At 59.1% G+C, this 115,343-nt stretch carries 91 protein-coding genes and 1 tRNA gene (1 of these 92 running past the window's edge); 19 read left to right on the top strand and 73 right to left on the bottom strand.

Annotated elements, in window-relative coordinates:
* The 6 genes from AACU78_RS19635 to AACU78_RS19610 all read right to left on the bottom strand — a co-directional run.
* A protein-coding gene (locus tag AACU78_RS19635; protein WP_106577377.1) for a sigma 54-interacting transcriptional regulator crosses the window boundary here: on the bottom strand, positions 1-21 show its start. 921 nt of this gene lie to the left of the window's left edge; only the first 21 of its 942 coding nucleotides appear in the window; it begins with the start codon at positions 19-21; its stop codon lies beyond the left edge, outside the window.
* A gap of 49 nt (positions 22-70) precedes the next feature.
* Positions 71-652 carry an alpha/beta hydrolase gene (locus AACU78_RS19630; protein WP_106577376.1) on the bottom strand — a complete coding sequence of 194 codons (582 nt, stop codon included), beginning with the start codon at positions 650-652 and terminating at the stop codon, positions 71-73.
* Positions 653-960: 308 nt separating this feature from the next.
* Positions 961-1,362 carry an ExbD/TolR family protein gene (locus AACU78_RS19625; RefSeq protein WP_106577375.1) on the bottom strand — a complete coding sequence of 134 codons (402 nt, stop codon included), beginning with the start codon at positions 1,360-1,362 and terminating at the stop codon, positions 961-963.
* A gap of 1 nt (position 1,363) precedes the next feature.
* Positions 1,364-2,086, bottom strand: a complete 723-nt coding sequence (locus AACU78_RS19620; protein WP_106577759.1) for a MotA/TolQ/ExbB proton channel family protein — start codon at positions 2,084-2,086, stop codon at positions 1,364-1,366.
* 51 nt (positions 2,087-2,137) lie between these two features.
* Positions 2,138-2,953, bottom strand: a complete 816-nt coding sequence (locus AACU78_RS19615; protein ID WP_106577374.1) for an energy transducer TonB — start codon at positions 2,951-2,953, stop codon at positions 2,138-2,140.
* 397 nt (positions 2,954-3,350) lie between these two features.
* Positions 3,351-4,202, bottom strand: a complete 852-nt coding sequence (locus AACU78_RS19610) for a LysR family transcriptional regulator (protein WP_106577373.1) — start codon at positions 4,200-4,202, stop codon at positions 3,351-3,353.
* A 110-nt stretch (positions 4,203-4,312) separates the two neighbouring features.
* On the opposite strand from AACU78_RS19610, the gene AACU78_RS19605 reads away from it, so the two are divergent.
* On the top strand, positions 4,313-5,512 hold the full coding sequence (locus AACU78_RS19605) for a CynX/NimT family MFS transporter (RefSeq protein ID WP_106577372.1): 1,200 nt from the start codon (positions 4,313-4,315) through the stop codon (positions 5,510-5,512).
* Here AACU78_RS19605 and AACU78_RS19600 read toward each other — a convergent pair.
* On the bottom strand, positions 5,483-7,774 hold the full coding sequence (locus AACU78_RS19600; RefSeq protein WP_371924129.1) for a TonB-dependent receptor: 2,292 nt from the start codon (positions 7,772-7,774) through the stop codon (positions 5,483-5,485). The genes AACU78_RS19605 and AACU78_RS19600 overlap by 30 nt on opposite strands.
* A 179-nt stretch (positions 7,775-7,953) precedes the next feature.
* Here AACU78_RS19600 and AACU78_RS19595 point away from each other — a divergent pair, with 179 nt between their 5' ends.
* Both AACU78_RS19595 and AACU78_RS19590 read left to right on the top strand, forming a co-directional pair.
* Positions 7,954-8,898 carry a LysR family transcriptional regulator gene (locus tag AACU78_RS19595; RefSeq protein WP_106577370.1) on the top strand — a complete coding sequence of 315 codons (945 nt, stop codon included), beginning with the start codon at positions 7,954-7,956 and terminating at the stop codon, positions 8,896-8,898.
* Positions 8,899-9,086: 188 nt separating this feature from the next.
* Positions 9,087-10,694 (top strand): alkaline phosphatase family protein, encoded by a 1,608-nt coding sequence (locus tag AACU78_RS19590; protein WP_106577369.1) that lies wholly within the window; start codon positions 9,087-9,089, stop codon positions 10,692-10,694.
* A gap of 125 nt (positions 10,695-10,819) precedes the next feature.
* Here the strand turns inward: AACU78_RS19590 and AACU78_RS19585 are convergent, their stop codons facing one another.
* Positions 10,820-11,725 carry a TauD/TfdA dioxygenase family protein gene (locus AACU78_RS19585; RefSeq protein ID WP_106577368.1) on the bottom strand — a complete coding sequence of 302 codons (906 nt, stop codon included), beginning with the start codon at positions 11,723-11,725 and terminating at the stop codon, positions 10,820-10,822.
* A 182-nt stretch (positions 11,726-11,907) separates the two neighbouring features.
* Here AACU78_RS19585 and AACU78_RS19580 point away from each other — a divergent pair, with 182 nt between their 5' ends.
* Positions 11,908-12,828 carry a LysR family transcriptional regulator gene (locus tag AACU78_RS19580; protein ID WP_106577367.1) on the top strand — a complete coding sequence of 307 codons (921 nt, stop codon included), beginning with the start codon at positions 11,908-11,910 and terminating at the stop codon, positions 12,826-12,828.
* Positions 12,829-12,925: 97 nt separating this feature from the next.
* Here AACU78_RS19580 and AACU78_RS19575 read toward each other — a convergent pair whose 3' ends face one another.
* On the bottom strand, positions 12,926-13,927 hold the full coding sequence (locus tag AACU78_RS19575; RefSeq protein ID WP_106577366.1) for an ABC transporter substrate-binding protein: 1,002 nt from the start codon (positions 13,925-13,927) through the stop codon (positions 12,926-12,928).
* A gap of 288 nt (positions 13,928-14,215) precedes the next feature.
* On the opposite strand from AACU78_RS19575, the gene AACU78_RS19570 reads away from it, so the two are divergent.
* Genes AACU78_RS19570 through AACU78_RS19560 form a run of 3 tightly spaced genes read left to right on the top strand, consistent with a single transcriptional unit; the run spans position 14,216 to position 18,251 of the window.
* Positions 14,216-15,814, top strand: coding sequence for an ABC transporter permease (locus AACU78_RS19570; RefSeq protein WP_106577365.1), 1,599 nt, complete (start codon positions 14,216-14,218; stop codon positions 15,812-15,814).
* Positions 15,811-16,626: an ABC transporter ATP-binding protein gene (locus AACU78_RS19565; protein WP_106577364.1), complete on the top strand. Its 816-nt coding sequence runs from the start codon at positions 15,811-15,813 to the stop codon at positions 16,624-16,626. Before AACU78_RS19570 ends, AACU78_RS19565 begins: the two co-directional genes overlap by 4 nt.
* A gap of 14 nt (positions 16,627-16,640) precedes the next feature.
* Complete coding sequence (locus AACU78_RS19560; protein ID WP_106577363.1) at positions 16,641-18,251, top strand: arylsulfatase; 1,611 nt, start codon at positions 16,641-16,643, stop codon at positions 18,249-18,251.
* On the opposite strand, the gene AACU78_RS19555 is transcribed toward AACU78_RS19560, so the two are convergent.
* Positions 18,223-19,302 (bottom strand): fatty acid desaturase, encoded by a 1,080-nt coding sequence (locus tag AACU78_RS19555; protein ID WP_106577362.1) that lies wholly within the window; start codon positions 19,300-19,302, stop codon positions 18,223-18,225. The two genes, AACU78_RS19560 and AACU78_RS19555, sit on opposite strands and share 29 nt — an antisense overlap.
* A gap of 101 nt (positions 19,303-19,403) precedes the next feature.
* Between AACU78_RS19555 and AACU78_RS19550 the strand changes: the two genes are divergently transcribed.
* Complete coding sequence (locus tag AACU78_RS19550) at positions 19,404-20,408, top strand: AraC family transcriptional regulator (RefSeq protein WP_106577361.1); 1,005 nt, start codon at positions 19,404-19,406, stop codon at positions 20,406-20,408.
* 1,024 nt (positions 20,409-21,432) lie between these two features.
* Here the strand turns inward: AACU78_RS19550 and AACU78_RS19545 are convergent.
* Both AACU78_RS19545 and AACU78_RS19540 read right to left on the bottom strand, forming a co-directional pair.
* Entirely contained in the window at positions 21,433-21,798 is a 366-nt protein-coding gene (locus AACU78_RS19545; protein ID WP_106577360.1) for a response regulator, read from the bottom strand.
* Between the two features lie 38 nt (positions 21,799-21,836).
* On the bottom strand, positions 21,837-22,523 hold the full coding sequence (locus AACU78_RS19540) for a Crp/Fnr family transcriptional regulator (RefSeq protein ID WP_106577359.1): 687 nt from the start codon (positions 22,521-22,523) through the stop codon (positions 21,837-21,839).
* An 83-nt stretch (positions 22,524-22,606) separates the two neighbouring features.
* On the opposite strand from AACU78_RS19540, the gene AACU78_RS19535 reads away from it, so the two are divergent.
* Positions 22,607-23,134, top strand: a complete 528-nt coding sequence (locus AACU78_RS19535) for an Mpo1 family 2-hydroxy fatty acid dioxygenase (RefSeq protein ID WP_106577358.1) — start codon at positions 22,607-22,609, stop codon at positions 23,132-23,134.
* A gap of 121 nt (positions 23,135-23,255) precedes the next feature.
* On the opposite strand, the gene AACU78_RS19530 is transcribed toward AACU78_RS19535, so the two are convergent.
* From AACU78_RS19530 to dibA, 6 genes are all read right to left on the bottom strand, one after another.
* Positions 23,256-24,236, bottom strand: a complete 981-nt coding sequence (locus AACU78_RS19530; RefSeq protein WP_106577357.1) for a sulfate/molybdate ABC transporter ATP-binding protein — start codon at positions 24,234-24,236, stop codon at positions 23,256-23,258.
* 3 nt (positions 24,237-24,239) lie between these two features.
* Positions 24,240-25,112, bottom strand: coding sequence for a sulfate ABC transporter permease subunit CysW (gene cysW / locus AACU78_RS19525; protein WP_003218139.1), 873 nt, complete (start codon positions 25,110-25,112; stop codon positions 24,240-24,242).
* A 13-nt stretch (positions 25,113-25,125) separates the two neighbouring features.
* Entirely contained in the window at positions 25,126-25,944 is an 819-nt protein-coding gene (gene cysT, locus AACU78_RS19520; RefSeq protein WP_003218141.1) for a sulfate ABC transporter permease subunit CysT, read from the bottom strand.
* A 200-nt stretch (positions 25,945-26,144) separates the two neighbouring features.
* Positions 26,145-27,155 (bottom strand): sulfate ABC transporter substrate-binding protein, encoded by a 1,011-nt coding sequence (locus tag AACU78_RS19515; RefSeq protein WP_106577355.1) that lies wholly within the window; start codon positions 27,153-27,155, stop codon positions 26,145-26,147.
* Positions 27,156-27,230: 75 nt separating this feature from the next.
* A complete protein-coding gene (gene oscA, locus AACU78_RS19510; protein WP_003170956.1) occupies positions 27,231-27,413 on the bottom strand; it encodes a sulfur starvation response protein OscA in 183 nt (60 codons plus the stop codon).
* Between the two features lie 303 nt (positions 27,414-27,716).
* Positions 27,717-29,627: a phosphodiesterase DibA gene (dibA, locus tag AACU78_RS19505; protein ID WP_106577354.1), complete on the bottom strand. Its 1,911-nt coding sequence runs from the start codon at positions 29,625-29,627 to the stop codon at positions 27,717-27,719.
* Positions 29,628-29,792: 165 nt separating this feature from the next.
* On the opposite strand from dibA, the gene desA reads away from it, so the two are divergent.
* Together desA and AACU78_RS19495 are read left to right on the top strand one after the other, a co-directional pair.
* Positions 29,793-30,977, top strand: coding sequence for a delta-9 fatty acid desaturase DesA (gene desA, locus AACU78_RS19500; RefSeq protein WP_106577353.1), 1,185 nt, complete (start codon positions 29,793-29,795; stop codon positions 30,975-30,977).
* Between the two features lie 326 nt (positions 30,978-31,303).
* Positions 31,304-32,305, top strand: a complete 1,002-nt coding sequence (locus AACU78_RS19495) for a sensor domain-containing diguanylate cyclase (RefSeq protein WP_106577352.1) — start codon at positions 31,304-31,306, stop codon at positions 32,303-32,305.
* A gap of 53 nt (positions 32,306-32,358) precedes the next feature.
* Here the strand turns inward: AACU78_RS19495 and AACU78_RS19490 are convergent, their stop codons facing one another.
* The 3 genes from AACU78_RS19490 to gabD form a co-directional block, all read right to left on the bottom strand.
* Positions 32,359-33,561, bottom strand: a complete 1,203-nt coding sequence (locus AACU78_RS19490; RefSeq protein WP_106577351.1) for an HDOD domain-containing protein — start codon at positions 33,559-33,561, stop codon at positions 32,359-32,361.
* 139 nt (positions 33,562-33,700) lie between these two features.
* On the bottom strand, positions 33,701-34,978 hold the full coding sequence (gene gabT, locus AACU78_RS19485) for a 4-aminobutyrate--2-oxoglutarate transaminase (RefSeq protein WP_106577350.1): 1,278 nt from the start codon (positions 34,976-34,978) through the stop codon (positions 33,701-33,703).
* Between the two features lie 180 nt (positions 34,979-35,158).
* Positions 35,159-36,601: an NADP-dependent succinate-semialdehyde dehydrogenase gene (gene gabD / locus AACU78_RS19480; protein WP_095186318.1), complete on the bottom strand. Its 1,443-nt coding sequence runs from the start codon at positions 36,599-36,601 to the stop codon at positions 35,159-35,161.
* Positions 36,602-36,972: 371 nt separating this feature from the next.
* On the opposite strand from gabD, the gene AACU78_RS19475 reads away from it, so the two are divergent.
* A tRNA-Arg gene (locus tag AACU78_RS19475) sits at positions 36,973-37,049 on the top strand.
* A 357-nt stretch (positions 37,050-37,406) separates the two neighbouring features.
* On the opposite strand, the gene AACU78_RS19470 is transcribed toward AACU78_RS19475, so the two are convergent.
* The 12 genes from AACU78_RS19470 to AACU78_RS19415 form a co-directional block, all read right to left on the bottom strand.
* A complete protein-coding gene (locus AACU78_RS19470) occupies positions 37,407-37,907 on the bottom strand; it encodes a hypothetical protein (protein WP_106577349.1) in 501 nt (166 codons plus the stop codon).
* Positions 37,900-39,144 carry a 5'-methylthioadenosine/S-adenosylhomocysteine nucleosidase family protein gene (locus AACU78_RS19465; protein WP_106577348.1) on the bottom strand — a complete coding sequence of 415 codons (1,245 nt, stop codon included), beginning with the start codon at positions 39,142-39,144 and terminating at the stop codon, positions 37,900-37,902. Before AACU78_RS19465 ends, AACU78_RS19470 begins: the two co-directional genes overlap by 8 nt.
* A gap of 2 nt (positions 39,145-39,146) precedes the next feature.
* Positions 39,147-39,635 (bottom strand): response regulator, encoded by a 489-nt coding sequence (locus tag AACU78_RS19460; protein ID WP_106577347.1) that lies wholly within the window; start codon positions 39,633-39,635, stop codon positions 39,147-39,149.
* Positions 39,632-43,093, bottom strand: a complete 3,462-nt coding sequence (locus AACU78_RS19455; RefSeq protein ID WP_146151429.1) for a hypothetical protein — start codon at positions 43,091-43,093, stop codon at positions 39,632-39,634. The genes AACU78_RS19460 and AACU78_RS19455 overlap by 4 nt, the downstream gene beginning before the upstream one ends.
* Positions 43,094-44,049: 956 nt before the next feature.
* The gene (locus AACU78_RS19450) at positions 44,050-44,493 is read right to left on the bottom strand and encodes a hypothetical protein (protein WP_106577346.1); all 444 of its coding nucleotides are present in this window, start codon (positions 44,491-44,493) and stop codon (positions 44,050-44,052) included.
* 295 nt (positions 44,494-44,788) lie between these two features.
* Positions 44,789-45,385 carry a hypothetical protein gene (locus tag AACU78_RS19445; protein WP_106577345.1) on the bottom strand — a complete coding sequence of 199 codons (597 nt, stop codon included), beginning with the start codon at positions 45,383-45,385 and terminating at the stop codon, positions 44,789-44,791.
* On the bottom strand, positions 45,382-45,954 hold the full coding sequence (locus tag AACU78_RS19440) for an RNA polymerase sigma factor (RefSeq protein WP_106577344.1): 573 nt from the start codon (positions 45,952-45,954) through the stop codon (positions 45,382-45,384). The genes AACU78_RS19445 and AACU78_RS19440 overlap by 4 nt, the downstream gene beginning before the upstream one ends.
* A 142-nt stretch (positions 45,955-46,096) precedes the next feature.
* Entirely contained in the window at positions 46,097-47,737 is a 1,641-nt protein-coding gene (locus AACU78_RS19435) for a vWA domain-containing protein (RefSeq protein ID WP_106577343.1), read from the bottom strand.
* 220 nt (positions 47,738-47,957) lie between these two features.
* Complete coding sequence (locus AACU78_RS19430) at positions 47,958-48,608, bottom strand: DUF799 domain-containing protein (RefSeq protein ID WP_106577342.1); 651 nt, start codon at positions 48,606-48,608, stop codon at positions 47,958-47,960.
* Positions 48,605-48,967: a DUF4810 domain-containing protein gene (locus AACU78_RS19425; protein WP_106577341.1), complete on the bottom strand. Its 363-nt coding sequence runs from the start codon at positions 48,965-48,967 to the stop codon at positions 48,605-48,607. Before AACU78_RS19425 ends, AACU78_RS19430 begins: the two co-directional genes overlap by 4 nt.
* Positions 48,968-48,996: 29 nt before the next feature.
* Positions 48,997-49,677 (bottom strand): CsgG/HfaB family protein, encoded by a 681-nt coding sequence (locus AACU78_RS19420; RefSeq protein ID WP_010214228.1) that lies wholly within the window; start codon positions 49,675-49,677, stop codon positions 48,997-48,999.
* 89 nt (positions 49,678-49,766) lie between these two features.
* Positions 49,767-49,931, bottom strand: a complete 165-nt coding sequence (locus tag AACU78_RS19415) for a hypothetical protein (protein WP_158266157.1) — start codon at positions 49,929-49,931, stop codon at positions 49,767-49,769.
* A 198-nt stretch (positions 49,932-50,129) separates the two neighbouring features.
* Here AACU78_RS19415 and AACU78_RS19410 point away from each other — a divergent pair, with 198 nt between their 5' ends.
* A complete protein-coding gene (locus tag AACU78_RS19410; RefSeq protein WP_106577340.1) occupies positions 50,130-50,741 on the top strand; it encodes a hypothetical protein in 612 nt (203 codons plus the stop codon).
* Positions 50,742-50,757: 16 nt separating this feature from the next.
* Positions 50,758-51,345 carry a hypothetical protein gene (locus AACU78_RS19405; RefSeq protein WP_106577339.1) on the top strand — a complete coding sequence of 196 codons (588 nt, stop codon included), beginning with the start codon at positions 50,758-50,760 and terminating at the stop codon, positions 51,343-51,345.
* A gap of 138 nt (positions 51,346-51,483) precedes the next feature.
* Here the strand turns inward: AACU78_RS19405 and AACU78_RS19400 are convergent, their stop codons facing one another.
* Positions 51,484-54,054, bottom strand: coding sequence for an autotransporter family protein (locus AACU78_RS19400; protein ID WP_106577338.1), 2,571 nt, complete (start codon positions 54,052-54,054; stop codon positions 51,484-51,486).
* A gap of 679 nt (positions 54,055-54,733) precedes the next feature.
* On the opposite strand from AACU78_RS19400, the gene AACU78_RS19395 reads away from it, so the two are divergent.
* Positions 54,734-54,988 carry a hypothetical protein gene (locus tag AACU78_RS19395; RefSeq protein WP_106577337.1) on the top strand — a complete coding sequence of 85 codons (255 nt, stop codon included), beginning with the start codon at positions 54,734-54,736 and terminating at the stop codon, positions 54,986-54,988.
* Between the two features lie 682 nt (positions 54,989-55,670).
* On the opposite strand, the gene AACU78_RS19390 is transcribed toward AACU78_RS19395, so the two are convergent.
* A complete protein-coding gene (locus AACU78_RS19390; RefSeq protein ID WP_146151428.1) occupies positions 55,671-56,057 on the bottom strand; it encodes a hypothetical protein in 387 nt (128 codons plus the stop codon).
* 99 nt (positions 56,058-56,156) lie between these two features.
* The gene (locus AACU78_RS19385; RefSeq protein WP_146151427.1) at positions 56,157-56,636 is read right to left on the bottom strand and encodes a hypothetical protein; all 480 of its coding nucleotides are present in this window, start codon (positions 56,634-56,636) and stop codon (positions 56,157-56,159) included.
* Positions 56,637-56,978: 342 nt separating this feature from the next.
* On the opposite strand from AACU78_RS19385, the gene AACU78_RS19380 reads away from it, so the two are divergent.
* Positions 56,979-57,335, top strand: coding sequence for a helix-turn-helix domain-containing protein (locus AACU78_RS19380; RefSeq protein ID WP_256586949.1), 357 nt, complete (start codon positions 56,979-56,981; stop codon positions 57,333-57,335).
* Positions 57,336-57,443: 108 nt separating this feature from the next.
* Here AACU78_RS19380 and AACU78_RS19375 read toward each other — a convergent pair whose 3' ends face one another.
* The 26 genes from AACU78_RS19375 to AACU78_RS19250 form a co-directional block, all read right to left on the bottom strand.
* Complete coding sequence (locus AACU78_RS19375) at positions 57,444-57,728, bottom strand: hypothetical protein (RefSeq protein ID WP_106577336.1); 285 nt, start codon at positions 57,726-57,728, stop codon at positions 57,444-57,446.
* Positions 57,729-57,851: 123 nt separating this feature from the next.
* Positions 57,852-58,589, bottom strand: coding sequence for a transposase (locus tag AACU78_RS19370; protein WP_256586948.1), 738 nt, complete (start codon positions 58,587-58,589; stop codon positions 57,852-57,854).
* A gap of 53 nt (positions 58,590-58,642) precedes the next feature.
* Entirely contained in the window at positions 58,643-59,062 is a 420-nt protein-coding gene (locus AACU78_RS19365; protein WP_106577335.1) for a hypothetical protein, read from the bottom strand.
* 215 nt (positions 59,063-59,277) lie between these two features.
* On the bottom strand, positions 59,278-59,862 hold the full coding sequence (locus AACU78_RS19360) for a hypothetical protein (protein WP_106577334.1): 585 nt from the start codon (positions 59,860-59,862) through the stop codon (positions 59,278-59,280).
* 647 nt (positions 59,863-60,509) lie between these two features.
* The gene (locus tag AACU78_RS19355) at positions 60,510-60,908 is read right to left on the bottom strand and encodes an SMI1/KNR4 family protein (protein WP_106577332.1); all 399 of its coding nucleotides are present in this window, start codon (positions 60,906-60,908) and stop codon (positions 60,510-60,512) included.
* A gap of 245 nt (positions 60,909-61,153) precedes the next feature.
* Positions 61,154-61,732, bottom strand: coding sequence for a hypothetical protein (locus AACU78_RS19350; protein WP_106577331.1), 579 nt, complete (start codon positions 61,730-61,732; stop codon positions 61,154-61,156).
* 494 nt (positions 61,733-62,226) lie between these two features.
* Positions 62,227-62,628, bottom strand: a complete 402-nt coding sequence (locus AACU78_RS19345) for a DUF6911 family protein (RefSeq protein WP_146151426.1) — start codon at positions 62,626-62,628, stop codon at positions 62,227-62,229.
* Entirely contained in the window at positions 62,603-62,980 is a 378-nt protein-coding gene (locus AACU78_RS19340) for a cytidine deaminase-like fold-containing protein (RefSeq protein WP_445261902.1), read from the bottom strand. The genes AACU78_RS19345 and AACU78_RS19340 overlap by 26 nt, the downstream gene beginning before the upstream one ends.
* Positions 62,981-63,600: 620 nt before the next feature.
* A complete protein-coding gene (locus AACU78_RS19335) occupies positions 63,601-63,987 on the bottom strand; it encodes a hypothetical protein (protein WP_146151425.1) in 387 nt (128 codons plus the stop codon).
* Positions 63,988-64,361: 374 nt separating this feature from the next.
* Positions 64,362-64,652 (bottom strand): hypothetical protein, encoded by a 291-nt coding sequence (locus AACU78_RS19330; protein ID WP_106577329.1) that lies wholly within the window; start codon positions 64,650-64,652, stop codon positions 64,362-64,364.
* A gap of 338 nt (positions 64,653-64,990) precedes the next feature.
* Positions 64,991-65,341 carry a hypothetical protein gene (locus AACU78_RS19325; RefSeq protein ID WP_214248366.1) on the bottom strand — a complete coding sequence of 117 codons (351 nt, stop codon included), beginning with the start codon at positions 65,339-65,341 and terminating at the stop codon, positions 64,991-64,993.
* 1 nt (position 65,342) lies between these two features.
* Positions 65,343-76,379, bottom strand: a complete 11,037-nt coding sequence (locus tag AACU78_RS19320; RefSeq protein ID WP_106577328.1) for a two-partner secretion domain-containing protein — start codon at positions 76,377-76,379, stop codon at positions 65,343-65,345.
* A gap of 31 nt (positions 76,380-76,410) precedes the next feature.
* Entirely contained in the window at positions 76,411-78,135 is a 1,725-nt protein-coding gene (locus AACU78_RS19315; RefSeq protein ID WP_106577327.1) for a ShlB/FhaC/HecB family hemolysin secretion/activation protein, read from the bottom strand.
* Between the two features lie 496 nt (positions 78,136-78,631).
* On the bottom strand, positions 78,632-79,114 hold the full coding sequence (pgaD, locus tag AACU78_RS19310; protein ID WP_106577326.1) for a poly-beta-1,6-N-acetyl-D-glucosamine biosynthesis protein PgaD: 483 nt from the start codon (positions 79,112-79,114) through the stop codon (positions 78,632-78,634).
* Between the two features lie 2 nt (positions 79,115-79,116).
* On the bottom strand, positions 79,117-80,457 hold the full coding sequence (gene pgaC / locus AACU78_RS19305; protein WP_106577325.1) for a poly-beta-1,6-N-acetyl-D-glucosamine synthase: 1,341 nt from the start codon (positions 80,455-80,457) through the stop codon (positions 79,117-79,119).
* A gap of 2 nt (positions 80,458-80,459) precedes the next feature.
* Positions 80,460-82,457: a poly-beta-1,6-N-acetyl-D-glucosamine N-deacetylase PgaB gene (gene pgaB, locus AACU78_RS19300; protein ID WP_106577324.1), complete on the bottom strand. Its 1,998-nt coding sequence runs from the start codon at positions 82,455-82,457 to the stop codon at positions 80,460-80,462.
* A 12-nt stretch (positions 82,458-82,469) separates the two neighbouring features.
* A complete protein-coding gene (pgaA, locus tag AACU78_RS19295; RefSeq protein WP_106577323.1) occupies positions 82,470-84,950 on the bottom strand; it encodes a poly-beta-1,6 N-acetyl-D-glucosamine export porin PgaA in 2,481 nt (826 codons plus the stop codon).
* Between the two features lie 298 nt (positions 84,951-85,248).
* A complete protein-coding gene (locus tag AACU78_RS19290; protein WP_106577322.1) occupies positions 85,249-86,745 on the bottom strand; it encodes a YdgA family protein in 1,497 nt (498 codons plus the stop codon).
* 149 nt (positions 86,746-86,894) lie between these two features.
* Entirely contained in the window at positions 86,895-87,527 is a 633-nt protein-coding gene (locus AACU78_RS19285) for an NADH:ubiquinone oxidoreductase subunit N (RefSeq protein WP_106577321.1), read from the bottom strand.
* 80 nt (positions 87,528-87,607) lie between these two features.
* Positions 87,608-89,056: an efflux transporter outer membrane subunit gene (locus AACU78_RS19280; protein WP_106577320.1), complete on the bottom strand. Its 1,449-nt coding sequence runs from the start codon at positions 89,054-89,056 to the stop codon at positions 87,608-87,610.
* Complete coding sequence (locus tag AACU78_RS19275; protein WP_106577319.1) at positions 89,053-89,961, bottom strand: efflux RND transporter periplasmic adaptor subunit; 909 nt, start codon at positions 89,959-89,961, stop codon at positions 89,053-89,055. Before AACU78_RS19275 ends, AACU78_RS19280 begins: the two co-directional genes overlap by 4 nt.
* A complete protein-coding gene (locus AACU78_RS19270; protein ID WP_016969155.1) occupies positions 89,958-90,167 on the bottom strand; it encodes a DUF1656 domain-containing protein in 210 nt (69 codons plus the stop codon). Before AACU78_RS19270 ends, AACU78_RS19275 begins: the two co-directional genes overlap by 4 nt.
* Entirely contained in the window at positions 90,164-92,242 is a 2,079-nt protein-coding gene (locus AACU78_RS19265) for an FUSC family protein (RefSeq protein ID WP_106577318.1), read from the bottom strand. The genes AACU78_RS19270 and AACU78_RS19265 overlap by 4 nt, the downstream gene beginning before the upstream one ends.
* Entirely contained in the window at positions 92,239-92,658 is a 420-nt protein-coding gene (locus AACU78_RS19260; protein ID WP_106577317.1) for a MarR family winged helix-turn-helix transcriptional regulator, read from the bottom strand. The genes AACU78_RS19265 and AACU78_RS19260 overlap by 4 nt, the downstream gene beginning before the upstream one ends.
* A 268-nt stretch (positions 92,659-92,926) precedes the next feature.
* Positions 92,927-93,172, bottom strand: coding sequence for a DUF2789 domain-containing protein (locus tag AACU78_RS19255; protein WP_106577316.1), 246 nt, complete (start codon positions 93,170-93,172; stop codon positions 92,927-92,929).
* Between the two features lie 170 nt (positions 93,173-93,342).
* On the bottom strand, positions 93,343-94,956 hold the full coding sequence (locus AACU78_RS19250) for a glycosyltransferase family 39 protein (RefSeq protein WP_106577315.1): 1,614 nt from the start codon (positions 94,954-94,956) through the stop codon (positions 93,343-93,345).
* A 287-nt stretch (positions 94,957-95,243) separates the two neighbouring features.
* Here AACU78_RS19250 and AACU78_RS19245 point away from each other — a divergent pair, with 287 nt between their 5' ends.
* On the top strand, positions 95,244-97,409 hold the full coding sequence (locus AACU78_RS19245) for an outer membrane assembly lipoprotein YfiO (protein ID WP_106577314.1): 2,166 nt from the start codon (positions 95,244-95,246) through the stop codon (positions 97,407-97,409).
* Positions 97,406-98,110 (top strand): DUF3142 domain-containing protein, encoded by a 705-nt coding sequence (locus AACU78_RS19240; RefSeq protein ID WP_106577313.1) that lies wholly within the window; start codon positions 97,406-97,408, stop codon positions 98,108-98,110. The genes AACU78_RS19245 and AACU78_RS19240 overlap by 4 nt, the downstream gene beginning before the upstream one ends.
* 134 nt (positions 98,111-98,244) lie before the next feature.
* Here AACU78_RS19240 and AACU78_RS19235 read toward each other — a convergent pair whose 3' ends face one another.
* From AACU78_RS19235 to AACU78_RS19185, 11 genes are all read right to left on the bottom strand, one after another.
* Entirely contained in the window at positions 98,245-99,690 is a 1,446-nt protein-coding gene (locus AACU78_RS19235) for an efflux transporter outer membrane subunit (protein ID WP_106577312.1), read from the bottom strand.
* Positions 99,687-100,745 (bottom strand): HlyD family secretion protein, encoded by a 1,059-nt coding sequence (locus AACU78_RS19230; RefSeq protein WP_106577311.1) that lies wholly within the window; start codon positions 100,743-100,745, stop codon positions 99,687-99,689. Before AACU78_RS19230 ends, AACU78_RS19235 begins: the two co-directional genes overlap by 4 nt.
* A 15-nt stretch (positions 100,746-100,760) precedes the next feature.
* Positions 100,761-102,296, bottom strand: coding sequence for an MFS transporter (locus AACU78_RS19225; protein WP_106577310.1), 1,536 nt, complete (start codon positions 102,294-102,296; stop codon positions 100,761-100,763).
* Between the two features lie 290 nt (positions 102,297-102,586).
* Positions 102,587-103,507 carry a LysR family transcriptional regulator gene (locus AACU78_RS19220; protein WP_106577309.1) on the bottom strand — a complete coding sequence of 307 codons (921 nt, stop codon included), beginning with the start codon at positions 103,505-103,507 and terminating at the stop codon, positions 102,587-102,589.
* A 52-nt stretch (positions 103,508-103,559) separates the two neighbouring features.
* Entirely contained in the window at positions 103,560-104,189 is a 630-nt protein-coding gene (locus AACU78_RS19215; protein ID WP_106577308.1) for a TonB family protein, read from the bottom strand.
* Positions 104,190-104,320: 131 nt separating this feature from the next.
* Positions 104,321-105,169: an ABC transporter permease gene (locus tag AACU78_RS19210; protein ID WP_106577307.1), complete on the bottom strand. Its 849-nt coding sequence runs from the start codon at positions 105,167-105,169 to the stop codon at positions 104,321-104,323.
* 11 nt (positions 105,170-105,180) lie between these two features.
* On the bottom strand, positions 105,181-106,032 hold the full coding sequence (locus AACU78_RS19205) for an ABC transporter ATP-binding protein (RefSeq protein WP_106577306.1): 852 nt from the start codon (positions 106,030-106,032) through the stop codon (positions 105,181-105,183).
* 26 nt (positions 106,033-106,058) lie between these two features.
* A complete protein-coding gene (locus AACU78_RS19200; protein ID WP_106577305.1) occupies positions 106,059-106,952 on the bottom strand; it encodes a TauD/TfdA dioxygenase family protein in 894 nt (297 codons plus the stop codon).
* A 214-nt stretch (positions 106,953-107,166) separates the two neighbouring features.
* The gene (locus tag AACU78_RS19195) at positions 107,167-108,531 is read right to left on the bottom strand and encodes an HlyD family type I secretion periplasmic adaptor subunit (protein ID WP_106577304.1); all 1,365 of its coding nucleotides are present in this window, start codon (positions 108,529-108,531) and stop codon (positions 107,167-107,169) included.
* Positions 108,521-110,677, bottom strand: coding sequence for a type I secretion system permease/ATPase (locus tag AACU78_RS19190; protein WP_106577756.1), 2,157 nt, complete (start codon positions 110,675-110,677; stop codon positions 108,521-108,523). The genes AACU78_RS19195 and AACU78_RS19190 overlap by 11 nt, the downstream gene beginning before the upstream one ends.
* A 41-nt stretch (positions 110,678-110,718) precedes the next feature.
* Entirely contained in the window at positions 110,719-112,077 is a 1,359-nt protein-coding gene (locus AACU78_RS19185) for a TolC family outer membrane protein (protein ID WP_106577303.1), read from the bottom strand.
* A gap of 343 nt (positions 112,078-112,420) precedes the next feature.
* Here AACU78_RS19185 and AACU78_RS19180 point away from each other — a divergent pair.
* Positions 112,421-115,343: retention module-containing protein (locus AACU78_RS19180; RefSeq protein ID WP_146151424.1), on the top strand; the 2,923-nt coding region annotated here is incomplete at its 3' end.

The raw sequence follows: 115,343 nt of genomic DNA, 5'->3' as shown, positions 1-115,343 counted from the left end.
GTAGGTTTCATGCAGACTCATGGCAGGCTCCCGCCCCAAATCCACTCAGGGACGGGGCGTTGAAAAATGTTCAGGCAGTACGCCGGGCGTGGTGCTCAAGGCGATTTTGCAGGCGATAGAGGTAGGCGAAGCCCTGCTCCCAGCGCTGGTGGCCGGACTTCACATTGATATGGCCGGCGCCGGACAGAATCCCGGCCTCCGCGCCCCAATTGCGCGCCAGTTCCAGGGCCCGCGGGGCGCTGACGGCGCTGTCGTTGTCGGAGCTGACCATTTGGCTGGGAAACGGCAGCAGGTCGCTCGGGATCGGTGCGAAGTTGCGCAAGGCCGGTGAGCAGGCCGGGCGTTCGACATCCGCCGGAGCCACCAGCAAAGCACCGCGGACTTGACGCAGAAAGTGCACCGGCGCAGTGGCGGCCCAATGCGCGACGGTGATGCAACCCAGGCTATGGGCGATCAGGATCACCGGCGTGCTGTCGGCGGCGATGGCCTCGGCGAGTGCGGCCACCCAGTCTTCGCGACGCGGCGTCAGCCAATCGGCCTGCTCCACCCGCGCGCTGTTGGGCAGGCTGTTCTGCCAATGGGTTTGCCAATGATCTTCTGGCGATCCTTGCCAGCCCGGCACGATCAGATAACGAATCGACTCGCTGTGCATGGGTGTGCCCTCCTGCAGCGTTTAACGTTGCTGACCAGTATAGGGACGGGGGTTATATTCGTTAAGGAATAAGAAGCTATTTATTAATAACCAAAAACTCAAAGACGCAGAAGATCAAAAGGTGGGAGCGGGCTGGCTCGCGAAGGCGGTTTATCAGTCAGCGCATCTGCTACTGACCCACCGTATTCGCGAGCAAGCCCGCTCCCACATAGACCTCATTTCGCATCGAGCTTCAATGAAATCTCAGGCAAAAAAAAAGGCCGCACCCTGCCAAGGAGACGGCCAAAAAATTGTCGCGGCATTTGAAACTAACGTGCAGTAATCACCGACAACTTGGTAATCCCCGCGCGTTCGATAGACGCCATGGCTCGCGCCACTTCGCCGTAGTTCACGCCATTGTCAGCCTGCAGTTGCACCCGCACATCGGGGTCCTTGGCCTTGGCCGCCTGCAGATTGAACTCCAGCAGGTCCGGCTGGATTTCGTCCTTGTTGATAAACAGTTTGCCGGCGCCGTCGATACTCACCACCAGCGGGTCTTTCTGCTCAACCGGCGCCACGGCTTCGGTCTTGGGCAGGTTGATCGGGATCGCGTTGGTCAACAGCGGCGCAGTGACGATAAACACCACCAGCAGTACCAGCATCACGTCCACCAGCGGCGTCACGTTGATCTCGCTCAGCACCTCGTCACTGTCTTGCGTGGAAAAGGCCATCTCAGGACGCCTCCTTCACTTTCTGCGGGTTGCCGGCTGCGTTCTTGGTCAGCGCAGGGTGCAACAGCACGCGGAAAGAGTTTTTCTGCGCCAGGCTGTAGAAATCGTGGGCAAAGTCGTCAAGGTCAGCAGCCGTCAGCTTCAAACGACGCAGGAAATAGTTGTAGACCAGCACCGCCGGCACCGCGACGGCAATACCGACACCGGTGGCCACCAGCGCCGCACCAATCGGGCCGGCCACGGTTTCCAGGCTGGCGGAGCCGGCGGCGCTGATGCCTTTCAACGCTTCCATGATCCCCCACACGGTGCCGAACAGGCCGATAAACGGCGAGGTGCTGCCGATACTGGCGACCACGGCCAGGCCGGTTTCCAGCGAGCGACGCTCACGCACGATCTGCTGACGCAGGGCGCGTTCGAGGCGGTCCTGGTGGTTGATGGCCTGGCTCAGGTCCGCAGCGTGCGGCGCGTCACCCACCTGGATCGCGGCATAACCGGCCTGGGCCACACGCGCTGCGGCGCCGGGCTGGGTGTCGGCCAGTTCGGCGGCCGAGTCGAGACTCGACGCCGCCCAGAACTGTTTGTGGAATTTGCGATCCTGGGCCTTGAGGCGACCGAACTGCACGCCCTTGAGCAAGGCGAAGCCCCAGGTGGCGACTGAAAAGGCCACCAGCAGCCAGATCACCGCGCTTTCGATGGATTCAAGTGGAGATGCTAATGCCATGATGTTTTCCCTCTGTGCAGGTCGCGACGTGTCCAACACACCGCTGCCGAATAGTTAGTGAATCTTGAAATCGATCGGTACGCTGACCCAGCCGTCCTGGGCCACATCGCCCTGCTTGGCCGGCACGAAGCTCCAACGCTTCACGGCGGTCAGTGCGGCGTCATCGAGTTGCTGACGACCGCTGCTTTTCTGAATCTGGATCTCGCCCGGCTTGCCGCTGGCCAACACATGCACCCTGAGCAACACCGTGCCTTCCCATCCGCGACGCTGGGCCAGTGACGGGTACTCCGGCGCCGGGTTCTTCAGGTACGCGGCGTTTGCCGAAGCGGGTGTAACCGGTGCCGGCGAGGGTGGCGCGGCTGGCGCGGGCGGTGCAGGTGGCGCCGGCGTCGGTGGCGCGGGCGGCTGCTCGACCGGTTTCGGTGCAGGCTTGGGCTCGGGCTTGGGCACCGGCTTGGGTTTAGGCTTGGGAATCGGTTTTGGCGGCGCCGGCTTGGCGGCCAATTCATCCACAACCGGCGGCGGTGGCTCGACCACAGGTGGCGGTGGCGGCACGGGCGGTGGTGGTTCAACCACCGGCGGCGCCGGCTGGGAAAATTCGATCGTCATCGGCGGGATTTCCGGCGGCACAATCGGCAACACCGGCGTCGGCTTCTGGCTCACCCAATAGATCACCGCGCCGTGCAGCGCCAACACCAGTAAGCCGAGCAGAAGCCCTTCGCGACGGCTCGAGAAGCGCTTCGGGGTTTTCTGCAAACGCAATTGCCCCAACGGCGCGCGATGCGGCCGGCCAAGGTCGACCAACTCACCACCCGGTGCCTGGCGCCATTGCGCCTCGGGTGCACTGGCGGCGGTCTGGACATTGCCCATTGATTCACTCCCTACGGTTTTCACACAAAAAAACCGACAGGCCTGCCTTGGCGGCCGTCGAGGGCTGAATCATCGGGGCCAGACGCTTATCTCTTAAAGTAATCTTTAAAGTTATACATAGATCTAAATTGAATATGAGAAACATCCTGAAACGCCAAAGCCACGGCCGGCGCGGCCTGTGGCGAAGGCGCGGTTTTTCGATGCATTTCAGGCATAAAAAATATTCAGTAAAGGCATCGAATGCGGCGGGTGGGCTTGCCCCGCGCGGGGTTGCACAGCAGACCCACCGGGAAAAAAACGCGGTGTCAGGTAGATCGGTTGGGCAGGTTTTGAGGCGGCTACACAGCCCAACGCGGGGCAAGGCCGCTCGCCAGGAACATGGCGCTCGGCGACTGCTTTACGCTGGGCTGTTGGCGCATAACGCGAGCAATTGACGTTGCAACGTCTGCCCGGCTGCGCCCAACCCGCTGCGGCCATATAACGCCAGGCGCACGCCTTGCACCGCGGGCAAACCACTGTCCTCGCCGAGCACCACGTGCCCCGGTTGCACTACCCGGCGTGGTAACAGGCTGATACCGAGCCCCGCCGCCACTGCCGAACACACACTGGCCAGGCCGGCGCTGGAATAGCCGATGCGCCAGCGCCAGCCGCCCACTTCCAGGTGATGCAGCATTTCATTGCGGTACAACCCACCCACCGGAAACGCCACCAAGGGCAACGGGTCGCGGCCCAGGGACGGCATGCTGCGGCTGTCGACCCAGCACAGGGGCTCCGGCCACGACGCCAGGCAGTCGTCGCTGGCACCCATTTGCTTGACCAGCAACACGTCGAACTCACCTGCACGGTATTGACGCTGCAGCTCCGGGCCGAGGCCGCTGGTGACTTCCAGGCGCACGCGCGGATAGGCCACCACAAACGACGACAGCAACGGCATCAGCCGTTCAGCGGCAAAGTCCTCTGGCACCCCCAGGCGCAGCACGCCGTCGCTTTGCTGAGTGATCAGCACGTCGGCAGCCTCTTCATGCAGCGCGAGGATGCGCCGCGCGTACGCCAGCAAGCGCTCACCCTCGGCGGTGGCCACCACGCGGCGCTGATCGCGGTCGAGCAACTGGCACGCCACGGCCTCTTCCAGGCGGCGGATCTGCTGGCTCACGGTGGACTGGGTCACGTGCAGGCGCTCGGCGGCGCGGGTGAAATTGCCGCAATCCACCACGGCGACAAAACTGCGTAACAACACGGGGTCGAACATGGCGCTTCACCATTGCGTTTGCCACTGATTGGCATGGTTATATTTAATTTCAGAATACCTCGCGAGCTGCCCATACTGCCTGCCTCTTTTGCACACCGGAAAGGTCCTGCATGCCGCTCAACCCTTCATTTATGAGCAGACTCGCCGGTTGGGGCCTGCTGGTAGTGCTTGGCCTGAACCTACGGCCGATCCTCAGTTCCATCAGCCCATTGCTCGGCGAGATTCGCCAGGCCACGGGCCTGAGTTTCCAGAGCAGCGCCCTGCTCACCAGCCTGCCGGTGGTGTGCATGGGCCTGGTGGCGCTGGTCGGCGTGCGCGTAGAGGCACGACTGGGCGAGCGGCGCGGTATTGCCCTGGGCTTGATGATGATTCTGCTGGCGTGCCTGGCGCGCTGGTTGATGGGCCAGGCGTCGGCGTTACTGGTCACAGCCTTGCTCGGCGGCGCCGGTGTGGCGCTGATCCAGGCGTTGGTACCGGCGATGATCAAGCGTGAATTCCATCACCGTGTGCCGGTGGCGATGGGCGTGTATTCGGCGTCGTTGATGGCCGGTGGCGGGCTGGCCGCGCTGCTCAGCCCGGTGGTGGCCACGCACTTCCAGCAATGGCAGGCGGGGTTGGGCGTGTGGCTGCTGCCGGCGCTGGGGGCGTTGCTGCTGTGGGCGTGTTTGCCGTTGGGTGCGCCGCGCAATCCTCACATGGCCCCCACGTTCAAAGGCCTGCGCAATCGTCGCGCGTGGCTGCTGGCGCTGTATTTCGGTTTGGTGAACTGCGGCTACATGAGCATGGTGGCGTGGCTGCCTGCGTACTATCAGCAACTGGGCTGGGGCGTGTTGCCGAGCGGTTCGCTGCTGGCCTTCATGACCATCTTCCAGGTGATCGCCGCGCTGTTGATGCCGGTGCTGGCGCAACGCGGAGTCGACCGTCGTCCGCTGCTGGGCATCAGCCTGTTGGCGCAAACCATCGGCTACCTCGGCCTGATCATCGCGCCGCTGGACTATCCGCACCTGTGGGTGGCGCTGTGCGGCTTCGGCCTGGGCGCGTGTTTCGCCCTGAGCCTGCTGCTGACCCTCGACCATCACCGCGACCCACGCCAAGCCGGGCAACTGGCCGCCTTCGTGCAAGGCGTGGGCTTTCTGATCAACGCGATTTCACCGTGGCTGACCGGCTGGCTGCGCCAACTCACCGGCGGCTTTGTCAGCGCCTGGGTGGTGCTGACGGTGACCGCGGTGGCGATGCTGCTGGTGACACGGGTGTTCAGCCCGGCCACCTATCGCAGCGCATCAGAAGTCGTAGCGCCCAGTCACGCCTAAAGTGCGCGGTGTGCCCAGCAGGCCTTCGTAGCCGCCGTTGCCGCCGGTCCACAGGGTGGTGTAGTAGGTTTTGTCGAAGGCGTTTTTCAGCCACAACGACACGTCCCACTGCCCTTGCTGATAGTTGCCGCGCAGGCCGGTGGAGAGGTTCACCACGGCGTAGGCGGGGATCTGCCCGTAGTCGGAATCCTCGACGGTGCCCACTGCTTTGGAGCGGAACGCGTAGCTGGCAGTCACGTAGGGTTCGAAGCCGTTATCCAGGTTCCACTTGTACTCACCGTTGGCGTTGGCGATCCACTTGGACGCGCCGACCACCTGGTGGCCGGTCAGGTCGCAGGACGCCGGCGCACCGGGGCGCAGGCTGACTTCCGGTGGGCACGGCGCATCCTTGTAAGACAGGTAACTCACATCGTTGAACGAGCCGTTGAGGTTCAGCGTCAGGCCCTTGAGCGGCACCAGCGTGCTTTCCACTTCAACACCGCGCGAGCGCACGGAGCCAGCGTTGGTGAGGTACTGCACGCGGTTGTCCTGGTCGTAGGCGTTGGTCTGGTAGCCGTTGACCTGGGTCCAGAACAGGTTGGCATTGAGCTGCAGGCGGCGGTCCCACAGCGTGCTCTTGAAGCCCAGCTCGGCGTTGTTGGCGCGCTCGGTGCCGATCAACAGTGAGTCGGCCCCGGCGGTCGGCGCGGAGCCCACGGCCAGGTTGACCCCACCGGACTTCTCGCCATGAGACAAGGTCGCGTAGCCCAGCAGGTTCTCATTGAAGTGATAGCTGAGGTTCAGCAGCCCGGACGGCGTTGCGCTGTACTGGCTGAGGTCGCCCGAGTCGTACACCCCGGCACGCCCGCGCCGCGCCGTGGCTGCCGCGCCGGTCACCGCCGCGCCCCCCACTGGCGCATTGCGCGTGACCCAGGCACTTTTCTCTTCATAGGTGCCGCGCAGGCCGGCCGTGAAATCCAGGCGCTCGGTGAGGTGCCAGGTGCCTTGGGCGAACAGGGCAAAACTGTCGGTGCGGATATGCCCGTTGCCGACGCTGCTCACATTGTTCAACGCGCCGGTTGGCGTGCCGTTCCAGATATCCGCCTTGGGCCCGTAGTAGGCAAAGGATTTGTTATCCAGCGAATTGCCGAAGTAATAAGCGCCCAGCACGTAGTCGAAGAAGCCACCGGTAGGCGAGGCCAGGCGGAACTCCTGGGACCACTGTTTATCTTCCACCGACACCCCGGCGTTATACGCCGCCGGGACATTGAGGCCGTCATCGTTGCGCGGGGTGAAATTCCACCAGCGATACGAGCTGACCGAGGTCAGGGTGAAGTCGCTGGGCAGGGTCCAGTTGGCCTCCACAGACGTGCCGCCCTGGAACACGGTAACGTGCTGGTCGTTGTCCAGATTGACCTTGCGGTGAGTGCCATCCACCAGTGTCGCTCCCGCCGCCGTTGCCCGCGATTGATACAGATTGGTGCCATTGATGGTCGGCCCGGTGCTGTACAGCACGCGGGTGCCGGCGCTGGAATCTTCCTCGTTGTAGTCGCCGATCCAGCGCAGGTTGAATGTCTCGCTGGGCTTGTACAGCAGCTGCCCGCGAAAGCCCTGGCGTGAGCCGCCGTTGAGGTCGTGGCCGTTGTATTCGTTCTTGATGTCGCCGTCGCTGCGCGTGCGATAAGCCGAAAAACGCCCGGCGAGGTCATCGGTGAGCGGGCCGGAAATAGTGCCCTTGGTCTGGAAATAACCGTCCTCGCCCAACGAGGTTTCAATGCTGCGTTCCGGGGTAAAACTTGGCGCGCGGGTGCTGATATTGATCACGCCTGCGGTGGTGTTTTTGCCGAACAGCGTGCCTTGCGGGCCACGCAACACTTCAAGCTGTTCGATGTCCATCAAATCGAACACCGCCATGCCCGGTCGGCCGAGGTACACGTTGTCGATGTACAGCCCCACGCTGCCTTCCAGGCCGTCGCTGGCCGGGTTGTTGCCCAAGCCGCGAATCGACACGCTGGACTGGCGCGCATGCATGTAGGCAACGTTGACGCTGGGCACCAGTTGCTGCAAATCCTGAATCCGATAGACCCGCTGACTCTCCAGCGCCTGGCCGCCAATCACGCTCATGGGCGTGGGCACCTCCTGGGCGCTTTCGGTGCGCCGACGCGCGGTCACCGTGACCGTCTCAAGCTGGCCGCTGGCGTTTTCGCCCTTGCTTTCCGGCGCGGGCGTTTCGGCGGCCTGGGTCGGCGACCAACTGGTGCTGCCGGCCAGTAACATGGCCATCGGCAAGGACTTCAACAGACTCATAAGCGGCTCCGGACCCCGGAAATATCCCTTATCGAATATTCCATTAGGTTATTTATTTATGTTTTTACGAACATTTACTGCATAAGAGATAGCCTTTATAAGGAGTCGACCTAATGCATAGCCAATGCATTTCCCGGATATTTTTGATGTGAAAAATGCATATCGATCTGCGCCAACTTCGCCACTTCATCGCCCTCGCTGAACAGCGCAGTTTTGTCGCGGCAGCGTTGGCCGTGAACCTCTCGCAGTCGGCCTTCAGCCGCAGCATCCAGGCGCTGGAACACAGTGCCGGGTGCCAACTCGTGGACCGTGGCCGCAAGGACCTGGCGCCCACCAAGCAAGGCCAGGTGCTGCTCGAACATGCGCGTCGGCTGGTCAGCGGCGCGCAGCAACTGGCCAACGAGATCAGCCAGTTCAATGGCCTTGAGGCCGGTGAATTGCGCTTCGGCTGCGGTCCGGCACCGGCGGCCGGGTTGATCCCGCGCGCCATCGGCAGTTTTATCGGGCGTTACCCCAAGGCGCGCGTGCAGTTCCAGGTGGATGACTGGCAAAGCCTGAGCAAGCGCCTGCTCAGCGAAGAGTTCGAATTTTTCGTCGCCGATACCCGCCACTTCGAAGCCAACCCGGACTATCACACCCACCGCCTGCGCGCGCGGCGCTGGTATTTCTGCTGCCGCGCCGGGCATCCGTTGGCCGCGCGCAGCAGCGTGAGCGCCGCCGAGCTGATGAGTTATCCACTGGCCGTGACCATCCGCCCGCCGAACCTGCGCAAGGTCATTGTCGACCTCAGCGGCCGGCCGGACTACCTGCCCAATGTGGAATGCGAAAACGGCTACAGCCTGATGGGCGTGGTGCTGCGTTCGGACGCCATCGGCATCGTCAGCGCCAACAGCGATGTGCTGCACATGGCGCGGGGCGAGTTGGTGTGTTTGACCATTGATGGGCTGGCGGAAGACCTGGAGGAGCGTTACACCCGCTATGGCATTGTCAGCCGCGCGGGGTATCGATTGTCGCCGCTGGCCGAAGCGATGATCGAGCAGATCAAGCAGATTGATGAGTTGGATGAGGATGTGTGTGCATTGGAGAATGTCGCTGTTTGAGTAAACGCCTTCGCGAGCGAGCCCGCTCCTACAGTTGAACGCATTCCAATGTGGGAGCGGGCTTGCTCGCGAAGGCGTCAGCAGTAGCACCCATGCATTCCCTGCATAAAACCCAGTCCTCAAATGCACTTGCCAGTGCCCCTGCGAACAGCGAAAACCGTCACCTTTGTTCTGTTCGGTGAAGCCCCATGTCCCAACCCAACCCCGTGCGCAACGTGCTCTACATCATGTGCGACCAACTGCGCCGCGATTACCTGTCGTGCTACGGCCATGCGCATTTGCACACGCCGAATATCGACCGCTTGGCCGCTGCCGGCGTGCGCTTCAGCCGGGCCTACACCCAGGGCACCATTTGTGGGCCGTCGCGAATGTCGGCCTACACCGGGCGCTATGTCAGCAGCCATCAGGTGGCGTGGAACGCGGTGCCGCTGCCGCTGGAAGAGCTGACGATTGGCGATTACCTGCGCCCCCATGGCATCCGCACTGCCCTGGTCGGCAAGACCCACGCCACGCCGAATCTGGACGCCCTGCAACGTCTGAATATCGCCCCCGACAGCGCGCAGGCCGAGCCGCTGAATGAGGTCGGGTTTGACGCGTACATGCGCCACGACGGCATTTACCCTGACAGCCCACTGTTCGAGGACAAACGCGAGTCCGCCCCGTACACCCATTACCTGCGTGAACAAGGCTACGACGGCAGCAACCCGTGGCATGAATGGGCCAATGCCGCCGCCGGTGAAAACGGTGAAATCCTCAGCGGCTGGCACATGCGTCACTCAGGCAAGCCTGCGCGCGTGGCGCAGGAGCATTCGGAAACGGTCTACACCACCGACCGCGCCATCGATTTTATCGCCGAACAAGGCGAGCAGCCGTGGTGCCTGCACCTGTCCTACATCAAGCCGCACTGGCCCTATATCGCTGCGGCGCCGTACCACGCGCTGTATGGCGCCGAGCATGTTCAGGCGCCCATTCAACCTGAACACACCAGCGATCACCCGGTTTACCACGCCTTCCGCCAGCACCAGGAGAGCCTGAATTTCTCCCGTGATGAGGTGCGGCTGACGGTGATCCCGACCTACATGGGGCTGATCAAACAGGTCGACGATCAACTCGGGCGGCTGTTCGATTTTCTGCAAAGCAACGGCCGTTGGGACGACACGCTGATCGTGTTCACCAGCGACCACGGCGACTTTCTCGGCGACCACTTCCTCGGTGAAAAGGAGTTCTTGCTGGAGCCTGCGGTGGGCGTCCCGCTGATCGTGCGCGACCCGCGCGCCAGCGCCGACATCAGCCGTGGTTCAGTGGACGCACGCCTGGTGGAAACCATCGACGCCCTGCCGACCTTCATCGACGCCCTGGGTTTGCCGGCGGCTGACCACCGCCTGGAGGGCCGTTCGCTGATCCCGCTGCTGCACGGCAAAGACATCACTTGGCGCAACTACGCCATCGCCGAATACGACTATGCGTTCCAGGCCCCGGCCCGCGAGCGTCTGGAACAGCCCATCGACCGTTGCCGCATGACCATGGTGCGCAGCGAGCGCTGGAAGTACCTGGCGTATGACGGCTTTCGCCCACAGCTGTTTGATCTTCACAATGACCCGCAGGAATTACACGACCTGGGTGCCGATCCGGCCTATGCGGCGGTGCGCGAAATGCACCTGGGCTATCTGTTCGAGTGGCTGCGTGGGTTGAAGCGGCGCACCACTATCAGCCACGCGGAGATTGATCAGCGTGGCCAAGGGTTTCGTTATGGTGAGCCGGAGGCGGAAAAAGTGGTGCAGATAGGCGTCTGGTAAACACCACAAACCAATGTGGGAGCGGGCTTGCTCGCGAATGCAGCCTGTCAGTTGATACTTAGATCGACTGACACTGCGCATTCGCGAGCAAGCCCGCTCCCACATTTTTGATCTCCAAACTTAGCCTAGAGCCCCTTTGTCGTCTGGCTACGCTGCCCCTGCACACCTACCGGCACGTCGCCCTTGAGCGTTACCCGGCGCACGATGCGTTCCTGGGTGCCGTAGTCATCCACCGCGTAATGCTGGGTGGCGCGGTTGTCCCAGATCGCCACATCGCCGGCGTTCCAGCGCCAGCGCACGGTGTTTTCCAGGCGGGTGACGTGGCTTTGCAGCAGATTGAACAGCTGCGTCGAGTCCGCCTGGGAATAGCCTTTGAGGCGCTTGACGAAGTGCCCCAGCAGCAAGGTTTTCTCGCCGCTGACCGGGTGCACGCGCACCACCGGGTGTTCGGTCTCGTACACCGTGGAGGTGAACACCTTGCGGTATTCCTCAAGCTTTTCGACCGATACATCCGGCTTGCGCCCGGCGTAGTCGTACTCGTTGCTGTGAATCGCCCACAGGGTGTCGGCCAGGGCGCGCAGCTCGACGCTGAGGTCGTTGTAGGCGCTGGACGTGTTGGCCCACACGGTGTCGCCGCCGGATTTTGGCGCCAGCACCGACCGCAGGATCGAGGCTTTCGGGTAGGCGTCAACGAAGGTCACGTCAGTGTGCCAGGAGTTGGCGCGCTGGCCGCGCGTGCCATCCAGTTCCAGCAGGAACCGCGTGCCGTCGCGCACCGGCACGGTCGGGTGGGCAATCGGCTCACCGAGCAAGTGAGCGAAGGCTTCCTGGCTCTGGTCGTCGAGGTGGGTCTGCTCGCGAAAGAAGATCACTTTGTACTGCACCAGCGCTTGCTGGATCGCGTCGACGGTGGCGGCATCCAGGTCACCGGACAGTTTGATGCCACGGATCTCGGCGCCGATGCGGCCAGCGACCGGGTGGATGTCCAGCGCCTGGGCGACGGGTTGAACAGCTAATGCGGCGTTGCTCATGGTGAAGACCCTCATGTGCCTGCTGATGGTGGGGATGCCTTCCGGCAACGCTCTATTGATATGCATTTTAGATCTAGCAAATGAATCAATGCTTCGTTGACGGAATAAGAGCTTGCATTTAAAACCTCAGCTCCCTCGGTCGCAAATGCCTTCGACCTATTTTTCAGATGCCGGGAAAGCATATGGATCTTCGCCAACTGCGCTACTTCATCGCCCTCAACGAACACCGCAGTTTCGTGCGTGCAGCGGACGCCATGGGCATCACCCAGCCCGCCTTCAGCCGCAGCATTCAAGGGCTGGAGCAAGAGTTCGGCTGTGTGCTGGTCGATCGCGGCAACAAGGATCTGCGCCCCACGCCCGAGGGCCAGGTGGTGCTGCAACACGCCTTGAGCCTGGTGCACGGCGCCGCCCTGCTGAGCAGTGAAGTGACGCGCATGACCAAACTCGACGCCGGTGACCTGCGCTTTGGCACCGGGCCGGCGCCGGCCGTGAAACTGGTGCCGGATGCGGTGGCGCGGTTCATCGGTGCGCACCCGAAAATCCGCACCAGTTTCCAGGTGGACAATTGGGAGAAACTCAGCCGCGCCCTGAGCCGTGAAGAGATCGAATTCTTTATCGCCGACATTCGCCAGTTCGAAGCCGACCCGAACTTCCAGACACGCGCACTGACGCCCAAGCGCGGGGTGTTTTTTTGCCGACCGGGGCATCCGTTATTGGCCAAGGACAGCTTGTCGACCAACGACATGTTCGACTACCCGCTGGCCTCACCGCTGATCTCCCAGGGCATCCGAAAATTGTTGGCGAACCTGAGTGGGCGCATGGACTTTTCACCGAGCATTCAGACCGAGCATTTCCCGGCGCTGGTGAAGATCGTGCTGCAGTCCGATGCGATTGGCGTGGGCACTGAAGAAGCGTTTGCCGAAGACATCGCCCAGGGCTCGCTGGTGCTGCTGCACTGGCGCAACCTGCCGCAGAACCTGGAGACCATGAGCGCGCGCTGCGGGATTGTCAGCCGCACCGGGTCGCGGTTGTCGCCGGCGGCGAAGGCGATGATTGAGACGCTGGTGGAGGTGGACAGGCAGCAGGTGAGTGTGGCGGTTTGAAGGCCTCATCGCGGGCAAGCCCGCTCGCCCAGTTGGAAGGCGTTCCCCTGTGGGAGCGGGCTCGCCTGCGATAGCGATAACCCAGCCACCACCAGGCTCAGCGCCCCGCCGCCGCCAGATTGGGCGCCACCCAATCGCCCACCTGAAACGGCTTGCGGATCAGCCGCTCTTTGGACGCCAAGTCCACCGCGTCTTGCAATTTGCCGAGGAACACCGGGTCCAGGGTCGAGGGGAAAATCTCGCTGAGTTTCTGGTCTTTCAGATCGTTGGTCAGGATCACCGGCGGGTAACTGGCCAGCCCCGACACCAGGTCGATGTAAGCCTGCTTGTTGTTGTCATCGGTCAACCACTGCACCGCCTGCTGCTGGGCCTTGAGCAACGTGGCCACGGCTTGCGGGTGTTCATCCACAAACTTGGCACTGCCCACCAGCACCGCCTGCACGCTGCCGGCGCCACCGATGTCCTTGGTGGTCAGCGGTATCTCGGCCAGGCCCTTGGCTTGCAGCGCCGTGAGACCTGAACCGCCCCAGGTGGCGTCAATCTGTTTGGCGGCCAGGGCGGCAATGGCGGCGCTGAAGTCCAGGTTGATGACTTTCAGATCCTTCTCACTCAAACCCTGGCTGGCCAGCGCGGTGTCGAATGACAACTGGCTGGCCGTGCCGCGGAACACGGCGACGCGCTTGCCCTTGAGGTCTTGCAAGGTCTTGATGCCGGAGCCTGGCACCACGGCGAGGTAATGCTTGACGCCGCGCGCCGAGGCACTGAGCAAGCGCGTGTCCAGGCCATTGGAGCGACCGATGATCGCCGCCAGGTCGCCCAGGTAAGCCAGGTCCACCTGGCCGTTGGCAAAGGCCTCATTGATCACCGGGCCTGCGCCCTTGAAATAATTCCATTGAATCTTGATGCCCTGATCGGCAAAGGCCTTTTCGAAGATTTGCTGGCTTTGCAGTACATCGGTTACCCCGCCGCCGCTGTGCTGGCTGCCCGCACTGAGGTCGGGCACGGCGATGCGAATTTCCGTGAGATCGGCAGCCTGCACCAACCCGGCCAGGGCAGTGCCGACGAACAGGCTGATCAGACGTTTGAAGGGCAGTTTCATAAGCGCAGCTCCTGGTGGGCGACGGTCGCCTGGGGAGCAGAAAGTAGGCACAGGCCGATCAAAACTTTAAATACTATAAATTCACAATTTAATAGCTTTTGGGACTATGCGAGCTAAAACGCAGGCTCCAGAGGGATATGCATAAACAGCATCGAAAATATTCTTCGAATGCATTGGATGCGTGTCGGACAGAGGCTTTAAATGATTTTTCTTATCTCACAATCATCTTGTTTGCATTTTTCTAAGATCGAAATCACATAACGCCCACGGCGACAACGGAGGTCCTCCATGGCCCGAATTTCACTTCTGAGCCTACCTCTGGCGGCCCCCGGCAAAGACGCCGCGCCGCGTTGGCCGAAGCTGAGCGAACGCCTCATACCCTGGCTGCTGCCGCTGGCACTGTTTGCGCTGTGGTGGCTGGCCAGCCGCAATCACTGGATGAGCCAGCAGATTCTGCCGCCGCCCTCGCTGGTCTGGAGCACCGCAGTGGAACTGGCCGGCGGCGAGTTGTGGAGCCATCTGGCGATCAGCGTGCAGCGTTTGTTCTGGGGGCTGCTGGCCGGTGTCGGCGCAGGCGCGCTGTTGGGCGCGCTATTGGGGTTCAGCGCCCGGGCGGAGCGCCTGATATTTCCAACCTTCAGCGCGCTGTCGCAAGTGCCGACCCTGGCATGGATTCCGCTGTTCATGGTGTTTTTCGGCATTGGCGAAACGCTGAAACTGGTGGTGCTGGTCAAGGCAATCGTCGTGCCCGTCACCCTGCATACCCTGGTCGGCGTGCGTGATGCCCAGCCCAACCTGCGCGAAGCCGCTCGCGTGCTGCGCCTGCCCCCGCACCTGTTGATCCGCCGCCTGATCCTGCCCGCCGCGCTGCCGGCATTCATGGCCGGTGTACGCCTGGCCCTGGCAGCGGGCTGGACGTCGTTGCTGGCGGTGGAGTTGTTGGCGTCCAGTGAAGGCATCGGCTACCTGATGGTCTGGGCGCGCCAGTTGTTCATGCTCGACATCGTGTTCGTGTGCATCGTGGTCATCGGCGTGCTGGGCGTGGTGATGGATCGTGGCATCGGCTGGCTGGATCGCAAATGGGTGCACTGGCCGCACCCGGCCACCGCGCAGATTCGTCGCGGGCCGCGCTATCAAGGCTGGCAGCGCCTGCAACCGTGGTTACTGCCGTTGCTGTTGGTAGCGCTGTGGCAGATGGCGACGCAGCATGGCTGGGTGGACGCCAATATTCTGGTCAGCCCATGGGCGGTGCTGCAAACCACTGGCGCCGGCGTGCTGGATGGCAGCCTGTCCGGCGCCGTGGTCAAAAGCCTGGGCCGCACACTGGGCGGCCTGCTGCTGGGCGGCGGCCTGGGCTTTGCCATGGGCCTGTGGCTGGGGCTGTCGCGGCGCAGTGAGCGCGTACTCGGCCCGACCTTGGCCGCGCTGCGCCAGATCGCGATTTTTGCCTGGGTGCCTTTGCTTACCGCGTGGTTTGGCCTGGGCGAGTTGGCCAAGTCAGTATTTATCGCACTCGCCGCGTTTTTCCCGCTGTTTATCGCCACCCAACGCAGCGTGCTCAACCTGTCGCCGCAACTGCGCGAAGCGGCGCAAGTGCTGCGCCTGAACCTGTTCCAGCGCCTGCGCCGTCTGGTGTTGCCGGGCGCGGCGGCGGGGATTTTCGCCGGCCTGCGCCTGAGCCTGATCTACGCCTGGCTCGGCACCATCGGCGCGGAATACTTCATGCCGTCCAATGGCGGCATCGGCAGCCTGATGATCGGCGCCCAACAGCTGCTGCGCATGGACGTGATCATGAGCGGCATGCTGCTGGTCGGCCTTACCGGCGCCACGCTCAATTTTATCGGCCAACGCATCGAAACCCGCGCCACCCGCTGGAGACACGCATGAACGCACCTATCGTCCGCTTCAACCATGTGGGCAAGTCCTTCGACGTCGACGGCTTCGAGCTGGAGGCTATTCGCGAATTCAACCTGGAGATTGCCGAGGGCGAATTCGTCGCGATTGTCGGCTCCAGCGGCTGCGGCAAATCCACCCTGCTGCGCCTGTTGGTGGGGCTCGACACGCAGTTTCGCGGCGACATCCAGGTCGACGGTAAGGCCGTAAACGGCATCGGCGGCGAGCGCGGCATTGTGTTCCAGGAGCACCGCCTGTTCCCCTGGCTGACCGTGGCGCAAAACATTGGCCTGGGCCTGGTCAACGAGCCGCTGAGCGAAGCCGAGCGCAACCGGCGCATCAGCGACTTTATCGAGCTGGTGGGCCTGAGCGACTTTACCCGCGCCTATCCCCATCAGCTGTCCGGCGGCATGGCGCAGCGGGTGGCGATCGCCCGTGGCCTGGTCGCCAGCCCGCGCATCCTGCTGCTGGACGAGCCGTTCGGCGCCCTCGACGCGCTGACCCGCCAACAAATGCAGGACGAGCTGTTGGCGATCCGCGCGCGCGCCAAGATCACCACGGTGTTGGTGACCCACGACGTGGAAGAGGCGATTTTCCTCGCCGACCGCGTGGTGGTGATGGAGCCTCGGCCTGGGCGGATCAAGCAAATCGTCGATATCGCCCTGCCCCATCCGCGCCAGCGCAGCAGCTTCGAGTTCCACCAGCTGCGCGAAGAACTGCTGCATGAACTGATCAGCGATGACCACTATCAGCCGCCGGTGCGCGAACAGATTCGCGACCTGCCGCTGGCCTTTATTGCCTGCTGAAGAGGAGTGCCGTGATGCCGCTACGTCCCAATTTTCTCGTGATCCTGGCCGATGACATGGGTTTTTCCGACCTCGGTGCGTTCGGCGGGGAAATCTCTACGCCGCACCTGGATGCCCTGGCGCTCAAGGGTCTGCGCCTGACTGACTTCCACACCGCGCCGACCTGCTCCCCTACGCGTTCGATGCTGCTGACCGGCACCGACCATCACATCGCCGGCATCGGCACCATGGCCGAGGCGCTTACGCCGGAGCTGATCGGCAAACCGGGTTACGAGGGCTACCTCAACGACAACGTCGTGGCGCTGCCGGAGCTGCTGCGCGAGGCCGGTTACCAGACCTTGATGAGCGGCAAATGGCACCTGGGCCTCACCGCCGAACGGGCGCCGCATGCGCGGGGTTTCGAGCGGTCGTTTTCACTGTTGCCCGGCGCGGCCAACCACTATGGTTTCGAGCCAACCTACGACGACGACACGCCAGGCCTGCTCAAATCCACCCCGGCGCTGTACATCGAGGACGACACCTTCGTCGAGCAACTGCCGGAGGGGTTCTATTCCTCCGATGCGTTTGGCGACAAGCTGCTGCAGTACCTCAAGGAGCGCGACCAGGCGCGGCCGTTCTTCGCTTACCTGCCGTTTTCGGCGCCGCATTGGCCGTTGCAGGCGCCGGCGGACATTGTCGAAAAATACCGTGGCCGCTACGACGCCGGTCCCGAAGCGCTGCGCCTGGAACGCCTGGAAAAGCTCAAGGCGCTGGGGTTGATCGACGCCGATGTCGAGCCCCACCCGCTGATCGAGCTGAACACCCAATGGGCGGCCTTGAGCGATGAACAGCGCCAGCTCTCGGCCCGCGCGATGGAAGTGTATGCGGCGATGGTGGAGCGCATGGACTGGAACATCGGCCGGGTGGTGGAGTACCTGCGCCGCCAGGGGCAACTGGACAACACCTTCATCGTGTTCATGTCCGATAACGGCGCCGAGGGCGCGCTGCTGGAAGCTTTCCCCAAGTTCGGGCCGCAGTTGCTGACCTATCTCAACCAGCATTACGACAACAGCCTGGAGAACATCGGCCGCGCCAACTCTTACGTCTGGTACGGGCCGTCATGGGCGCAGGTGGCGACCGCGCCGTCGCGGCTGTTCAAGGCGTTTACCACCGAGGGCGGCATTCGGGTGCCGGCGCTGGTGCACTACCCGCCACTGGCGCTCAACGGGCGCATCAGCCATGGGTTTGGCACGGTGATGGATATTACGCCGACGATTCTGGACCTTGCCGGTGTACGCCACCCCGGCAAGCACTGGCGCGGCAAGCCGGTGGCGCCGTTGCGGGGCAAGTCGTGGCTGGGCTTTTTGTCCGGCGAGACCGCCCAGGTGCACGACGAACATACCGTCACCGGCTGGGAGCTCTTCGGCCGCCGCGCGATTCGCCAGGGCCAGTGGAAAGCCGTGTACATCCCAGGCCCGGTAGGGCCGGCGACGTGGCAACTGTATGACCTGGGCCAGGACCCCGGAGAAATCCATGATCTGGCTTCAAGCCACCCGGACAAACTCGACACCCTGATCGGCCACTGGCAGCAGTACGTGGACGAAACCGGCGTGGTGCTCAGCGCGTCGCCGTTTCAGCCGGATTGAGCCCGGCCTGTGTGCGGGCCTGCGGTTCCAGGCGGTTGGCCCGCGCGAAGGTACCGAAATCGTTGAAGCGCACGCCCATCTCGCGCATCACCTTGTGCGCCACGCTGGCAGTCATCTGGCGGATGTAAAACGGCTCTTTCACCACAAAATGGTGGATGCCATGGGTGCTGCCGAAGTTGAAGCAAAACGCCTGCAGCGGCCACATCCACCAAGGGTTGAGCACCTGGGTTTGCTGGATCACGTTGCCCAGCTCCACATCACCGTAGTAGTGCATGTTGGAGCTGACAAAGTGCAGGCAGAAGGTGCGCAGCACGTTGGGGCCGATGATCACCACAGCAGCGATGTCGATCACCTGCATCACCTGCAAGGTGTCGTCTGACCAGGCGATCGGCGCGCCCATCAGGCTGGCGACACCATTGGCCGCATGAAAGCCCAAAAACACATACCACGCGCCCCAGTGCAGCAGCGCCAAGGGCGCGTACACCAACAGGGAGCGCTTGAGGATGTTGAATGTGTGCTTCCAGGTCCGGGCGCGCAGCATGCGGATGAACGCCGACATGAGGTTGTCACCCACCATCAACAACCGCGCGAGGCCCCACGGTTCGCCATTGGTGATGGCGCGTTCTTCCATATCGGTCTCGGTGCCGGACACCTTGTGGTGATTGAGGTGCAAATGCCGGCGTATCCACGGGTTGATGGTGCTCGGCCGCGCCAGCCAAACCAGGCCCATCATCAGGTTGTGGGGCAGGCGTTGCTTGCGAAAGTACATGCTGTGGATCAGGTCATGTTCCAGCTCGTGGGTCAGCGAGGCGAGGAAGGCATTGAGCAGCAGGCAAACCCACCACGCCATGTGGCCGGTGATGTAGAGCGCCGCCGAGCCGAGCATGCCCAGCAAGGCAAACGCCAGAATGCCCGCGCCCAGGGCGTCCTGGTGCCGCAGCCAGGGGTGCTGCTGGCGTAATCTGGCCCCTTCGGCGAGCACCACGTCACGGATATGCGCCGAACGCTGTTGTGCGTTCATCTGCTGGGGACTTGCAGAAGTACCGTCCATGCTTCCATCCTCTTGGTGATTGATCGATGCATCCTGGCCCAAGCGGTGCGCCAGGGCATCAGCCCCACACGCCAACCTGTTGACCGCAAGCGCCAATCGTCATGCCCGAAGCCACTTCCCTCGCCAGCTGGACCCGCGCCCTGCGCAAGCAGCTCGACGCCCTGGACCTCGACAGCGCCGCGCTGTGCGCGCAAGCCGGGCTCGACCCGCAGCAGATGGACGACCCCAACGCCCGCTATCCGTTGTCGGCCACCACGCGGTTATGGGCACTGGCCGTGCAGGCCAGCGGCGACCCGGCCATCGGCTTGCGGGTGTCGCGATTTGTCAGCCCGACCACCTTTCATGCGCTGGGTTATGCGTTGGTGGCCAGCGGCAGCCTGCGCGAGGTGTTCGAGCGGATCGTGCGTTATCACCAGGTGGTCAGCGATGCGCTGACGCTGGAGCTTAGTCGAGAGGGCGAGCGCTATTGCTTTCGCCTGCTGCAACCCGCCGGCAGCCCGGCACCGGCGCTGGAAGCGATTGATGCGTTTGCAGCGATCTATGTGCGCACCTGCCGAAATCGGCTGGGCCGTGAGTACGCGCCGCTGGCGGTATACCTGCAACGCCCGGAGCCGGCCGACCCCACGCCGTGGCACACGGTGTTTCGCGCACCGGTGTTCTTTGGCGCCGAGGAAGACCGCCTGGAGTTTGCCGCGCGAGACTTCGACAGCCACTTGGATGACGCCAACCCGGAGTTGGCCGAACACAATGAAACCGTGCTCAAACGCACCCTCGCCCAGCTGCAACCGCTGACCTGGGAGCGCAAGGTGCGCGCGGCCATCGAGGCGCAATTGCCGGAGGGTGAGCCGAGCGCCGAACGGATCGCCCAGGCGTTGCATTTGAGTTTGCGCAGCTTGCAACGGCATCTGGCCGATGAGGGCTGCCGGTTTGACGCGTTGCTCAATGAGTGTCGGGAAAATCTCGCGCTGCTGCACTTGCGGGACCCGCAGTGTTCATTGGCCGAAATCAGCCATTTGCTTGGGTTTGCCGATACCAGCAGTTTCAATCGCGCGTTCAAGCGCTGGACGGGAATGACACCGGGGCAGTTTCGGGATGGGTTGCGCTAGGTAGGGCCTCTTCGGGGGCAAGCCCCCTCCCACATTTTGATGTGTGAATGCAGTCAAGGGTGGGAGCGGGCTTGCCCGCGAAGGCGGTGGATCAGGCCATGAAAATCCTGGATCAATCAGCGCTTTCGGGGGCAAGCCCCCTCCCACATTTTGATGTGTGAATGCAGTCAAAGGTGGGAGCGGGCTTGCCCGCGAAGGCAGTGGATCCGGCCATGCAATCCTGGATCAATCAGCGCTTTCGGGGGCAAGCCCCCTCCCACATTTTGATGTGTGAATGCAGTCAAAGGTGGGAGCGCGCTTGCCCGCGAAGGCGGTGGATCAGGCTATGCACATCCTGGATCAATCAGCACCTTCGGGGGCAAGCCCCCTCCCACATTTTTGATGTGTGAATGCAGTCAAAGGTGGGAGCGGGCTTGCCCGCGAAGGCGGTGGATCCGGCCATGCAATCCTGTATCAATCAGCGCCTTCGGGGGCAAGCCCCCTCCCACATTTTGATGTGTGAATGCAGTCAAAGGTGGGAGCGGGCTTGCTCGCGAAGGCGGTGGATCAGGCCATGCAACCCAGGATCAATCAACGCCTTCCGAGGCAAGCCCCCTCCCACATTTTCATGTGTGAATGCAGTCAAAGGTGGGAGCGGGCTTGCCCGCGAAGGCGGTGGATCAGGCCATGCACTCCTGGAACAATCAGCGCCTTCGGGGGCAAGCCCCCTCCCACATTTTGATATGTGAATGCAGTCAAAGCTGGGAGCGGGCTTGCCCGCGAAGGCAGTGGATCAGGCCATGCACATCCTGGATCAATCAGCACCTTCGGGGGCAAGCCCCCTCCCACATTTTGATGTGTGAATGCAGTCAAAAGTGGGAGCGGGCTTGCTCGCGAAGGCGGTGGATCCGGCCATGCAATCCTGGATCAATCAGCGCCTTCGGGGGCAAGCCCCCTCCCACATTTTGATGTGTGAATGCAGGCAAAGGTGGGAGCGGGCTTGCTCGCGAAGGCGGTGGATCAGGCCATGCACATCCTGGATCAATCAGCGCCCACGATCGCGGCGCAGTAACTTTCTTGCCCGCGTCGCCAACGCCTTGGCATCAAACGGCTTGAGCAAATAATCATCTTCATGCAATTCCAACCCGCGCAGCCGGTCTTCAATCCCGCCCGGCGTGGTCAGGAACAACACCGGCGTCTCGCCCTTCAACCGAATAGCCTGCTGCAACTTCCAGGCGTTCAAGCCCGGCAACATCACATCCAGAATCACCAGCTCGTACTCGGTACTCTCCACGAAGCGCAACGCTGCCATGCCATTGGCTGCGACCTCCACGGTGTAGCCGGCCTCGTTCAAACCCCGCGCCATCCGCTGTGCCTCTTCGGTTTCATGTTCCACTAACAGCACGCGCATAACACACCTCGATTGATCAGGCTTGCAGGCTAACACCCTCAGGTGTGCGCCGCCTCACGCAAGCGATGAGCATCGAGGATTTCAATTTCCCCATAGCCCAGGCGCACGACGCCTTGGGCTTGCAAGTCCTTGAGCAAGGCGTTGGTGGTCTGGCGTGACAGGCTCAACATCGCCGCCAGGTCTTCCTGGGGCAGTTGCAGCACACGTTTTGACTGCCCGGTATCGCCGTAACCTTCAACAATCATCAGTAAACGGTGCGCCAGCCGCACAGAGGCCGGCATCAGGCTCAGGTGCTCGATATTGATAAAACTCAGGCGCAGCTTCTGGCTCATCAGCAAGGCCAGGTCGCGCCAGTACGGCGGGGACTCGTCAAGGATGTTCAGCAACGCCTGCTGCGGCACCTGCAACAGCGTGCACGGCCCCACGGCGCAGGCGTCGTGGGTACGCGGCAAGCCATCGAACAGGCAGATTTCGCCGAACCAATATGGCCGCTCTACCAGGCTCAATAGCGCTTCCTTACCGTGTTCGTTCACCGCGCTGATGCGCAGCGTGCCGTCGAGCACGGCATACAGGCCACAAGGCGGGTCGCCGCGCTTGAACAGGTATTGCCCCGCCGCCAGCTGGCGCTGCCGGGCACTGGTCAGCAGGCTATGCTGAAAAGAGGCAGGCAAGTGACTGAACCAATGACCACTGGCCAGCTGCGAGCGCCATTTCTCTGTGTCCATGCGAACTCCGAAGATTGTCGCCCAGCTGACAGTCAGTCACAGGCCGGCAAGGCATGATCAAACATCCTACAGGAGGAACAACAATGAAAAGCCTCGTCGAGCACCTCAGTCAATACGCCGCCTACCACCGCGACCCGCGCAATATCGCCAGCCACTTTGTCGGCATCCCGTTAATCGTCGTCGCCGTGGCGGTGCTGCTTTCACGTCCTGAATGGCCGGTCGGCAGCTTGTGGATATCTCCAGCGGTGATCCTCGCGTTGTTCTCGGCCGGGTTTTACCTGCGCCTGGAACTGGCGCTGGGCGTGCTGATGACGCTGCTGATGGGCTTGTCAGTCTGGGCCGGGCATGTATTGGCGGCGCAGAGCACGCTGGTGTGGCTCAGCAGCGGCATAGGGATGTTTGTGGTGGGCTGGGTGATTCAGTTTATCGGCCACTATTACGAGGGCAGGAAGCCCGCGTTTGTGGACGACGTGTCGGGGCTGATCGTCGGGCCACTGTTTGTGGTCGCGGAGTTGGCGTTTTTGCTGGGGTTGCGGCATGACCTCAAGGAGCAGATTGAGGCGCGGTCCGGCCCGGTAGAACGCCGCGATCTAAAGCCGAGCAAGGTCTGAATGTGGGAGCTGGCTTGCCTGCGATGCAGGCACCTCGGTGTGTCAGTCACACCGCAGTGATGCTATCGCAGGCAAGCCAGCTCCCACACAAGCCCGCTCCCGCATGGGTATTGCGGTGTCTTCAAGCTTTTTGCCAGACCTTGGGCTTGAAGAACAGGGTCTCGCCACGCGCCAGACCGGTCAGGCTGTCGTGGTCCTTTACCACTTCAGCTTCGATCAGTTCGCTCTGGCCTTCGACCTTCAGCGTTACCCGAGTGGTAGCGCCCAACGGCCGAATATCACGCACTTCAGCCGCGTGGTGATCTTCCAGTTCATGGCGCGACAACGACACTTCATGCGGGCGGAACAGCACGTGCTTGTCTTCACCCAAATGCAGGCGGTTGGAATCACCCAGGAAGTGGTACACAAAATCGCTGGCCGGGTTCTCGTAGACTTCGCCCGGTGAACCGATCTGTTCGATCACGCCCTTGTTCATCACCACAATGCGGTCGGCGACTTCCATGGCCTCTTCCTGGTCGTGGGTCACGAACACCGAGGTCAGGTTGATGTCTTCGTGCAGACGCGCCAGCCAGCGGCGCAGCTCTTTACGCACCTTGGCGTCGAGGGCGCCGAACGGTTCGTCCAGCAGCAGCACTTTGGGCTCGACCGCCAGGGCGCGGGCCAGGGCAATACGCTGGCGCTGGCCACCGGAGAGTTGTTCCGGGTAGCGATCAGACAGCCAATCCAGTTGCACCATGTTCAGCAGCTCGTGAACCTTGACCGCAATCTGGCTTTCGTTCGGGCGCTGGTTTTTCGGCTTCATGCGCAGGCCGAAAGCGACGTTGTCGAACACGGTCATGTGGCGGAACAATGCGTAGTGCTGGAACACAAACCCCACGTTGCGATCACGCACGTCGTGGCCGGACACGTCTTCACCGTGGAACACGATGCTGCCGTCATCCGGAGTTTCCAGGCCGGCAATGATGCGCAGCAAGGTGGTCTTGCCGCAGCCGGACGGGCCCAGCAACGCCACCAGCTCGCCACTCTGGATGTCCAGATTGATGCTGTTCAGGGCCTTGAAGGCGTTGAAATTCTTGCTGACATTACGGACTTCAATCGACATGACTTATTCCTCACCGGCGCTTTTGCGCAGGCGGTTGATACGGTTCTCGCTCCACTGCTTGAGCAGCAGGATGAAGAGCGCCAGGATCAGCAACAGGCTCGCGACGGCAAACGCGGCAACGTGGTTGTATTCGTTGTAGAGGATCTCGACATGCAGCGGCAGGGTGTTGGTCACGCCGCGAATATGGCCGGACACCACCGACACCGCGCCGAACTCACCCATCGCCCGTGCGGTACACAGCACCACGCCGTAGATCAGGCCCCACTTGATGTTCGGCACAGTCACGTGCCAGAACATCTGCCAGCCATTGGCACCGAGCAGGCGCGCGGCCTCTTCTTCCTGGGTGCCCTGCTCCTGCATCAGCGGGATCAGTTCACGGGCCACGAACGGCACCGTCACGAAGATGGTCGCCAGCACAATGCCCGGCAAGGCGAAGACGATCTGGATGTCGTGATCTTGCAGCCACGGGCCGAAGAAGCCCTGGGCGCCGAACATCAGCACGTAGACCAGACCGGCAATCACCGGCGACACCGAGAACGGCAGGTCGATCAGCGTGACCAGGATGCTCTTGCCACGGAACGAGTATTTGCTCACGCACCAGGCGGCGCTGACGCCGAACACCACGTTGAGCGGCACCGAAATCACCACGGCGATCACCGTCAGCTTCAGTGCCGACAGCGCATCGGGTTCCAGGATCGCGGTGAAGAACGCGCCAAGGCCGTTTTTCAAACCCTGGGACACCACGATAAACAGCGGCAGCAGCAGGAACAGGAAGAACACCAGCCAGCCGAGGCTGATCAGGATGCGTCGCGACACTGCGCTGCCACGACGGGCGGCGTTGGCCGAAGACGCGGCGGAAATAGACGATTGGGACATGTTCCGCGCCTCCTTATGGGTGTTCGATGCGCCGCTGCAGCAAGTTGATCAGCAGCAGCAAAACAAAGGAAACCACCAGCATCAGCACACCGATGGAGGTGGCGCCGTGGTAGTCGTACTGGTCGAGCTTGACCATGATCAGCAGCGGCAGGATTTCGGTTTTCATCGGCATGTTGCCCGCGATGAAAATCACCGAGCCGTATTCACCAACGCCACGGGCGAAGGCCAGTGCGAAGCCGGTCAGCCAGGCGGGCAGCAACGCAGGCACGAGGATGTAGCGGAACACCTGCAATGGCTTGGCGCCCAGGCAGGCGGCGGCTTCTTCGATTTCCCGGGGGATATCGGCCAACACCGGCTGCACCGTGCGCACCACGAATGGCAGCGTGACGAAGGTCAGCGCCAGGGTGATGCCCAGCGGGGTGTAAGCGATTTTGAAGCCCAGGTCCGCGGCGAACTGGCCGACCAGGCCGGTGGGGGTGTAGAGCGCAGTCAGTGCGATACCGGCGACAGCGGTGGGCAGGGCGAACGGCAGGTCGATCATCGCATCGATGATTTTGCGGCCGGGGAAGGTGTAGCGCACCAGCACCCAGGCCAGCAGCGTGCCGATCACGCCGTTGATGATGGCGGCATACAGCGCCGTGCCGAAGCTCAGTTTCAACGCCGCCAGCACACGCGGTGCCGAGATGATGTTCCAGAACTGATCCCAAGTGAGTTGAGCGGCATGTACAAACATCGCCGCCAGGGGGATGAGTACGATCAGGCTGAGGTACACCACGGTGTAGCCCAGCGTCAGCCCGAAGCCGGGTATGACGGGGGAAATACGACGCGACATAAGAGTCCTTGGTTAAAGGGTAGAAACCACTGTAGGAGCGCACTCTCTGCGGGACTTGGCTTTTCTGTGGGAGCCGGGCTTGCCCGCGATGCAGGCACCTCGGTGTGTCAGACACACCGCGGTGATGCTATCGCAGGCAAGCCAGCTCCCACAGAAGCCCAGCGCCTACAGAAAATCAGGCTCCTACAGTTTAATTTGGCTTACTGCGCCGAGTAGATCTGGTCGAACACGCCACCGTCATTGAAGAATTTCGGTTGGGCAGTTTTCCAGCCGCCGAAGTCTTTGTCGATAGTCACCAGGTCCAGTTTCGGGAACTGCTGGGCGTATTTGGCGGCGACTTTCTCATCGCGTGGGCGGTAGAAGTTTTTCGCCGCAATCTCCTGGCCAGCCGGGCTGTACAGGTGCTTGAGGTATTCGGTGGCGATTTCGGTGTTGCCCTTTTTCTCGGCGTTCTTGTCGACCACGGCCACTGGCGGCTCGGCGAGGATCGACAGCGAAGGCACGACGATGTCGAACTTGTCGGCGCCACCGTCTTCTTTCAGCGCCAGGAACGCTTCGTTTTCCCAAGCCAGCAACACATCACCCTGGCCATTGTTGACGAAGGTAATGGTCGAACCGCGAGCGCCGGTGTCGAGGATCGGCACGTGCTTGAACAGCTCCTTCACGTATTCCTGGGCCTTGGCTTCGCTGCCGCCGGCTTTCAGGCCATAGGCCCAGGCGGCGAGGAAGTTCCAGCGGGCGCCGCCGGAGGTTTTCGGGTTCGGGGTGATGACGGAAACGTCTTTCTTGATCAGGTCGCCCCAATCCTTGATGCCTTTAGGGTTGCCTTTGCGCACCAGGAACACGATGGTCGAGGTGTAGGGCGTGCTGGCGTCCGGCAGGCGGGTTTGCCAGTTTTCCGGCAGGGTCTTGCCCAATTTGGCGATTTCGTCGATGTCGCCGGCCAGGGCCAGGGTCACCACATCGGCGCGCAGGCCGTCGATCACCGCGCGGCCTTGCTTGCCCGAACCACCGTGTGATTGCTGGATCTTGACGTTGTCGCCGGGGTGGGACTGTTTCCAGAAGGTGGTGAACTCAGCGTTGTAGTCCTGGTACAGCTCACGGGTCGGGTCATACGAGACGTTGAGCAACTCGTAGTCTTTGGCAACAGCGGAACCGGCAAACACGGCACTGGCCAGTGCGGCCAGGGCGTAACGGCGAATCGACGACATAGAAGGCTCCTGAAATTCTGGGGTGTTGGCTTTTTCTTATAGTTGCGGGTCTAGCATGCGAATCGCCGTTGTTGCTCAGCTCGGTTTGTTACCCGGGTTCTGCAAACGGAATTTTTCCTTGCGTTCGATCTGGACCACTTGGGCGTTATGCACAGTGATTTCCACCGCGCCAAACCGCAGGTCGCGCAAGGCGCTCTGGATCTCACGCAAAATGGCTGCTTCGTCCTGGCCGTCGACGCTACGTAGAGATGCGCTCATGGTCTCGCTCCTGAAATGAATAGTGCCTGGCAGTGGCGGCACTGCTTGCGGCGTGAGGGCGATAGTAGATAAGCGCGGATATTCTTAAAAATACTATTTAAGAATGTTTATATAACCAGAAAGAATTTTCTGGCAGGACGTGGGGTTGCGAAGGTTTTGGTACTGAAAATACTGATACCCAGGCGCTGCTTAACCCTGTGGGAGCCGGGCTTGCCCGCGATGGCGATGTGTCAGGTACGAAATATTTCGCCTGAAAGGCCCTCATCGCGGGCAAGCCCGGCTCCCACATTGACCGAGTTTTGCCTATCGGATAGCAGGTGCCCGCTGCCAATCAATCTCCTGTGCCGGCATCGGCCGCCCAAACCAGTACCCCTGCCCCATATCGCATGCCTGCTCCAACAAGAACCGCGCCTGTTCCACTTGCTCGATGCCTTCGGCGTGCACCTGCATGCCCATGCTTTTCGCCAGGGCGATCACCACGCGCACAATCGCCGCATCGTCCTCATCCCATGGCAGCCCGGCGACAAAACCCTGGTCGATCTTGAGCTTCTGCACCGGCAGGCGCTTGAGGCGCAGCAGTGACGAATAGCCGGTGCCAAAATCGTCGATGGCCAGGCGCAAGCCCAGCTCTCGCAGGCGGTGCAGCTGCTCAAGGGCAACTTCCGGATCGTCCATTACCGCGCTTTCGGTGACCTCCAACTCAAGAAACGCCGGATCGAGGCCGGTGGCGTGCAGCACCTGGGCGACTTGCTCGTACAGCTCGCGCCGGGCAAACAGCCGGCTGGAGACATTTACCGCGATAAAACTCAACGGCGCGCCATCGGCCAGCCATTGGCACATCTGGCGGCAGGCCTGGTCCATGACCCAGGCGTCGATGTCGGCAATCAGCCCGGTACGTTCGGCGATGGGGATGAAATCGCCGGGTGGCACCAGACCGCGCTCCGGATGCTGCCAACGCACCAGCGCTTCGACGCCGATCAGGCGGCTGCCCTGCAGGTGGTGCACCGGCTGGTAATACACGCGCAGCTCGTGCTGGTCGAGGGCGCGGCGCAGTTCGCTGGCGATTTCCACGCGGTTCTGTGCATGGGCGGTCAGCTCTTCGGTGTACAGCGCGTAGCTTTCGCGCCCGGCACTCTTGGCCTTGAACAGCGCGGAATCGGCATTGCGCAGCAACTGCTGGGCGCTCAGGGCATCGCTGGGGAACAGGCTGATACCGATGCTGGCGCTGATAAACAGTTGATGGCCGTCAAAGATGAACGGCTGCTTCATCGCATCGAGCATGCGCTGGGCCAGCGCGGCGGCCTGCACCACCTGTGGACAACTTTCGGCGAGCACGGCGAACTCGTCGCCGCCCAGGCGCGCCAGGGTCACGCCGGGGCCGAACAGGCCCTTGAGCCGCTCGCCGACCGCTTTGAGCAACTGGTCGCCGACGTTATGGCCGAGGCTGTCGTTGATGATCTTGAAGTGATCCAGGTCCAGCAACAGCAAGGCACAGCCGCGTTTGTGCACTTGCGCCGAGGCCAGCGCCTGCTCGGCGCGGTCGGTGAACAGCAGGCGGTTGGGCAGGTCGGTGAGCGGGTCGTGATGGGCGAGGTGCGCCAATTCGTGCTCGGAATCCTTGATTGCGCTGATATCGGAAAACACCGCGACGTAATGGCTGACCTTGCCTTGGTCATCCTGAATGACGCGGATGGTTTGCCACTGTGGATAAATTTCGCCGCTTTTGCGCCGGTTCCAGATTTCGCCGCTCCATTCGCCGGTGCGTTCCAGGGTCTGGAACATCTGTTGATAAAAATTCGACGAATGGCGCCCGGACTTGAACAAGCTTGGTCGCTCGCCCATGACATCTTCGCGGCGATAGCCGGTGATCTCGATAAACGCCCGATTGACGTGCACGATCAGCCCCTGGGCGTCGGTGACCAGCACGCCTTCGCGGGTGCAATCGAACACGGCAGCCGCCTGGCGCAGGCGCTCGCGGTTTTCTTTCAGCGGCTGCTGCAGCTGGTGAGCACGGGCAAAACGGGCGCAAATCAGCGACAGGGTCAGCGCGCTGAGCCCCACCCAGACATAGCCGCGCACCTGCAGCCAGCGCTCCAATTCCCAAGGGTCATCGAGAAAGTCGATCAATAGATGATGGCTGAGCTGGAGCCACGCAATGGAAACCAGCAGGTATACCAGCCCCACACGCAGGGCACCTCGGTATGAAAACAGCATATGGTCAGTAATCCTTACCAAAAAACAAAATCGCCCTACAAAGGCTGCGGATTATAGAATAAGAAACATCCAGTCACTTCTATCTGAAAGGGCGGCTGGTTTTCTCTGTAGGCTTAGTGATAATGCGTGAGCTGCTTTTTTCTTTATCTGAGGGCCATACAGCCTATGTGGTACAACGGTTTTCTTGACTTGTCAGCCTGGCAACTGGTGGCAGTCACTCTGTTGATGACCCACGTGACCATCGTTGGGGTCACGGTTTATCTGCACCGCTATTCAGCCCATCGCTCCTTGGAGCTCAATGCCGGCCTGAAACACTTCTTCCGCTTCTGGCTGTGGCTGACCACGGCGCAGAACACCCGCGAGTGGACCGCCATCCACCGCAAACACCACGCCAAATGCGAAACCGTCGACGACCCGCACAGCCCGGTCGTCAAAGGCCTGTCCACCGTGTTGCGCAAAGGCGCCGAGCTGTACCGCGCCGAAGCCGAAAACCCGGAGACCCTGCGCATCTACGGCAAGAACTGCCCGGACGACTGGATCGAGCGCAAAATCTATACGCCTTACCCGCTGCTGGGCGTGGCGATCATGGGCGTCATCGACCTGATGCTGTTCGGCACCATCGGCATCACCATCTGGGCGATCCAGATGATGTGGATTCCGTTCTGGGCTGCCGGCGTGATCAACGGCCTGGGGCATGCCGTGGGCTATCGCAACTTCGAATGCCGTGACGCGGCGACCAACCTGGTGCCGTGGGGCATCATCGTCGGCGGCGAAGAGCTGCACAACAATCACCACACCTACCCCAATTCGGCCAAGCTGTCAGTGAAGAAGTGGGAGTTCGACCTGGGTTGGGCGTGGATCAAAGTCTTCAGCTTCCTGCGCCTGGCCAATGTGCAGCGCGTTGCCCCCATCGCCCACCGTGTCGAAGGCAAAGGCCATCTGGACATGGACACCGCCATGGCGATCCTCAACAACCGCTTCCAGATCATGGCCCAGTACCGCAAGTTGGTAATCGGTCCGCTGGTCAAGCAAGAGCTGGAAAAGGTCGATCACTCGGTGCGTCACCAGTTCCACCGGGCCAAACGCCTGCTGTCGCGTGAAACCAGCTTGCTCGATGACCGCCACCACGTGCGTATCCAGAGCCTGCTGGAACACAGCCATGCGCTCACCGTGATCTACGAGAAGCGCCTGGCGCTGCAGCAGATCTGGCTGAAAACCAGCTCCAATGGCCACGACATGCTGGCCGCGATCAAGGAATGGGTGCACGAGGCCGAGGCCAGCGGCATTCAGTCCCTGCGCGATTTTGCCCACCAATTGAAGACCTACTCGCTGCGTCCTGCAACGGTCTGATCAGGCATTCACAGCCCGCTCGTACGAGTGGGCTGGCCGAAGGCGGCAGGGTTGGCCCTGGCAGGCGGGCTTGCTGTGGCAAACCTGCTCGCCACAGCAAGCCCCTCGCCACAAGGGGCACCCTCGCCGCCGTAAAACTAATCACTAAAACCAGCCTATTCACCACGAAAATCGGCCTACAACCGGTTTCTGACGTCATTTCTTAGTCAAGCTGTTCACGGAACTTCACCGCAATTCCCCTCTCTCAAAGAACACTTCGCCATCATGGTGACCCCTTGTAGTGACCGCTGCTCCATCCTGCGGCGCGCCCAGAGAGAGTTGTACCGATGGTCCACGAAAAGCCTTACTTGCCCGATGCCCCCACAGCTGAGCCTGCCCGCCCGGCTGCGGCGGCAACCTTGTTGGCGCTCATGCACGCACAGGGTGAAGTCGAGCGGCTGAGTGAGCGCGAGCAACTGCTCAGCTCACTGCTGGTCAGCGTGAATGCCGTGCTGTGGGCCATCGACTGGGAAACGCGCCAAGTGCTGTACGTGAGCCCGGCCTACGAGCGAGTGTTTGGCCGTTCGGCCGGTCTGCTATTGGCCGACCACCGCGAATGGCGCAACAGCATTCACCCCGAAGACCTCGATTACGCTGAATACAGCCTCGCCCGCGTGCTGGAGCAAGGCGCCGTGGAGGACCGCGAGTACCGCATCATTACCGCCGACGGGCAGATTCGCTGGCTGAGCGACAAATGCTATATCAACCAGCAGGTCGAGCCCGGCAAGCCGGTGATCGTGGTCGGCATGGCCGAAGACATCACCGAAAAGAAACAAATGGAGTTGGAACTGCACCGACTCGCCACCACCGACGTACTGACCCAGAGCAGCAATCGGAGGCACTTTTTCGAATGCGCCAACCTGGCCTTCGACAGCGCTTGCGCTCAGGGCACACCGCTGGCGTTCCTGTTGCTGGACATTGATGACTTCAAAGAGGTCAACGACAGTTACGGCCACCTGGAGGGCGATCAGGTGTTGCGGCGTATCGCCGAGAGCGGTCGCAGCGTACTGCGCCGTGGCGACCTGTTCGGGCGCATCGGTGGCGAAGAATTCGCCGCCGTGCTGCCCGGTTGTGCGCCGCACATGGCGTTGCAAGTGGCCGAGCGGTTGGGCAAGGAAATCCAGGCGCTGAGTTTCAGCTACGAAGGGCGGCAATTCACCGTCACCGTCAGCCAGGGCCTGGCCACCCTGCGCGAAGAAGATGCGTCTCTGGACGGCCTGTTCGCGCGCGCTGATGCGGCGATGTACGAGGCCAAACGCCAAGGCAAGAACCGCGTCATAGCGAGTTAACGCCGCTCAAACGATGGGAGCGGGCTGGCTCCCACACGCGACCGCGTTGCTGGCTAGGCCTTGCGTACCCGAGTCAACTCCGACAACCCGACCCTCAGCAAGCGCGCCGTTTTGCTGCTGGCCAGCTCTTCCAACCCTTCACGCTCGGTCAAGCGCGCCATCTGCGCCGCCAGGTTCATCACCAGCGATTCTCGCAAATACACCCCGCCTTCGAGTGAGTAGATCGACGCAATCAACTGGCGTAGCTCCAACGGCAAGCGCCAACGTGTGCGCAATGCCGAACCATAGGCCGCACCGTAGGTATCCAGAGACTCGCCAATGGCTTCGTCATCCAACGCCCCGCCGCCCTGACGCCAGTCTTCCAGGCAACGCAACAACGCCAAGTCGCCCAACCGGTGCAGGATGCCGGCGCTGTAGCAGCGCTCGTGGTCCAACTCCAGCATGCGCGCCAGGCGGCGGGCATAGTCGGCAGTGTCTTGGGACAGTTGCCAGTGGCGCTCGGCATAGGCCACCAGCGCCGGATCGCCCAGCACCACATTGTGCTTGAGGGCCAGGCCCAGAATCAGGTTCATGCTCTGCCCGGCCGCCAGTGTGTGCAGCGCGGCCGACAGGGTTTGCACCGGCGTACCGTGATGGCCGGCGCTGTTGGCGGCGGCGATCAATACGGCCGTTATTTGCGGGTCCATGCGCACCTGGTCTTCCAGGCGTTCGAGGTCCAGGCCATCCGGCGTGAGGCTGTGCTCTACGGCGTCTTTTACATCCACCCGCAACGGCGCGCCGTCAGAGGCTTCGCGGCGGCGCTCCAGGAACACCGGCAACGTCATGCCCGGCGCCAGCGGCGCAATTTCGCAGTACACGCTTTCGCCTTCGTTGAGCAGCAGGTCTTGCAGGCGCTGTGTCAGGCCTTCCATGTTCAGTGGTTTGGTCAGGTACGCCGTCGGCGCCAGAGGCAAGGCTTCGCGCACGCTGGCGCTGTCATTGCGACTGCTCAACAGAATGAAGGGCAGCGAACGGCGCTTCTGGCGCACGCTGCGCAGCAGGCTCAGGCCATCGACGCCGGGCAGCTCCCAATCCGCGAGAATCAGGTCGTAGGTTTTTTCTCGCAACAGCGTGGCTGCTTGCTGCCCATCAGCACACACGTCCAGCCGTGCGTCGCAGCGCACATTCAACAGCACTTGCTTGAGCAGATCCCGCGACCAAGGGTCCGCCTCGGCAATCAACACTCGGGGTACAGCCGGTAAATCAACAGCAGTCATCCAGCACGCTCCATCGGCAATGCTGCAACCTTAGACAATCACGCTGCCTACGTACAATGAACAAGGCCTGAATGTGCTGCATCGGGCACAAAAAAACCCGCCGAGGCGGGTTTTTTCTGTCGATCAAATCAGGTTCCGCTTACAGCTCGGAGAAACATTCTTCAATGATCGCCAAGCCTTTGTCCAACTGCTCGTCCGGCGAGGTCAGCGGGACCAGTACGCGCAATACGTTACCGTAGGTGCCGCAGGACAGCAGGATCAGGCCCTTGTCACGCGCCTTGGCCACCACGGAGGCGACGGCTGCAGCGTTCGGCTTGTGGCTGTCGCCACCTTCGAACAGCTCGACCGCAATCATCGCGCCCAGGGCACGCACTTCACCGATTACCGGGTACTTGGCTTGAATGGCTTTGAGGCCAGTCACCAGGCGCTCGCCGACAGCCTTGCAGCGGTCCAGCAGGTGCTCTTCTTCAAACACTTCCATCACCGCCAACGCAGCGGCGCACGCGATCGGGCTACCGGCATAGGTGCCGCCCAGGCCGCCTGGGGCGATGGCGTCCATGTATTCCGCCTTGCCGCACACACCGGCCAACGGGAAGCCGCCAGCGATGGATTTGGCGAAGGTGGTGAGGTCGGCGGCGACGCCCATCTGCTCCATGGCGAAAAACGTACCGGTACGGCCGGCACCGGTTTGCACTTCGTCGGCGATCAGCAGGATGCCGTGCTTGTCGCACAGTTCGCGCAGGCGCTTCATGAAGGATTTAGGCGCGACGTAGAAACCGCCTTCGCCCTGCACCGGCTCGATGATGATGGCAGCGATATCACGCGGCTCGGCATCGTTTTTGAAGATGCGTTCGATGCTGGCGATGGCGTCGTCATCGCTCACACCGTGCAGTTCGTTCGGGAAAAGAGCGCGGAACACGCCGCCTGGCATCAGGCCCATGCCGGCCGAGTACGGCACGACTTTGCCGGTGAGGCCCAGGGTCATCATGGTGCGGCCGTGGTAAGCGCCGGTGAAGGCGATCACGCCGGCGCGGCCCGTGGCGGCACGCGCGATCTTCACGGCGTTTTCAACCGCTTCGGAACCGGTGGTGACCAGCAGGGTTTTCTTGGCGAAGTCGCCTGGTACCTTGGCGTTGATTTTTTCGCACAGTTCCACGTAAGGCTCGTAGGCCAGAACCTGGAAGCAGGTGTGGGTCAGCTTGTTCAGTTGCTCGGTCACGGCGGCGATGATTTTCGGGTGCACGTGGCCGGTGTTCAGCACAGCGATACCGCCGGCGAAGTCGATGAACTCGCGACCTTCAACGTCGGTCACGGTGGCGTTCTTCGCGGATTCAGCGAAGATCGGGTGAATCTGGCCAACACCGCGCGGTACAGCGGCTTCGCGGCGTTTCATCAGGGATGCGTTGGTCTTGCTCATAAAGTCCTCATTCGCCACTCATCGGGTGGCGTGGTCCAAGGAATACGTGGCGGGGAGGCAACTACGGCAGCATGCGATGATCGACTGCCACAGCTTTCCCGGCCACTACGAATAACGGTGTGAAACACGCAAAGGGGCAGCGCTCTCGTGCCCTCTGCGTTTGCCGCAAGCTCTTGCCGGTCAGATGCCCAGGCAGAGGTATTTGATTTCCAGGTAATCCTCGATCCCGTACTTGGAGCCTTCACGGCCCAGGCCCGACGCCTTGATGCCGCCGAACGGCGCCACTTCGTTGGAGATCAACCCAGTATTGACGCCGACCATGCCGTATTCCAGGGCTTCAGCCACACGGAACACACGGCCCAGGTCGCGGGCGTAGAAATAGGAAGCCAGGCCAAACTCGGTGTCGTTGGACATCGCGATCACTTCGGCTTCGTCTTTGAAGCGGAACAATGGCGCCAGCGGGCCGAAGGTTTCTTCCTTCGCCACGGCGGCATTTTTCGGCACGTCGACCAGAATGGTCGGCTCGAAGAAATTGCCTTCCATCACCTTGCCACCGGCCAGCAGCTTGGCGCCTTTGCTCAGGGCATCAGCGATGTGCTCCTGAACCTTGGCCACGGCTTTTTCGTCGATCAGCGGGCCAGTCGTGGTGCCGTCTTCCAGACCGTTGCCGATCTTGAGTTTGGCCACGGCCACTTTGAGTTTCTCGGCGAACGCGTCGTACACCGAATCCTGGATGTACAGGCGGTTGGCGCAGACGCAGGTCTGGCCGTTGTTGCGGTATTTGGAAATGATCGCGCCTTCGACGGCCTTATCCAGGTCCGCGTCGTCGAACACAATAAACGGCGCGTTGCCGCCCAGTTCCAGCGAGACCTTCTTGATGTCCTTGGCGCATTCGGCCATCAGCTGGCGACCGATTTCGGTGGAGCCGGTGAAGGACAATTTACGCACGATCGGGTTGCTGGTCAGCTCGCCGCCGATGTCGCCGGCACTGCCGGTGACCACGCTGAGCACGCCTTTAGGGATACCGGCACGGTGCGCCAGCTCAACCAGGGCCAGGGCCGAGAACGGCGTTTGCGAAGCCGGCTTGATCACCATGGTGCAACCGGCGGCCAGGGCCGGGCCGGCTTTACGGGTGATCATCGCGGCCGGGAAGTTCCACGGGGTAATTGCAGCGGTCACGCCGATGGGCTGCTTGATCACGATCAGGCGCTTGTCGGGCTGGTGGCCGGGAATCACATCACCGTAGATGCGCTTGGCTTCTTCGGCGAACCACTCGATAAAGGAAGCGGCGTAGACGATTTCGCCCTTGGCTTCGGCCAGCGGCTTGCCTTGTTCCAGGGTCATCAGGCGACCGAGGTCGTCCTGGTTTTCGATCAGCAGCTCGAACCAACGGCGCAGCTTGTTGGCGCGCTCCTTGGCGGTCAGTGCACGCCAGGCCGGCAGCGCCTTGTCGGCGGCTTCGATGGCGCGGCGGGTTTCGGCGGCGCCCATCTTCGGCACGGTGCCGAGAATCTCGCCCGTGGCCGGGTTGTTGACCTTGATGGTTTGACCGTTGTCCGCATCGACCCAAGCGCCATCGATAAAGGCTTGTTGGCGGAACAACTGGGTATCTTTGAGCTGCATGTCGGCTTTCCTTAACAGCACCGCGCGCACGCGGAGCGAATTAGAGTTGTTGAAAGGCGCCTTGTGGGCTGCCGTCAGGGAAATCAGCCCCAGCGCGCGGCAAGAGTGGAAGAGCGCACGGGAGACAGAGCGTTTGAAATCTCAAACGAATCCTAGGATCAATGGGGGTACAGGGCAATAGTCTGTTCGAAAAAAAGAACGAAAACGGCGCATTTGCCGAATCTTTCTGATCAGCGTGATCCGGCCGCGTTCCACCCCATCGACCACCGGCGCCCGGCGCAGGGCCTCTGTGCAGCCAATTCCTACCCACAAACGGCCAAAGACCGGCATGGACGCCCAAGGACGACATGGGTATGATGTCGCCCGCACAAGCATCCGTAGCTCAGCTGGATAGAGTACTGCCCTCCGAAGGCAGGGGTCGTGGGTTCGAATCCCGCCGGGTGCACCAGATACAGACGAAAAAGCCCCAGGTCGAAAGAGCTGGGGCTTTTTTGTGGGCGGTGTTTCGTAAGTCTTCTGTTTCAATTAGCCGGAATTTCCGGATGGTTGCCTATCGCAAGGGTTCTCGGATTTGATGGCTCATCTACTAGCCCGCAATCCTGCTCACTCCTGCGTGAGGAGTGGCAGCCACGCAATGAATGGGGATTCGGTCTGAACATAAATAAATCTGTCCCCATTTTCATTCAAGCTAGTTCGACAAAAGGCCTCTAGTAGGCCTTTTCTCAACCGCTGCTCTTGGATTACCGATTTCAACCTTCATCTGAGAGGCTCTATTTAAAAGCAACAAAGACTCATTCGAAAGCAACTATATTTTAATAACATACCTGTAAGAATATTTACCTTCATCAGGCTTGCTTGAAAAATCCACAACATGGGGTAAAACTGCAAATGCACCACCTATCAACCCGACCGACAGGAAAGTCATCCGAAAGCATCTCCCATAGGTCCAAATTGAAAATAGCCCTCCTTTTCGGGAAACAAGCCGTTCTTTAGAAAAAATCAATATCTCATCATTACCCGTAGCTAACTCAATTTTACAAAGAGTTGACTCAGCCAGCTTGATCAGTTCAGAAACTCTCTGATCAAGCTTCCAAAAAAGAAAAGATACCAAGCCAAGAAAGACACCTAACAAAGAAGCCAAAAAAGAAAACTTCGACCCCTGCTGCAAACACACCCCCACCCCGGCGGCAATCAGACCAGAAATTGCAAGATAGAAATTAAACACTGTCATCCGCTGCTGGGCATGTAGCTCAAAGTATCGCCAAGCATGATCAATGGTGCGTTGAGTTTTGATATCGTCATCCATTAGCTACTCCTAGACAGAATGCCCCATACTGTTCAAATAATTTCTGAAGAACGCGCGCACTGGCAAACGCTGCATAGCGTTGCGCGTCGTCGTCCTTGTCCGGATCTGCATGATCGCAAACACCTTTCAAAGCGAAAAAGCGCGTAGCAGGACTCGAAACATGCGCTGCGGCATATAAACCGTAAACCTCCATGTCCACCCCAACGACATCTCGCTGTTGCCGCTCCTCAATCTCTTTGATAGTTTTTCCATCCGCAAGAACAGCAGAACCAGATGCCATAGGCCCCAATTTTATGTTAGTACTGTATTTACATTCATCACCATACTCCAACGGAAGACTTCCTAAAAACACTTTATCAGAACGCAACATCTCCATTAAAGTTCGCACACTATAGGTTGCAGGGATATGATGAGGTGATATTAAAAACTTCGTAACATCACCCTCACGCAACAACTTGCCATTTTGAAAATCCCAAGCCGGATCCGCGAACAATACATCACCGATTTTCACCGCCCCTTGTACGCCAGCGCATATTCCCGTCATAGCGATAAGCTTTGGCTTAAAATACGATATAGCGATATAGCTCTTTAACGCCGCTTCTACCATACCCTTTCTAGTAGCGAATGCTGCAGAAACAGTTATTTTTAACCCGCTGGAAAAAAACCACCCATCTCTAACAAACATATGATCATGGATAGGACGCGCAGCAGCCCAATTCCATGGCAAGTCCATTAATGCATCAAATTCAGGGGTTTCAAGTGCACATATGATGACTACGTCGGTCTGCGATGCGCTCTGCACCTCTGATGGCCTGCTTAGCTTTTCCTGAACTATGTATTTCACACAGTTAATTATTCTTTGCTGCCACTCATCATCTATTTGAGAATAATCTATAATAGACCAAGTACAATCAGAAAAAGTATCCTTAGCAGCTCCCGCAGCATCTAAATCAGCAGTAATCCCAATCACCTTACCTGGCCTAAGAATCTCTTCATCATTATTTATACGGTGTAGGATTGCCAAGGAGTGCTCATGAGAAACATCATCATCAGTCTCATATAGCGGGAGCAATATATCCAATACCAACAGATCGAAATATTCATTTTCAAGTTTGGTATGTGCCTCATCAGCGCTAGCGACCAATTCTACGCAGCTACGCTGAATATCTAACTCCTCAAGCTTCTTCAAAAGATTTTTGTAGCGACTTTTACAATCATCGGCAATTAATATTCGCACAGTTAGTCAAAATCCCTGTCCATTTTGAACGTTTCAAACGCCGCCCTTAATTCAGTCTTCCACGTTTCATACGTCGAATTATAATGCAATACACCATGTATAATATTCGGAAAATCTTCTATTAATTCTTTTCTAAGCTCAGGAATATCAATATCGCCACCTTCCCGCGGGAACACCTCATACCCCGTAATTACAATGGTTGGACATGACATCCCCATAAAACTCATATACCTCAACACTTCAATTCCGCCAAAGCCTTGAGCCCTACCACCACTTTCCTTGTTCGGTATATCTACATCAATCGTAGGCAATGACATATCTAGAAGAACGAGATCGGGAGTACTTTCATCTAAATTATCAAGCGCAGAATTTACGGAACGCACAGTTTTAATAATCATAGGCAAACATAACGCGCGTAAAAAAAGCTCAATTTGAGTACTCTTTGGCACTTCATCTTCAACTATTAAGATCATGAGCAGAGATTCACTCATAACATTTCCTCTGCAGGCATTGCCTCGCCTAAAAAGTGATATGCCACTACTACTTCAAACTCCTCATCCGCATTAAAGCCAAAAGTAAAATAACCTTTTGCGGATTGTTTTACAACTGCCGCAATTTTGTAAAGCCCGCTGCCACCTTCGGTCTTAGTTTTAGAATGAAACTCGCCACGATCAATTTTGTCTTTTATTTCAGCTAATTTCTTTTCTGACTCAACCCTCGAACTTGGCTTCGAGGAGCAACGAGTTTTTATAACAAATCTACCATTCGTTAAGTCCGGGTCCACTTCAATATCCACCTTCGGACTTTTTAGCCCCGAATGGATTCGGGCATTATCCAAAGAGACGAATATTACATCATGTATAAATACAAGTGTACTAGGCATTACAACCACGTCAGACGTAGTTGTAGTTACATCGATCTTAGGCTCAAACCCACGAAGACATTTCGTAGCAGCTTCGATAGAGATTTTCACAGCTTGTTCAGCATTGAATGTTCGCTTAAATGCATTGCGATCATTTGTTCTAGCGAACCAACTACTTGCATCGTCCAACGACAACTGAACCGCCACAGAGCAATCGCCAATTATACGATCCACTTCTGGATATTCGGGCCTGCCTTCAACCAAAGATCTAAGTGATGCTCGAAACTCGTCAAAAACAACTGTAAGCTTGGATTTCAGCTCCCCAGAAACATAGTCTCGAACTTCTCCCAACGACCGATCTAATAATGCCCACATCACTCCCACAGCACCTTTGACGAAAGTTGCTGTATCATAATCATTCAACACAACTCTGGCGATTGGTACGATCTGAGGCCCAACCTCCAGGGAAATCAACCCGTGTGGGTTTTCCTTAGACTTTATTTGAATTACTTTATCTTTAGTCTCAATAATTGCAGTATCAAACGATGAAGAAAAACGCTCTATTACTTTACTTAGCTTATTCAAGGCTTCTTTTGAACAATCCGAAAACCTTTCTAACAGATCATGATTTTCGTTGTATCCTGAGCCGCTTAATTCCTTGGTAGTAATTAACCCTTGCAACTCAAGAGGACCACGAATAAGCCCTACGAAAGACTGGTGCCGAATGCGCTTACTTAAATAATAATCCAGACCGAAGAGTGAATTATTTAGAAACTCGGAGCCTATTCGCACAAGCAGAGAATACAATACCGTGTCAGCCTCATCAAACTCAGAAAATTGAACAGGTATTTGATTTTCAGTGAGGATATCTCTCATCAACTCATCGTACTCTGTAGGAGTAACAACTTTAGCTAAATCTCGATATCTGTAAAACTCCTCTGACAGCTCACGTGTAGACCATCGAGTTAGTGCGCCAATATCTACTTGGATTCTTGTTCGATCGACAATCCATTGACCATCACTCATTAATTGTCGATTGGAAATCTCGACGATCTCATCTTGGTATTCTGATTCCCGCTCAGGATCAATTTCCCGCAGCACGGAGCAAGTATTTTGCCGTTGGCGCAGTATTTCTGCCGTAGTTTTTACAATTCGAACTTGATCGACCCAGTTGCAAACACAGACATTTCTCAAAAAGTAGACTAGCTGCTGGTGCGGAATTGTATCTTTTATATCTACTAGTTTTGCTGGTTCTTGAATATCCTTTCGACGTATTACCTGCCCCAATTTGAATCGAAGATGGGAAGCAGTCGTACTCTTCTCAGTGATTTCCCATAGGATATGAAGCGCTATTGATGCAGATAGTAACTCAGTGCATCGATTGTAATCCTCAGGGCGATAGGCATCTATGGATGCAGCCACGGGAATCAGCTCTATCCTACTCGCATGCTTCGAGCCCTCGCGGGCAATTAGTTCAATAACTGCTTGACGAGAACCTAATGCATGAAGAGAGTTCAACTCTAACGCAATCGAAAGTGCTGGCAATACAACTGGCGTTGATTTTCTCAGCGGCTCTATATAACTCAATGCGCTATCGAGCTCTCCAGCCTTTATCAACCCACAAGTACGAAAAAATGATTCCGCCACCTTGTTTACTCCATTAAGCTCTTTGCGAGGATTGCTCAAAAGCTCCCAGAGTAAACTGGAGGGTGACTCTTCAAACTCTAACTTGTGGAGGGCACTGTCTTCTATCCCTATAGCGCGGCAATTGAGAGAAACTAGTTCTGGTCGCCAGTCGGCTGTCGGATGCTTCCTGTAAATTAATTCTACAAAAGAGCGAACTGCAGATGCAAATGGGAGCCCGCTAAAATTAGTCGTAATTTTCAGCAGCTTTGAATAGGCGGTTGATGAATCTTCATCCTGCCTAAGTATGCTGGCGATAAGCCGGCTTACCTCCGACAGCTTATCTCCTTTACTTCTCTGTGAGCTTAAGCCCAACGCAACACCGGCGTAGATATGATCCCATGCGTCTGGGACCTCTGGTTTAAAGCGTTTCAGCCGTAGGCCTTTTTTGAAAGCAGCTGAGATATCCCCAACGCTTAATAAGTCAAAAACCGTTCTATCCCTAATTGGGAAAACCGATTTAAGAGGCAACCCGAGTGCCAAACATGCTTTTGCAAGCCTAAAGTCATTCACGTTCGATATTTGCTGCATAGCAGATATCAATATTGACCTCAGTTCGACATTCGCTTCATTCTTTAAAGAGTATTGAATCAAGCTTATGAATGTTTCATATATATCAATCAAGGAGTGACTCTGCTCAACCCTTAAGACATCAGCGATCCTTTCGTTATTACTAGGCCAAGAATTTAGCAAGCGGTGTCCCATATACGTTTTTACTGAATCTTCGTATTTACTGTGATCGGAAATCCTTAAACTTATATCATCCGTATACTTTTGGATACTAACCTTATCTTCATTACGAACACTTGTATTATAAGCAATAAAATTCAACAACCCACTTTTATAAACAGATCTAACTTCAGCCGTGTATTTTTTTTGGCCTTCAAGACCACCAATTACACTTTCAAGAGCGATTCTTAACTGCACTGACCAAAAACTAGCGCCGTGTGTCGATTCAATACTTTTTACAACCTCAACCGCTTCATCTAGCTCATCTCGAATTGCAAGTACTTCTATCCTCTCTGCACAGTTTCTGTACAAATTTATGGCCGCGTGATCTTGATTGATTCTTGCAGTGATCCAGAAAACTTCTCGTTCCAGGGATACTTTTTTATCGCTCCAAGATACCCCTTGCAATTCATCATAGCCGGTTGGATATCTTCTTAGCTCGGGCAACTGATTCGCTATATGAAATCCACACCACTGTAGATATTTCGAAAATGAACTAATATGAAGCACGGCCCGGGCTTCAAGCATTAAGTCCCGATAGCCACGTCGAAAGATAAAAGAGTGATCAAATCTTCTATTTTCTTCAAATTTCCGCGCTTTAAAAGCTGACACCAGGCCACGAAATTTATGCTGGCAGCTTTGAAATATTTTTTTGTGATCGCCATCGGTTAACATGAGCCTTCCTTTTTATAGCAAGACGAGATAAAAAATCTTTCCGCTTTGCCTTCCTGTAATCCTATTAGGTAGTCAAAATCTTTCTGGATCTGCCCCATATCCGTATGTTACCGGATGACTATCGAAATATATCGGTCGCATGATGGCCCATTGACCTCAACCTAGCAATATGTCTCGTTAAGGCACCTACCATAGTTCTATCTGAAAAGTCATCTGGTCCTCGCTTTCGCGGGTCGGCAAACAATCCATATGCGCTCATGATCGATCAAGGCTATAGCAGTAAGCGTACAAGACACGTCGTTGCATGCTTCGGAGGTGTCGTGGATCAGGTGAAACGCTCTTACGTTCTTGCTAGGCTTGTTTCTGTTACACCTCTTGTGGAAGTAACACCAGCCGCGCCACACGAATCAAAACCACGTTACGCATAATTAATTCAATAAAATCAATAAGTTAACAGATTTCGTTACACCGGTAACGCTCGTAACACCGACTTCAGTACAGCTATCACCCCTGCTCCCCGCGAGCTTGATGCCATCAGCGGATAGGCCTAACCATGTCCGGTCTGATGTACTGATCCTTAGGCATTCCGGAAGCGCAGGTGGCAGATAATTCGACTCTTGATTGCAAGTGAGTTCTCCAAGTTACATGACAGTAGTTGAGGGTTATCGGCAGGTGTGACTGCTCAGCTGTTCACGCTTGAACACGCCAATTGCACTATTACAGACCGGGTAACGATGTCGGTTTTCTTCAAGATTCTTTCAATTTCAACGTTGAAATTTCAGTAAGCTGGACTACCTGCTACTAACAAGATCCTGCGGGTTCCATGCCCCGTACTACTAGTAAATCACCAGGGTCCCCAGCGCTTATCGGCCACGAAACTCCGACGGGTATCGCTACGAAAGATCGATACCAGGTGAATGGAAAAGTCTTTGGGGTCGCTATCCAGATGAATCCGCTTAGGAATTTGGGGGAGATTGAATGTAGACGATCTGCTTATCTCGACCCACCAACAAGCCGATGACGAGCAGGATCACTCCGAGGAAGAAGCCAACAAATCCTAGAAAGCCACTCACCAAAGTGCCACCGATGGCCGCTCCCGCCGTTTCAGCACCTGAGTGAGCGCCACTGACATTGGTAGCGATATGGCTACCGGTGAAAATAATACCGGACAAGGGAAGCATGAATGCAGCGATGCCCGAGGTCACTAGAAGTCGACGCCATGCTTTGCCAGGAGTCGGAGCATAAATCGCTACGACTAGTGCAATGATCCATGCGACGAAGAACACAATCGCGCCTGTCGCACCGCCAGCCCCTGGCGAAGCCGCTCCGGCGATGCCTACGACAATCGAAAGAAGAATGGCTAATATTAAGCCGCCAACCAGCCCTGCAAGAACCTTCATCGTTAACTCCTTTTATTTGCCGAGGCATCGAATATGCTGACGTGATGTATAGCAGCAGAATGCCACTTCTGTCCTGCAGCACCGTTGTGGGCGACCAATGAATTCTCACAGAAACCGCATTTTGTGGCTCTAGCAGTTAGCCTCGTGTATGCCCACGTGTATGCCTAACCGATACCAAACCTACAAAGCCCAGCAAATACTGGCATTTTACAACCCAGTTCAAACGACGCCGGGGCACCCGACACAGACGAAAAGCCCCAGGTCGAAAGGCCTGGGGCTTTTTTGTGGGTGTCGATTAACGTTTCTGCAACGCCTCCAACCGCGCCGGCAAGTCTTCCTTGGGAAAGCGCTTATGCAGCGCCAGCAGCTGTTCATCGGCCGCTTTGGTTTCTCCAGCCCGGCGCAGCTCCACGAGCTGCTGCAACCCCTCCTCCAATGATGGCAACGCCACCGCACGTTTGCTGAGTTTCGCGGCCGGCTCATCCGCCAACGCGCCGGCCACCTCAGCCTGAATCGGCGGTGCGGCGGCAGCCATGCGGGCCATGGGCGCCGGTGCCGGCGCCGAATACGCTTGGACAAGTGGGCGTGCGGCTTCCTGATGAGGCGCGGAGAAGGTCGCGGTGGAGATCTCCGGTTGCGGCACGGGTGAGCGCATCACCACGCCGATCATCAGCGCCACGCCGGCGACGGTGGCGAAAGCCATCTGCCAGCGCGGCTGGCGGCAGGCGTGCAGCCAGCGTTGCCATAGGCTCGGCGGCGGCGTCGGGGCTTCACGGCGGGCGGTGTTGAGGATGAAGGCGTCGAGGGACGCGGGCGGCTCGCCTGTGCTGTGTTGACGAAAGTGTTGGAGCAACACGTCGTCGGGGTCCTGGGTGTGTCGTGGGTCGGTCATGCAGGTATCTCCTCGGCCAGCAGGCGGCGCAGTTTCTGCTGGGCGTAGCGCAGGCGGCTTTTGACGGTTTCCAGCGGGGCACCGGTGAGGGCGGCGATTTGCGGCACTTCGAGGTCGCCGTGCAGGCGCAGCAGGAAGACTTCGCGCTGGTCCTCGGGCAAGTCCTGCAACGCCGCGTCGAGGCGCGCCTGGTCGCGGCTCAGGCTCAGTTGCTGCTCGGGGCCGGCGCTGTCGTCGGGCTGGGCGTGCAGTTGCTCATCGTAGCTGTCGTGCAGCGGGTTGTGGATACCGTGCTTGCGCCAGTGATCGATCAAGCGGTTGCGGGCAATCTGGAACAACCACGTACGAAAGCTCGCCCGACCTTGTGGCTGAGTGGTGCTGCGGATCAGGCTAAGCCAGGTCTCCTGGTACACCTCTTCGGCCAGTTCGACCTTGTTGCTCAGGGACACCAGGAACCGGTACAAACCTTGGCGATGGCGCGCGTACAAAAGCTCAAACGCGGCGCCGTCTCCGGCTCGGTAGCGGGCCAGCAGCGCTTCGTCGCTGGGTGAATCATCGGGCACGGCCATGTAGGTGGCGAACTCCTTTCTTACAGTCGAAATCGCTCTAAATGTGGGAGCGGGCTTGCTCGCGAATGCGCAGTGTCAGTTAACAGTTATACCGACTGATCCACCGCTTTCGCGAGCAAGCCCGCTCCCACATTGAGTGTCGTTAATGCTTAAGACTCTGCGCCAGCTCTACCAGTTGCACGAACTCGTTGCGCAGCCCGAACGGGTCATCGCCTCGGGCCGAGCGGGCCAGTGCGGCGGTGTCCTGCAAACTCATGCTGCCAGTGTAGCGGCCATCACCCTTGAGCTGTTGGGCGAAGGCAGCCACAGCTGCCGAGAAGCGCAGGTCGTCGCTGGCCTTGGTCGCTTGGTTGCCGATGGGCCGCTCAATCAATTGGCTGTCACCGCCCGCCGCAGGCTTGTAGCGCACGCGCAGCATCGCCAACTCAGCCGGTTTGTTTTCAGCCACTGGCGCAGCGGCGTAGCGCAACGGTTCCAGCCAGCCTTTCTGGCCCGTCGGGACAATTTCGTACAACGCCGTCACGCTATGCCCTGCGCCGATCTCGCCCGCATCCACCTTGTCGTTGTTGAAATCCTCACGTTTCAAGGCGCGGTTTTCATAGCCCAGCAGTCGGTACTCGCTGACCTGGGCCGGGTTGAATTCCACCTGCAATTTCACATCCCGCGCCACGACGGCCAGGGTTGAACTGAGCTGGTCGACGAGTACTTTTCGCGCTTCGCGCAGGTTGTCGATGTAGGCGTAGTTACCATCGCCCGCGTCGGCCAATTGCTCCATCAGGTGTTCGTTGTAGTTATCCACACCAAAGCCCAGGGTGGTCAGCGACACGCCGCTTTTACGCTGCTCGGCCGCCATCTGCTTGAGGCTGTCGAAGTCGCTGATGCCCACGTTGAAGTCACCGTCAGTGGCCAGCAGGATGCGGTTGATGCCGTTGCCGATAAAGCCTGCGCGGGCCATCTGGTAGGCCAGTTCGATGCCGGATGCGCCGGCCGTTGAGCCGCCCGCCGTCAGTTGGTCGATGGCATTGCGCAGCTTGGCTTTTTCGCGGCCAGACGTGGGTTCGAGAACTACGCGGGACTCACCGGCATACACCACCAGCGACACGCGGTCTTGGTCGCGGAGCTGGTCCACCAGTAACTTCAGGGTGCTTTTCACCAGGTGCAAGCCTTCGCGGCGGTCCATGGAACCGGACACATCCACCAAAAAAACCAGGTTGGCCGGCGCCAACTCCGCGACGGTGCGGTCGGACGCCTTGATGCCGATGCGCAGCAGCTGAGTGTGCGGGTTCCACGGTGTGGCGGCGATCTCTGTGGTCACGCCAAACGGCGAGCCGTCGGTGGGGCGTGCGTAGTCGTAGGGGAAGTAATTGACCATTTCCTCCAATCGCACAGCACCTTCAGGCGGTAGACGGCCTTGGTTGAGGAAGCGTCTTACGTTGGCATAGCTGCCGGTGTCGACATCGACACTGAAGGTCGAGACGGGGGTTTCGGCCACGCGGTGCACCGGGTTGTCCGGCAGGTTTGCGTAGTGCTCACGAGGCTCGCTGCGGTAGGCCATCGCCGCTGAATCCTGACTGACCATGCGCATGGCCATTGGCGCCGGCATCGGCATGCGTTTGCTCAGCGCACCCTGTACCGGCGCGCGTTGCAGTTCGGCGATAGGTGCTGCGTGCTCAGGCTTGGCGGCATCACGCGAAGAAGACAACCCACAACCGGCCAACGCGACCAGCAACGTAACGGTAAAGCCGTGGGCAGCAGGGCGCAGGAAAAGCAGCGGACGGGACATGGCTGAACCTCGTGAATGAATGATCCGTTCACAAGGTCAGACGCAAGGTGTGGAGGGTTCGGGTTAAACCGGCGTCGGATAACACCTCGATCACTGTGCAAGTGTGTAGACGCTGGCTTGCCTGCGATGCAAACGCCTCGGTTTTTCAGTTAAACCGTGGTGATGCTATCGCAGGCAAGCCAGCTCCCACATTGGAGCTGCAGTGTTTTCAGTACCCGGATCAGTCGGTGCCGTACTTCGGGTTACGCGGCCCGTACAGAATCCCGGTGCGTTGCCCCGCCGACAACAGGCGCGCACTGGTGATGCCGGCAATCGGGTGCGCGGCGTCGGTGGAGCTGTTGATCACCTGCTTGACCGCCGCCGTGATCAGCATGCCCACCAGGCCGCCGCCATTGTTGTTGCCCTCCTCGCTCGACGCCCGCGCCGAGCCGGTCCACAGCGTGGTGCCGGTGCGCAGGTCGACCAGTTTGGCCGAGGCCGTCACCGAGGTGTCGCTGGAGATCAGCATGTACTTGGTGCCGTACTCACTGACGGTGATGTACAGCGCCGCATCCGCACCAAAGATGTCATGCAGCTTGGCCGGTGCCACACCCTGGATGTCGTTGGCGGTGGTCAGGCCGTTCTGGCGGAAGGTTTCGTCCACCAGGGCAATCGGCAACACGTAGTAGCCCGCTTCGGCCAGCGGGTAAGTCACCTGCGACACCATGCTGTAGGACGCCTGCACCTCCGGCGACTCATTGATCGGCGGCAGTACCAGGATCGACTTTGGCCGCGCCTGTTTGTACGCCGTGTAATCAATGGTCTTGGGCGCGGCGCAACCGCCGAGCAAAGCCAGGGCCAGCAAGGCGCCCGTGAGTTTTAACAGGCTCATTTGGTGGCGACTCCGGTCTTGGCGTTTTTCAGCAGGAAGTCCATGTAGGAAGCCGACTCGGGGAACAGTGCCTTCTCGGTGCGAAACTCCTGCACCATCTGGTCATCCTTGCCCATGGTCATGTACAGCATGCCCAGGTGGGCGTGGTAACCCGGCGGCGCCTTGCGGCCACTGGCGTTGATCTTTTGCAGATCGCGCTCCAGCGCCTCAACCTGCGCTTCCTTGGGCTCGCCCTTGAAGTACTCATAAACCTGCGGCTGGTAGCTTTCCCACTGATACAGGGGTTGGGGCGCCGTTTGGCACCCGGCGACCGTCGCGATTGTTGTCAGCATCAGCGCCAACTTCACTGCCTTGCTCATCCGTGTACTGCTCCTTGAGGTGCTGCTGATCAGTTGCGCGGGTTCCAGGCGCCGGCGTTGATGCCGTCGACGAGGCGGTTGATGGCTTCGCGCATGGCCAGGTCCAGGACCTTGCCATTAAGGGTGGAGTCGTAGCTGGCGGTGCCGCCAAAGCCGATGACTTCACGGTTGGACAGCGCGTATTCACCGGCGCCCTGGGTGGAATACACCACTTCGGAAGTGCTGATGTTGACGATGTTCAGCGCGACTTTGGCGTAAGCCACTTGGGTCTTGCCACGACCGAGGATGCCGAACAGCTGGCGGTCGCCGGTCTCTTTGCGGCCGAACTCGGTCACATCGCCGGTCACTACGTAGTCAGCACCTTTAAGCTTTTGCACGGTGCCTTTGATCGCGGCTTCCTGGGAGATTTCGCCCATGTTGTCGCGGTCCAGCACGCTGAAGCGGTTGGTCTGCTGCAAGTGGGTGATCAGGATGGTCTTGGCCTGGCCACCGAGGCGGTCGACGCCATCGGAGAAGATGCCGCGCATGTAGCTGGAGCGGTTATCGAACTTGCCCACGGCAATCGGCACACGCACGCCGGAGTAGGCGACGTTGGCGCTGGCGACTTGCTCCACCGGCATCGCGCGGTTGCTCTCCGTGGCGCAACCGGCCACGGTCAGCAGCGCTGCGGCGGTGAGGCCAGACAGCAGGATTTTGGACAGTGTTTTCACAGGGTGCTCCTAGGGTGAGAGGTCCGCGGTTGCAGCGGGTGAACCCGCGGGAGGGACTGTTGTGTACGTCAACTACGCGGTCGCGGCGATCAGAACTTGCTGAAAAAACGCGCGACCTTGCCCAGCACCTCAACACCAAACGTGTCGGGCCAGCAGGTAGGTATTTTGGCAAGGATGACCGGCGCGCAGCGGTCCGGCTGGAAAGTGCAGCCTGCCATCAGGCAGGTGACGGGGAGAAAAACGGAAGTGCGCATTGCTTGATTCGTCCTTGAAAAATGCGATGTAGCCAGTGCCGCGGCATTTTACGGGGTTGCCCGATGTACTCAAGCGGTTTGGCCGCCACAGTGAAGTTCGCCGCCCAACGGCAGCCTGCTAAGCTGCGCGCCCACCTCAAGTTACACAGCCACCGGTCGAGACACTGGCTTGGCTTGCTCATTAAATAGGGATATTGCGTGTTTAACACCCTCCTGAGGGCTGCGGCCCTGATCGCGACGCTGTCGATGACCGGCTGCGTCTCCTACACCGTCACCGGCCCCATCGGTGCCCCGCTCCACCCGGCTGCCGCCAGCAGCCCGCGCAGTGCACAAATCGCTGACGTGACGGTGAACGCCGCCGACGTCAACGAGGCCAACAAAACTGCGATCAGCCGCTCGCTCACGGCCCAGCTCAACCAGTACGTGCGCGCGGCAGGTTACTTCAAGCAGGTCACCGAGTACCCCACGCGCCTGGAAGAAAACGACGTGGTGCTCAAATTCAACATGACCTCGCTCAAGGGCCATCGCGCACCGCACCCGGCCTACATACCCGGCGCACTGCTGACGCTGACGATCTGGATCTGGGTCAACGGGCCGATCTACGTCGACAGCTTCGACGTGGCCGGCAACCTGGTGATCGTCGACCGCAACGGCAAAGAACTGGCCACGGCCGAGCAAGCGCTCAAGTTCGAACACAACGTCGGTCTGTATGGCGGCGAATACTGGGCACCGTCGATGGGCGCCCAGCAGCTGAACAAACTGGTCGCGCAACTGCTCGACATCGCTACCGCCAAACTGGCCAAACCCTGAATTCAAGGAGCAACACATGAAAGGATTGATCAAGCACAGCCTGGTCCTCGCCGCGATCTTGCTGAGCGGTTGCGTGTCCTACTCGCAACACGAACTGCCACCGGTGCAGACCTGGCCGCCGACCGCCAACGCGCCAGCGCAGAAACCCAGCGCATTCGTGCGCACCACAGCGCTGAACCAGGTCAACGGCGGCCCCGCCAACGCCGCCGCCGGCGCCCCGGCAGCGCTGTGGGAAAAAGCTGTTGCGGATGCCTTCCGCCAGTCCAACCGCTTTGCGCGGGTAAGCACTGACAAAGTGGACTCGGACATTTACGCCGACGCCAAGCTGTATAACAACGAACAGTTCAGCATGGCCTCGGCGATCATTACCGGTGTCACCTTTTTCATTATTCCGTCCACGGCGAAAAACACCTTCACGATGGAAACGGTGTTCAAGGACAAGGACGGCAAAGAATTGGGCCGGGTCAGCAAAAGCGAATCCGTGCGCACCTGGATGCACCTGGTGCTGATCCTGGGCATCCCGTTCCAGGCGAACACGGGTGAAGTGGTTGAAGCGCTGACGCGCAGCACACTGGACGAGGCGGTGCAGCGCAAGCTGTTCTGACAGCAGAACGCGCCCGCGTACTCAAATCCACATGCGGGAACGGGCCTGCTGGCGAAGGCGGTGTTTCAGTCACCTCAAGTATCGACTGATCTACCGCTATCGCGGGCAAGCCCGCTCCCACAGGGTTAAGGTGTTGGCTTAGAACGCATACCGCGCCTTGAGCATTACGCCATCGGCGTCAAACCCGCTGCGCGCCTGGCGGGTGTAGCTGGCGCCCACGGTAAAGTCCGACACCTGGTAGTTCACGCCCACGCTGGCTTCATAACTGTCACGCGCCACCGAAGCGCCGGTGACGGTGAATGGCGAGCCACCCGCCACGAAGCTGGAGGTTTGCGCGACGCGATCGCCCATCAGGTCGTGATAGGCCATCAGGGTTGCTTCCGGTTGCAGCTTGCCAGCACCCATCGGCAGGTTGCCTGCCAACCGCAGGCCGGCGCCCAGCTCACCCACTTCATAGCGTTGCGAGCGGGTGCTCAGCGCTGCCGAAGAGCCCTTCTCGTCGTAGCCATCCATGCGCACGTTGGCATAACGCGCCGCCACGCGCGGCTCGATCACCACCGCCTGCGACGGCTTGAAGCTATAACCGCCGATCACACTGGCCGCCAATACATTACTGTCGTAGCTGCCCTTGGCCGTGGTGCCTGCCACATGACGTTTGCTGTCGTTGTCGTTGTGGCCGTAGCTGAGGCTGCCGTCGACAAACCAGTTTTGCAGCGCCCAGTTGCCATACAGCGACAGCGCGTGGCCCTCGACGTCAGTCTTGTTGCCCAGGTCGGAATGGATGTTGGAGTTGAGGTAGCTGTAGGCCACGCCCAAGCGGGTGGTGTCGTTCAAGCGACCGTCCACACCCACCGCCATGCCGCTGCTGTTGGCCGAGTAGCCGTTGTTGCCGCCACGGCCGTCCTGGTCCATGTTGCTGCTCAGGCCTTGCACCCACACGCCGCCGGTTTGATGGCCTTCGCGCTGATCAGTGAGGCGGTTGAAGATCGCGCCGTTGATCACGGTTTGACCCGACAAGGCCACATCCAGCGCGCCACGGTTGACGTCTGGCTTGAGCTGCTCGCTCACCTGAGCAAGCTGTTGCGCAGTACCGGCGTTGGCGAGGGACTGGAACACGGGGTCGTTCTGGTTCAGCCCGCCGAGCACCTCGTTCTTGAAGGTATTGACCGCCGTCGCCGCTGCGGCGGTGGCACCCGCACCGGTAAGTTCCTGCTGCACTTGCTGGTTGTCTTTAACCGCAACGACAGCCTTGACCGTTTGGGCATCCGCCGAGTAGCTGAGCACGTTGAGCAGCGATGAAGAACTGGCAACAGACAGCCCGTTGTTTTGCACGCTGCTGGCTTGCAGCAGTGTGTACTGGGTGCCGTTGTTGGTGCGGGTGAAGTCGCCAGGGTTGGCGCTCACGGTCAGCTTTGAGGCCTGGGCAAAATTGGCCGTGCCGTTGACCGTCAGGTACGGCGTGGTCGGCACCACGCTGTCGGCCAAGTGCATATCAATGCCCGCGCCGCTGGCAACGTTGAGGTCGCCGGTGATCGTGGTGCCCGGCGCAGAGAGGTTCAACGAACCGGCGTTGACCGAGACCGGCGCGATGATGCGCTGGCCGACGAAATCAGCCTGGCCCGCGACATTCACCGCGCTCAAGTTGAGCAGGTCGCCGGTGATTTTGCCGCCGGTCCAGTTCAGCGTGGCGAGGTTGGCGGCGTCGATGGCGGTGCCGGCGTTACTGCGGATCTCGCCGGCTTGCTGGTTGATTTCAAAAGGCGAGGTTTGGTACCGCGCGTCCACCAGGATCGCCGTGCTGTCGGCCTTGATCAGGCCACGGTTGACGATGCCGCGTGCGCCCGTCTGTGGGTTCAAGGTAAAGGTCGCGCCCCGCAGGCTGACAGCGACCGCGTTGGCGCCATTGGCTTCGAGGGTGCCGGTGTTGAGCAGATAGTCGTAAGTACCGGAGTCGAACCGAACCGCTCTGGCAAGGCCGCCATTGACCGTCACCAACCCGCTGTTTTCAATGCGCAGGTCACTGGTGTCGGTTTCAACCTCAATGCCCAGCGCCTCTTCACCGGTGACGCGAATGGTGCCGGAGTTGAGAATCTTGCCGCCGACGGTCACCGGCAAATTGTTGTGGGTGTCCAGGATCAGGCCGAAGCCGTAGTAGGACGTCACGTCCACCAGGCCGGAGTTGACGACATCGCCGCCTACGGTGGTGCCGTTGAGGTAGATCCCCTCGCCATCGCTCTCGGGGCCGGAACCCGGCACGTCGACGGTGATGATGGTGCCAGTGTTGATTACGTTGCCGCCGACGGTGGCAGCGCCTACCTCAAACCCTTCGGCCCAGGTCTGGTTGGTCAGCCTGATCACACCGGACTGAACCACATCGCCGGTGATAATGCCGCCACGGGCTCTGAGATCTGAGTCAATCGCACCATCCACCACGAACCCGCGAATGTTGAGGCCACTGCCATCGATGGTGTAGTCGGCGCGGTTGATCAGCGAGCCCTGAATATCGGTCTCGGCAACACTCGCCCCATCGACATAACGCTGGGAGGCCACCACATTGCGCGAACCGACCAAGGTCACAGGCTCGTTGAACACCTGGCCTTTCCACGTGTTCTGGCCGCTGCTGACGTCAAATTCCACCGCAGCAACGTGCGCGGCGCCTGCGCTGACCATCAAGGCCAACAGGGTTTTCTGGAACGGCTTACGCTTCATTTCAAACTCCATGAACTACAGTCAAAGCCGCCAATAAGCCCGGCGGCTGTAGGTGTGCTGAGCGAAGGATCACTTGATCCGAGTGCATGCCCCCATGGCGCCTTTCTGAAACGCAGGCGCGAGCAAACGCACCTCAGCCGGTGGTGGCAGAAAAGGGAATAGGGAGGCGAGGTTCACATTAATCCTTAATGTATTTTGAAAACGCTGCAGTCCATGCAGCCCTACCGGTTGCGGGTGGGCGGGGTAAAGACCCGGGCTTGAGGGAAATGGTTCCTTTTGCGGTAGGACGCTTCCCGAAACGACTGGGGATTTGCGTAATACCCGTGAGCAGACGGCGGGAAGCGTTGGCGTCGGTGGGGGTTGGGGATAGGACGCAGGGGTTTGAGTCAGGGCGTTGATGCCTTGCGTGGGTTTGGGTGCGGGGCTTATAGTCCGGCCCGTCGCCCAACAAGGGCGATCGGATTTGGCGATCCGTTGACCGTATGCGAAAGCTTTCTGCTTGCTTGCAGGGGCTTCCGTACCCGCATCGCTGCTTTATGGCAGCTGTGCGTGGGAGACCTTCGGGTCTGCCGGAACTCGGTCCCGGTTCGCCAACCTGCGTACAGCTGTCACCCATTCGTTTGGCGACGATAGGTGACTGCTTCACTCTACTGACCGAGGTTTCACCATGAACCAATACATGCCCCTAACGGGCCACGACTGCACCGTCCCCGCTCTGCTCATCGACACCTGTGCGCCCCTCGACGTGCTCCACGACGCCGCCGTGTACCGGATTCGAGCCGTCACGCAACTGTTGGAAAACCTGGCCTTCCGCGAACAGCTCAGCAGCGATGCTGTGGTGCTTCAAGACTTCGCTCAACTACTGGCTATACCGCTGCGCGATGGGTGTGATTTGCTGGATGTCATCATTCGCAGGCTTAACAGCGTCAACTGACCGCGACAGGGCGGCTGGCGAGCTGCCCTGTTAACGGTGAGGCAGTGAGTAGGTGCGGGCCACGCTTGTGCAGTAAAAGTGGCCTGTCGCCTATGCAACCTTGGCGCTGCGCTGCAGCTGCCGGCCCAAACCGCCAATTACCTTTATTTTCTCCCGCAACTATTCGACGGAACCTGTGCGATAGCACCCGGCGTCTCCAGACCGGAGAGCAGTCGAATCACGCCACCGCACTGCCAATCTTGCCTCTGTAGGTACGCCTCATAATCTTTACCCGCCTCAGGAACAAATACACGTGGATCAGGCACACAAGACGCCTCGGCGGCAACCATCTTCATCACAACCACAGACGGCACACCCGCAGGGATCACAAACTCGGCATAAGACTCGCCATAGCTCAGGTGCTCGCTCCTCCAGGAAGCGGGCATTCCGACACTTCGCTTGGTGTGTTGCCCTAAGGTGGAGTTGACCTTATCCGCAACGGTATTGCAAAGGGGACAGATTTATTAGCAGCTATTTACTTAAATAAATCTGTCCCCTTTGCATAGTGGTCTGACCCCTATTTTCACACTAACCCACTAGCTAAAAGCAATCAACTGCAATAAATTTATTTAATCTATCGCCACCAACGCAACTTCTGAAAAAGAATAAAACCGCTCGTTATGATTCCATCTTATCTCCAGCGTCATATTACGATCACGTCACCGGAATCAAGATAAATTGAGTAGGATTCGCAATCACCTGTATCGTCAGGCTCGACTAAAATTTTATCTCCCGTGCAGAATGTTATCTGTAGCGTAGCAGGCTTAACTTCCTCAACCGACTGAACGTCCATTAACAAAAAGTCTAACAAGGGCGCACTGGTTGACGAGTCAGCAAAATCACGTTGACCAACGACATTTCCAATTCGATACTTCAATCCAGCTTCTACGCAGAAAGAAACTTTATATGGAGATACACCAGGGAACGTCTGCGGCCTCGAAAAGTCTAGCCTGGTGATACGGACTCCAAAAGAAATCATTTCCAAATAACAGCCGGACAGCAGTAGAAAATCAAAATCTTCTGACAACATGCTCATATATCACCCTAATTTAATCCATGACTTCAACGACGAATGAGCGATAAAGAATCAGGAGGAAGAGCATGAAAAGGGGACAGATTTATTTAACAGCTATTTACTTAAATAAATCTGTCCCCTTTGCCTGGGCAGAAACCAATAGGCAGCTAACCCCGTTGAAATACCTCCCAACAAAAAACTCAAAACCACAGGAAATATATTTCTCATCAATTGATAATTTTCAACTTCACTTATAAAGAAAAAAACAACACTAAACATCCAAGCGGATGAAACAACAGCGCTTACAATTGAAATCACTAAATAACTGCCAGCCCTGCCTTCAAGCTTAAAAAAAGTTACTACTATCGCCAGCACCACGGCGGGGAAAAGAAAAATCAATTGCGCCATGATGGGAACGGTAATAAAAAGTGAAAATAGCTCACCGCTTCTCACCTCTCCGATCAATGATGGTTTTTTAAATACTGTTATCAGCACCGTAATTAACATTATAGGAACAGCCGCCAAGCCCGAAAAAAACGGACATAGCAAAAATGCAAAAAATACTGTTTTTCGAGGATAATTTTCTAATGTCATGGTACACACCCTTGACTAGCGTTGTAACCTAGCAGCTTACAACCAAACTCAACCCTAGATTTTGTAGTCTAAAATATCTACGCCACCGCTGATCCCAGGCACGTCAACTGGCAAATCCCCTGCGCCTCTGTCCGAGTCGGTCATATATTTTGACGGCCCCAAAAACGTGTCATGTCCGCTCAAATATTTTTCATGAATAGGTTTTGTAGTCTGACACCTATTGCTCCTTAGCCCCCAACTTCCCCCTTAGCTTACGCAACACACTCGATCCCCAGCCAGATAATAAAGCCCCTCAAGCTTTCCACGAACAACAAAACCGTGGTCTGACCCCTATTTCGCTGGGTGAGCGGATTGCCCGCCTGCGCAAAGAACACGGCATCACCCCAAACCCAACTGGCTGAACGGCTGGGCGTGTCCCAGCAGACCATCCAAGCCTATGAGTCCGGTAAACGGCGTATTCAGGTAGCGGCGCTGCCTGAACTGGCCCGGCTGCTTTCGACCACACTCGAAGAGCTGTTTGGTCAGCAGCAGGAAACCACTGTGCGTAAACGTGGCCCCGCTCCGAAATGGCAACAGCAACTGGAAGCCATCGACCAACTGCCCAAGAGCCAACAGAAATTTGTTGCGCAGATGCTTGATGCTTTGATCGCTCAGGCCACGACCAAAGCGAGCAGCGAAGGAAGGGAGGTTTTGCAGTAAGCAGATAAAACAACACCGGCGCGAGGCCGGTGCAATTCCAATCACATTTACAGAAAACACCAGTGCGAGTTCTGCTATCGGGACCAAGCAAAATATCTACATATCAGGTTATGGATATATGCCGACCCGCTCAAGCTCAGAGAAAAAGAATTCCATACCTTCCCGTATGCTATCTGTATCTTTTCTTATTACAACATCGTTACTTGTCGACATATTTAAAATAAAAGTATAAATATTACGCTCTCTTTCACCATCTACCTTAAATATGAAAAAACCCTTATTTTTCATCGCCACCAACTCTAATATTTGAATAAATTCCTCTAGCCCAACGTTATCCATACTTGGTGAACCGAAACGGGCTGCATACTTTTCAGAAAGCTCATTGAAAGACATTAATCCAGCCCTCTTAATGCTTTTGAAATATCTTGGACATTAGTTAGCTTCCCGTCGCAACCTTATCCACAACATTCCAAATAATTTGTTTTGGCGAAAAATAGGGGTCAGACCACTATTCTTCTATTCTTTTAACTCATACTTTTTTGGGCGTCCTGACACGCCCTGCGAAACTCTTTTACCTAATGCCTGCACGATCTCGGACGCAAACTTCTGATCGCCCAAAATATAATTACCGTTTGTAGAAGATCGAATTTGTTCTATCAGCCCAGGTGAAAGTCGATCATTGAATATAGACCGGTAAGCTTCGGCTCGTTGCGCGGTGCCGCTACCTAATTCGTTATAAACCGCATGCGGGCTTATAAAGCCTGACAGCTCGCCCTGTGCGTTTGCCCTATAGCTGGTCCAGCGATAGTCGCCCGGATGAGCAACCATACCGGCTCTAACAGGGTTCATTTCGATATATCGATAGCAAGCTAAAACATAGTTGTCTTGTTGAACCAAACAGGAGCGGAAACGGCCTTCCCACAACGTGCCTGTTCGATTGACATATTGAACGTAGCGCTGCCCCAGCCCCTTCATAAGCAGGCCGGCCCCTGCGCAGCAGCTGGGAGTCAACAACAAATGAACATGATTTGTCATCAAGCACAATGCGTGAACTTTACAGCCATATAACTCAGCAAGCACGGCTAATGTATCAATGTAAAAAATATAGTCTTCATCTGAATAAAAACACGCAGACCGATTGTTTCCCCGCTGAATAGTATGCCGGAAAAACGTGGTCTGCCCCCTATTTCCTTCGAATTCCCGCCATATCGAGCAAGGTAGCCATCTCCTCAAGAACCAGTACAGCACTCTCATAGTTATTCATTTTACGGCCTCGCGTCCAAAACCTTTACTCCTTCAATCGCCCCCTATTTCCTCCCGGCGCAAATCTGCTCCCAGCCTTTCACGATGGTGCCGGTGTACTTGCCACAGGTCGCCCCTTCCAAATTCGCGTCGAGCGCGTCGCGCTCAGGCGCAAGCCATACCGCGTCGGCCAAGTACACCGCGCCCGCTGCCAGCAGCAGAACCACGGCCACACGCGTCGCCATGTAGCGCGCCGTGGCCCGAGGCGTGCGCAAGCGCTCGAACACAAATGCGAACAGCAGCCCAATGCCACACATCAGGAAACCGCCCAGCGCCGCTCCGAAAGCGCCGGCGGTAGAGCTGTCGAAGGAGCCCCACGCCAACATACAAACGCTTGCACTGACGAACATCAGCAGCAGGCACAACCCCTGCACCAACCGCCATCCGACTACCGCTAAACCTGCCATCTGAACCTCACGTGTCATGGGAACCTCGTACCGATATGCGCCGGCTCATTCAAAAAACGTGGTCTGACCCCAATATCTCACCAAGAAAAATAGGGGTCAGACCACTATTCTTCCGAGCACGACAAAAACAGAAAAGTCACAAAAAATAAATCATGTTTTTAAAGAGCAACTCTGCTGAACTCTAAAAAACAAAACCGTGGTCTGACCCCTATTTCCCTCTATTTTCCCTCGCTTTATATAAACCGAAGTTTCCAATAGTCATTGCCCGCCACTATCCAGTACCGCTCGCGAGCAGGGATCAAAAAGCTAAAATCAAAGCATTCAGCAGTCCAGTCCGAATAAGCTAAACTTTCATGAACACGCACGTCATCCATATGCATAAAAATTTTTCTGTCAAAATTTATGTAGAACTTGGGAAACCTGGAATGAATGATATTGGCCTTTTTAAATAGGGCCGGGGACAAACCCTCGCCGGTTAAAAAATAATGTTCAGTCTTTTCAAAAACTTCATAATCCGCTTCTATGAAATTTTTCAAATCGATTGAAGTAAGAATTTTTTCACTTGATTCATCTAGATACTGCGGAAAATTTTCCGAAGTCATTTTCAGAATACCGCCCCTGAAACTTTTGCAAGACTGCTCGTATTGCTCCTGGGTTATATCGCCATCTTCAAGATAGGTGCGATAGTCTTTTTCTGCGTCAAGAGAGAAATTATACTTCTCATCTATCACCCAATAACATCTTCCAGAGTGTACAAAAAAGCAGACACTTCTCTCTCCATTCCAAAGATCATCAAAAACTGTCTGGTTCACCTTCATTGCTTGAACTCCTTGAAAAATTCATCCTGTGTATAAACACGGGCGTTACTCGAGTTCTTTTCGAGTAGGGACTCCCAAATCTTGGGTAGCTCGAGGGAGAGGAAATAGGGGTCAGACCACCATTCTTCTATGTTTTAAAGCAACTCTGCCAGCCTTAAATCGTGGTCTGCCCCCTATTTTCTTCATCTGAATAAAAACACACAGACCGATTGTTTCCCTGCTGAATAATATGCAACGGGATATCCGGCAGTAAAACCCTAGGACGGCGAGCCATATAAACCCCTAACCGGATAGGAGCTTACAGCTTAGCCGCCCTTCAACAGGCCAACAGATTGGAATAATTACAAAAAATAAATCATGTTTTTAAAGAGCAACTCTGCTGAACTCTAAAAAAAACCGTGGTCTGCCCCCTATTTCTCTTCCTATTTCTCTGCGGTGGGTTTCGCGCCTCTTGTCGCTTTTGCACCTCTAGTTACATCCGTTCATTACGCAGACTGCTGATAATCCGATTCCAGTAGCGTACAGCCTCAAAGTGTTGCTGTCTCGTCAACCAAGTTTTGTTCTCAGGACTGTTCGGATCACCACCAACGATAGCGGGTTTAATCTCGAATAGCTCCATGCCTTTAGGGCGTGAGTGCTTGTTAAGCTCACTCATTTTGGTCTGCCAATCGAGCAAATAGATCGGGAAGGTCGCTCGCTACCGATATAGCATACTGACGATTCATACCTATAAACGGAATTCGAACTACCGGCATTGCTGCATCCAATGTGTCAAACCCATACCCCTCCCCTCCGCCGTTAGAAGCGAACAAAAGTATACCTGGCGCATATGTCTCGACCTCATATTCACGATTGAATTCGACTAGCTCTTCTGCCTTCCAGAAAATAATGTAGCTATCTCCAATGAATCCTTCGCCTCCGTCGTGCGTCTTAAGGAATTCAATGTAACTCTCAGGAAGTGCGACTCCCAAGTGTGTTGACAGACCATCAACAGCCGGAATTTCAGCCGGACCATTGAGCTGCCCCTCTGTTAGATGATATTCCATAGCTATTTTCCTAAGTCTTTCTGCAATTGGTTCCACCAAGGAGTTACCTGCTGCCGATGAACATCGCGAGGCAGGATAACTTCGGAAAATACGGGTCAGACCACTATTCTTCCGAGGAGGACAAAAACAGAAAAGTCACAAAAAATAAATCATGTTTTTAAAGAGCAACTCTGCTGAACTCTAAAAAACGAAAAACGGAAAAACGTGGTCTGACCCTTATTTCCTTTTGCACCAACGCAGAAACGTCAATTTTCAGAAAGCTCCATATAAAATGAATTAGCATGAATCTCCCAAGACATCCAGCCAGGCCCAGGCGGGGCATTGAGAACTCCCTCCAGGAAATACTTTTCAGAAGACACGCTCAAGAAACATGGTGAAGCAAGTTCTTGCATCACCTTGAGCCCCGTGGAGCTCTTCCTATCCTCTGCATATTCAACAACTGTGCTTTTTGAAAAAGAAACACCTACAAAGACAAACCAACAACCACCAACAAACTCATGCATAGCATATGAACTTTCAGATTTGCTTATATACTGCACCCACTCCCCACCTTGACTACGGGCCCTCAAAAGTCCGCCTACAGATTCCCACTCACCATATTCAACCTGTCTCACAGCATCGTAAATATAGTGCACGGGAAACATATCCTCAACACGAGCACTTTCACTTTTCTCGCATCTAACAAGCGAAACACCATTGAACTCATTCACAAGCTTACAATATGGGAGAACTAGACCCTTTTCAACAAAAACCCGAAGCGAATCCCCCACAACAGTCCACCCCCCGTAGGTGCAATCAAATGTAACAAGCGCTTCGAAATCCATTGAAACTCTCATTTTATTTTCTCCAAAACGATCGTTTTCATACTATCCAGATTTGTAATAACGCTTCCATCTGTACGAAGGAAGGTCTGCCCTGAAAACCGGGAGTCCAGAGGACCGTCTTGTACAACTCTCACTCCCAAAGACTCAAGATTAGATGCACTGGGAAGCTTTCCATAAGGGTTTGCGGCGTTCGCGTTGATGGGAAAATAGGGGTCAGACCACGATTCTTCTAAAAATATAGTCTTCATCTAAATAAAAACACGCAGACCGATTGTTTCCCCGCTGAATAATATGCAACGGGATATCCGGCAGTAAAACCCCAGGACGGCAAGCCATATAAACCCCTAATCGGATAGGAGCTTACAGCTTAGCCGCCCTTCAACACGCCAACAGATTGGAATAATTACAAAAAATAAATCATGTTTTCAAAGAGCAACTCTGCTGAACTCTAAAAAACGAAAAACGTGGTCTGACCCCTATTTCCTTTTTTTACTTTAAGCATTCAACACTGCAAAGCTTACATCACCGGACCTCAAAAATTCTTGAAAACAAGAAATAACGATATCTATATTTCTTGTGACAAAACTCTCCGAATAGTAATCGCCCAGAACATCAACCAATTTTGCTCCAGTCGACGTATTATTAAGAGTACGCACAACATGCTCACCATCATCAAGGTATTGGTTCAGCATCACAATATAATTTCCAGAATCAGCATAAAGATTGATTTCGTAAGGTCCGGCTTCAGGTGCCGGGGAAATAGACAACGAAGCGACGCCGTCGACTTTACTATATTCACATATAATGGACCTTACATCTTCCATGGTCGGCTGATCAATGAGAGGGATTTGCGATTTGCCATGCTCAGGACTAAGGGTATACCCTCCGATGATCATCTATTTTTTCTCCTTTAATAGACTTCATACCTGACTCCCAGTAATAGTTTTTCGGAAGTCCTGTTTTATCATCTATAGCTCTTACGGTTAAAGATTTCAACTCAGCCTTTTCTGCGGCAGCGGCTATGTCACCTTTGCAGAATCCGCATACATCTTTCCCTGTGACTGTCATAGACATGTCCGCTCCGGCATTTTTACCAGAGCTATATGCTTGCTGGATCACACCGATTTCAGCGTAGGCATCTTTCATATTTCCGTTTGGATAAAGTTTGCCAGGATTCGCAGCGGCTTTATCTGCAATCCTATCCGTGATCAACGAAGGTATTTTCGGGTCCGCCTCGTTGAGAAAAATAGGGGTCAGACCACTATTCTTCCGAGGACGACAAAAACAGAAAAGTCACAAAAAATAAATCATGTTTTTAAAGAGCAACTCTGCTGAACTCTAAAAAACGAAAAACGGAAAAACGTGGTCTGACCCCTATTTCCCCCAGACCGGAGAGCAGTCGAATCACGCCACCGCACTGCCAGTCTTGCCTCTGTAGGTACGGCTCATAATCTTTACCCGCCTAGGAAAAAATACACGTGGATCAGGCACACAAGACGCCTCGGCGGCAACCATCTTCATCACGACCACAGACGGCACACCCGCAGGGATCACAAACTCTGCATAAGACTCGCCATAGCTCAGGTGCTCGCTCCTCCAGGAAGCGGGCATTCCGACACTTCGCTTGGTGTGTTGCCCTAAGGTGGAGTTGACCTTATCCGCAACGGTATTGCAAAGGGGACAGATTTATTAACAGCTATTTACTTAAATAAATCTGTCCCCTTTGCATAGTGGTCTGACCCCTATTTTCACACTAACCCACTAGCTAAAAGCAATCAACCGCAATAAATTTATTTAGTCTATCGCCACCAACGCAACTTCTGAAAACGAATAAAACCGCTCGTTATGATCCCATCTTATCTCCAGCGTCATATTACGATCACGTCACCGGAATCAAGATAAATTGAGTAGGATTCGCAATCACCTGTATCGTCAGGCTCGGCTAAAATTTTATCTCCCGTGCAGAATGTTATCTGTAGCGTAGCAGGCTTAACTTCCTCAACCGACTGAACGTTCATTAACAAAAAGTCTAACAAGGGCGCACTGGTTGACGAGTCAGCAAAATCACGTTGACCAACGACATTTCCAATTCGATACTTCAATCCAGCTTCTACGCAGAAAGAAACTTTATATGGAGATACACCAGGGAACGTCTGCGGCCTCGAAAAGTCTAGCCTGGTGATACGGACTCCAAAAGAAATCATTTCCAAATAACAGCCGGACAGCAGTAGAAAATCAAAATCTTCTGACAACATGCTCATATATCACCCTAATTTAATCCATGACTTCAACGACGAATGAGCGGTAAAGAATCAGGAGGAAGAGGGATATGTGTGTCTCCTGGACCGATACCCGGCTTCCCGGTCGCAGGATTCATCGGTGCTCCCATGACGGCACGTAGACGATCACTTTATATATTTTAAAAATTGCCTCATGAAACTCCATCAGGTCAAATAAAATTGGGGGCTCCCCTCTAACCCCAGAGCAGCTGCACACAACTCTTGGAATTCAAACCTACTAATAGCCTCACAAAACAGACAGGCAATAACGAAGTCCATTAGCTCGTCACTGTAACGATCAGTAAGCATCGCCGACGCCTACCGACCCAACCGGCAGAACTCGGAAAATTTCAAACGTCCAAACGACTCATAAAATCCGTCATAGCAAATGGATTGCAATCAACCAAATCGTCAATAATATCTTCTGCAGCCCAATGCAATATCATATCTCGCCCATGACCGTCCTTATAGAAAAACAAATCGTTTGATAAGGAACCGTCAATCACTGAAATATCTTTATGGCTAAGCGACATTAGCCCCCCGTACCCCTCATAGGGAATCACCCAATAAAACCGTTCACCCTCAATCCAATAGATACCATACACCGTTACAGGCTCTCGCCCCGTCTCTTGAACAATCATACTGACCTCATTCAATGCTTCTGACAGGCTGCAATACCGGTGGCACTGCCTTCGGTGTAACAATTTTCAGAAAAACAGGGGTCAGACCACTATTCTTCCGAGGACGACAACAACAGAAAAGTCACAAAAAATAAATTATGTTTTTAAAGAGCAACTCTGCTGAACTCTAAAAAACGAAAAACGTGGTCTGACCCCTATTTCTCCCAGGAAAAACTGTCTTTCCTTCCTGTCCCGGCCACATATGTCCACCACTGCCTGGCTTATCACCGTACAGAATATGTTGCTTTGCTTCAGGAGAAAGAATATCAACGTAATCCTTTCCAAGTCCTTTTGCACCTTCAGATCAGCTTCAAAATTTTCAGGTCATGTAGAAACAACTCTGATTCATCATCAGGCACTCCGGCCAGAAGGTTATCAACTCCATCTTTTACGATTTGATCTTCAATCAATTGACGCGCACGAGAATACCAATCTTGGTGCCACCCGCCAGATAGAACCAACAGGATGACTCGCCACATGAAGATCTCAACTGGGCGCTCAAAGACGTTTTCAAATTGATAATCAACGTATCCCATGATCTGTTCATGAGGCCACCCCTTCATAACCGCGTGATCTCGGCATCCCTCGTAATAGCATTCCAGTGCCCACAACTTAAGAGTTTCATATGTAACACGCTCTTCGTGCAGCATCTCAGAGTCCTTTTTTGGTCGGACGAATTACACCACCATTATCGAACACATTGACAGTAATGTTCGGATACTTAGCTTTGAATAAATCAATCACATTTGAGCAGCTTGCACATGGTGGACGCTCTGTGAGCAAGTTAATATTTCCCATAACCGATGTGTTATCCCCCAATTGTGCCGCGATATTGTTCAAAATTTTCGCCTCCGAATCTACCGCTCTATTGAGCATTTGAGGGGGATTACTTCCTGTCGGTACAACCGTGCTTGGGAATGTCTCGGCGACCTCACCGACAAATCCTAACGCCTGCTGATCAGCAGTGGCTACACCAATACGGCTGGACGCTGCCATTGTCGGTTGAATGCCGGGAATGTCGATCTGTGCAACTCCCACGTTACCACTGGTCTTAGAGCTGCCTGTTAACGTGGCGCGCAAGTCAGCAACCTGCTGCGTCAGCGCTGCTTGCGTGTCAACCGACACGATTTCTTTTGCACCCGCACCCACCTCAGCAGCGCCTTCAGCCCCTTTAGCAATCTCTCCTACTTTGCCCACCGCACCCGCTCGGCCCGCAGGAATCATCGACAACGCAAACTCAGTGGCAAGCTTTGTTTCAAACCTGATACTAGCGATTTCGTTGCCTTGGAGCCTATCCAGGAATCTTTGCGCCTCTTTCTCGGTATCAGGCTCTCCCCGCCCTGATAGCAGGGTCACCAAGCCATTGGCCATTTGCGAGCTTACACCCGTAAAGTCGGTAAGCAGTGCCTTGTCGAGCGCCCAAAGACCGTTAGCCATACTCACCGTTCCAGCGGCCAATCCCTGAGGAATTCCCGTTCCCACGCCTTCTATCGTCTCTCCTAACGATGCACCATAGCGGAGGTTGTTCTGGTAGAAATCGTATTGATGCACGACAGGATCAAATTTCCCGACCAGGTACTCCCCGTTGATGCTCCGATTGTTGTATTCGCTAGGAAGATTGAGTCGATAGTCCTGAAGCAAACGAACCGTTTCGTCGGGCGTATAAATCTTTCCAGCGTCGGCAATAACCGGTACATCGCCCATCTCAGCGCGACGGGTGTATTTGTCCCCCAAAGGTGCTAACGCAATCCCCAGATATTTAAGTGTCAGTGCATCCGGCTGGTCCTGATGCGCACCTACCACCTTGTTCCAATCAGCATCAACGTAGTAAACGAGCCCTCTGGCCAGACGCTTCTCGGCCTCGGCCGTGGTGATCTGGGCCTCGGTCGCCAATGCGCTGACTTGCTGCTTCAGCGCCATGACTTCCGCAGGGTGCATCTGACGGTTGAACATATCGACGTTCGCCGCACTTTTCCCACCGGCCACAGCTCCGGCTACCCCGGTACCGGAGCCAACACCCGCGCCCACGCCTGTTGCGATCAGCGAGGAGATCGCGTCCAGATTGTGGGGGTCGTCAACACTGTTTTTCAGTGCTTTCTCGACGATAGGCATCAAGGCGGCAGAAGCGCCTGCGCCAAGCGCAGAGCTCTGCACGCTGCCACTCGACAGCCCTATGGCAGCGCCTGCCAGGGTGTGAAGCAAGACTCGCGCAGCCCCACCTTCGGCCCAGGCCGCCTTTTCCGAAGCGCTAGTGGCTGCAACCTCTCTTTGGTTGGCGTAATCACCAATCTTGTAGAACGTATCGCTGGCCGTCGTATTCGCAACAATGCCGACGGTGGTGCCTGCACCGGCACCGCCCAAGCCAGCTGCGATCAAACCTGTAGCGATGTCCGCCATGATCCGTTTATCGCCGCCCACACCCCAACTGGCCGCATCGGCCAATGCCACGTTGGCAGCGGCCACTTGCTCAGGGGTGCCACCTTCAGCTTTCTTCGCTTGAGCCTTGGCCGCGTCAGACTTGGCTTTGGCGACCGTGTTGATCACGCTGCTGGCCAATTGCGCCGAGCTTTGGATCAGGTCGATCCGTTCCTGCATGGCCTTTTCATCCGGACGGTCCAGATGCTGGTTGGCGTTTGCGGTATCACGATTGAGCCCGACGACGTCATAGGTCCCTGCGGCATCGCGAACGATGATGGTGCCAGGGCTGACCGCACTGCGGGTTTTGCTGCTGTCGGACTCTTTAAGCAGCAGCGGTATCGCCCCGCCGGTGTCGGTGTGTGCCCACTTGCGCTCGTCAGGTGGCGTGACCGGGCCGCCCGGCTTGTCCCATTTGGTGCTGGTGTAAGACAAGCTCAGGCTGGCGGCCTGGCTCTTGATATCACTTTTGTTTTTGATATCGCTGACCAGCAGCCGCTCGGTGCTGAGGACGTTTTTATCAGCGCTGGCTTCGCTGGCAATCACGGCACCTTGCAGTGTAGTGTTTTTGCCGACATAGATGTCGTAGCCACCGCTGCCGGCAAACAGCCCGGTCTGATCAGTCACAGCGTTGTAATCGCTGTTCATCTTGCTGCCGCCGATCGTGCCGGAGGCGGTTACCATCGAGCCCCAACAGAAGGGCGGTACGCAAATACTGGCGCCCACACCGGCGCTGGTCTGCTTGTTTTTCTGGCTTGCCTCGTCCTGTCGAGAGGCGATATTCAGGTTGCCACCGATGTTGGCATTGATGACATCGGCCCGTACCTGGGCGCCGGCCAGCGTAGTGTCCTGCCCGCTTTTGAGCACCAACGAACCGGTGTCGAGCGTCGTGTTGACCTGGGTCAACTCATGCCCGGTGCCCATGCCCTTGGCCATTTTTGCGCCAAGGTCGAGGGTGAAACCGTTCTGGTCACCAATGTTGAAACTGGCGCCGATGCTGGTTTTGTTATTGCTGTTCTTGTTATCCCAGTTTTTTCGGTCCTGCGCGCTCTCCAGCGTGATGTTGTTTTTCGCCAACAACAGCGTGTCGCCAGCTTTGATACTGCTGCCAATGACATGGAGGTTGCCTTCAGTATTAGCCGCGTCCCCCGTAGCAATGATCGACAAGCCGCCGCCGCTGTTAAGCGTGGATTGCTTGGCAGTTTCAGCATGGTATTCACTGGTGCTTTTCTTGCGAGTCGAGGCTAATTCGGTGCCGATTTTGATGACCGAACCCGAGCTATTCGCGGGTTTGCCGTCTGACTCGTTGGCAGCGCTGTCATCGCCACCCATGGCGTTATAAGCCGAGAGCAACGCTTGAGCGCCTTTGACCGCTTTCAAACGGCTGTCATCGGCATTTTTTGCAGCCCGAACATCGTCGCGAATGCTGTTGACCGTATCGACCAGCGTGCCACCGATCACACGGCCAACCGCCAGGCTTTTGGAGCTGTCCTTGCTGGTCTGGTTCGACGTTTCCATGCCGGAGGTGATAGTGACGTTGGCCCCCGTGAGCGCCATGCTCTTGGTACTCACCAAATCACTCGCCACCACCGTCAACTCTCGGCCAGCCGTCAGCGACACATTGCCCGCACTCGAACCCACCGTGCTGCCGGTCAAGGTCATCTCATCGGCAGTACCGTTGTGTTTCTGACTGCCAATGGAAAGGTGTTGGTTGCCGGTGATGTCATCCAGCCCCAGCTTGTTGCCGGTGAGCACACCGGTGAGGTCGCGGCTCTTTTCCTTGTGCATGTCGACACGTGAAAAGGTGTTCTTCGCCGCATCAATGGTCAGGTCGCGCCCGGCCTCTACGGCGAGGTTGCCTGTGCTTACCAGGGATGATCCCGTAACTGTGGCGTCGCGCTTGGCAGCGACGGTGACCGTATCACCGGACACCATACTGCCCACGGCAGTGGTGCGTTTCTCGTCGACTTTGTCTTCAACCTTGCTCGACTTGAACCCACCCCAACTGCTTTTACTTTCTTTGCGTTCGTGACGGGCGCTGTCGGAGTTAGTGACCGCTAGAATGCTGACGTCCTGGCCTGCGACCAGTTGCGCAGCGCCTTTTTCGGCAGTGACGGCACTCCCGGCCAGTAACAGGTTTGCACCCGCCACAACGGTGCTGTTGGTACCTGCGCTGACCAGGCTGCCGACATTGTTGACGGCGGATGTCTCATCGAGGCGAAATTTCTTCCCGGACGAGGTCTTCTTGGTTTTGCTGTAGAAGCTGTAGTCCTGATTTTCAGCCGCCTTGAGGGCAAGGTCGTTACCCGCAACCAGGTACGCTTCTTTGCCCGCATCCACCTGGCTGGCCACCAGTTGCAGATTCTGCCCGGCGCTCAGGGTGGCGCCACCGCCAGCCTTGAGCACGGTCGATACTTGCTGAACGTGGTCTTCCTGGCTGGTGACCTTCTTGGAATTAAACGCCGAATGCTGTTCATTCGCCGCCGACGCCAGGTTCACATTGCCCTTGGCTACCAGCGCCAGATCACGCGTGGCATTCAATTGGCTGCCGATGGCGCTGATATCGCGCGCAGCCACCACCTGGAAGTCGCGCCCGGCTTCGATCACGGTGCCGTACTGGTTTGCGCTGCTGCTGCGCATGTTGGTGCTGACGTTGTTGGCATTGCGCTGTTCGGCGGTGGCCAGGTTTACATCGCGCCCGGCTTGAACGCCCAGGTCGGCGCCGCTTTTGAAGGCGCCGCCGGTGCTGTTGACGTCGCGCCCGGCTTGCAGGGTGAGGGTGTTGGCGGCTTCGATGCGGGCGGCGTTGTCGACGAAGTCGGTGCGCTCGGTGCGGTAGCCGCTGCTGCTTTGGTGGCTGGTGACGGTGCGCTCGTTGAGTACATCGCCATTCACTGCGCTGACGCTGACGTCGCGCCCGGCGATGATGCCGCCGGCGCGGTTGGTGAGGTTGTTGCCGGCGAGCAGGTCGAGGCGGTTGCCGGCTTGCACGAGGCCGCTGTTGACCATGTTGCGCCCGGCGCTGGCAGCCAGGTTGTTGGTGGCGCGCAGGGTGCCGACGTTGTTGAGGTCGGCGCCACTGACCAGGTTCAGGTCGCTGCCGGTGATGAGTGCGCCGTTGGGCGCCAGGCGGTTGTTGGCCTGGGCCAGGTAGAGCACGGGCACCAGCACTTGCTGGCCAGCGACGGTGGCGTTTTCCATCCACACGATGTCGTGGGTCAGGGCCGCGACTTGCTCGGCGGTGAGGCTCACGCCTACGGCCAGGTTAAGCGCCTGTTTGGTGCCGATGGCGTTGTCCATCAGGTACTTGAACATCGAGGCGTCGCTGGTCTGGCCATCGATGAAGCGCTGGCCGGTACGCGCGATCACGGCTTGCTGGATCAGGCGTTGTTCATACAGGCCGTCACCCAGGCGCTTTTGGGCCTGGTCTAGGTCGTAGCCCAGTTTGGACAGCATGTAATCAGAGCTTAAAAACTGGCTGAGGTTGGTCAGCAGCGGGTTGGTTTCGATCAGGTATTTCTGTGGGTTGGAGACGAACTGGCTGTCTGGCAGGCCTTGCACACGGTTGATCACCACGCCGTCGGCCGAGGTGCCGCTGCCGGGTACGACCGGGCCGGAAACCGGCGCGCGGTCTACACCGCCGCCGCCGAGGGTCCAGCCTTGCGGGCCGGTACTGGCCGGCGCGCTGGCGCTTTCGCCACTGAGGCGGAACAGCCCGCCTTGGCCAGTAGGCAAGGTGAAGCCGGGCAGGCTCAATGGGTTGATCTGTTGTTGGGCGAGGTCAGGCGGCAGTTGCTGGTTAAGGGTGACGCGCGTCGAGTAACCGGCTGCGCCACTGGCGCCCGTGGCATCTGTCGCGGTTTTGGCGCCCGCACCCACATAGGTGTAGCCCGGACGCACCACGGTGTTATCGATATTGTTCTGGGTTATTACATTGGCCGCGCCGCCGGCTTGGATGATACCGGCGTAACGTTGGTCGCCCGTAGCAATTTTGGTGACGCGGCGCAGCGAGACGCTTTCCCGTTCAGTGGTGCCGATGAAAGCGGCCATGGCTGCTTCCAGGCCACCCAGATCATTGGGGTTGTAGGCGGCGCCGCCAACCGAGTACTTGCGGTTGAAGTCTGCCGCCAACGCATACCAGTCACTCGCGTCGCGGGTGCGCTTGGAGCGGAACAAGCGCCAGGTTTCGGTTTCGCCAGTCTCGATGCCGGTGTTGGTCAAGTTGTTGACCGTGATGTTAATCATACCGGCGGCGCCGATGCTGCTGCTTGAATTAAGCAACTGGCCGCCGGTAAGGGTGATGTTTTTTCCAGCACTGATGAGCGATGCCGCACTGGCCTGGAGTACTTCCAGCTTGTCGCGCTGCACAACCTCCCACAAGTGGTTGACCTTCGGGCCTTCGCAGTCGCCAGCGTACTCGGCGCCACGTCGGCAGGGCATTTCGGTGATCGAAGCGGTATAAATGCCGCCGTCGTTGGTTGTCAGCACCGCGCGCTCGTTTCGCATCACTGCCGCTGCCAGACTCAGGTCACCATCACTCTGTATGCTCGACGAGCTATTGATGATGCTGCTGGCCAGGCCGCCCTTGCCGTCACGGTCGACGCTCAGGTTGCCCATGCTGTAGAGGTCGGCGTAGCTGTTGTTCAACGCGTCGACACGCAGGCTCATGTCGCCGCCGCTGAAGATCAGGCCGTGATCGTTGAGTAACGCACCGGTGGTAGCGGTCAGTCGCTGGCCACTGCCCAGGGTCGCGTAGTTGTTGATCACGCCCGCGTTAAGCACCAGGTCGGTGGCGGCGGTGATGCGCCCGCGGTTGTTGAGCGTGCCGGCGATGTTGGCGGTAGTGATGCCGCCGCCGGCGATGCTTGCCGTGTCGCTCAGGGTGGCCTGTGCCGCGCTGAGGTTGAGGTCGCCGAGGCTGCTGATGCGCCCGCTGCTGTTAAGGGCGCCGCTCAACGTCAGGTCGAGCGTGCCGTCGCTGGCGATCAGGCCTTGGGTGTTCCAGTTGGCGCCGCTGCCGATGAAGCGTCGCGCGCCGAGCAGTTGGCCGGTGGCGGTCTGGTCGAGGGTGTCGACGTTGACTGTCAGTTGCCCGGCCTGGATCGCGCTGCTGTTGGTCCAGTGGCCCTGGCTAATGGTCAGGTCGCCACGGGTGACCAGGCTGCCGCCCACGTCGTTGAGGTTGGCGGGGGCAATGCCGAAGGTGCCGGTGCCCACGTGCAGTACGTTGCCGCCCAGGTTCTGCAGGCTGCCGGCGTTGAGGGTCAGGTCGTTGTTGGCGGATTCGAGCACACCGTTGCGGTTGTCGAACAGGCCACCGATGGCGAATTCGGTGGTGCCCGCCGTGCCCAGGGCACGCAGGCGCCCGGTCTGGTTGTCGAGGCTGGCAGCGCGCACCTTGAGGGTGCTTTCGCTTTCGATGATGCCCAGGCGGTTGTTAAGTGCGCCGCTCAGGTCCAGGTCGATTTGTTGACCGGCAATCTGGCCGTCGTTGTCGCCGCTGTTATCAACGTCATGCCCGACCACGCGCATCAGGCCTTTGGCATAGAGCCCGCCGTTGCGGTTGTCGAAATTGCCGGTGGTCACCAGTGCGTTGCCGCCCTGCGCCGCGATGCGCCCGCCATAGTTGTCTACGCTGCCGGCTTGCAGGTTGAGGCTTTGCCCCTGCATCACGCCGCCCTGACGGTTGTTGTTGAGGTCATAACCGTTGCGCAGCACGCCAACCACACGGGTTTGCAGTGCGGCCTTGAGGCTGGCAAGGGTGCCGCCACGGTTGTCGAGGCTGGCGGCGTTGACACTCAAATCGCCCGCCTGGGCGATCAGTTTGCCGCTCTGGTTGTCCAGCGCGTCGGCCACGTCGACGGTCATGCCGCCCTGGCTTTGCACGGTGCCTTTGCCATTCTCCACGCGGTTGGCCGTGAGGCTGAGGTCGGCGTTCTGGCTGTAGATCAAGCCGTCGTTGCCGTTCTGCACCAGGCCGCTGGCGGTGAGGCTCAAGCGGTCGTTGGCGGCCAGGGTGCCACGGTTGCGGTTGTCCAGGCCGCCGGTCAGCAGGGTCAACAGGCCCTGGCTGGCGATCTGGCCGCCCTGGTTGTTGATCTGCGCGGCACGGCTGATCAGCAGCGGGCCGCCGCTGGCCAACTTGCCATTGGTGTTGGTCAAGGTTGCGAGCAGGTCGAGGGTGGTGGCGGTGCCGCCGCTGATACTGCCGGCGCTGTTGTCCAGGTTTTGCGCATTCAGGCTCAGGGCTGCGCCGCTGTCGATCACGCCGCCCTGGGCGTTGTTGAGCAAACCGCCCACGTTGAGACGTTGGCCGGCGGCGCTGGAGAGTACGCCCGTGTTGCTGTTGTCCAGCTCGGCGGCGGTCACGTACAGCGCTTTTTGACTCACCAGCGCACCCGCTCCGCTGTTGAGCAGGCTGGCGGTCAGCGTGGCATTAAGGTCGCCATAACGGCTCGACAAGGTGCCGTTGTTGCGGTTATCGAGGTTGGCACCGCTGACGGTCAGGCCCTGCCAGCCGGACATCAAGCCGTTCTGGTTGATCAGGTTTGTGGCATTGAGCAGCAGCAGGTTATTGCTGATCAGCTTGCCGTTGCTGTTGTTTAACGTGCGACCGCTGAGGTTCAGGGTTTGCGCGCTGGAGAGTTCGCCACCGCCGTTGCTCAGGTCACGCAGATGGTTGATGGTCAGATTGCCGGCGGTGGTGATCAGGCCCCCGGCGTTGTTCAGGTCGCCGGTGGCGTTGCCGAAGTCCAGGGCAATTGCGCTGCCCAGCAGTGAGCCATTTTGGTTATCCAGCTCGGCGCTGTTGAGTGTCAGGGCAGCGTCTGCGTTGAGCAGGCCCTGATCGCGATTGGTCAGGCGGCCATCAATGTTGAGTACGGTGTCGCCACGGCTGGTGAGTGTACCGCCGCTGTTGTCGAGGCTGGCGGCGTGCGCGTCGACCGACGCTGCGGCGATCATGCCTTTGACGTTTGCCAGGGCCTGGCCGATGCGCAAGGTCAGCGCGGTATTGCTCAGCAGTTTGCCGCCGCTGTTGTCCAGGTTGTCGGCGGTGAGTGTGAACGCCTGGCTGCTGGAAATCTCGCCGCCCTGGTTATGCACATCTTTGAGGTTGTTGAGCATCAGCAGCGGCGCGTTGATCAGTCCGCCCTGGTTATTGAGCTGACCACGGTTGAGGTCCAGGGTCAGGGCCTCGGCGCTGGTGATCTGGCCGCCTTGCTGGTTGTTCAGGTCAGCGGTGGTGATCTGCGCGGCCTGACGTGCGCTCAGGGTGCCTTTTTGGCTGTTGTCGAGACTCGCGCTGTTGAGGATCAGGCGGGCGTCAGTCACCAGCCGGCCGCCCTGGTTGTTTACCGCGCCAAGGGCGTTGAGGGTCAGCGGGCCGGCGCTGGACAGCGAACCGCCGTTGTTGGCCACGTTGCGCGCCGTGACGCTCAACAGCCCTTCGCTGCTGATCAGGCCCTGGTTGCGGTTGAACAATTGATCGACATTCAGGCCTGCGCCGCTGCCGGCAATCACCAGCCCGCCATCGCTGTTATCCAGTTGCGTGCCCGTGACCTGCACGCCCGCACGGCTGGACAGCTCGCCGTTGCGGTTGTCGATGTTGGCGACAGTGACCTGCACACCCTCGACGCCGGCGACCAAGCCTTTTTCACGGTTGTCGAGGCTGTTACCGGCCACGCTGACCAAGCCTTGGCTGGTGACCAGACCGCCCTGGTTGTTCAGGCTGCCGACGTTAAGGCTCAACGCCTTACCCGCCGTGACCAGCCCCGCGACGTTGTCGAGGGTGGTGACCATCAGCGCTGCGGTGTCCAGGCTGGAGACTTCGCCGCCCTGGTTATGCAACTCACCGACAACCGCGGTCAGCGGACCGTTGCTGGTGACCAGCCCACCTTGGGTGTTCTGCAGGCGATCGGCCGTGAGGGCCAAACCGGCATTGCTCAGAATGCGGCCTTTGTTCTGGTTGTCGACCGTGCCTGCCGTAATCTGCGTGTGCTGTTTTGCACTCAAGGTGCCGCCCTGGTTGTTCAGGGTCTGGGCATCGACGCTCAACGTACGGCTGGCGATGACATTGGTGCCGGTGTTGTTGACGGTCTTGCCGCGCAGGCTGACGTCGCCCGCTGCGTTGCGGGTGTTATCAGCGTTGACGCCCGCTTCGATAATGTCGCTATTGGTCAACGTGCCGCCGCTGGACAGCGCAATGCGGTCACGGGCGGCCAGGCTTTGGCGGTTGGTCAGATCGCCTTGGGTTTGCACGTCCAGTGCCGTGCCGGCGTACACCGGCCCCTTGGCGTCCAGGCTCGCGGCCTTGACGTTGACCGCGCCGCTGGCGGCGGTCTGCGCCATGCTCAAATGCCCATTGGCATCAAGCTGAATATCCCCACCACTGGCCGCCAACGTGCCGTCGAGCTTCACGCCCACGCCGGCTTCGGTGCCCACCAGTTTGATCGCGCCGGCGTACATGCCGCCCAGCGCGCTGGAGTCGATGGCCAGCTCGGGTTTGGCGCTGCCGTCGTCGGCGCGTGCGGTGGTTTTCAGGCTTTTGGCATCGACGTCGTTGCGCCCGGCGATTACGGCCAGCTCGCGTGCGTTGATCTGGGCGTTGATCTTGGCCGAGCGGGTGATGATTTCGAAGCGGTCGACGTTACTGGCGTTCAGGCCCTCGCCGTCGATGGTCACGGCGCCGCCGTCGACCTGGTAGTGGTCCAAACGGCCGACGTTGTCCATCACCGGTTTGCCGGTGGTCAGGGTCACGTTGGGCGTGTTGATAAAACCGCAGCCACTGCACGTGATGCCGTACGGGTTGGCGACGATGACCTTGGCCGACTGGCCCGCCACTTCGGTGTAGCCGCGCAGCTGGCTGGGGCTGCCGCCGTTGACTTCGTTGAGAATGACGTTGGCGGCGCCGCCCTTGAGGTTCGGGTTGCCGACGATGTAGCCACCGAGCTGAGTGTTCTGCACCGCGCCGGTGGCGTTGTTGAGGATCACGCCGTTGGGGCCGACGTTGTAGTCCTTGAACTGGTTATGGGACAAGCCACTTCCATTGGGCGCAGCGATGTTCACCACCGGCACGCCATTGCCGGCCTGGCCGACGCTGGTGGCCGGGTTGCTGACCACAATGCCTTCGGCCTGGGCGAGCAACGGCTGCCAGAACAGCGCGTTGGCCAGAATCAGCACCAGGCCGCGCTTGGGCAGGCCAAGGAACGCGTCCCGGCGCTTCAGGGCAGCAGAAGGTTGGCGGGCCAGAAAGGCAAAGTGGCGAACATCCATTTTCAGATTCTCGTTGCAGCAGGGCGTTGAATTACAGGAAGAAATCCATGCGGAAGTAGATCGGTGCTTCGCGCTCCGTCACGACCCCAGGCCTTTCTAACGAGTGAGCAAACGTCACGCTGGTGCTGACGTATTTGCCCCGGGCGAACAGTTCCACGGAGTTGCTTGAAACGCGGCCGTGGTAGTCGTCGTTGTAACGGTCGTTGCGGATCACGCCTTGGTCGTAACCCAGGCTGGTGCCGTATTCGGCGAAGGCCGGGCGCAGCCATTCCAACGTGACCGGGCGGGCCCAGCGCACTTCATTGCGCCAGTAGCCACCGCTGTCGCCGGACAGTTGCTGATCCTTGAAACCGCGTACCGAAGAAGAGCCGCCGAGGCTGATGCGTTGCGGCGAGAACAGCACGTCTTCGCTGCGTTGCCCGGTGGCCAAGCTGGTAAAGCTGAAAGACTCGCCCCACAGGCTGAACGGCTGCAGATAACTGACGGTGGCGGTGTATTTGCGGTAATCGGGAGTGGCCGTGAGGTGCCCGTACTGATCGCGATGCTGGTCGTCGCGCTGGGCGTCAAATGCACCGATGCCGTTCTGCACGCCCAGGTCAACGTTGACGAAGGCATTGCCGATGCGCCGGCCGTGGTTGATGCCAAATTGCAGTTCGCTGAGGCGGTTACTGCTGGTTTCGAGGTGGGCGTCGTCGATGTAGTTGTTGGTGCGCAGGTGAGCCAGACCGACGTTGACTGAGGTCTTGCTCACGTCATCGCGGTGAATCACGCGCTCTGCGCGCAGTTGGTGGTTTTCGTTATCGCCCGACTGCTTGAACTTGAAGGTGTCGGTGTAACCCAGCGCGCGGTAATCGCTCTCGCTGTAGGTGTAGCTGAAGTTCCACCAGCCCCACGGCACGTTGTAGTAGAGCATGGTGTTTTTCGACGTTTTCTGGTGGTCGCTGATCGCGTCATGACCACCGCGCAGCACCAGTTGGTCGGCCAGCCCCAGCGGGCTGTCCCACTCCAGGCCCGCGCCCCATTGCTGCTCGCCGGTGCTTCTTTGCCCGTCGTTATTGCGCGACAGGCTGGCGCGCCACGGCTTTTGCGCGGTGTTCTTGACCACCACGTCGCTGCCGCCCACTTCTTTGCCGGGGGTCAGTTCCATTTGTGCCTGTTTGGACGGCAGACGGTTGAGCTGGTCGACCAGTTGCTCGACCTCGCGCAGGTTCAACGCCTCGCCGACCTTGCCGGGAAAGGCCATGGCCAGCTCGCGGTCGGTCACGTTGCTGCCTTCGGCGCTTCTCAAGGCTTCGAGCTTGCCCTCGACCACCAGCACTTGCAGGTGGCCGCTGGACAGGTCCTGTTGCGGCAGGTAGGCACGGCTGGTGACGCGGCCTTTGGCGATGTAATAGTCGGTGATGACTTTAAGCAGCTCATTGAGCTGCGAGACGCCCAGGCATTGGCCCACATAGGGTTTGAGCAACAGCGTGCGGTCGGCAGCGGACAGGCTGTCGGCGCCCTTGAGCTCGATGTCTTTGATCGGGAAACAGCGGGTGTCAGCGGGCGTCGCCGGGGCTTGGGGCTTGGCCTCTTTGCCGGGCAGGTCCTGGAGTTCTTGCAGGCGCCGGCCTTGTTCTTCGAGCAGGCGATTTTGCCGGTCGCGGATCAAGTCTTGATCCCCTGGCGTGGGAGCGGCTGTGGCGCTGTTCAGGCCCAGGCAGGCGAGCAGGAAAGTGCACAGCAAATACCGAGTCCGTGGCAATAACAAAGACATGTTCGATCCATCGAAAATCAAGGGGCGGCAAACTAACATCGAACTCGCGCTAGCCCAAGAAGCTGGACTTGTCGAACATTCGTACTTATTACAACCGCAACATATTGATTAATAACAACAAATAATCATAAAACGGCGACAGCGCTTGTGGTTGAAACTTTTATTCCGACAAGCGGCCACTGTTTTTGATAACCCTTGGGCAAACAACCCAGCAGATGCCATTATTTAGCCATCAATTAAATGCCGAGTTAGGTTAGTGCAGGGGAATACAGAAAAGTTCGCGGATGTTTTGTGAATTGGATCCCATTTATCGGAATAGTCTGGGATGCGCCGCTTGTGGCGAGCGGGCTTGCCCCGCGTTGGGGCGCGAAGCGTCCCCGAGTCAGTGTCGCCGCGTTGCGTCAGGAACATCGTGGCGTCAGGTTTGGGGCTGCTTCGCAGCCCAACGCGGGGCAAGCCCGCTGCCACAGAGCTCGGGGCAAAGAGCCCGGTGCAATCAGCCTGCGCCTTTGTCTTTTTCCTGCCCTGGCACCAAGGTCAGCCCTGGCCGCTCAACATCGCGCGAAACATGGGCCTTCACATCTTCTACGCCGCCCTCGTCATCGTTGTGGATCACCAGCACGCCCGACTTGCGAAACTGCTCGAGGTGGCCGTCGCCCAAGTTGAAACTTTCACTCAGGCTTTTATCGCTGAGCGCGTTGGCTTCGGCGCGACGCTGGGCAAACTTGCGCCCGCGGCGCTGTTGATAGCGTGCCCAACTGATCAGGATCACCGCATTGAACAAGGCGATCCACAGGTAGATCTGCAAGGTGTTGAGCGCCGCAAAAATCGGCGCTTCAATGCGCGGGCCGCCATGGGTTTCCAGCATTGCGCCGATCCCGCGTGCCAGCAGCCAGACCAGCCCGGCCCAGGCCAGCAAGGTGAGCAGCACGTCGATGATCCACATCACTGTGTTCTGGCGAGTTCTGACCAGTTTCATCGTCACGCCTCCTCTTCGCTAGGTTTAATACCGCGGTCCGGGCTGACCCAGCGCGCGCGCTTCTGGTGCTGGTTGAAGAGCACCTTGGGAAAGCTGACCAATGTGGTGAGCAAACTGACCAGCCAGAACACCATCGGGTACCACACGGTCCAGAACAGGGTTTTCCACAGGTCTTTTTCGTAGCGCCGATCAATCAGGATGCTCACCGCAAATTGCAGCAGGCACACCATCGCCAGCACCAGCCCGGTAAACGCCGGCGGCACCAGCGAATCCACGGCAATCGCCTGCGGCAGCACCATGAATTTGCCCAGGCCCCAGAAGATCACCGAGAGCAGGAACGTGAAGGCCCAACCGGTGGACAAGCAGTACTCGAACAACAGCGGCCACAGGTAACGATGGCGCCATTGCCAGATGCCACGGATGTTTTTGAACAGTACTTCGGCGCCGCCCTGGGCCCAGCGCAGGCGTTGTTTCCACAGGCCACTGACGGTTTCGGGCATCAGGATCCAGCACAGGGCACGCGGCTCGTAGAAGATGGCCCAGTGATCGAGTTGCAGCTTCCAACTGACATCGATGTCCTCGGTGATCATGTCGGTGCTCCAGTAGTCGATGCGGTCCAGCGCTTTCTTGCGAAACGCCACCACCACACCCGACACCGTGAAGATGCGACCGAACACCCGCTGGGTGCGCTTGATCAAGCCAATGATCGACGAGAACTCGCCCACCTGCACCCGGCCGATCAAGGTCGAACGCGTACGAATGCGCGGGTTGCCGGTCACGGCACCGAGGCGCGGGTTGTCCAGCATCGGCGCGACCATGTAGGCCGCCGCATTTTTGTCGAGCAAGGCATCGCCGTCGATGCACACCAGGTACTCACTGCGCGCGGCCACCGCGCCCATGCGCAGGGCCACGGCCTTGCCCTGGTTCTGCGCCAGGTGCAGCACGCGCAGCCGTGGGTGTTCCAGCGCCAGGGCATCCAGCACCGCGGCGGTGTTGTCTTTGGAGCCATCGTTGACGGCGATCACTTCGATGTTCGGGTACAGCTGGTCCAGCGCCGCATGAATGGTGTCGGCGGCGTTATCGCCCTCGTTGTAGCAAGGAATGATGATCGAGATCAGCGGGTTGCCGGCCAGGGTCGGCGCCGGCGTGTCTTCCTTCCACGGCCAGTGACGCTCCCAGTGCAGCCAGAAGTACAGCCCGCCGGCGATCCACAATGCCGACATGAACAGCGGGTAGAAAAACACGAAGTCCATCAGGAACTGCCCGGTGACCAGAAAGATCAGGCCAAGGGGCACACCCAACACCAGCGCCAACACGAATAAAGCCAGGATTCTGTCGAACATGGTCAAGGGTTCCATTGGTTGGACAGGGCCGGACGTACCGTCTTCAGGTCCGGCGAGTTTTCCAGGAAGTTGTCCGGGTAGTAGCCAAAACTCCTGACCCCCTGGCGTTTGAGCACACCCATCCATTCAGCCATCTGCGCGCCGTCGATATCGGGTGCGTCTTTGGTGCGCCAGTCTTTGGCTTGCAGTTCAAACACGGTGCGCTGCAAGGCATCGGGACGGGCCTTGACGGTGGCCACGAGTTTTTCCAGCCAGGCGTTGGAGTTTTTCAGCGTCTCGCCTTCCATCAGCGGCATGGCCATCGGCGCGGTCCAGTCGTAGGTCTGGAGGAAGTCATCGAGGTTCTGCGCGAACCACGCTTCGCTCGCCGGGTTGAGCATCGGCTCGGCGAAGATATTGCGCGCGGTCTGCACCTGCGGCCCACGGATGGCGCGCACTTTGGCGGCCAGCTCCTGGGTAAAGTCGATCAGGTAACGGCTCTTGAAACGCGTCCAGCGCTGCATCACGGCAGGGTCGGCACGCAGCGCGGCAATGCTGCCCGGCAGGCCGTTGGCGACGTAAGCCTTGAGCGCTGCGGGGCTGGCGTCTTCGAAATCAGAAAGGATTGCGTCGTCGTGGAACAGCACGCCGTCGATGGCCGTGTTGCGCGCCAGGTCCTCATAGATCTCACCGATCTGCTGGCGCACGGCCGGGTCAAACGGCGACAGGCGCTTGTACTGGTCCGGGTCGAGGCCGACCTGGCCGGTTTTCGGGTCCATTCGCGTGACGCGCGGCAACGAAGGGTCGAGCGCAAAGCTCAGCACTGGCATCCACGCGTAGATCGCCACGTGGCCACGGGTACGCAGTTGCCAGGTGACGCGGTTGAACAAGTCGCGGCGCACCGGCAGATGGCGGTTGGGGAAGTAAAGCGAATGCACCAGGCCGTCACCCTTGGGGTCGGCGAAGGCTTGCAGGAACACGGTGCTGGCGCCCATGTCGACCACGCGCTGCACCAGCTGGTCGAGGTTGCGTGCCTCTTGGGCCGGGTCCGGGTCGTAGACGTTATCCAGGTCCACGTGCAGCACGCGCATCGAGGTCCGCGCCTGTGTACCGACAATCGCGTTGGCATAGTGCTCGCCGTCCGGGTCGGAGGCCACCAGGAAGCGTGGGCTGCTTTTGAGGTTGGCGAGGTCGTCGAGGCCGTCGTCCAGGGTCAGGGCCATCTGGTAGCCCTGTTCGCCGACGACCGCCAACGAGGTGCCGTCGGCGGCGCCGTAAGGCCACACCCATACACGCGGCGCCTTGCCGGTGACGGCGCGCAGTTTGTGGGTAATGGCCGTGACGTCGGCGCGCATCCGCGCCTGGAACTGCGCCTCGGTTTCATAGGTGCCAGTGGCGGCGTCATAACGTCGCGTTGCGGCGGCCGGCTCCTGGTTACCTTGCGGGTTGGCCAGGATGCCGGTGTGGCTGGCGTCAGTGTGGGCGGCGATTTCGACCAGGCCCGACTTGGAAATCTCGCGCACCTGCTCCCATGTCAGGAAGTCGGAACGCGCGCGCGGTGTGCCGGCAAAATCCACCGGTTTATTCAGCGGCGTGTCGATCCAATAGCCCACCGGGGCCAGGATTGCCGGCCAGTTATAGGCACGCAAAATCGGTAGCACGCGGGTATAGAAGCTGGAGTAGCCGTCGTCGAAGCTGAGCAGGATGGCTTTGGGCGGTAACTGCGGCCCACCGCTGCGCGCTGCCAGGATCTGATCGACACTGACCGGCTGGTAGCCGTTTTCGCGCAGCCAGGCCAGTTGGTCGACCAACCGTTCGGTGCGCACCGCCACCACCGCCTGATCGGGGTCGCGATCTTCGATGTCGTGATAGGCAATGCCCAGGAAATGGTTCTTCGGCCACGGCGCTTCACGCGCAGGTATCGGCCGCTCGGCGGGTGGGGTATAGGGCGCAGGTTGCTGGGCGCAGGCGCCGGCCAGCAATACACCCAAGACCAATAAACAACGGCTGAGGACAGTCATGTTCAGGCTCTTTTAGAAACGGTAAGTGAGGTCGACGAGCAGGCGCAGATCGCGTTCGCGATCGCCGTCATAGGTACGGCTGATCAGGCTCAGGTTGGCGCCGGTTTCCAGCACGTCGTTCCAGCGAAAACGTTGGCCGTAGCCGATCAGGCCGACCCCACTGGTGGAATAATCGCGCTGGCTATAGGTGCCCGCACCGATCTGGAACTGCTGACTCCACTGGGTCTCATAGCGGTGATAAAGCACGTGATTGACCGTCATGGTGGGCAACACGCTGAAGTCCGATTTCGGGTTGAAATACACCACGTCTTCCTTCGTGTTGCGGCTGGCGCCGACCTCCAGGCCCAGGTCCACTTGCACATGCGGCGAGCTGTAGATGCCCTCGCGACCGGTAAGCAGCGCTTCGAGGCGGTTGTTGCCGTCGCTGAAATGCGACGGGCTCAGGGACAGCTTCCATTCGCGGCTCTCATTCTCGCGCCAGCGGACAAAGCCACTGCCGCCGTTGGCCGTGACATCGGCATTCAATGCGCGCAGCGGCGTGGTCGCCAGGAGGTAACCGAGGCTGCCGCCGTACTGCCAGTTGTCATTGATGTCGCGGGCAATCGACACGCTCGCGCCTTGCTTGGAGCCATAACCGTAGGAGTGGTTGGACACCTCGGCTTCCAGGGTCATGTCGCGGGTGCGCTGCTCGACGCCGACGCGCTGAAAACGATGCTGGCCGGTGCCTTCGGTAAAGTCTGCGGTGGCGTAACCGGCGCCGGCGAAGACGCGCCAGTCTTCATCGATGGGCGGGCTGTAAAGCACGCTTTCGATGCCCCAGTCCCGGCTGCCCGCCACTGCGCCGACATCATTGTTACCGCCACCGCCGTAGCTTTTGCCGGTGTAGGCTTCGACGCGCAGTTCGGCCATGTCGTGTACGTCGCGCAGGCGGCTGAGGCGCTGCACCTGGCGGCTGTCGGGGTTGCGCGCCAGCACGTCATCGGTCAGCGCGTCCATTTGCCGCCATTCCTGCAGGTCCATGGCGGTGTAGGCCTGGGACACTTCCAGGCCGATATCACGCGGGGCCTGGGTTTCAACTTCCTTGAGCGAGCCTTCGGCGCGGCGCGGCCAATCACGCGCGCGGTACATATCGGCCTGGGCCAGGCGCAGGCCGACGTTGCCAGGGGCTTTCGCCACCAGGGCTTCCAGCCCGGTTTCGCTGCCTGGCAGGTCACCGCCGTAAGTGCCGACCTGGGCCGCCAGTTGCTGCGCGTCCATCCAGCTGTCGTTGGGGTTGCCGATGGGCAAGCCCTTGAGTTCAACGCGAGGCTTCTGGTTGGTGGCCAGGTTATTGGCGACTTCGCGCGCTTGCATCACCTTGTCGCTTTCGAGCAAGGCGTAAAACAATGCGGTGCTGTCTTCGACGTGGTCACCGGGATCGGCGTCCGGTGCCGTCAGCGCCTGGCGGTACAACGGCTCGGCTTTTTCCGGCTGGCGCTGGTCGAGGTAGGACGCAGCCACCCAGCGCAAGGCGTAGGTAGGTAATTGCACGCCTTCGCCAGTGAGGGTTTCGTACTCGCGGATCACCTCTGCGGTGCGCGCGCGTGCCTTGAGGGCGCCCAGGCGGTCGATGCGCCAGCGCACCACGTCGTCATGGGCGCTCTGGTCAGGGGTCCAGCGGGCGAGCAGTGTGTCGTAGTCACTGAGGGCGCGATCAGCGACCACATAACGTTCTTTCTCGGTGCGCGTGGCGTACTCGGCCATGCGCACACGTTCGGCGGCGAGGTCGCCTTCCAGGCGGCGCTGGGTCACAACATCGAGCACGCCTGGGTGCTTGGCCGACAGGCGCAGGGCTGGCTCCGGCAAACGGGCCTTTTGCAGGGCGACGATGTATTCGCGCACCACTTCGGGTTTGTCACCCGCGCGGATAAAAGCCTGGTCGAACTCAAACAGCGCGTCGTAGTTCAAGCCCGCGCGGGTCAGCGCGTAGCCCAGGGCCATGCGGCGGTTGGGGTCATTGGGTTGCGCCGCCACCAATGCGCGGGTGCGTTGCACCGCTTCGTTGGTTTGGCCACCGTCGGCCTGGGTCAGGGCCTGGCCCAGTTGCAGGTCGATATTATTCGGCTCACGCAGCAGCGCCTGCTGATAAACCGCCAGGGCCTGTGGCCACTGCTTTTGATTGCGATAGGTACGGGCAACCGTGGCCAGCGCCTGGGTAGTCAGGTTGCGATTCTTGCCTTGCGCCTCGTACACCTTCAGCACTTCGGCGTCTTGCCCGGCCCAGCCGGCAATCACAATGTGATCGCTGATCTGGCCTGGCGTCTGGCGTTCGGCAGGTAATTGGCGCAGTTGGGTAAGGGCCGGCGTGAAGTTGCCGTTACGCGCCTGAATAATCAACGCGTCGTAGGCCGGATCGGCCAGGGCGAGGCCGGGCATCAACAATTGACTGCACAAGGCAGCCCCGATGAGCAGTCGCAACCGGCCTGAAGCACTGATGGGTAGGTTTCGCAACATATCGTGAGCTTCCTTACACGCGGAAAGCTGTAACGATAGGTGGTCCTGAGCGGTTTGCATCAGGGTGCCGGCGTCTGATGACCCGGCCTAGCTTTCCTGTAGGAACTATCCCCTATGAATGTAGGGAAAAGTCCAATTCGGAACAATTGTTCAGAATTGTCCCGGCAACAGAAAAGCCAATGGGGGAGCAGACTTGCCTGGGCTGACCGGTCACCGCCGGCCCGTATGCCGACTGTTTGACCGCTGCCCCAGGCAACCCTGCTCCCCCATTATTTATTTCTTACTGATGTAAGAAATCTTACTGCGCGCCGCTGACCGCGCCGGCTTTGGCCATTACAAAACCAATGAATTGCTCAACCGTCATCTTCTGGCCGTTGAAGGTCACTTCATTGTTGGCGTAATGCAGCTTGGAGACCACATCCGTGCCCACCAGGGTAGCCAACTGGGTGCCGACGGCCATGCCGCTGACCATCTCGGCCGCCATCTGCGATTGCTGCTCGATGGCTTTAGGGTCGGTCACGCCGCCCACTTGCGCTTGCAGTGCAGCGACGTCACCGATCATTGGCTTGGACAGGGTCAGGTTGGCATCCAGCAGCGCGATGACTTGCTTGCCCAGTTCAACTGGCGGCAGCTCCATCGAAGCCGGCTTGGTCAGGTCGACCACCAGGTTGAATTTGCTTTCGCCGTGGGTGGTTTTCAACGACAGGTTTTCCACCGCCACTTGTGGCTTGGCAGCCAGCACCTGGTTGACGTTGGCCTCGGCCAGGGTCTGCTCGGCTTCGGTCAGTTGCAGCTCAGGTACGGGCTGGCCGGCAGCGGCGGCGGCTTGCACCGGTTGCATCTTGTCTTGATACAGCTTGGTCAGTACCAGCATGGCCGGGATGTCGACGTTTTTCATGCTCAGGGCCATGGCGGCCGAACCGACAGGCTTGCCCTGGTAACCGATCTCATCGATTTTGTAATCGACGCGGCCGGCCAGGTTGTTGTCCTTGGTCTCGCTGGTGTCTTTCTGCTCGAAGCCCTTGAGGGTCAGCACGGCTTTCTGCGGGCCGAAGGTCACTTTGGTGTCGGTCAGCTCAACGGTGTTTTGCCCGGTGTAGAAACCAAACGTGGTCTTCTCCAGGTTGCTGGCCACGGTCAGGCCGGACAGTTCGGCTTCAAAAGGCGCGCCGTTGGCATCGATCACCGCAACCTTGAGGCTGTTCATATAACCTTCAGCCTTGACCTTCTGGCCTTCGGCGGTGCCGTCGAAGTCCAGGTTGGCGCCGGAGAAGCTCACCGAGGACTTGTCGTCCTTGAGTTCCAGAGGCAGCAGTTCGACGTTGCCATCGACCGAACGGTTGTAGCCGATATTGGCCACGCCTCTGAGCGGCGACACGTCTTTGCTGGCGGCGAACCATTTCTCGGTGGTGGCGTTCTTTTCCAGCTCATAGTGACTGGTGGCCATGACCGGCAGCCATTTCAGCGACACCAGACGCGAAAACGGCAGCGGGCCGTGTTCGATGTGGTCGACAAACAGCAGCTCAGGGTTCGGGTTTTCTTCGCCGAATACGCTGCCTTGACCCTTGAGGCGGTAGTGGGCGGTGCTGCTGAACAGGCCACGGTCCAGGGACACCAGCTCCAGATTCACGCTGCCGTCAACGCCGGCCATGGAGGTCTGCAGTTCCTTGTTGGCGTTCTGGATCGCGGTCTGCAGCACCGGCTCCAGTTGCTTACCGGTGTACCAGGCGCCACCTGCACTGACGACGCCGACGGCGACAACGAAACCCAAAAGAACAACTGCTGGCTTATTCATGAAGTGACCTGATCAAATCCTGTGAGAAGTGGGCTGTCTTCCTTGAACCCCCAAGAGGGGTTGGCTCAAACCCGCCGAAAACGGGGGAAGATTAGCACTGGCGGCCGGGAACGGCCCAGCTTTTCAGAGGGGTCAGGTCAACCGTTGGTTCACGAGTACTCCAATTCAATCTCATCGAGTTGATGATCAAAACTCTTCAAACGGGCGGTCCAGGTGTACACCAACACCTCGAATTCGCGGTGTATGACGGCGTTTCCCGGGGTGTCGACCTTGGGGTTGCAGAAGTCCAGTTGGTAGCGCTCGCGTGCCATGGCGTTGGCCACGTCGGACAATTCCCGTGCGTTATTCAGCCAATGCCTACCGTCGGCTACCTGCTGGTCGAGCAGCACGCACTGTTTTTTCAGGGCTTCGAGGCTTTTTTCCAGCGGGGTGCCGGTGAGTTCGCCCATGACTTCCTGGAAGGTCCGCCCAGGCTGCCAGTAGCTGCCCCAGAAATAGCGGTCGAACACGGTTTCGACCCGGCGCAAGGCAACTTTGGTGTCCCAGATCGCCACGCGGGTCTTGCCTTGTTCGAGCAGTTTTTTCTTCACCCGTTGATTTTGATACGACGCCCACGCCACCACGCCAATGGACAACGTGCCAATCACCAGGCACGCGCTGTCGAGAAACACCATGGCCTTGTCGATTTGATGGGCAAGCATGACGCCGTAGAAATAGGCAGCCGATAACAACACCAGTGCGAAGCACACGCACCAGAAAGCGGGAGCATAAGGGTTTTTCATTATTGGAATCCCCATGAGCAAACGCGAGCAGTGTCAGGTGAGCCGCCACCGCGACTCACTGACAAAGCATAGCTTTTAGCTCAGGGTTTGCTGGCCTGTGACGCTTGCGTTCGTCCGCTTTCCCAACCACCACCCAAGGCCAGGAACAGATCGATCTGGCTCATGGCAACCTGGGTGTTCGCCGCCGCCAGCTGCGCGCGCACATCGGTGTAGGTGCGCGTAGCTTGCAGGTCGGCCAAAAACGAGGCGCGCCCGGCCTGAAAAAAGCGGTGCGTCTGCTCCGACGCCTCCTTGGCAGACTGGCCGGCATCGGCCAACGCGTCGCGGCGTTGCAACTGCGCGGTGTATTGCGCAAGGCCGGTCTGGGTTTCGCGGATGGCATTGAGCACCACGCCGTCAAAGTGCGCCAGGGCGCCCTGGGTCGCGGCTTCGGCTTCATGAATGCGCGCACGCGCGCCGTTGGTCGGCACCGACCAACTGATCAACGGGCCAAAGCCCCAGCGGTTGGTGGCCGGCGTGCCCAAGTCATCGAGCAGACCCACCGTGCCCACGGTGGCGCCGATACTGATGTCCGGGTACAACGCGCCGGTGGCCACGCCGATACGCGCGGTGGCCGCGGCCAGTTGGCGCTCAGCCTGGCGCACATCGGGGCGACGTTTGAGCAGGGTCGCGCCGTCGCCCACCGGCAGCAACTGGGCGATGTGCGGCAGCTCGGCGCAGGTGCCGGTGCCCGCTGGCAGTTGGTCTACCGGCTTGGCCAGCAGCATCGACAACCGGAACAAGCCCGCCTGGCGCAATGCTTCGTAGCGCGGCATGTCGGCGCGCAACGATTTGTATTGGGTTTGCGAACGCGTCACCTGGGTTTCATCACCGCGCCCGGCATCGCGCAGGCGCTGGGTCAGTTTGGTGCTCTGGGCCTGCAGGTCTAGGGACTCGTTGGCAATCGCCAGTTCTTCGTTGGCCGCGCACACCTGGGTGTAGGAGCGCACCACATCCGCTACCAGCGTGATGCGCGCGATGTCAGCGGCGGCCTGGGCGGCGTCAGTGGTGGCCTGGGCGCTTTCGATGCCGCGCTGCAGTGTGCCGAACAGGTCGAACTGGTAAGAGGTGCTGATGCTGGCGCTGCCGATGTTGCCAACCGGGACTTTTTCAGTCAGCAAAAACGCTTCACCTGATTCCTGCAAACGTTGGGCCTCAGCCTTGGCGCCGGCACTCCAGCCGCCTGCCGATTCAGCCTCCTGGGTCTGGAAACGCGCGCGTTGCAGGTTGGCGGCGGCCACCCGCAGGTCGGTGTTGGAGGCCATGGCCTGGCGTACCAGCTCATCCAGGCGTGGGTCTTTGTAGAGCTTCCACCAGTCCGCCGGCACCGGCGCCGACACCACGTTGTGGCCCTCGCCCGCGATTTGCCCTTGCAGGTCGCCACGGTTGATAGCGGCCTTGTCCGGCAGTTTGTAATCCGGGCCTACCACCTGGCAGGCCGACAGCAGCAAACCCAAGCCAGCCGTGGCCAGCAACGCCGCCGGTTTCATGGTTTTTCTCCCTGCTGCGCGGTTTCTTTGGCGGCGGTCTTGTCATCGATGATCGACACCGTGGCTGTGCGCCCGGCGATCATGCGAAAGTCCGCCGGCACGTCATCAAAGGCAATGCGCACCGGAATCCGCTGGGCCAGGCGCACCCAGCTGAACGCCGGGTTGACGTTGGGCAGCAGGTTGGAGCCACTGGTGCGGTCACGGTCTTCGATACCGGCAACGATGCTTTGCACATGGCCACGCAAGCGCGCGTTGTCGCCGATCACACGAATATCCACGGCCATGCCGACGTGAATGCCGTCGAGCTTGGTCTCTTCAAAGTAACCGTCGATGTGGAAGGAGTTGCTGTCGACCACCGACAGCACCGGGCGCCCGGCGGTGACGAACTCCTGATTGCGCGGCGCACGGTCGTTGACGTAGCCGTCCACGGGGCTGCGGATCACCGAGCGGTCGAGGTTGAGCTGGGCGGCGTCCACCGTCACCTGCGCCTCGGCCAGGGCCGATTGGGCGCGGGCCACGCGGGACTGGCTTTCTTCCAGTTGCTCACTTGGCACCAGGTTGCCCAGACCGCGGTTACGCTTGTACTCGCGATTGGCCTGGGCCAGGGTTTCCTGGCGGTCGGCCACGGCGGCCTGGGCCTGGCGCAGGGCCAGCTTGAAGCGGTCCTGGTCCACGGCAAACAGCACCTGGCCCTTGGTCACCAACTGGTTGTCGCGCACGTCGACTTGCTGGATCAACCCAGACACGTCCGGGGCGATCTGCACGATGTCGGCACGGATATGCCCGTCACGGGTCCAGGGCGCAAACATGTAGTACATGACCATGCGCCACACAACGACGACAGCGAAGGTCACTATCAATAACGTCAGGACAACACGGCCGATGGTCAAAAAAGGTTTTTTCATGTCATCAGATATCGACTGAGTGAGTCCACCGCGCCCAGCAACAGCGCGTAGAGCCCCACATTGAACAATGCCCGGTGCCAGACCAGGCGATAGAAGTGAATGCGCGTCAACAGCCCGTGCACCACCAGAAACAACACGTACGTAATGCCCATCAGCACCAGCAGCGTGGGCAGGAACACCCCGCTGATATCCAGATCACCGATCATAAAGGCGCTCCATCAGGCAGCGGCGCTTCCATTTCGGTGCCGCCAATAAATTCCACGCCAGGCAGCAACGACAGGCGCAAGCCGGCCAGTGCGTGCAGCAGATGCAGGCGGGTGTCGTCTTCGTCTTGCAGGCCTTGCCCGTTGAGGGCGCGGCGCGTGCGGTCCAGGGTCATCAGCAGACCGCTCGGCGCGGGCAAGCGTTCACCCGCCTTCAGGCAGGCCTTGAAGTAACCACCAACGCCTTCCACCACCTGGTTGAGCAATACCCGAGGCACGCCGTAGATACGCGGCGAGTAGGCCAGCAGGTCGAGCAGGTTCAGCGCCACACGCAAATCGCGCAGGGCGATGCCGGTGTCCTGGCCGGTGAGGGCCAGGCGCGGCAGGTGCTGCATCAGGCGGTCGAGCATTTGCGCGGCCATGTGCCGGTGTTCGGCGAGGGTCGCAGGTTCGGTCAGGGTGACGATGTCGCGCCAACTGAAACGGGTCAGGCGCTTGGCCGCCAGTTCGGCGCCGAACGGCCGCGCAATCAACGTCCACACAAAGGCAAACAACAAACCCACGGGGCCGGCCAGGTTAACGTTGGCGAAGTTCAGGAAGTCTGCGTCATAGGCGCCCTGAATGCTGATGAATGAGGAGGTGTTGACCAGCGTCAGCAGCATGCCGAGGTAGAAACGCGGCTGCACGGTGAGCGTGCCGATGCAGATAAACGGCACGGCAAACGCCAGCACCAGCATCGGAAAATCATGCAGGTTAGGCAGCACCAGAAACAGATAAAGGCTGGCGAACAGCACCGACATTGCGGTCCAGAAAAAGAACCGGTAGATCTGCGGCGCCGGGTCGTCCATCGAGGCAAAAAAACTGCAGGCCACGGCGGCCAGGATCACCGCGCTGCCGCCGTCGGTCCAGCCCAGCAAAATCCACAGCACCGAGGCGACGATGATCGCGGTAACGGTGGAAAACGCCGAATAGAACATCAAGCCACGGTCGAGAAATGGCGTCAGCCGGCCCAGGCGCCAGTGGCGGTATACCGCGCGCCAGGTGTCCTGGCTTTCGCACTGGATGGCGGCCTGCAGGCTGCGACAGTCTTGCCACAGGTCGATCCACTCGCCGAGGCGATACAGGGCGTTCGAGTACAGCAACGTGTGGCGATCATCCAGCGCTTCGCCTTGGGGCTGCAGGGCATCGACTTGATCACGCAGCACGCGCCAGCTTTCCAGCGGGGCGGTTTCAACGGTGCTTTCCAGCCACTGCCGGCTTGCCTCCAGCACCGGCGTGAGTCGGTCGAGAAACTCCGGCGCGCGGTGTTCGACGGCGTACAGGGCGTCGTCGAGCGCATCCACCACGGGCAGCAAGTGAATCATGCGCCCGCGCAGTTCCTTGGTGTTGCGGACGGTCTGCGGCCGCGCGCCTTCGTGGGGCAACTGGCCGATCATCAATTCCAGGGTGTTGAAGGTGGCGACCATGCCGCCGCGCAAGGTGCTGACCTCTTCCGGCTGCACGTTGCGCGTCAAAAACCGCAGGCTGTAGACCTGGGCATCGGCAAACCATTTGGTCACCGAGCCATCGAACACCGGCATCAGGCGCCGTGGCCAGAACATCGCGCCCACCACCGCCGCCACGGCGATACCGAGAAAGATCTCCTCGGTCCGCGCCTCGGCCACATCCCACACCGCCAGCGGGTTATCCACCACCGGCAACGCGATCAGCGGCAAGGTGTAGCCGGCCAGCATCAGCGCGTAGTTATTCGCGGTGCGCAGGTGCATGGACAGGAACAGCAAAATGCCCGTCCACAACGCAATCACCACCACCAACACGTACGGCGCCTGCACAAACATCGGCACAAACACCACCGCCGCCGCTGCACCCATGAAGGTGCCGATGGCGCGGTACAGCGCCTTGGAACTGGTAGGACCGACAAACGGGCTGGAGACGATATACACCGTGGCCATCGCCCAGTACGGACGTGGCATTTGCATGAGCATGGCGATGTACAACGCGATCATTGACGCTGCGAACGTACGAACCCCGTAGAACCAATCGCGGGCTGGCGGAAAACCGGTAAAAAATCCGTTCAAGGCGCTGCAACCCCAGCCGCTTCGAACGCCCGCAGCACGCGCAGGGCGGCTTCAAGGTCGCTGTGGGCAATGTCCGCCAGCACTTCCTGACGCAGGCGCACCAGCTGCACTTCCACCGCTTGCACCAGCTCGCGACCGCGCTCGGTGAGGCTCAAGGCCTTGGCGCGCCGGTCATGCACGTCTTCGGTCCGGCACACGTAGCCGCCGGCGCACAACTGATCAAGCAGGCGCACCAACGACGGGCTTTCCATCCCGGACGCCTGGGCGACTTTTACCTGATGCACACCGTCGCCCAAGCGGCCGATCATCAACAAGGGCACGGCGCAGGCTTCGGAAATACCGTAGCTCACCAGCGTGGTCTGGCAGATTTTGCGCCAATTGCGGGCGCCCACCACCATGCTGCTGCTGAGGTTCATCTGGAGTTGTTCGAGGGAATGAGGCACTGGATTGTTCGCATACAGTTAGTTTGCTAACTATCAATATGGTGGATGCGTCCAAAGCAGTCAAGTTTTGAAACAAATTTGTGATGGGTGGCGCGGGGTGCCGTGGGTAAGTAAAGCGGGTTTGAATGGGTGTGCTGGTTTTTCCACTTTGGCTCCCACGTTGGGTCAGCGTTGGCGTCGCACCTGAAGGTCATCGGTACAAGCTGTCGGCAAAATCCCAACGCCGCTGAGGCCGATATTTTTACCCCTCACGCCCCGTGCGCAACAACACACTCAGCTGATCCACCACTTCCGCCCAATCGGCATCCTCCAAAATCTCTTCGCGCAAAAACGCTCGCTGACTGGGCGTCCAGAAAAACGCGTCCGCCAGATGCAGTTCAGGCTTGAGCGGTGAATGTACCGTCACAAACCGCTCAATACTCACCGGGTCATCCGGCAGCCCCAGCTGTTTGAACAGTGACGGCAAGCTGTGCACAGGCGATTCCATGGTGGGTTCCTACGAAGACCATTCCTGTGAGTCTAGCCCAGGCGCCAGCCAGGCCAACAACCGCGTGACGCACCACTGTGCCATCAACGAAGTCGTCAACCCGCTTAGTGTTTTCGAAGGGATTGGCCCGCAACAGGCGTTGCGGGCATGTACTTGATACCGATGCTTGATTAACGGCAACCCTCGGGCTGCGAGGGCTCTGGCCCGCGACACAGCACAAACAAGCGCGCCCGTGCCCCGCCGCCGTCCTGCTGCAAAAGCTGGCGCCAGTCGGCAGGAATCGGCGCGAACTCATCCGGCATTTCCGTGCTGCTGATCAGCCACACGCGGTGCGTATCGGCCGGTAATGCCGACAAACGGTCCAGGTAAATACGCCCGCCGTCCTGATCCACCAACGTGCCGAAACCGTAGGCGTTCGGCCGGGTCGGCGTGCCGTCGGGTTTGGGGGGCGTGTAGAGCTGCAATTGGGCGTCGGTTTCGTCGTAATACACGTAGGGCAAGTACCACAGCATATCGCTGAGGACGATGCGGTCGTCTTCCTGATAGTTGCGGTTAACGAACTCCACCGGCACGTTGAATTGATCATGCGCATCCACGGTGGCGTTGTTCTTCAACCCCAGCAGTTCCACACCCACGAACAACACAAACAACGCCGCGCCCAACCATGCCAGGCGTTTGGGCAGGCGGTCGATGGCCAGGGCCATCAGGATCGGCAACCCGAGTGCGTAGACCGTAAGGTAGCGCTCGATAAATACCGGGGAAATGAAAGAGACGCCGTACACCAGCAACAGCGGCAGCAGAAAAAACAGCGCCAGCAGGCATGCCGGGCGATACCGCTCACGGTCACGCCAGGCCGCGATGCCCACGACGGCGATCAGCAGCAGCGGGAACAGCCAGAACAGCGGCGGCCAGAAGCCGATGCCTTCATCCTGAAGCATGAACTGCCAGACCATCGACGGCACGGAAATCAACGAGACCGGGTCTTCCCAGCCAATATCACCGCCAACCTTGAGCTGTTCAATGTGCTGCGTCAGGTCTAACAGGTTCGGCAGCCACGGCAGGTACAACACCACAATGAGCGCATTGGCGCACCACCACGACGGGCGAATGATCAAGCGTTGGCCGGGCGCCTGTGAGCGGCACAACACGCCCAGGTACGCCCAGTGCACCAACACGCACAGCGCAGTGAAATAGTGGGTGTAGAACCCGGCCGCCATCAGCACTACATAGACGGCCAGGTAACGCGTGCGCTCGGGCTGTCGCACCCAGTACACCAGCGCCAGCGTGGCGCCCAGCAACCACACGGCCAGCAGTGAGTACATGCGCACTTCCTGGCTGTAACGCACCGCCGTCGGAAACAACGCCAGCAGCACACCGGCCAGCACCGCCGCACGACGCGTGGACAGCTGTCGCGTGAGCCAGATGCCCAGCCCCACCGCCGCCGCGCCGGGCAGAGCACTCATGCCGCGAATCGACCAGATACCATCGCCAAACAGCTCGATCCAACCGCGCAGCATGAAGAAGTACAGCGGCGGGTGCACATCATGGGCGGCGTGAAACCACAGGTCCTCCATGGCGTATTCGCTGAGCAGCAGGCTCGACGCTTCGTCGCCCCAGATCGCCGAAGCGGTCAGGCCATAGAAACGCACGGCCATGGCCAGCGCCAGAATCGGCACCCACCACAACCGGCTGAGCCAACTGGCGCCTTCCCAGGCGCCCGAGAGGCGATTGACCGCGTGAAATGCCCCAACTTTGTCGTCTTGCTCTACCACAGACCGTCGCACCTCAATTCCCCTGATACTGCCCGTTTCCGGGAAAAACCTGCACATGCGCAAACAAGCGCCACTCTAGGACAAAAGCCCCGTTTTCGCTCGCTGTTTTACAACCGTTGGGCGGCACGCTGCAGCACTTGACTGGTACCTGATGGACCTGCGACTGCGCCTGGGTTTCGCTGAGCAATGCCACGACCAAAAATCGGACAAATCAGCAATTTGTGTAGGCCTTCACCGAAGCGGCTGTCGGATCAAGCTATGATTAGCACCCTCCAAGGACTCAGGATCAAGGACACGTCATGCGCATCGGTTTTTTGTCACCCCTGGCACTGGCCCTGCTTGCCGGCATTTCCCTACCGGCCCAGGCCAGTTCGGACGACTCGTGTTACCCCGACTGGCGGGTGTCGCGTGACACGCTGGACCCCTGCAACAACCTGCCGTTCCTGAGCCCTGGCAATGACAGCCGGGCCAACCTGCGCTTGTTGCTGGCCGACAAGAAAGCCGCGCCGCTGACGCCCAATGCCTTGAGCGAAGATGACCTGGCAGAGGGTTTTGGCCCGGTGCCGTTCCCGGTGTATCGCCTTGTGCCGCGTGGCGAAGCCGAGCCGGTCAGCACGCCCGACACCCCCAAAACCTCGCCGCTCGATGCACTGCTTGAACCGCTGGGCATCAAGCGCGACGACGCTAAAGCTGCCGGCGATGCGTTCCTCAATGGCGAGGGCAGCCGCTGCCGCAGCAACGACGACAACAGCGCCGCCGCCTTTATCAGCCAGGTGGTCAAAGCCGACATGCCGGCCGCAGAGCGCAATCTGCTGGTGAAGGCGCGCCTGCAATTGCTCACCACCTGTGAATGGACAGGCCCGGTGGTGGAGCCGTCGCAAGATATCCAGTCGACCGAAGGTCAGTTGTTTCGCACGTACCTGCAAGCCGCCGCCGATTTCTACGCAGGTCGTTTCACCGACTCCGGGCCTGGCTTCGTCGCCACCCAGAACGCCGCTTCGCCCTGGCTGAAAGAAACCGCGCTGTACATGACCGCGCGCAACGCACTCAACCAGGCCCAGGCCAACACCTATGACGAAGACGGCGTGCCGCACCTCGACCGTGTGGATAAACCCGCGCTTGCCGAGGCCGAAAAGGGTTTCGACGCTTATCTGAAAACTTATCCACAGGGCGAGTACAGCGCCTCCGCGCGCGGCTTGCTGCGCCGGGTGTACTGGCTGGCGGACGACAACGAAAAACTCGCCGAGGCCTTTGCCTGGCAACTGACTCAGGCTACCGACGAGCAGCGCAATGTGTCGGTGGATGAATTGGTCGAAGAGGCCGACCTCAAGCTGTTGATGGTCAATAGCGACACGGTGAAGACGCCGATGATCCAACTCGTCAGCGACCTGATGGTCATGCGTGGCGGCAACCAGCCGGCCCTCAGCCGCGCAGACCTTGAGAAGCAAAAAGCAGCGTTTGCCGATGAGCCGGCGTTTTACGACTACTTGTTAGCCGTGAGCGCGCTGTACGTCGAGCATCAACCGGATGCCGCCTTGAAGCAGTTGCCGCACAGCGTGCCGTCGAGCCTGAACTACTTCGCCTTCAGCCAACAAACCTTGCGCGCCCTGGCCCTGGAGGCCAAGCAAGACTGGAAAGGCGCACAAGACCTGTGGCTGCAACTGCTGCCGCTGGCCAACTTGGCGCTGCAACGCGACCAGTTGGAGTTGGCCCTGGCACTCAACTATGAACGCAGCGGCCAGCTGGCCAAGGTGTTCGCCGCCGATTCGCCGATCAGCGCCAAGCAAGTGCGTTATATCCTGCTGCGCAACGTCGCCGGGCCTGACTTGCTGCGCCAGCAGATCGCCAAGGCCGACGATCCGGTCGAGCGCCAGACCGCGCAATTCGTGCTGCTTTATAAAGACTTGCTGCGCGGCCAGTTCGCCACCTTCGCCGACGACCTCAAGCAACTGCCAACGCCGGCCCCTGAAGACAAGCTGGGCACCAGCCTGGGCTATATCTACAGCGGCGGCCAGAGCTTGAAACTGTTCCAGTGGAACGGTGAAAAAGCCGAATCCGGCTACAGCTGCCCGGCCATCGCGCAAACCGCCGCCACCTTGCAAACCGACGCGAAAAACCCGCTAGCCCTGAACTGCTTCGGTGAGTTCATCTTGCGCAATAACCTCGACGGCATGCCTCTGGAGCAGACACGCGCCGCCGGCAGCCTGGGCAGCACCGCGTCGCAATTTCCAGGTGAAACCTTCTCGCGGCTCAACGGCTACAAGCAGGTGATCGCCAACGCCAAGGCGCCGAAGAACGACAAAGCCTACGCACTGTTCCGTGCCATCAACTGCTATGCACCGGCCGGCTACAACAGCTGCGGCGGCGATGACGTTGAACCGGCCGTACGCAAGGCCTGGTTCCGCCAGCTCAAAAGCGGCTTCGCCGACACCCAGTGGGGCAAATCGCTGCAGTACTACTGGTGAAGCACCTGTGGCTCGGCTTGCTCCTGCTGGCAAGCCCGGCCTTTGGCGCCGTGGATGCTCGCGACTACGACGCCTTCTGGTTGTGGAGTGGCGTCACTCCGCAACCGGTGCTTAAACAGGCCAACACTCTGTACATCCTGCAAGGCCAGATCAATTCCACCCGCCGCGCCCCCGAGCGCGGCGTGCAACTGATCGCCCAGGGCCTGGGCATACCACGCCTCACCCGGGGCGAAGTCTGGGTGGTCTACCGCGCCCACACCTTGCACTGGCCAGAACAGGTCTACACCCAAGTGCTCGGCCAGGTGCAACGCTGGCGCGACGCGGGCAACCCGGTGGTCGGCATTCAGATCGACTTCGACGCCCGCACTCAATACCTGAACGAATACGCCGACTTCCTGCGCGACCTGCGCCACCGCCTGCCCGCCGACTTGAAGCTGAGCATCACCGGGCTGATGGACTGGAGCAGCAACGCCGACCCAAGCGCCATCGCCCAGCTCAAAGGCGTGGTGGATGAAGTGGTGGTGCAGACGTATCAAGGGCGCCACAGCATCCCGGATTACGCCGCGTATTTACCGCGCATGAACCGGCTGGGGCTGCCATTCAAGGTGGGGTTGATTCAGGGTGGGGTGTGGGAGGCGCCGGGGTATTTGAAGGGGAATGAGTGGTTTCGCGGGTATGTGGTTTTTCTGCAGAATCCGTGATCCACGCACGGATTCCATGTGGGAGCGGGCTTGCTCGCGAAGGCGATGGCTGACGCAACAACGATGCCCCCTCCTGGACCGCCTTCGCGAGCAAGCCCGCTCCCACAATTTGACCGAGCTCGACTGTAGAACCGTTATCGCCCAGCGGTTTGCAATGGATACACCGACTCCCAACCGCCACCCAACGCCTTATACAACCCAACCATGGCCAGCGACACGCCGGTGGAGCTTTCAACCCATTGTTCCTGCGTGGCCAGCAGCGCGCTTTGCACCGTGAGCACATTGACGAAATCCACCACGCCTTCGACGTACTGCTGCTGCGCGGTGCTCAGCGCGATCTGGTTCTGGCGCACCGCTTCGGCGAGGCTGTCGCGGCGCAGTTGGCTGGCGTTGTAACGGGTCAGCTGGTCGTCGATTTCATGCCAGGCGCGCAGCACGGTTTGCTGGTAGGCCAGCGCAGCTTCCTGTTGCTGCGCTTCACGCAGGTTCAACATGCCTTGCAGACGCCCGCCGTTGAACAGCGGCAAGCTGAATTGCGGGCCGAAGGCGAACGCGCGCGAGCCCCATGAGCCGAAATCCGACAGTTGCAGGGCCTGGGAGCCAAGGCTGCCGGACAGGGTAATGCGCGGGTAGAAGTCGCCCTTGGCCACGCCGATAGTGGCAGTGGCCGCGTGCAGGCGCGCTTCGGCCTGACGGATGTCGGGGCGACGTTCAGCCAACTCGGACGGCAAGCCGATGGCGACCTGACGCTGGGTTTGCGGCACGGCGGCGTCCTTGGACAACTGCGCATGCAGGGCTTGTGGCGGCTCGCCCATCAACAGGCTCAGGGCGTTGATCAATTGGTCCTGGCGCTGCTGCAAATCCGGCAGGCGCGCTTCGATGGCGGCCACTTGGGCAGCCGCCTCGGCCACGTCCAGGTCGGTCGCCACACCGTCGGCCAGGCGCAGTTGCGAGAGCTTGAGGCTGTGGCGCGCCACGTCGAGGTTTTGCTCGGTGACGGCGCGGGTGTTCTGCACGCCGCGCAACTGGATGTAGTCCTGGGCGGTTTCGGCGAGCACCGACAACAGCACGGTGCGGCGGTCGTCTTCGGCAACTTGCAGGGTGGCGTCGGCGGCTTCGGTTTCGCGTTTTACACGGCCCCAGAAGTCCAATTCCCAAGCGGCAGAGAAGCCCATGTCCCATTGGTTGAACGCCGAACGGCCATTCTCGCCAGAGGGATCATTCAAGCCCTTAGCGCTGTTGCGCTCGCGCTGATAACCACCGGTGGCGTTGACGTTGGGATAACGCTCGGCGGTGGTCACCTGGCGCACGGCGCGGCTTTGTTGCAGGCGGCTGCTGGCCAGTTTCAGGTCGAGGTTATCGGTGAGCGCACGGCGTGTGAGGGCCGAAAGTTGCGCGTCGTGGAACACGTCCCACCAACGCTCCTGCAAAGGCTCGGTGACGGCGCGGCTGGCGGCTTGGCGCCCTTGGGGCTCGCCCCATTGCGTGATGTGCGGGCCTTGCGGCCGCTGGAAATCCGGGCCAACGGTACAGGCACTGAGGCTGATGAGGCTCAAGGTGAGCCAGGCAAATGGCTTCATTGCTGGGCCACCTCACGTGGCTGCGCAACAGGCTGGGTGTCGACGCTGGCCTCCACCGACATGCCGACACGCAAGCGCTCGGTCAGTGGTTGATTGGGTTCGAGCACGATTTTCACCGGAATGCGTTGCACCACCTTGGTGAAATTGCCGGTGGCGTTGTCGGGCTTGACCGAGGCGAACGTCACGCCCGTGGCGGGTGCGAGGCTTTCCAGATGCCCCTTGAGCAGTTCGCCGTCGAGGCTGTCGACGCGCACCTGCACGGCTTGGCCGGCGTGCATATGCCACAACTGGGTTTCCTGGAAGTTGGCCACCACATAGGCCTCGGCCAAGGGCACCACGGCGAGGATCTTGCTGCCCGGCGTGACATAGGCGCCCACCCGTACCGCGCGCTCACCGACCATGCCATCCACCGGCGCGACGATGCGCGTGTAAGAGAGTTGATAGCTGGCCATTTCGAGCGCTGCCTGAGCACGCTTGAGTCCACCTTCGGCGGCATCGCGCTGGGCGGTGAGGATTTCCACCTGCTTGCGCTCTGCCGCCAGCACCGCCGTGGCATTAGCCAGGCGCGCGGTGGCCTGGTCGATGCGGGTCTTGGCTTGCTGGGCGTTCTGCACGGTGCCCGCGCCTACACCGGCGAGGTGGTTGTAGCGGTTCAGTTCGTGTTCGGCAAAAGCCACTTCGGCACGGTCCGCCGCTACGGTGGCCTGGGCCTGGGCGATCACCGAGCTTTGGCGTTCGAGGGTCGCGGTGGCGTTTTTCAGTTGGGCCTGGGCGACGAGCGTGTCGGCATCGGCTGCCTGGGCGGCGGCGCGAAAATCGCGGTCATCGATCAACGCCAACAGCTGGCCGGCCTTCACGCGCTGGTTGTCTTCCACCAGCACTTCCTTGATAAAACCGGCCACGCGCGGCGCCACCAAGGTGAAGTCGGCGGCAACGAAGGCGTCGTTGGTGGTCTGGCGCTTGCTGCCCAACAGGCCCGGCGCGACCAGATAAACCAGTACACCGACGGCAAATACAGCAATAACGGCGACGGCAATTTTGTCTTTGCGTTTCATGAGAAATCCTTTTGGCTAGGTCGGTGCGCGCGGTGGAAAAATCCGCGTCGGCATCCAGAAAATCAGCAGAATCAACGCCACCGCGACGGCGGCCATGACGTAATAAAGGTCCGAAGAAGTCAGCACCACGGCCTGCTCGTGCAGGCGGTGCGCCAGGCCCGGCGCGTCGCCGTCGGCCAGGGGCGAGTTGCCCAGGCGGTCCACCAACATGGTCGAGTGAAAGTGCAGACGCTGGGTGGTCAGCACGTCCAGCACGGCGGTAGCGACCACGGCGGCCAGGCCTTTGACGGTGTTGAACCACGCCGAGGCGAATGGCCCGTCCATCGGTTGGATGCTGCCAGTGGAGAGCATCAGCAGCGGCAGCACGGCCATGGGCTGACCAAAGATTTGCAGCAGGTAGAGGCCGTAAAAATCATCCCGGATCCACTCCGACGTCAGGTGCGAGCTGCCCACACAGCACAGCACCAGCATGCTCAAGCCAGTCCCCAGGACCCAGCGGCAATCGACCCAGCGCAGGTTGCACAGCGCCGCCACCAACGGCAGCGCAATCAACTGCGGCAACGCCATCAGCAACATCACCGGCGCCGTTTGCAGCGGCCGGTAACCCTGAACCTGGGCGAGGAAACTCGACGGGATGATGATGACTGACGTCAGCACCATCAGCACGCCTGCCAGCACGATCAAGGCAAACGCCAGGTTGCGCAGGCCGAGCATCTGCAACTTGAAGAACGGAATCGGCTGCGACCATTCATTGATCAGAAACAGCACCAGCAACAGCGTGCCGCCGCTGAGCAGGAAGGTGATCAGGCCGGACTCGAACCAGTCCAGGCGATTGCCCTGCAACAAGCCGATCACCAGCATGCAGATCGCCGGGAAACCCAGCAGCAAGCCGCGCCAGTTGAACTGCTTGAAGCGCTCCAGGCGCACCGGGTCTTGTGGCAAGCCGTAGGTCACGGCGGCCATCGCCAGCAGGCACGGCGCGACGATCTGCCAGAACGCCCATTGCCAGCCGACGTACTCGGTCCACAGCGCCGCCAACGGCGTGCCCAGGCTTGGGCCGAACGTGGCGGTGAGTGCGTAACCCGCCAGGCCATACAGCTTGACGTTGGCCGGCAGGAAACGCAGCGCCACGGTCATCAGCATCGGCGGCAACGCGCCACCGGCCAGGCCTTGCACGGTGCGCAGCACCAGCAGGGTTTCGTAGTTCGGCGCAAACGGGCACAGGATGCCCAGCACGGTGAACAAAGCGATGGCACACAGCGTGAAGCGGCGCAGGGAAAACGTCACCGAACACCAGGGCGCGAAAGCCATGGCCGCCACGGAGGTCGCCGTGTAAGCCGCGACCAGCCAGGTGCCTTCGTCAAAACCGATGTACAGCGCACCACGGATATCGGCGAGGGCGACTTTGGTGACCATCTCGTTCAGACCGGACACCAGCACCGCCAGCAATACGCCGACCAAGCCAATGATGATGCGCGGGCCGAACACGGGCGGGTTGAGCGCAGTGGGTTTGGCTGCAGCCTGGAGGGCGGGGGCAGCGAGGGAGGTCATGGACAGGTAACTCGGGATAAGAAATACCCGAGCAGTTTAATCAGGCACACCCATAACAAAAAGTTACTTGCCGGAAGCTTATAAGTGCGTCAGACGCAACTCCCAGCCGCGCACTTATCCTGTGGTAGCTGGCTTGTTGTGGCGAGCGGGCTTGCCCCGCGCTGGGCTGCGAAGCGGCCCCGATAAAGACACTGAGAGTTTTCTGATGAAACTCAGCGCCTGGCTTTGGGGCCGCTTCGCAGCCCAACGCGGGGCAAGCCCGCTCGCCACGATAAGCCAGTGCCTACACTTTAGGTGGGCTGGGCTTCCAGCCAGGTGGCGTGGCAGCTCTCGCGCATGGTTTCGCGCAGCCACTTATGGGCAGGGTCTTTGTCGAAACGCGGGTGCCAGAATTGGGCCAGCATCAGGGTCGGCAGGGAGATCGGCAACTGGAATGCGCGCAGGGGCAGCTTCAGGCGATTGGCACTCAGCAGGGCTTCCTTGGGCACCGGCAGCAGCAGGTCGGAATCGGGCAGCATGAACATCGCGCCATGAAAGCCTGGGGCGATCATGGCCACGCGGCGCTCCAGGCCCAGGGCATTGAGCGCGGTGTCGATTGGCCCGCGGGCGATGCCGCGTCGCGAAATGCTGATGTGGGAGTAGCTGGCAAACCGCGCGGCGGTGATTTCTTCGTCGAACAGCGGGTGATCCTCGCGCGCAAGGCCCACAAAGGTGGTGGAAAACAGGTTCTGCACCTTCACTTCGGGGCTGGATGGCATGGAATTACTCACCCGCAGGTCCAGCCGACCTTCGCGCAATGCCTCGTCGTCGGTGTCGCCTTCAGGCACGAAACACAGCTCGCACTGCGGTGCCATGCGTTCCATGGTGTCGAACAGCCGACCGCCATACACGCCGACAAAGAAGTCATTGGCACGCACGCTGAATCGCCGGCGCAAGGTGCTGAGGTCAACCTGGTCTGCCGAGCGGAACAACAACGCCGCCTGCTCCACCACGTTGCGCACCTGGCCTTGCAACTGCAGCGCCTTGGGCGTCGGCACCAGGCCACGCCCGGCGCGCACCAGGATCGGATCGCCCACCGCTTCGCGAATACGCGTGAGGGTGCGGCTCATGGCCGCCGGGCTGAGGTTCATGCGCCGCGCGGCGCCGACCACGCTGCCTTCATCAAGTAAGGCGTCGAGGGCGACCAACAGGTTCATGTCCGGTAATTGCATGCCAAGCACTCGTGTTCAGTGGGGAGTGAAGCGCACGCAATCGTAGCAGGCTTTACAGGTAGCGCCTCAAGTTGCGCGGCAGGAACTGAGCATAAGTGGATTTGGGATGAGCCTGACACTTGCGCACTATATCCGGCAGGGATTTTTCCAGTTCATCGGCTCGGGCCAGGCTCTCGTTGTAGTCGCTTTTACCGGTGAACGCCGGAAACATCACCGCCACACGGGTAATAGCAAAGCTCTTCATGGCGATCAACGGGCGGGCGGGATGGTCACGGCGAAATTGGCTGACTTCTTCGCTCAACGCGCGGCAGGTTTGATAGGTAGTTTGCGTAAAAGACAGTTGAGTCGCTTCTTCCTTGCTTGCCGGTTCAGGCGTGAAAACCATATCGTTTTGCGCCTCAAGCACCGCTGGCTGATCGGCGTTTACCGCCCAGGCTTTGAACCGCCATTGACTGGCCGCCTCCACGGCAGCCGCGCCGAATGCAGGCTGGGTGGCACTGATCGCTTTGACATCGCTGACGGTTCCGTCGTTGTGAATATTCAGGCTGATACGCGCATGCCCTTGGAGGTTGATCAGGTTTGCCGGGTAATGCGGCTTGGGCATGGACACCGCTTCAGGCTTGAATTGAGCAAACACCGACGTCGACAAAAATAAAGCCGCAGCCAAGACAAAAAACCGCATCGCCGTAAATCCTTCTACCGGGAATGCCTGACGTCAAGGCGACGTCAGGTTCGGCCGGCATTATCGGACTCAGCGAGACCAATGAGCAATCATTCCTATTTGAAGAGGATCGTTCCTACAGATAAGTAGGATCAACGCTGCATGCCCCAGCGCTTCACCGTCAGCCGCTCAAAGGTGTTGAACACCAGATTTTCGACCAGCAACCCGATGAGGATAACCACGGCCAAGCCGGCAAACACCTTGTCGGTGTACAGCTCATTGCGGTTCTGGAAGATGTACCAACCCAAACCGCCCTTGCCGCTGGTGGCGCCGAACACCAGCTCGGCTGCGATCAATGTGCGCCAGGCAAATGCCCAACCGATTTTCAGGCCGGCAAGGATCGACGGCAGCGCCGCCGGGATGAGGATGAACAGCACAAAACGCATGCCCTTGAGGCCGTAGTTGCGGCCGGCCATGCGCAGGGTTTCAGACACGCCAAGAAACCCCGAATACGTGTTCAGCGCCAAAGCCCACAGCACCGAATGCACCAGCACGAAAATCAGGCTGTTCTGCCCCAGGCCGAACCACAGCAGGGCCAACGGCAGCAATGCAATGGCCGGCAGCGGGTTGAACATCGAGGTCAGTGTGCTCAGCAGGTCGCGGCCAAGCTGGGTCGAGACCGCCAGCGTAGTCAGGGCAAACGCCAGCACGATGCCGATCACATAGCCCTTGATCAGCACCGCCAGCGAGATGCTCACTTTGCTCAACAACTCACCGCTGAGCAGGCCGTCGAATAACGCTTGAGCGGTCTGCAAAAAGCTCGGCAGCAGCAGGTCATTGTTCTGGTAACGCGCGACTGCCTCCCAGAGGATCGCCAACACGATCAGGATCAGGCCCTTGCGCAGCCAGCCTTGCTGCCACAAGCGTTGGCGCAGCGGCAGCTCGCGTTCAACGGGGACGCTGAGCAGCGGTTCGAGGTGTACTTCAAATTCCTGGCGCATAGGTCGGCCCCTTAGTAAGCGATGCGGATATCGGCAAAACCCAACTCACGTTCGGCCTCGGGCGCTTCATCGAACAGCAGGCGATGAATGCGCCGCGCCGACGCCTGGAATTCCACACCGCCGAGGCTGTGCAGGTCGTATTGATGGCTATGGATTTCCGCCCGCACGCGCCCCGGATGCGGCGACAGCAACAGGATGCGATTTCCCACCACCAAGGCTTCTTCGATGGAATGGGTGACGAACAACAGCGTGAAGCGCACCTCTTCCCAGAGCAGCAGCAGTTCTTCCTGCATCTTGCGTCGGGTCAAGGCGTCGAGGGCGGCGAAGGGTTCATCCATCAGCAGGATTTTCGGTTGCATGGCCAGGGCGCGAGCGATCGCCACACGCGCTTTCATACCGCCGGACAGCGTGTGCGGGTAAGCATCGGCAAAAGCGCTGAGGCCGACTTTTTCGAGGTAGTACAGCGCTCGCTCTTGGGCTTCGCGACGCTTTAAGGTTTTGGACGCCAGCAGCGGGAACATCACGTTCTGAATGACGGTTTTCCACGGCGGCAACTGGTCGAATTCCTGGAACACCACGATGCGGTCCGGGCCGGGTTGTTCGACCTTTTGCCCGAGCAGGCGAATCTCGCCTTCGCAGGGTTTGATAAACCCGGCGATGGACTTGAGCAAGGTGGATTTGCCACAGCCCGAAGGGCCGAGCAGCACGTAGCGATCAGCCGGGTCGATCTCGAAACTGACCTGATGGGTGGCCCGCACCACGCGCTCGGGGGTGCGGTATTCGAGGCTGACGTGGTCCACCGCCAACAGCGGCTGGGCGGTGTTCAGGTTGCTGGCCGCGTGGCCTTGCAGGGGCGCGTTCATTTCAACTCTCTTGCCGAGGACCAGTATTAGAAAGGCGCATCGCCCTGAATGGTGGTGCGAAACAGCTTGCGGCGCAGGTGGCTCGGGCAACCGGCGGCGAGGTGGATCAGCGAGCGGTTGTCCCAGAACACCAGGTCGTGGGGCTGCCACTGGTGGCGGTAGATGTTGTGCGGCAGCACGCTGTGGGCGTAGAGCTGGGCCAGCAGGTCGCGGCTTTCATCTTCGGGCAGGCCGACGATGCGGGTGGTGAAACCTTCGCTGACGAACAGCGCCTTGCGACCGTTTTCCGGATGAGTACGCACGATCGGGTGCACTACTTCGGCCACTTGGGCCAGTTGCTCAGGCGTCAGGGTTGGCCGCCAGTTGCCTTCGAATTTGGTTTCGCTGTAGCGCGCAGTGTAGGAATGCGCGGCGCTGCGGCCCTCCACCGCTTTGCGCAGGGGCTCGGGCAATTGGTCCCAGGCTTTGTGCATGTCGGCAAACAGCGTGTCGCCGCCTTCGGAGGGCAGCTCCTGGGCGTGCAGCATTGAGCCCAGGCTTGGCAGCTCTTTATAAGACAGGTCCGAGTGCCAGAACTTGCCCGCGTCACCCAGGCCGATGGATTGGCCGTTTTCGATGATGTTGGAGACGATCAGGATTTCCGGGTGGTTGGCCAGCAGGAACTGTTTGAGCACGTGGATCTGCAGCACACCGAAGCGGCGGCTGAAGGCGATCTGTTGTTCGGGGGTAATGCGTTGATCGCGGAACACCAAGACGTGGTGATCCAGGTGCGCGCGGTGGATGCGCGCGAAGTCCTGATCGTTAACCGGGCGAGACACATCCAGGCCGACGATCTCGGCGCCAACGCTGCCGGGGAATGGCCGGATCTCGAAGGTTTGGGCGGTTACGGTCGCTGTTGGAACAGTAGAGGTGGCGGACATGAGGGCACTCCCGGTCGGACAGAGGAGTGACTTTATAGATATAAGAACGGGCGATTAAATACCGTTAGTGAATATCGATATGCATTAGGGTGGGGGTCTGTGGTGAAGCTGAGGGCGCCATCGCAGGCAAGCCAGCTCCCACATTTGATGGGTGTACACATTCAAATGTGGGAGCCGGGCTTGCCCGCGATGAGGCCCGTGCCGGCGCTGAAGATCAGCGCTCGTGCAACGCCTCGGCCCGCGCCTTGATGATCGGCTTGAGCAGGTAGCTCAGGATGCTTTTCTTGCCTGTGATGATGTCCACCGAGGCCACCATGCCGGGGATGATCAGCAGCGGCTTCTCATCGGTGCCCAAATGGCTGCGGTCGGTGCGCAAGGTGATCATGTAGTAGGTGGTTTTCTTGTCTTCGTCGGTGATGGTGTCAGCACCGATGCGTTCGAGCTTGGCCTTCAGCCCGCCATAGATGGTGTAGTCATAGGCCGTGAATTTGACGATCGCTTCTTGCCCAGGGTGCAGGAACGCGATGTCTTGTGGGCGGATCTTGGCTTCCACCAGCAAGGTGTCGTTAAGCGGCACGATTTCAACCATGTCGCTGCCCGGCTGGATCACGCCACCGACGGTGTTGACCAGCAGCTGTTTGACGATACCGCGCACCGGCGAAGTGACCAGCGTGCGGCTGACGCGGTCTTCGAGGGCGCGGCCAGTGGACTCAGCCTTGTTCAGTTCGGTGCGCGCTTCGTTGAGTTGAGTCAGCGCTTCACTGCGGAATTTGCCCCGGGTTTCGTCGATCTTGCGCTGCACTTCCTTGATAGCTGATTCGGCACGGGGAATTGCCAGGGTGGTAGCGTCCAGCTGCCCGCGGGTTTCCATTTCGGCGCGCTTGAGGCGCAGCACTTCCACCGGCGACACCGCACCCTGGGCCACCAACGGCTCGGACATGTTGATTTCCTGACGCTGCAGGGACAACTGGCTGCGGTACTGGCCTTGTTTGGAGGTGAACTCGCGCAGTTCCTGTTGACGCTGCACCAGTTGCTCCTGCAAACCGCCGACTTCGTCTTTCAACTGCTGACGACGGCTTTCATACAGCGAACGCTCGTTGGCCGCCTGGCTTGGCGCGGCCTTGAGCACGTCGTCGGGAATGTTCAGCGGGCGGTCATCCACCTGCGCGCTCAGGCGCTCGACGCGCAGTTGCATGGCCAGGCGCAAGGCTTCGGTTTCGCCGGCGTTGGAGACAAACCGCGTGTCGTCGAGGCGAATCAGCGGCGCGCCGGCTTCGACGATCTGGCCTTCCTTGACGAACAGCTCGGAGACGATGCCGCCTTCCAGGTTCTGGATTTTTTGCAGCTTGGACGACGGAATCGCCTTGCCGTCGCCGCGGGTGACTTCGTCGATGCTGGAGAAGCCCGCCCACACGACCAAAAATACGAAGAACGCAATGATCGCCCAAATGGTCAGGCGGATGACCCGCGGCGCATCTTCGATCAGTGCCTTGTTGACCTCAGGCAGCGGCTGGCCCTGCAACGAATCGGAGCCTTTGAAGTAGCGGCCGACCGCGCTTTTGATGGAGTTAAGCAACACTGATCTGCCCCTTTTTCAACGCTTCCATAACCACGGCTTTCGGGCCGTCCGCGAGGATCTGCCCACGGTCGACCACCAGCAGGCGGTCCACCAGCGAGAGCAGTGAGGCACGGTGCGTGACCAGCACCACGGTCTTGTTTTGCACCACGGCTTGCAGGCGTTGTTTCAAGCGTTCTTCACCGGTGTTGTCCATTGCGCTGGTGGGTTCGTCCAACAGCAGGATGGGCGGGTTGAGCAACAGCGCGCGGGCCAGGGCGACGTTCTGGCGCTGGCCGCCGGACAGGTTCTGCCCACGCTCGCCAACTTGCAGTTCATAGCCTTGCGGGTGCAGGCGCGCGAATTCGTGCACGCCGGCCAGTTCGGCGGCTTGCAGGACCATTTCGTCTTCGACATAACGCGCACCCGAGACCAGGTTGTCGCGCAGGGTGCCGGCCAGCAGCTGGATGTCTTGGGCGACATAGCCGATGTTGTGGCGCAACTCGCTCACGTCGATCTGGCGTACGTCCACGCCGTCCACCAGCAAGGCGCCGGAGTCGGGCTGGTAAAGGCCGACGATCAGTTTGGCCAGGGAGCTTTTGCCCGAGCCGCTGCGGCCGATGATGCCGATTTTTTCGCCCGGTTTGATCACCAGGTTGATGTTTTTCAGCGCGGCGTTCTGCTGGTTCGGGTAGGTGAAGTTCAGGCCACGGCACTCGATGGCACCTTGCAGGGTGCGACGGCTCATCGGGCGTTCTTCGAAATTGCGCTCCTGGGGCAGCTCCATCATCTGGTCCACCGAGGTCATGGTGACCTTGGCTTGCTGGTAGCGAGTCAGCAGGCCCGACAGCGAGGCCAGCGGGCTCAGCGCACGGCCACTGAGCATGTAGCAGGCAATCAGGCCGCCCATGCTGAGGTTGCCGTCGATGATCTGGTACACACCGAACACGATCATGATCACGCCGGCCAGTTGCTGGATCAGCAGGGTCATGTTCATCGACAGGCCCGACAGCAACTTCACGCGCAGCTCAAGCCGGCTGAGGGTGCCGATGGTTTGTTCCCAGCCGTACTGACGCTCGCTCTCGGCGTTGTTGACCTTGACCGCGTCCAGACCTGCGAGGGTTTCGATCAGGCTCGACTGGCGCTCGGCAGCCAGGGCCATGGTCCGCTCCATGGTCGCTACCAACGGTTTTTGCAGGGCGTAGCCGATGCCCAGGGCAATCGGGAAAGCCAGCACCGGAATCCACACCAGGTGGCCGCCGAGGATGGCGATCACCAGGAAAATCAGCAGGGTGAACGGCAGGTCGATCAGGCTGGTGAGGGTCAGCGACGCGAGGAAATCGCGCAGGCTTTGAAACTCATGGATGTTCTGCGCAAAGCTGCCGACCCGTGCCGGGCGGTACTTCATGGACATGCCGACAATGCGCTCGAACAGCGTGGCCGAGATGATCAGGTCGGTCTTTTTGCCGGCGAGGTCCAGGCACAGGCTGCGCAGGCTCTTGAGCACCAGGTCGAACAGGTACGCGCCGCCGATGCCCACGGCCAACACCCACAAGGTGGACGTGGCCTGGTTGGGCACTACTCGATCGTAGACGTTCATCACAAACAGCGGCGCCGCCATGGCGATGATGTTGATCAGGAAGCTGGCGGCGATGGCGTCGGTGTAGAGCCAGCGCGAACGCTTGAGGGTGTCGCGAAACCACGAACGCGCTCGCGGGATCAGCGTGCCGTGGTTGACGTCGAATTTGTGCTGCGGCTGGGCGAAGAAGACTTTGCCGATGTAATCGTCGACCAACAGCTCGCGCTTGATCAGCACCTCACCGCCATCGCTTTCGCTGAGCAGAATGCGGGCTTCGTCTTCGCCTTGCCAACCTACCAGCACCGTACTGCGACCGTCCTTGAGCAACAGGAGCGCCGGCAGTGCGATGGTCGGAATCTGTTCCAGCTTGCGTTGCAGCACCCGCCCTTGCAGGCCGGCACGCGCGGCTGCACGCGGCAGCAGCTCGGCACTCAGGCGCTGCAAGGGCAGCGGCAGGCCGGTGGTGAGCATGGCCGCGCTGGCCGGTTTTTGATGCAAGGCACAAAGCGCCAACAACCCGTCCAATAACGGGTCGTCGTGCAGCGTGCGTGGATCATGACTGAGATGAACTCGACTGACTTCGGATTCCACGCGCTGCACTCTCGACTAACAGATGGGGCTATAGGGGTGACTCAATTCATCCCAGGCAGTTGGACTTTTGGCTTCACGTCGTTCTGTACGACGGAGGCCATCGGTGCGACCACGCCCTGGCTTTTGAGCAATTCGCCCATGGTCGCCTTGATTCGATATTGAGTAAATAACTGAATGTTCTTGATCTCTTCCAAACGACGCGAAGCGGTGAACAATTCGTTCTCACTGTCGAGCAAGTCGAGCAGGGTACGTTGGCCCAGGCTGAACTGCTGCTGGTAAGAGGTGCGCACGCGGGTGCTGTGATCCACGTACTGCTGGGCTACCGGCAATTGCGCGTTGGCGTTGTTCAGGGCGTTCCAGGCCAGGCCCAGTTCTTCGTTGAGTTGGCGCAGGGCGTTGTTGCGGATATCCAGTGCCTGGTTGGCCTGGTAGGACTTCGATTGCAGGTCGGCCTTGTTGCTGCCACCGGCGAACAGGTTGAAGCGCATGCGCACCATGGCTTCCCAACCGTTGCTGTGGCCGGCATCGCCGCCGACGTTGTTGTCGGCATTCGTGCCCAGCTCTGCATCAAAGCGCGGGTAGAAGGTGGACTTGGCAGCTTCGTACTGACTTTCGGCGGCGGAGATATCCGACTCGGCCGAACGCAGGACCGGGCTGTTGTCGAGCATCTGGCGGCGTGCTTCGTTGAAGTCAGCCGGCAGCATGGCTACAAACGGCGCCGGGCGCTCGAGCTGGTCGGGCATCTGGCCGACGGCGCTGAGGTAATTGACCTGGGAGTCGGCCAGGTTGGTTTGCTCGGTGATCAGGTTGTTGCGGGCCTGGGCCAGACGCGCTTCGGCTTGGTCCTGGTCGGCACCGTTACCGACGCCGCGCTGGGTGCGCAGTTTGATCTGGTCGTAAATGCGTTCGTGGTTGCGCAGGTTTTCTTCAGCCAGGCGCACGAACTCACGGCGTGTCAGCACATCCAGGTACACCTGGGCGACGGTCAACCCGGTGCGCTCGGAAGTACCCAGCAAGGAGTACGCGCGGGAATTGACGTTGGCTTGTTGGCGCCCGACTTCGCTGGAGGTGGCGAAACCGTCAAAAATCATCTGTTGCAGACGCAGGCTCGATTCGCCGCGGTTGTGGGTGTCCCACTGGTTGCCGTTCGGGCCGCTGGCGGCGCGCGTGTTGGAATCGTCGGTGCCTTCACGACCATAACCGGCGTTCAGGTCTACACGAGGCAAGTAACCACCTTGTGCAGCGCGCAGTTGGTAATCGGCGGCGATACGGCTGTTCACGCCGGCTTGAATTTCCGGGTGCACGTCTAAGGCCTGTTGCATGGCCTGGGGCAATGTTTGGGCTTGTACAAAACTGGCGGCGAGTACGAACGGTATTGCCTTGAACAGGTGCAAACGCATTTAAAAATTCCCCAGGACTTCTTGTCTCAAATCACAGCGATTCGGCCTCGCTGAGTCGGATAATGGCTACCGTAATGACCGTACGTCGGAAAGTTCAAAAAGCGGAACTGCTTCACACATGTAGGACGGTTCGCCGCATAAATATCAATGTGACATTACGGGGCCAATTGTTTAGGATGGCGACCAGAAGGTCAATAGTTTGGCATAAACTAGATAGCGAATAAATCTAGCCAATTATTTGACGCCAGTAAGTAATTAGACTACGCCCCCCTCCTGTTTGGCCCTCGCACCTGCGAGCGGCCGCATGGAAATCATCAGAAACGGATCGCCGGAGAAATCTTTAATGAGCAGTGTTGTTGCCATCGTCAAAAGCATTGTTGGTCAAGTTTTCGTTATTTCTCCGGAAGGGACACGCCGCGTCCTCGTTGAAGGTGATCGCCTGTTCGCGGGCGACCAGGTCGATACCGGCATGTCCGGCGCGGTCAGCCTGGAATTGGCCGACGGCCGCACGCTGGACCTCGGTCGGGATACCCAATGGAGCGCCGACATGCCGGACTCCAGCCTCGACCTGGCCGCAGCCACCGAGCAGGCCGCACCGTCGGTTGCCGAGCTGCAACAAGCCATCGCCGCCGGCGCCGACCCGACCACCGACCTGGAAGCCACTGCCGCAGGCGCAACCGCTGCCGGTAACGGCGCCGCGGGCGGCGGCCACAGCTTCGTTGTGCTGGACGCGACCGCAGGCCGCGTGGACCCGACCATCGGCTTCCCGACCGGCCCTCTGGGCCAGACCACGGCGACCCAAACCCAGCTCGCGGGCGCCCAAGGCTCGACCGACAACAGCGGCAACCTGGTGTTGCAGGCGTCCACCCTGTCGCTGAGCGCAACCCCGAGCATCACCGAAGCCGGCGGCGTGCTGACCTACACCGCCACGGTGACCCAGGCACCGTCCAGCAACCTGAACATCACACTGTCCAACGGCGCAGTGATCACCATCATTGCCGGCCAGACCACCGGCACCGTCAACGTACCGCTGGCGCCGAATGACAGCCCTTACATCGATCCAAGCCAGATCAGCGTCAACGTCACCGGCACCACTGGCGGCAACAACCTGGTACTGACCCTCGACCCTAATCCGGCCGTGACTCAGATCACCGATACCATCGACACCACTACGGTGACGCTGACAGCGGGTGGAACGGTGACCGAAGGCGGCCAGATCACTTACACCGCGACACTGACCAATCCCGCACAGACGCCGGTGACGGTCACTTTGAGCAATGGCTCGGTGATCACCATCAAGGCGGGTGAGTCGGTTGGCACGGTGGTGGTGGATACGCCGGCTAACGACGTTTACAACAATGGTTCGACTGTCAGCACCACGATTACTGGGGCAACTGGCGGTAACTTCGAGAACTTGGTGCCGAGCACTACACCTGCGGTCACCACGATCACTGATTCGGTTGATACCACTACCGTCACGCTGACGGCGGGCGAGACTGTCACCGAAGGTGGCCAGATCACTTACACCGCGACACTGACCAACCCTGCACAGACGCCGGTGACGGTCACTTTGAGCAATGGCTCGGTGATCACCATCAAGGCGGGTGAGTCGGTTGGCACTGTTGTGGTGGATACGCCGGCTAACGACGTTTACAACAATGGTTCGACTGTCAGCACCACTATTACCGGTGCAACTGGCGGTAACTTCGAGAACTTGGTGCCGAGCACTACACCTGCGGTCACTACGATTACTGATTCGGTTGATACCACCACCGTCACGCTGACGGCGGGCGAGACTGTCACCGAAGGCGGTCAGATCACTTACACCGCGACCCTGACCAACCCTGCACAGACGCCGGTGACGGTCACTTTGAGCAATGGCTCGGTGATCACCATCAAGGCGGGCGAGTCGGTTGGCACGGTGGTGGTGGATACGCCGGCTAACGACGTTTACAACAATGGTTCGACTGTCAGCACCACGATTACTGGGGCAACGGGCGGTAACTTCGAGAACTTGGTGCCGAGCACTACACCTGCGGTCACCACGATCACTGATTCGGTTGATACCACTACCGTCACGCTGACGGCGGGCGAGACTGTCACCGAAGGCGGCCAGATCACTTACACCGCGACACTGACCAACCCTGCACAGACGCCGGTGACGGTCACTTTGAGCAATGGCTCGGTGATCACCATCAAGGCGGGCGAGTCGGTTGGCACTGTTGTGGTGGATACGCCGGCTAACGACGTTTACAACAATGGTTCGACTGTCAGCACCACGATTACTGGGGCAACGGGCGGCAACTTTGAAAATCTGGTACCGAGCACTACGCCTGCGGTCACTACGATTACTGATTCGGTTGATACCACCACCGTCACGCTGACGGCGGGCGAGACTGTCACCGAAGGCGGCCAGATCACTTACACCGCAACGCTGACCAACCCTGCACAGACGCCGGTGACTGTGACGCTTTCTAATGGCCAGACCATCGTCATCGAAGCCGGTAAATCTGCGGGCTCGGTAGTCTTTGAAACTCCGGCTAACGACGTCTACAACAATGGTTCGACTGTCAGCACCACGATTACTGGGGCAACGGGCGGCAATTTTGAAAATCTGGTACCGAGCACTACGCCTGCGGTCACCACGATCACCGACTCGATTGATACCACTACCGTTACCCTGACTGCCGATAACTCGGTCGTTGAAGGCGGCAACATCACTTACACCGCCACGCTGACCAACCCAGCGCAAACCGCCGTGACCGTCACTTTGAGCAACGGTCAGACGATCAACATCGAAGCGGGCAAGTCCAGCGGAACTGTAGTTTTCGAAACTCCAGCTAACGACGTTTACAACAACGGTTCGACTGTCAGCACCACTATTACCGGTGCGACTGGCGGTAACTTCGAGAATCTGGCGACCAACCCTACGCCAGCGACCACCACCATCACCGACTCGATCGATACCACAACCGTCACCCTGACGGCGGACCCATCGGTCGTTGAAGGCGGCAACATCACTTACACCGCTACGCTAACTAACCCGGCGCAAACTGCGGTGACTGTGACGCTTTCGAATGGTCAGACCATCGTCATCGAAGCCGGTAAATCTGCAGGCTCGGTGGTGTTTGAAACGCCGGCTAACGACGTCTACAACAACGGTTCGACCGTCAACACGACGATCACCAGCGCCACCGGTGGTAACTTCGAGAACCTGGCGACCAACCCAGCGCCAGCCACCACCACGATCACCGACTCGATCGATA

Source organism: Pseudomonas sp. R9.37, assembly GCF_963878885.1.
In the GTDB taxonomy this organism is placed as follows: domain Bacteria; phylum Pseudomonadota; class Gammaproteobacteria; order Pseudomonadales; family Pseudomonadaceae; genus Aquipseudomonas.
The sequence above is the reverse complement of the archived record's forward strand: the minus strand, read 5'-3'. Positions and strand labels throughout refer to the sequence as shown.

Excerpts from the sequence above, each read along its gene's own strand:
- AACU78_RS19230 (WP_106577311.1), bottom strand. The coding sequence starts at position 100,745 with ATGAAACGCAAAGACAAAATTGCCGTCGCCGTTATTGCTGTATTTGCC.
- AACU78_RS19625 (WP_106577375.1), bottom strand. The coding sequence starts at position 1,362 with ATGGCCTTTTCCACGCAAGACAGTGACGAGGTGCTGAGCGAGATCAAC.
- AACU78_RS19370 (WP_256586948.1), bottom strand. The coding sequence starts at position 58,589 with ATGAGAGTGCTGTACTGGTTCTTGAGGAGATGGCTACCTTGCTCGATA.
- AACU78_RS19445 (WP_106577345.1), bottom strand. The coding sequence starts at position 45,385 with ATGACCGACCCACGACACACCCAGGACCCCGACGACGTGTTGCTCCAA.
- AACU78_RS19535 (WP_106577358.1), top strand. The coding sequence starts at position 22,607 with ATGAAAAGCCTCGTCGAGCACCTCAGTCAATACGCCGCCTACCACCGC.
- AACU78_RS19570 (WP_106577365.1), top strand. The coding sequence starts at position 14,216 with ATGGCCCGAATTTCACTTCTGAGCCTACCTCTGGCGGCCCCCGGCAAA.
- AACU78_RS19345 (WP_146151426.1), bottom strand. The coding sequence starts at position 62,628 with ATGATCATCGGAGGGTATACCCTTAGTCCTGAGCATGGCAAATCGCAA.
- AACU78_RS19630 (WP_106577376.1), bottom strand. The coding sequence starts at position 652 with ATGCACAGCGAGTCGATTCGTTATCTGATCGTGCCGGGCTGGCAAGGA.
- AACU78_RS19440 (WP_106577344.1), bottom strand. The coding sequence starts at position 45,954 with ATGGCCGTGCCCGATGATTCACCCAGCGACGAAGCGCTGCTGGCCCGC.
- AACU78_RS19200 (WP_106577305.1), bottom strand. The coding sequence starts at position 106,952 with ATGTCCGCCACCTCTACTGTTCCAACAGCGACCGTAACCGCCCAAACC.
- AACU78_RS19325 (WP_214248366.1), bottom strand. The coding sequence starts at position 65,341 with ATGCTGCACGAAGAGCGTGTTACATATGAAACTCTTAAGTTGTGGGCA.
- AACU78_RS19260 (WP_106577317.1), bottom strand. The coding sequence starts at position 92,658 with ATGAACCTCAGCAGCAGCATGGTGGTGGGCGCCCGCAATTGGCGCAAA.
- AACU78_RS19545 (WP_106577360.1), bottom strand. The coding sequence starts at position 21,798 with ATGCGCGTGCTGTTAGTGGAACATGAAACCGAAGAGGCACAGCGGATG.
- AACU78_RS19550 (WP_106577361.1), top strand. The coding sequence starts at position 19,404 with ATGCCCGAAGCCACTTCCCTCGCCAGCTGGACCCGCGCCCTGCGCAAG.
- AACU78_RS19495 (WP_106577352.1), top strand. The coding sequence starts at position 31,304 with ATGGTCCACGAAAAGCCTTACTTGCCCGATGCCCCCACAGCTGAGCCT.
- AACU78_RS19385 (WP_146151427.1), bottom strand. The coding sequence starts at position 56,636 with ATGACATTAGAAAATTATCCTCGAAAAACAGTATTTTTTGCATTTTTG.
- AACU78_RS19555 (WP_106577362.1), bottom strand. The coding sequence starts at position 19,302 with ATGGACGGTACTTCTGCAAGTCCCCAGCAGATGAACGCACAACAGCGT.
- AACU78_RS19405 (WP_106577339.1), top strand. The coding sequence starts at position 50,758 with ATGAAAGGATTGATCAAGCACAGCCTGGTCCTCGCCGCGATCTTGCTG.
- AACU78_RS19365 (WP_106577335.1), bottom strand. The coding sequence starts at position 59,062 with ATGACACGTGAGGTTCAGATGGCAGGTTTAGCGGTAGTCGGATGGCGG.
- AACU78_RS19210 (WP_106577307.1), bottom strand. The coding sequence starts at position 105,169 with ATGCGCCAGGAATTTGAAGTACACCTCGAACCGCTGCTCAGCGTCCCC.
- AACU78_RS19415 (WP_158266157.1), bottom strand. The coding sequence starts at position 49,931 with ATGCGCACTTCCGTTTTTCTCCCCGTCACCTGCCTGATGGCAGGCTGC.
- AACU78_RS19220 (WP_106577309.1), bottom strand. The coding sequence starts at position 103,507 with ATGCAATTACCGGACATGAACCTGTTGGTCGCCCTCGACGCCTTACTT.
- AACU78_RS19605 (WP_106577372.1), top strand. The coding sequence starts at position 4,313 with ATGCCGCTCAACCCTTCATTTATGAGCAGACTCGCCGGTTGGGGCCTG.
- AACU78_RS19270 (WP_016969155.1), bottom strand. The coding sequence starts at position 90,167 with ATGATCGGTGATCTGGATATCAGCGGGGTGTTCCTGCCCACGCTGCTG.
- AACU78_RS19335 (WP_146151425.1), bottom strand. The coding sequence starts at position 63,987 with ATGTTGTCAGAAGATTTTGATTTTCTACTGCTGTCCGGCTGTTATTTG.
- AACU78_RS19350 (WP_106577331.1), bottom strand. The coding sequence starts at position 61,732 with ATGGATTTCGAAGCGCTTGTTACATTTGATTGCACCTACGGGGGGTGG.
- AACU78_RS19315 (WP_106577327.1), bottom strand. The coding sequence starts at position 78,135 with ATGTCTTTGTTATTGCCACGGACTCGGTATTTGCTGTGCACTTTCCTG.
- cysW (WP_003218139.1), bottom strand. The coding sequence starts at position 25,112 with ATGTCCCAATCGTCTATTTCCGCCGCGTCTTCGGCCAACGCCGCCCGT.
- AACU78_RS19460 (WP_106577347.1), bottom strand. The coding sequence starts at position 39,635 with ATGAGTGAATCTCTGCTCATGATCTTAATAGTTGAAGATGAAGTGCCA.
- AACU78_RS19585 (WP_106577368.1), bottom strand. The coding sequence starts at position 11,725 with ATGAGCAACGCCGCATTAGCTGTTCAACCCGTCGCCCAGGCGCTGGAC.
- AACU78_RS19395 (WP_106577337.1), top strand. The coding sequence starts at position 54,734 with ATGCCCCTAACGGGCCACGACTGCACCGTCCCCGCTCTGCTCATCGAC.
- AACU78_RS19470 (WP_106577349.1), bottom strand. The coding sequence starts at position 37,907 with ATGGATGACGATATCAAAACTCAACGCACCATTGATCATGCTTGGCGA.
- AACU78_RS19490 (WP_106577351.1), bottom strand. The coding sequence starts at position 33,561 with ATGACTGCTGTTGATTTACCGGCTGTACCCCGAGTGTTGATTGCCGAG.
- AACU78_RS19450 (WP_106577346.1), bottom strand. The coding sequence starts at position 44,493 with ATGAAGGTTCTTGCAGGGCTGGTTGGCGGCTTAATATTAGCCATTCTT.
- AACU78_RS19400 (WP_106577338.1), bottom strand. The coding sequence starts at position 54,054 with ATGAAGCGTAAGCCGTTCCAGAAAACCCTGTTGGCCTTGATGGTCAGC.
- AACU78_RS19330 (WP_106577329.1), bottom strand. The coding sequence starts at position 64,652 with ATGATTGTTCAAGAGACGGGGCGAGAGCCTGTAACGGTGTATGGTATC.
- AACU78_RS19540 (WP_106577359.1), bottom strand. The coding sequence starts at position 22,523 with ATGGACACAGAGAAATGGCGCTCGCAGCTGGCCAGTGGTCATTGGTTC.
- AACU78_RS19275 (WP_106577319.1), bottom strand. The coding sequence starts at position 89,961 with ATGAAAAAACCTTTTTTGACCATCGGCCGTGTTGTCCTGACGTTATTG.
- AACU78_RS19215 (WP_106577308.1), bottom strand. The coding sequence starts at position 104,189 with ATGCGGTTTTTTGTCTTGGCTGCGGCTTTATTTTTGTCGACGTCGGTG.
- AACU78_RS19580 (WP_106577367.1), top strand. The coding sequence starts at position 11,908 with ATGGATCTTCGCCAACTGCGCTACTTCATCGCCCTCAACGAACACCGC.
- AACU78_RS19285 (WP_106577321.1), bottom strand. The coding sequence starts at position 87,527 with ATGAAAAACCCTTATGCTCCCGCTTTCTGGTGCGTGTGCTTCGCACTG.
- AACU78_RS19375 (WP_106577336.1), bottom strand. The coding sequence starts at position 57,728 with ATGTCTTTCAATGAGCTTTCTGAAAAGTATGCAGCCCGTTTCGGTTCA.
- AACU78_RS19205 (WP_106577306.1), bottom strand. The coding sequence starts at position 106,032 with ATGAACGCGCCCCTGCAAGGCCACGCGGCCAGCAACCTGAACACCGCC.
- AACU78_RS19615 (WP_106577374.1), bottom strand. The coding sequence starts at position 2,953 with ATGGGCAATGTCCAGACCGCCGCCAGTGCACCCGAGGCGCAATGGCGC.
- gabT (WP_106577350.1), bottom strand. The coding sequence starts at position 34,978 with ATGAGCAAGACCAACGCATCCCTGATGAAACGCCGCGAAGCCGCTGTA.
- cysT (WP_003218141.1), bottom strand. The coding sequence starts at position 25,944 with ATGTCGCGTCGTATTTCCCCCGTCATACCCGGCTTCGGGCTGACGCTG.
- pgaB (WP_106577324.1), bottom strand. The coding sequence starts at position 82,457 with ATGACTGTCCTCAGCCGTTGTTTATTGGTCTTGGGTGTATTGCTGGCC.
- AACU78_RS19320 (WP_106577328.1), bottom strand. The coding sequence starts at position 76,379 with ATGGATGTTCGCCACTTTGCCTTTCTGGCCCGCCAACCTTCTGCTGCC.
- AACU78_RS19515 (WP_106577355.1), bottom strand. The coding sequence starts at position 27,155 with ATGTCGTCGATTCGCCGTTACGCCCTGGCCGCACTGGCCAGTGCCGTG.
- AACU78_RS19185 (WP_106577303.1), bottom strand. The coding sequence starts at position 112,077 with ATGCGTTTGCACCTGTTCAAGGCAATACCGTTCGTACTCGCCGCCAGT.
- AACU78_RS19390 (WP_146151428.1), bottom strand. The coding sequence starts at position 56,057 with ATGTTGTCAGAAGATTTTGATTTTCTACTGCTGTCCGGCTGTTATTTG.
- AACU78_RS19590 (WP_106577369.1), top strand. The coding sequence starts at position 9,087 with ATGTCCCAACCCAACCCCGTGCGCAACGTGCTCTACATCATGTGCGAC.
- AACU78_RS19255 (WP_106577316.1), bottom strand. The coding sequence starts at position 93,172 with ATGGAATCGCCTGTGCACAGCTTGCCGTCACTGTTCAAACAGCTGGGG.
- AACU78_RS19600 (WP_371924129.1), bottom strand. The coding sequence starts at position 7,774 with ATGGCCATGTTACTGGCCGGCAGCACCAGTTGGTCGCCGACCCAGGCC.
- AACU78_RS19290 (WP_106577322.1), bottom strand. The coding sequence starts at position 86,745 with ATGAATAAGCCAGCAGTTGTTCTTTTGGGTTTCGTTGTCGCCGTCGGC.
- AACU78_RS19425 (WP_106577341.1), bottom strand. The coding sequence starts at position 48,967 with ATGAGCAAGGCAGTGAAGTTGGCGCTGATGCTGACAACAATCGCGACG.
- AACU78_RS19245 (WP_106577314.1), top strand. The coding sequence starts at position 95,244 with ATGCGCATCGGTTTTTTGTCACCCCTGGCACTGGCCCTGCTTGCCGGC.
- AACU78_RS19560 (WP_106577363.1), top strand. The coding sequence starts at position 16,641 with ATGCCGCTACGTCCCAATTTTCTCGTGATCCTGGCCGATGACATGGGT.
- AACU78_RS19595 (WP_106577370.1), top strand. The coding sequence starts at position 7,954 with ATGCATATCGATCTGCGCCAACTTCGCCACTTCATCGCCCTCGCTGAA.
- AACU78_RS19225 (WP_106577310.1), bottom strand. The coding sequence starts at position 102,296 with ATGACCTCCCTCGCTGCCCCCGCCCTCCAGGCTGCAGCCAAACCCACT.
- pgaC (WP_106577325.1), bottom strand. The coding sequence starts at position 80,457 with ATGTTCGACAGAATCCTGGCTTTATTCGTGTTGGCGCTGGTGTTGGGT.
- AACU78_RS19455 (WP_146151429.1), bottom strand. The coding sequence starts at position 43,093 with ATGTTAACCGATGGCGATCACAAAAAAATATTTCAAAGCTGCCAGCAT.
- AACU78_RS19360 (WP_106577334.1), bottom strand. The coding sequence starts at position 59,862 with ATGAAGGTGAACCAGACAGTTTTTGATGATCTTTGGAATGGAGAGAGA.
- AACU78_RS19355 (WP_106577332.1), bottom strand. The coding sequence starts at position 60,908 with ATGGAATATCATCTAACAGAGGGGCAGCTCAATGGTCCGGCTGAAATT.
- desA (WP_106577353.1), top strand. The coding sequence starts at position 29,793 with ATGTGGTACAACGGTTTTCTTGACTTGTCAGCCTGGCAACTGGTGGCA.
- dibA (WP_106577354.1), bottom strand. The coding sequence starts at position 29,627 with ATGCTGTTTTCATACCGAGGTGCCCTGCGTGTGGGGCTGGTATACCTG.
- AACU78_RS19610 (WP_106577373.1), bottom strand. The coding sequence starts at position 4,202 with ATGTTCGACCCCGTGTTGTTACGCAGTTTTGTCGCCGTGGTGGATTGC.
- pgaD (WP_106577326.1), bottom strand. The coding sequence starts at position 79,114 with ATGAAACTGGTCAGAACTCGCCAGAACACAGTGATGTGGATCATCGAC.
- oscA (WP_003170956.1), bottom strand. The coding sequence starts at position 27,413 with ATGAGCGCATCTCTACGTAGCGTCGACGGCCAGGACGAAGCAGCCATT.
- AACU78_RS19565 (WP_106577364.1), top strand. The coding sequence starts at position 15,811 with ATGAACGCACCTATCGTCCGCTTCAACCATGTGGGCAAGTCCTTCGAC.
- AACU78_RS19235 (WP_106577312.1), bottom strand. The coding sequence starts at position 99,690 with ATGAAGCCATTTGCCTGGCTCACCTTGAGCCTCATCAGCCTCAGTGCC.
- pgaA (WP_106577323.1), bottom strand. The coding sequence starts at position 84,950 with ATGTTGCGAAACCTACCCATCAGTGCTTCAGGCCGGTTGCGACTGCTC.
- AACU78_RS19280 (WP_106577320.1), bottom strand. The coding sequence starts at position 89,056 with ATGAAACCGGCGGCGTTGCTGGCCACGGCTGGCTTGGGTTTGCTGCTG.
- AACU78_RS19435 (WP_106577343.1), bottom strand. The coding sequence starts at position 47,737 with ATGTCCCGTCCGCTGCTTTTCCTGCGCCCTGCTGCCCACGGCTTTACC.
- AACU78_RS19530 (WP_106577357.1), bottom strand. The coding sequence starts at position 24,236 with ATGTCGATTGAAGTCCGTAATGTCAGCAAGAATTTCAACGCCTTCAAG.
- gabD (WP_095186318.1), bottom strand. The coding sequence starts at position 36,601 with ATGCAGCTCAAAGATACCCAGTTGTTCCGCCAACAAGCCTTTATCGAT.
- AACU78_RS19430 (WP_106577342.1), bottom strand. The coding sequence starts at position 48,608 with ATGAGCCTGTTAAAACTCACGGGCGCCTTGCTGGCCCTGGCTTTGCTC.
- AACU78_RS19575 (WP_106577366.1), bottom strand. The coding sequence starts at position 13,927 with ATGAAACTGCCCTTCAAACGTCTGATCAGCCTGTTCGTCGGCACTGCC.